This window comes from Pseudomonas sp. R3-57, from assembly GCF_051132065.1.
GTDB lineage: Bacteria > Pseudomonadota > Gammaproteobacteria > Pseudomonadales > Pseudomonadaceae > Aquipseudomonas.
Genome location: NZ_CP071655.1, coordinates 5,208,812 through 5,324,154 on the forward strand (window position 1 = coordinate 5,208,812; position 115,343 = coordinate 5,324,154).

Annotated in this window: 97 protein-coding genes, 3 tRNA genes, 1 other RNA gene and 4 pseudogenes (2 of these 105 running past the window's edge); 28 read left to right on the forward strand and 77 right to left on the reverse strand. The window is 58.3% G+C overall.

Annotation, left to right across the window (positions count from 1 at the left end):
- A protein-coding gene (gene ptsP / locus J3P93_RS23480) for a phosphoenolpyruvate--protein phosphotransferase (protein WP_434592422.1) crosses the window boundary here: on the reverse strand, positions 1-90 show its 5' end (the start). Its footprint begins 2,772 nt before the window's first position; 90 of the gene's 2,862 nt are visible here — the first part of the coding sequence; it begins with the start codon at positions 88-90; its stop codon lies off the left edge, out of view.
- A 303-nt stretch (positions 91-393) separates the two neighbouring features.
- On the opposite strand from ptsP, the gene cra reads away from it, so the two are divergent.
- Together cra and J3P93_RS23490 are read left to right on the forward strand one after the other, a co-directional pair.
- On the forward strand, positions 394-1,389 hold the full coding sequence (cra, locus tag J3P93_RS23485; protein ID WP_434592424.1) for a catabolite repressor/activator: 996 nt from the start codon (positions 394-396) through the stop codon (positions 1,387-1,389).
- Positions 1,390-1,392: 3 nt separating this feature from the next.
- A complete protein-coding gene (locus tag J3P93_RS23490; protein ID WP_434592427.1) occupies positions 1,393-2,169 on the forward strand; it encodes a TatD family hydrolase in 777 nt (258 codons plus the stop codon).
- A gap of 120 nt (positions 2,170-2,289) precedes the next feature.
- Here J3P93_RS23490 and J3P93_RS23495 read toward each other — a convergent pair whose 3' ends face one another.
- The 5 genes and pseudogenes from J3P93_RS23495 to J3P93_RS23515 form a co-directional block, all read right to left on the reverse strand.
- Complete coding sequence (locus J3P93_RS23495; protein ID WP_434598479.1) at positions 2,290-3,219, reverse strand: methyl-accepting chemotaxis protein; 930 nt, start codon at positions 3,217-3,219, stop codon at positions 2,290-2,292.
- Positions 3,196-4,287: pseudogene (locus tag J3P93_RS23500) on the reverse strand (methyl-accepting chemotaxis protein); the annotation flags it as partial. The pseudogene J3P93_RS23500 and the gene J3P93_RS23495, both read right to left, overlap by 24 nt.
- Before the next feature lie 197 nt (positions 4,288-4,484).
- Positions 4,485-5,324, reverse strand: a complete 840-nt coding sequence (gene ampE / locus J3P93_RS23505; RefSeq protein WP_434592429.1) for a regulatory signaling modulator protein AmpE — start codon at positions 5,322-5,324, stop codon at positions 4,485-4,487.
- A complete protein-coding gene (gene ampD / locus J3P93_RS23510) occupies positions 5,321-5,881 on the reverse strand; it encodes a 1,6-anhydro-N-acetylmuramyl-L-alanine amidase AmpD (RefSeq protein ID WP_434592431.1) in 561 nt (186 codons plus the stop codon). Before ampD ends, ampE begins: the two co-directional genes overlap by 4 nt.
- 64 nt (positions 5,882-5,945) lie before the next feature.
- On the reverse strand, positions 5,946-8,126 hold the full coding sequence (locus tag J3P93_RS23515) for a DUF1631 domain-containing protein (RefSeq protein ID WP_434592434.1): 2,181 nt from the start codon (positions 8,124-8,126) through the stop codon (positions 5,946-5,948).
- A 384-nt stretch (positions 8,127-8,510) separates the two neighbouring features.
- Between J3P93_RS23515 and nadC the strand changes: the two genes are divergently transcribed.
- A complete protein-coding gene (gene nadC, locus J3P93_RS23520; RefSeq protein WP_093104768.1) occupies positions 8,511-9,359 on the forward strand; it encodes a carboxylating nicotinate-nucleotide diphosphorylase in 849 nt (282 codons plus the stop codon).
- Positions 9,360-9,475: 116 nt separating this feature from the next.
- Here the strand turns inward: nadC and J3P93_RS23525 are convergent, their stop codons facing one another.
- Positions 9,476-9,775 (reverse strand): DUF6388 family protein, encoded by a 300-nt coding sequence (locus J3P93_RS23525; protein ID WP_434592438.1) that lies wholly within the window; start codon positions 9,773-9,775, stop codon positions 9,476-9,478.
- A gap of 275 nt (positions 9,776-10,050) precedes the next feature.
- On the opposite strand from J3P93_RS23525, the gene J3P93_RS23530 reads away from it, so the two are divergent.
- Complete coding sequence (locus tag J3P93_RS23530) at positions 10,051-10,545, forward strand: hypothetical protein (protein ID WP_434592440.1); 495 nt, start codon at positions 10,051-10,053, stop codon at positions 10,543-10,545.
- A 7-nt stretch (positions 10,546-10,552) separates the two neighbouring features.
- Here J3P93_RS23530 and J3P93_RS23535 read toward each other — a convergent pair.
- The 16 genes from J3P93_RS23535 to rlmE all read right to left on the reverse strand — a co-directional run bounded on the left by J3P93_RS23535 (position 10,553) and on the right by rlmE (position 26,094).
- A tRNA-Thr gene (locus tag J3P93_RS23535) sits at positions 10,553-10,628 on the reverse strand.
- Between the two features lie 129 nt (positions 10,629-10,757).
- A complete protein-coding gene (gene pnp, locus J3P93_RS23540; RefSeq protein WP_090281714.1) occupies positions 10,758-12,863 on the reverse strand; it encodes a polyribonucleotide nucleotidyltransferase in 2,106 nt (701 codons plus the stop codon).
- A 204-nt stretch (positions 12,864-13,067) separates the two neighbouring features.
- Positions 13,068-13,337, reverse strand: a complete 270-nt coding sequence (rpsO, locus tag J3P93_RS23545) for a 30S ribosomal protein S15 (RefSeq protein WP_011332409.1) — start codon at positions 13,335-13,337, stop codon at positions 13,068-13,070.
- Positions 13,338-13,481: 144 nt separating this feature from the next.
- Entirely contained in the window at positions 13,482-14,399 is a 918-nt protein-coding gene (gene truB, locus J3P93_RS23550) for a tRNA pseudouridine(55) synthase TruB (RefSeq protein ID WP_203420702.1), read from the reverse strand.
- Between the two features lie 4 nt (positions 14,400-14,403).
- Entirely contained in the window at positions 14,404-14,805 is a 402-nt protein-coding gene (gene rbfA, locus J3P93_RS23555) for a 30S ribosome-binding factor RbfA (protein ID WP_016771753.1), read from the reverse strand.
- Positions 14,806-14,964: 159 nt separating this feature from the next.
- Positions 14,965-17,493 carry a translation initiation factor IF-2 gene (infB, locus tag J3P93_RS23560; RefSeq protein WP_434592443.1) on the reverse strand — a complete coding sequence of 843 codons (2,529 nt, stop codon included), beginning with the start codon at positions 17,491-17,493 and terminating at the stop codon, positions 14,965-14,967.
- Between the two features lie 27 nt (positions 17,494-17,520).
- On the reverse strand, positions 17,521-19,002 hold the full coding sequence (nusA, locus tag J3P93_RS23565) for a transcription termination factor NusA (protein WP_186618636.1): 1,482 nt from the start codon (positions 19,000-19,002) through the stop codon (positions 17,521-17,523).
- Positions 19,003-19,049: 47 nt separating this feature from the next.
- Positions 19,050-19,508, reverse strand: coding sequence for a ribosome maturation factor RimP (rimP, locus tag J3P93_RS23570; RefSeq protein ID WP_434592446.1), 459 nt, complete (start codon positions 19,506-19,508; stop codon positions 19,050-19,052).
- Positions 19,509-19,647: 139 nt separating this feature from the next.
- Positions 19,648-19,724, reverse strand: a tRNA-Met gene (locus J3P93_RS23575).
- A 97-nt stretch (positions 19,725-19,821) separates the two neighbouring features.
- Positions 19,822-19,907: transfer RNA gene (locus J3P93_RS23580), tRNA-Leu, on the reverse strand.
- A gap of 22 nt (positions 19,908-19,929) precedes the next feature.
- Positions 19,930-20,316 (reverse strand): preprotein translocase subunit SecG, encoded by a 387-nt coding sequence (secG, locus tag J3P93_RS23585; RefSeq protein WP_027610782.1) that lies wholly within the window; start codon positions 20,314-20,316, stop codon positions 19,930-19,932.
- A 4-nt stretch (positions 20,317-20,320) separates the two neighbouring features.
- Positions 20,321-21,076, reverse strand: coding sequence for a triose-phosphate isomerase (gene tpiA / locus J3P93_RS23590; protein ID WP_434592448.1), 756 nt, complete (start codon positions 21,074-21,076; stop codon positions 20,321-20,323).
- A gap of 65 nt (positions 21,077-21,141) precedes the next feature.
- Positions 21,142-22,479 carry a phosphoglucosamine mutase gene (glmM, locus tag J3P93_RS23595; protein ID WP_434592450.1) on the reverse strand — a complete coding sequence of 446 codons (1,338 nt, stop codon included), beginning with the start codon at positions 22,477-22,479 and terminating at the stop codon, positions 21,142-21,144.
- 16 nt (positions 22,480-22,495) lie between these two features.
- Positions 22,496-23,347, reverse strand: a complete 852-nt coding sequence (gene folP / locus J3P93_RS23600) for a dihydropteroate synthase (RefSeq protein WP_206415522.1) — start codon at positions 23,345-23,347, stop codon at positions 22,496-22,498.
- Positions 23,348-23,355: 8 nt separating this feature from the next.
- The gene (gene ftsH / locus J3P93_RS23605) at positions 23,356-25,263 is read right to left on the reverse strand and encodes an ATP-dependent zinc metalloprotease FtsH (protein ID WP_090281707.1); all 1,908 of its coding nucleotides are present in this window, start codon (positions 25,261-25,263) and stop codon (positions 23,356-23,358) included.
- Between the two features lie 201 nt (positions 25,264-25,464).
- Entirely contained in the window at positions 25,465-26,094 is a 630-nt protein-coding gene (rlmE, locus tag J3P93_RS23610) for a 23S rRNA (uridine(2552)-2'-O)-methyltransferase RlmE (protein WP_090281706.1), read from the reverse strand.
- 101 nt (positions 26,095-26,195) lie between these two features.
- Here rlmE and J3P93_RS23615 point away from each other — a divergent pair, with 101 nt between their 5' ends.
- A complete protein-coding gene (locus J3P93_RS23615; protein ID WP_003221534.1) occupies positions 26,196-26,504 on the forward strand; it encodes a YhbY family RNA-binding protein in 309 nt (102 codons plus the stop codon).
- A gap of 9 nt (positions 26,505-26,513) precedes the next feature.
- Here the strand turns inward: J3P93_RS23615 and J3P93_RS23620 are convergent.
- The 8 genes and pseudogenes from J3P93_RS23620 to grpE form a co-directional block, all read right to left on the reverse strand.
- Positions 26,514-26,917 (reverse strand): annotated as a pseudogene (locus J3P93_RS23620) (MFS transporter).
- Between the two features lie 28 nt (positions 26,918-26,945).
- Entirely contained in the window at positions 26,946-27,422 is a 477-nt protein-coding gene (gene greA / locus J3P93_RS23625) for a transcription elongation factor GreA (RefSeq protein WP_090288417.1), read from the reverse strand.
- Between the two features lie 2 nt (positions 27,423-27,424).
- Positions 27,425-30,646, reverse strand: a complete 3,222-nt coding sequence (gene carB / locus J3P93_RS23630; RefSeq protein ID WP_039759558.1) for a carbamoyl-phosphate synthase large subunit — start codon at positions 30,644-30,646, stop codon at positions 27,425-27,427.
- 124 nt (positions 30,647-30,770) lie between these two features.
- The gene (gene carA / locus J3P93_RS23635; RefSeq protein ID WP_434592456.1) at positions 30,771-31,907 is read right to left on the reverse strand and encodes a glutamine-hydrolyzing carbamoyl-phosphate synthase small subunit; all 1,137 of its coding nucleotides are present in this window, start codon (positions 31,905-31,907) and stop codon (positions 30,771-30,773) included.
- Between the two features lie 256 nt (positions 31,908-32,163).
- Positions 32,164-32,970 (reverse strand): 4-hydroxy-tetrahydrodipicolinate reductase, encoded by an 807-nt coding sequence (gene dapB, locus J3P93_RS23640; RefSeq protein ID WP_090281703.1) that lies wholly within the window; start codon positions 32,968-32,970, stop codon positions 32,164-32,166.
- 9 nt (positions 32,971-32,979) lie between these two features.
- Complete coding sequence (dnaJ, locus tag J3P93_RS23645) at positions 32,980-34,104, reverse strand: molecular chaperone DnaJ (protein WP_090281702.1); 1,125 nt, start codon at positions 34,102-34,104, stop codon at positions 32,980-32,982.
- A 296-nt stretch (positions 34,105-34,400) separates the two neighbouring features.
- Entirely contained in the window at positions 34,401-36,317 is a 1,917-nt protein-coding gene (gene dnaK / locus J3P93_RS23650) for a molecular chaperone DnaK (protein ID WP_090281701.1), read from the reverse strand.
- A 101-nt stretch (positions 36,318-36,418) separates the two neighbouring features.
- Complete coding sequence (gene grpE, locus J3P93_RS23655; protein ID WP_090281700.1) at positions 36,419-36,985, reverse strand: nucleotide exchange factor GrpE; 567 nt, start codon at positions 36,983-36,985, stop codon at positions 36,419-36,421.
- A gap of 240 nt (positions 36,986-37,225) precedes the next feature.
- Between grpE and recN the strand changes: the two genes are divergently transcribed.
- Positions 37,226-38,899: a DNA repair protein RecN gene (gene recN, locus J3P93_RS23660; protein ID WP_206415525.1), complete on the forward strand. Its 1,674-nt coding sequence runs from the start codon at positions 37,226-37,228 to the stop codon at positions 38,897-38,899.
- Positions 38,900-38,975: 76 nt separating this feature from the next.
- Here recN and fur read toward each other — a convergent pair whose 3' ends face one another.
- Positions 38,976-39,380, reverse strand: coding sequence for a ferric iron uptake transcriptional regulator (gene fur, locus J3P93_RS23665; protein WP_016771770.1), 405 nt, complete (start codon positions 39,378-39,380; stop codon positions 38,976-38,978).
- A gap of 97 nt (positions 39,381-39,477) precedes the next feature.
- Here fur and J3P93_RS23670 point away from each other — a divergent pair, with 97 nt between their 5' ends.
- Positions 39,478-40,005 carry an outer membrane protein assembly factor BamE gene (locus J3P93_RS23670; RefSeq protein WP_090281698.1) on the forward strand — a complete coding sequence of 176 codons (528 nt, stop codon included), beginning with the start codon at positions 39,478-39,480 and terminating at the stop codon, positions 40,003-40,005.
- A gap of 62 nt (positions 40,006-40,067) precedes the next feature.
- Here the strand turns inward: J3P93_RS23670 and J3P93_RS23675 are convergent, their stop codons facing one another.
- From J3P93_RS23675 to J3P93_RS23685, 3 genes are read right to left on the reverse strand one after another with little or no spacing between them, the layout of a single operon-like run.
- A complete protein-coding gene (locus J3P93_RS23675) occupies positions 40,068-40,376 on the reverse strand; it encodes an RnfH family protein (protein WP_434592464.1) in 309 nt (102 codons plus the stop codon).
- Positions 40,357-40,803, reverse strand: coding sequence for a type II toxin-antitoxin system RatA family toxin (locus J3P93_RS23680; RefSeq protein WP_394507535.1), 447 nt, complete (start codon positions 40,801-40,803; stop codon positions 40,357-40,359). Before J3P93_RS23680 ends, J3P93_RS23675 begins: the two co-directional genes overlap by 20 nt.
- 7 nt (positions 40,804-40,810) lie before the next feature.
- A complete protein-coding gene (locus tag J3P93_RS23685; RefSeq protein WP_434592467.1) occupies positions 40,811-42,214 on the reverse strand; it encodes a sodium-dependent transporter in 1,404 nt (467 codons plus the stop codon).
- Positions 42,215-42,333: 119 nt separating this feature from the next.
- Between J3P93_RS23685 and smpB the strand changes: the two genes are divergently transcribed.
- Positions 42,334-42,816 carry an SsrA-binding protein SmpB gene (gene smpB / locus J3P93_RS23690; RefSeq protein ID WP_007953781.1) on the forward strand — a complete coding sequence of 161 codons (483 nt, stop codon included), beginning with the start codon at positions 42,334-42,336 and terminating at the stop codon, positions 42,814-42,816.
- A 137-nt stretch (positions 42,817-42,953) separates the two neighbouring features.
- Here the strand turns inward: smpB and J3P93_RS23695 are convergent, their stop codons facing one another.
- Entirely contained in the window at positions 42,954-43,721 is a 768-nt protein-coding gene (locus J3P93_RS23695; RefSeq protein WP_090281356.1) for an FCD domain-containing protein, read from the reverse strand.
- 263 nt (positions 43,722-43,984) lie between these two features.
- Here J3P93_RS23695 and J3P93_RS23700 point away from each other — a divergent pair, with 263 nt between their 5' ends.
- The 8 genes from J3P93_RS23700 (at position 43,985) to J3P93_RS23735 (ending at position 53,917) form a co-directional block, all read left to right on the forward strand.
- Positions 43,985-45,679, forward strand: a complete 1,695-nt coding sequence (locus J3P93_RS23700; RefSeq protein WP_434592472.1) for a lactate permease LctP family transporter — start codon at positions 43,985-43,987, stop codon at positions 45,677-45,679.
- A gap of 149 nt (positions 45,680-45,828) precedes the next feature.
- Entirely contained in the window at positions 45,829-46,653 is an 825-nt protein-coding gene (locus J3P93_RS23705) for a (Fe-S)-binding protein (protein WP_434592475.1), read from the forward strand.
- Positions 46,650-48,104 (forward strand): LutB/LldF family L-lactate oxidation iron-sulfur protein, encoded by a 1,455-nt coding sequence (locus J3P93_RS23710; RefSeq protein WP_434592477.1) that lies wholly within the window; start codon positions 46,650-46,652, stop codon positions 48,102-48,104. Before J3P93_RS23705 ends, J3P93_RS23710 begins: the two co-directional genes overlap by 4 nt.
- Entirely contained in the window at positions 48,104-48,775 is a 672-nt protein-coding gene (locus tag J3P93_RS23715; protein ID WP_434592479.1) for a LutC/YkgG family protein, read from the forward strand. Before J3P93_RS23710 ends, J3P93_RS23715 begins: the two co-directional genes overlap by 1 nt.
- On the forward strand, positions 48,772-51,582 hold the full coding sequence (locus tag J3P93_RS23720) for an FAD-binding and (Fe-S)-binding domain-containing protein (protein WP_434592481.1): 2,811 nt from the start codon (positions 48,772-48,774) through the stop codon (positions 51,580-51,582). The genes J3P93_RS23715 and J3P93_RS23720 overlap by 4 nt, the downstream gene beginning before the upstream one ends.
- Positions 51,583-51,711: 129 nt before the next feature.
- Complete coding sequence (locus tag J3P93_RS23725) at positions 51,712-51,990, forward strand: hypothetical protein (protein WP_434598481.1); 279 nt, start codon at positions 51,712-51,714, stop codon at positions 51,988-51,990.
- Between the two features lie 95 nt (positions 51,991-52,085).
- Positions 52,086-52,474: a transfer-messenger RNA gene (ssrA, locus tag J3P93_RS23730) on the forward strand.
- 186 nt (positions 52,475-52,660) lie between these two features.
- Complete coding sequence (locus tag J3P93_RS23735; RefSeq protein WP_130888405.1) at positions 52,661-53,917, forward strand: integrase domain-containing protein; 1,257 nt, start codon at positions 52,661-52,663, stop codon at positions 53,915-53,917.
- A gap of 166 nt (positions 53,918-54,083) precedes the next feature.
- On the opposite strand, the gene J3P93_RS23740 is transcribed toward J3P93_RS23735, so the two are convergent.
- The 5 genes from J3P93_RS23740 to J3P93_RS23760 all read right to left on the reverse strand — a co-directional run bounded on the left by J3P93_RS23740 (position 54,084) and on the right by J3P93_RS23760 (position 58,665).
- Entirely contained in the window at positions 54,084-54,353 is a 270-nt protein-coding gene (locus J3P93_RS23740) for a hypothetical protein (RefSeq protein ID WP_434592484.1), read from the reverse strand.
- Positions 54,350-55,330, reverse strand: coding sequence for an integrase domain-containing protein (locus tag J3P93_RS23745; RefSeq protein ID WP_434592487.1), 981 nt, complete (start codon positions 55,328-55,330; stop codon positions 54,350-54,352). The genes J3P93_RS23740 and J3P93_RS23745 overlap by 4 nt, the downstream gene beginning before the upstream one ends.
- The gene (locus J3P93_RS23750) at positions 55,314-55,667 is read right to left on the reverse strand and encodes a hypothetical protein (RefSeq protein ID WP_434592490.1); all 354 of its coding nucleotides are present in this window, start codon (positions 55,665-55,667) and stop codon (positions 55,314-55,316) included. Before J3P93_RS23750 ends, J3P93_RS23745 begins: the two co-directional genes overlap by 17 nt.
- Entirely contained in the window at positions 55,654-57,060 is a 1,407-nt protein-coding gene (locus J3P93_RS23755) for a YfjI family protein (protein WP_434592493.1), read from the reverse strand. The genes J3P93_RS23750 and J3P93_RS23755 overlap by 14 nt, the downstream gene beginning before the upstream one ends.
- A 1,068-nt stretch (positions 57,061-58,128) precedes the next feature.
- On the reverse strand, positions 58,129-58,665 hold the full coding sequence (locus J3P93_RS23760) for a LasR-specific antiactivator QslA (RefSeq protein ID WP_150689288.1): 537 nt from the start codon (positions 58,663-58,665) through the stop codon (positions 58,129-58,131).
- Between the two features lie 529 nt (positions 58,666-59,194).
- On the opposite strand from J3P93_RS23760, the pseudogene J3P93_RS23765 reads away from it, so the two are divergent.
- Positions 59,195-59,528 (forward strand): annotated as a pseudogene (locus tag J3P93_RS23765) (hypothetical protein).
- 191 nt (positions 59,529-59,719) lie between these two features.
- Here J3P93_RS23765 and J3P93_RS23770 read toward each other — a convergent pair.
- The 4 genes from J3P93_RS23770 to dndB are packed head-to-tail and all read right to left on the reverse strand — an operon-like array spanning position 59,720 to position 64,691.
- Positions 59,720-60,079 (reverse strand): DndE family protein, encoded by a 360-nt coding sequence (locus J3P93_RS23770; RefSeq protein ID WP_434592496.1) that lies wholly within the window; start codon positions 60,077-60,079, stop codon positions 59,720-59,722.
- A complete protein-coding gene (gene dndD / locus J3P93_RS23775) occupies positions 60,063-62,063 on the reverse strand; it encodes a DNA sulfur modification protein DndD (protein ID WP_434592499.1) in 2,001 nt (666 codons plus the stop codon). Before dndD ends, J3P93_RS23770 begins: the two co-directional genes overlap by 17 nt.
- Positions 62,060-63,592: a DNA phosphorothioation system sulfurtransferase DndC gene (dndC, locus tag J3P93_RS23780; protein WP_434592502.1), complete on the reverse strand. Its 1,533-nt coding sequence runs from the start codon at positions 63,590-63,592 to the stop codon at positions 62,060-62,062. The genes dndD and dndC overlap by 4 nt, the downstream gene beginning before the upstream one ends.
- A 1-nt stretch (position 63,593) precedes the next feature.
- Positions 63,594-64,691, reverse strand: coding sequence for a DNA sulfur modification protein DndB (dndB, locus tag J3P93_RS23785; RefSeq protein ID WP_434592505.1), 1,098 nt, complete (start codon positions 64,689-64,691; stop codon positions 63,594-63,596).
- Between the two features lie 8 nt (positions 64,692-64,699).
- On the opposite strand from dndB, the gene J3P93_RS23790 reads away from it, so the two are divergent.
- Both J3P93_RS23790 and J3P93_RS23795 read left to right on the forward strand, forming a co-directional pair.
- Positions 64,700-65,362, forward strand: coding sequence for a hypothetical protein (locus tag J3P93_RS23790; protein ID WP_434592508.1), 663 nt, complete (start codon positions 64,700-64,702; stop codon positions 65,360-65,362).
- A gap of 9 nt (positions 65,363-65,371) precedes the next feature.
- A complete protein-coding gene (locus J3P93_RS23795; RefSeq protein WP_434592510.1) occupies positions 65,372-67,447 on the forward strand; it encodes a hypothetical protein in 2,076 nt (691 codons plus the stop codon).
- Positions 67,448-68,959: 1,512 nt separating this feature from the next.
- Here the strand turns inward: J3P93_RS23795 and J3P93_RS23800 are convergent.
- From J3P93_RS23800 to J3P93_RS23845, 10 genes are all read right to left on the reverse strand, one after another.
- Positions 68,960-69,745 carry a hypothetical protein gene (locus tag J3P93_RS23800; protein WP_434592513.1) on the reverse strand — a complete coding sequence of 262 codons (786 nt, stop codon included), beginning with the start codon at positions 69,743-69,745 and terminating at the stop codon, positions 68,960-68,962.
- Positions 69,746-70,309: 564 nt separating this feature from the next.
- Positions 70,310-71,416 carry an endonuclease NucS domain-containing protein gene (locus J3P93_RS23805; protein ID WP_434592516.1) on the reverse strand — a complete coding sequence of 369 codons (1,107 nt, stop codon included), beginning with the start codon at positions 71,414-71,416 and terminating at the stop codon, positions 70,310-70,312.
- 37 nt (positions 71,417-71,453) lie between these two features.
- Positions 71,454-71,582 carry a hypothetical protein gene (locus J3P93_RS23810; protein WP_434592519.1) on the reverse strand — a complete coding sequence of 43 codons (129 nt, stop codon included), beginning with the start codon at positions 71,580-71,582 and terminating at the stop codon, positions 71,454-71,456.
- A 155-nt stretch (positions 71,583-71,737) separates the two neighbouring features.
- Complete coding sequence (locus J3P93_RS23815) at positions 71,738-72,619, reverse strand: glycine betaine ABC transporter substrate-binding protein (protein ID WP_434592521.1); 882 nt, start codon at positions 72,617-72,619, stop codon at positions 71,738-71,740.
- 53 nt (positions 72,620-72,672) lie between these two features.
- On the reverse strand, positions 72,673-73,341 hold the full coding sequence (locus J3P93_RS23820; RefSeq protein WP_434592524.1) for an ABC transporter permease: 669 nt from the start codon (positions 73,339-73,341) through the stop codon (positions 72,673-72,675).
- Between the two features lie 2 nt (positions 73,342-73,343).
- The gene (locus J3P93_RS23825) at positions 73,344-74,342 is read right to left on the reverse strand and encodes an ABC transporter ATP-binding protein (protein WP_434592527.1); all 999 of its coding nucleotides are present in this window, start codon (positions 74,340-74,342) and stop codon (positions 73,344-73,346) included.
- On the reverse strand, positions 74,339-75,028 hold the full coding sequence (locus J3P93_RS23830; RefSeq protein ID WP_434592530.1) for an ABC transporter permease: 690 nt from the start codon (positions 75,026-75,028) through the stop codon (positions 74,339-74,341). The genes J3P93_RS23825 and J3P93_RS23830 overlap by 4 nt, the downstream gene beginning before the upstream one ends.
- A 310-nt stretch (positions 75,029-75,338) precedes the next feature.
- Positions 75,339-76,334: a GlxA family transcriptional regulator gene (locus J3P93_RS23835; RefSeq protein ID WP_090281320.1), complete on the reverse strand. Its 996-nt coding sequence runs from the start codon at positions 76,332-76,334 to the stop codon at positions 75,339-75,341.
- A 142-nt stretch (positions 76,335-76,476) separates the two neighbouring features.
- Entirely contained in the window at positions 76,477-77,451 is a 975-nt protein-coding gene (locus J3P93_RS23840; protein ID WP_434592533.1) for an alpha/beta hydrolase, read from the reverse strand.
- A 36-nt stretch (positions 77,452-77,487) separates the two neighbouring features.
- Complete coding sequence (locus tag J3P93_RS23845; RefSeq protein ID WP_434592536.1) at positions 77,488-78,381, reverse strand: amidohydrolase family protein; 894 nt, start codon at positions 78,379-78,381, stop codon at positions 77,488-77,490.
- A gap of 289 nt (positions 78,382-78,670) precedes the next feature.
- Between J3P93_RS23845 and J3P93_RS23850 the strand changes: the two genes are divergently transcribed.
- Positions 78,671-79,033, forward strand: a complete 363-nt coding sequence (locus J3P93_RS23850) for a DUF6124 family protein (RefSeq protein WP_434592539.1) — start codon at positions 78,671-78,673, stop codon at positions 79,031-79,033.
- Between the two features lie 249 nt (positions 79,034-79,282).
- Positions 79,283-79,870 (forward strand): ribosomal protein S5-alanine N-acetyltransferase, encoded by a 588-nt coding sequence (gene rimJ, locus J3P93_RS23855; protein ID WP_203420669.1) that lies wholly within the window; start codon positions 79,283-79,285, stop codon positions 79,868-79,870.
- On the opposite strand, the gene J3P93_RS23860 is transcribed toward rimJ, so the two are convergent.
- Together J3P93_RS23860 and J3P93_RS23865 are read right to left on the reverse strand one after the other, a co-directional pair.
- Entirely contained in the window at positions 79,818-80,660 is an 843-nt protein-coding gene (locus J3P93_RS23860; protein ID WP_434592542.1) for a phosphatase PAP2 family protein, read from the reverse strand. The genes rimJ and J3P93_RS23860 overlap by 53 nt on opposite strands.
- Positions 80,657-81,328, reverse strand: a complete 672-nt coding sequence (locus J3P93_RS23865) for a histidine phosphatase family protein (protein ID WP_434592544.1) — start codon at positions 81,326-81,328, stop codon at positions 80,657-80,659. Before J3P93_RS23865 ends, J3P93_RS23860 begins: the two co-directional genes overlap by 4 nt.
- A gap of 388 nt (positions 81,329-81,716) precedes the next feature.
- On the opposite strand from J3P93_RS23865, the pseudogene J3P93_RS23870 reads away from it, so the two are divergent.
- Positions 81,717-82,595: pseudogene (locus J3P93_RS23870) on the forward strand (methyl-accepting chemotaxis protein); the annotation flags it as partial.
- Between the two features lie 201 nt (positions 82,596-82,796).
- Positions 82,797-83,501 (forward strand): methyl-accepting chemotaxis protein, encoded by a 705-nt coding sequence (locus J3P93_RS23875; RefSeq protein ID WP_434598482.1) that lies wholly within the window; start codon positions 82,797-82,799, stop codon positions 83,499-83,501.
- A gap of 684 nt (positions 83,502-84,185) precedes the next feature.
- Here J3P93_RS23875 and J3P93_RS23880 read toward each other — a convergent pair.
- From J3P93_RS23880 to J3P93_RS23895, 4 genes are all read right to left on the reverse strand, one after another.
- A complete protein-coding gene (locus J3P93_RS23880) occupies positions 84,186-84,398 on the reverse strand; it encodes a FitA-like ribbon-helix-helix domain-containing protein (protein WP_434592546.1) in 213 nt (70 codons plus the stop codon).
- 145 nt (positions 84,399-84,543) lie between these two features.
- Positions 84,544-86,103 (reverse strand): FGGY-family carbohydrate kinase, encoded by a 1,560-nt coding sequence (locus J3P93_RS23885; protein ID WP_434592549.1) that lies wholly within the window; start codon positions 86,101-86,103, stop codon positions 84,544-84,546.
- A complete protein-coding gene (locus J3P93_RS23890) occupies positions 86,100-87,692 on the reverse strand; it encodes a glycerol-3-phosphate dehydrogenase/oxidase (protein ID WP_434592550.1) in 1,593 nt (530 codons plus the stop codon). The genes J3P93_RS23885 and J3P93_RS23890 overlap by 4 nt, the downstream gene beginning before the upstream one ends.
- Positions 87,693-87,697: 5 nt before the next feature.
- Positions 87,698-89,293, reverse strand: a complete 1,596-nt coding sequence (locus tag J3P93_RS23895) for an FAD-binding oxidoreductase (protein ID WP_434592552.1) — start codon at positions 89,291-89,293, stop codon at positions 87,698-87,700.
- A gap of 206 nt (positions 89,294-89,499) precedes the next feature.
- Between J3P93_RS23895 and gliR the strand changes: the two genes are divergently transcribed.
- Positions 89,500-90,516, forward strand: a complete 1,017-nt coding sequence (gene gliR / locus J3P93_RS23900) for an AraC family transcriptional regulator GliR (RefSeq protein ID WP_434592553.1) — start codon at positions 89,500-89,502, stop codon at positions 90,514-90,516.
- Positions 90,517-90,714: 198 nt separating this feature from the next.
- Here the strand turns inward: gliR and J3P93_RS23905 are convergent, their stop codons facing one another.
- The 7 genes from J3P93_RS23905 to J3P93_RS23935 all read right to left on the reverse strand — a co-directional run bounded on the left by J3P93_RS23905 (position 90,715) and on the right by J3P93_RS23935 (position 97,785).
- Positions 90,715-91,083 carry a VOC family protein gene (locus J3P93_RS23905; protein ID WP_258450572.1) on the reverse strand — a complete coding sequence of 123 codons (369 nt, stop codon included), beginning with the start codon at positions 91,081-91,083 and terminating at the stop codon, positions 90,715-90,717.
- 118 nt (positions 91,084-91,201) lie between these two features.
- Positions 91,202-92,659 (reverse strand): N-acyl-D-amino-acid deacylase family protein, encoded by a 1,458-nt coding sequence (locus J3P93_RS23910; RefSeq protein WP_434592556.1) that lies wholly within the window; start codon positions 92,657-92,659, stop codon positions 91,202-91,204.
- A 1-nt stretch (position 92,660) separates the two neighbouring features.
- Positions 92,661-93,521 carry a MurR/RpiR family transcriptional regulator gene (locus J3P93_RS23915; protein WP_434592559.1) on the reverse strand — a complete coding sequence of 287 codons (861 nt, stop codon included), beginning with the start codon at positions 93,519-93,521 and terminating at the stop codon, positions 92,661-92,663.
- A 16-nt stretch (positions 93,522-93,537) separates the two neighbouring features.
- Entirely contained in the window at positions 93,538-94,887 is a 1,350-nt protein-coding gene (locus J3P93_RS23920; protein ID WP_434592561.1) for a GntP family permease, read from the reverse strand.
- Positions 94,888-95,225: 338 nt separating this feature from the next.
- A complete protein-coding gene (locus J3P93_RS23925; protein ID WP_434592564.1) occupies positions 95,226-96,119 on the reverse strand; it encodes an NAD-dependent epimerase/dehydratase family protein in 894 nt (297 codons plus the stop codon).
- Positions 96,120-96,222: 103 nt separating this feature from the next.
- Entirely contained in the window at positions 96,223-97,134 is a 912-nt protein-coding gene (locus tag J3P93_RS23930) for a LysR substrate-binding domain-containing protein (RefSeq protein WP_434592567.1), read from the reverse strand.
- Positions 97,135-97,194: 60 nt separating this feature from the next.
- On the reverse strand, positions 97,195-97,785 hold the full coding sequence (locus J3P93_RS23935) for an NAD(P)H-dependent oxidoreductase (RefSeq protein ID WP_434592569.1): 591 nt from the start codon (positions 97,783-97,785) through the stop codon (positions 97,195-97,197).
- Positions 97,786-97,961: 176 nt separating this feature from the next.
- Here J3P93_RS23935 and J3P93_RS23940 point away from each other — a divergent pair, with 176 nt between their 5' ends.
- A complete protein-coding gene (locus J3P93_RS23940; RefSeq protein WP_434592572.1) occupies positions 97,962-98,276 on the forward strand; it encodes a putative quinol monooxygenase in 315 nt (104 codons plus the stop codon).
- On the opposite strand, the gene J3P93_RS23945 is transcribed toward J3P93_RS23940, so the two are convergent.
- On the reverse strand, positions 98,266-99,030 hold the full coding sequence (locus tag J3P93_RS23945; RefSeq protein WP_434592575.1) for a sulfite exporter TauE/SafE family protein: 765 nt from the start codon (positions 99,028-99,030) through the stop codon (positions 98,266-98,268). The genes J3P93_RS23940 and J3P93_RS23945 overlap by 11 nt on opposite strands.
- Positions 99,031-99,261: 231 nt before the next feature.
- Between J3P93_RS23945 and J3P93_RS23950 the strand changes: the two genes are divergently transcribed.
- Both J3P93_RS23950 and J3P93_RS23955 read left to right on the forward strand, forming a co-directional pair.
- The gene (locus J3P93_RS23950; protein ID WP_434592577.1) at positions 99,262-100,200 is read left to right on the forward strand and encodes a LysR family transcriptional regulator; all 939 of its coding nucleotides are present in this window, start codon (positions 99,262-99,264) and stop codon (positions 100,198-100,200) included.
- 42 nt (positions 100,201-100,242) lie between these two features.
- Positions 100,243-100,593: a cupin domain-containing protein gene (locus J3P93_RS23955; protein ID WP_122589396.1), complete on the forward strand. Its 351-nt coding sequence runs from the start codon at positions 100,243-100,245 to the stop codon at positions 100,591-100,593.
- A 218-nt stretch (positions 100,594-100,811) separates the two neighbouring features.
- On the opposite strand, the gene mmsB is transcribed toward J3P93_RS23955, so the two are convergent.
- Complete coding sequence (gene mmsB, locus J3P93_RS23960; RefSeq protein WP_090281256.1) at positions 100,812-101,699, reverse strand: 3-hydroxyisobutyrate dehydrogenase; 888 nt, start codon at positions 101,697-101,699, stop codon at positions 100,812-100,814.
- Between the two features lie 10 nt (positions 101,700-101,709).
- Positions 101,710-103,236: a CoA-acylating methylmalonate-semialdehyde dehydrogenase gene (locus J3P93_RS23965; RefSeq protein WP_434592580.1), complete on the reverse strand. Its 1,527-nt coding sequence runs from the start codon at positions 103,234-103,236 to the stop codon at positions 101,710-101,712.
- 148 nt (positions 103,237-103,384) lie between these two features.
- On the opposite strand from J3P93_RS23965, the gene J3P93_RS23970 reads away from it, so the two are divergent.
- A complete protein-coding gene (locus tag J3P93_RS23970) occupies positions 103,385-104,332 on the forward strand; it encodes a LysR family transcriptional regulator (protein ID WP_090281250.1) in 948 nt (315 codons plus the stop codon).
- Here the strand turns inward: J3P93_RS23970 and J3P93_RS23975 are convergent.
- The 6 genes from J3P93_RS23975 to recC all read right to left on the reverse strand — a co-directional run.
- Positions 104,329-104,823 (reverse strand): OmpA family protein, encoded by a 495-nt coding sequence (locus tag J3P93_RS23975; protein ID WP_434592582.1) that lies wholly within the window; start codon positions 104,821-104,823, stop codon positions 104,329-104,331. The genes J3P93_RS23970 and J3P93_RS23975 overlap by 4 nt on opposite strands.
- A gap of 5 nt (positions 104,824-104,828) precedes the next feature.
- On the reverse strand, positions 104,829-106,097 hold the full coding sequence (locus tag J3P93_RS23980) for a diguanylate cyclase domain-containing protein (protein ID WP_434592584.1): 1,269 nt from the start codon (positions 106,095-106,097) through the stop codon (positions 104,829-104,831).
- Entirely contained in the window at positions 106,094-106,663 is a 570-nt protein-coding gene (locus J3P93_RS23985) for a YfiR family protein (protein WP_434592586.1), read from the reverse strand. Before J3P93_RS23985 ends, J3P93_RS23980 begins: the two co-directional genes overlap by 4 nt.
- Positions 106,664-106,780: 117 nt before the next feature.
- Positions 106,781-108,889, reverse strand: a complete 2,109-nt coding sequence (gene recD, locus J3P93_RS23990) for an exodeoxyribonuclease V subunit alpha (RefSeq protein WP_434592588.1) — start codon at positions 108,887-108,889, stop codon at positions 106,781-106,783.
- Positions 108,886-112,575 (reverse strand): exodeoxyribonuclease V subunit beta, encoded by a 3,690-nt coding sequence (gene recB, locus J3P93_RS23995; protein ID WP_434592591.1) that lies wholly within the window; start codon positions 112,573-112,575, stop codon positions 108,886-108,888. The genes recD and recB overlap by 4 nt, the downstream gene beginning before the upstream one ends.
- Positions 112,572-115,343, reverse strand: the 3' portion of a protein-coding gene (gene recC, locus J3P93_RS24000; RefSeq protein ID WP_434592594.1) for an exodeoxyribonuclease V subunit gamma. Its footprint extends 681 nt past the window's final position; the window shows 2,772 of its 3,453 coding nt (coding positions 682-3,453); its start codon lies off the right edge, out of view; it ends in the stop codon at positions 112,572-112,574. Before recC ends, recB begins: the two co-directional genes overlap by 4 nt.

A 115,343-nucleotide genomic window follows, 5' to 3' on the forward strand; every position in this document is an offset into this window, starting at 1 on the left:
AACCAGATGATCGGCCAAAAGCTGCAGGGCGGCGGGTTTATCCACGGCCGCTTGGCCCATGGATATCTGCTCTATAGTGAGCTCGAGCATGCAATCTCCTTTTTGGCCCGATACAGGCCAGGTATTGTTTTGATGGTCACAGCTTAGGCGCTCGGCCGCGCTTTTTGAGCGGCCGTTTTGGCGGTTTTACGGCAGAACCGGGCAAAGGCGTCTAAAACGTAGAAAATACGCTTGCTGAAACGTTTAATCTAGATTGATCGGCACGTTACTCGATAATGTCTCATCGTTGAAGTCCAACTTGTCGGAAGTGCGTAGGCAACAGGTCGCCTGCCCGAATCGGGTAGGATTGGCGAAAATGTCGAGGCAAGCTCGAAAAAACAAGGAAATCCCGGGTTGAAACTCAGTGATATCGCGCGGTTGGCCGGCGTGTCCGTGACCACCGCCAGCTACGTCATCAACGGCAAGGCCGAACAGCAGCGCATCAGCAATGCGACCGTCGAGCGCGTGCGCGCGGTGGTGGACTTGCACGGCTTTACCCCAAACCCGCAAGCGGCCGGCCTGCGCAGCCGGCATACGCGCACGCTGGGCTTTATTCTGCCGGATCTGGAAAACCCCAGTTACGCGCGAATCGCCAAGCTGCTCGAGCAAGGCGCGCGGGCCCGCGGTTATCAATTGCTGATCGCCAGTTCCGACGATGCGCCGGAGAGCGAACGGCAGTTGCTGCAACTGTTCCGCGCGCGACGCTGCGATGCGCTGATCGTCGCCAGTTGCCTACCGGCCAGCGATGACAGTTATCGGCAGTTGCAGGCCAAAGGGCTGCCTATCATTGCCATCGACCGGGTCATGGAGCCGGAGCATTTTTGCTCGGTGATCAGTGACGACCGCGAAGCCAGCCTGCACCTGACCCAGAGCCTGCTCGACCCGCAGCCGAAGCAGATCGTGCTGCTCGGCGCGCGCCCGGAACTGAGCATCAGCCAGGAGCGTGCCGCCGGTTTCCGCCAGGCACTGAGCGATTTCCAAGGCGAAGTGCTGGTCGAGCACGCCGAAGCCTTCAGCCGTGAATGCGGCCAGCAACTGATGGAAGAACTCCTGCAACGTCTGGGGCATTTGCCCGATGCGCTGATCACCACGTCCTACGTTTTGCTGCAGGGCGTGTTCGATGCGCTGCATGATTTCCCGCTGAAATCGCGGCCGCTGCGTCTTGGCACCTTCGGCGACACGCAGCTGCTGGATTTCCTGCCGCTGCCGGTCAATGCCATGGCTCAGCAGCACCAGTTGATCGCCGACAAGGCGCTGGAACTGGCGCTCGCCGCCGTCGAGCAGTCGGAGTACGCCCCCGGCGTGCAAGCCATCGCACGTACGTTCAAACAGCGTATTCACCGGGACTGAACCGTGGAGCTGATCGACAGCCACACCCACCTGGATTTCCCCGACTTCGACGCCGATCGCTCGGCGTTGCTCGCCGAGAGTCGTGCCCTCGGCGTGCGGCGGCTGGTGGTGCTCGGCGTGCATACCGGTAACTGGCAACGGGTGTGGGATCTGGTGCAGAGCGATGCGGATCTGTACGCGGCGTTTGGTCTGCACCCGGTGTTTCTCGATCAGCACCAGCCTGCAGACCTGCAGACACTGGGTGACTGGCTGACGCGGCTGCACGGTCATCGACAGCTGTGCGCGGTGGGTGAAATCGGTCTGGACTACTTCATCGAAACCCTCGACCGCGAGCGCCAGCAGACGCTGTTCGAGGCGCAACTGCAACTGGCCGCAGACTTCCAACTGCCGGCGCTGATCCATGTACGCCGCAGCCACGCGGCGGTGATCGCCACGCTCAAGCGTTTCAAGCTCAAACGCGCCGGGATCATCCACGCCTTCGCCGGCAGCCGCGAAGAAGCCGGCGAGTACATCAAGCTCGGTTTCAAACTCGGCCTCGGCGGCGCACCGACCTGGCCGCAAGCGTTACGCATGCATCGGGTGCTGCCGCAGTTGCCGCTGGAGTCGGTGGTGCTGGAAACCGACTCACCGGACATGGCGCCAGCGATGTACCCGGGCCAGCGCAACAGCCCGGCGCATCTGCCGGCGATTTGTGCGGCGCTGGCTGAATTGATGCACATTGCACCTGAACAACTCGCCGCCGCCAGCACCGCCAACTGCTGCGAAGTGTTCGACTGGTGACACATCGCCCCCCCCTGTAGGAGTGAGCCTGCTCGCGATAGCGGAATGTCAGTTACAAATTTTTATCTGACACACCGCTATCGCGAGCAGGCTCACTCCTACAGGGGATCGGCGTATGGCCTAGACGCGAAACGCGCTGATCAGTTGTTTAAGCTCGACCACCTGCGCCGACAGGGCACGGCTGGCATCTTCGGTCTGGTGCGCGCCTTGTGCCGTGCGCTCGCCGGCGCGGTTGATTTCGACGATGTTCTGGTCGATGTCGTGGGCGACGGCGGTCTGCTGTTCAACTGCAGCGGCGATCTGCTGGTTCTGATCGACGATCATGCCCACCGCGCCGAGGATGTTTTCCAGCGCCTGCTGGACCTTGGCCGATTGGTCGACGGTGCCGTTGGCCATCTGATGGCTGATGCCCATGGCTTTCACCGCCGCGCCGACGCCGCCGTGCAGTTTGGCAATCATCTGCTCGATTTCTTCGGTCGACTGCTGGGTGCGCTTGGCCAGGGTGCGCACTTCGTCGGCGACCACGGCAAAACCGCGTCCCTGCTCGCCGGCACGCGCCGCTTCAATCGCGGCGTTGAGTGCCAGCAGATTGGTTTGTTCGGCGATGCTCTTGATCACTTCAAGCACGCGGCTGATCGACTGGCTGTCGCTGGCCAACTGATTGATGACCCGCACCGACTGGTCGATTTCGCTGGCCAGCGCAGCAATGCTGCCCTGCTGCGACTCGACCAGACCACGGCCACTGACGGTCTCGTCATTGACGCTGTGGGCGCTGCTCACTGCGGCGGCGGCACTGCGCGCGACCTCCAGCGAGGTTGCCGACATCTGGTTCATCGCCGTCGCCACTTGCTCGATCTGCGTACGTTGCCCGGCAACCGCCTGATTGCTTTGCGCCGAGACGTTTTCCACTTGCCCGGCCTGGCGCTCGACTTCGGCGACGGTCTGACCGACTCGCTCGATCAGGTCGTGAATCTTCTTCACGGTGCCGTTGAACACCTCGCCCAACTCGCCGAGTTCGTCGCGGCTGCTGGCCTTGAAGTTGACGGTCATGTCGCCGGCCGCAACCTTGTCCATCATCGCGCCGAGGCGTTTGAGCGTGGTGCGGGTCGAGGCGTAGAAGCCGCCGTAGAGATAGAAAATCAACACAAACACCAGCGACAGCGCCACGGCCTGCAGGACCATGTGCGTGCGGTTCTCGGTCAAGCGTTGCTGTAATTGCCGGTCGAGAAATTTCAGTGTGGCGTCGTTGAGCTGGTAGGTCTTGTCGATCAGTCCGGTGACCTGGTCGTAAAACGCTTGCCACGGCGCATCGAGGGTGTCGGCCATCACCACCTGCTCTTCAAACAGTTCGCTGGCCTGTTTCAACGACGCCTTGCTGCTCTCTGCCGGGGCATTGAGGGACTCATGCGCGGCGCTGCTGGACGCGAGGGCGTCCTGCAGTTTCAGGCCATATTCGGCCTGAAGCTTTTCGATCTGCACCAGTAACTCATCGAAACGGGTGCTCGATGCGCTGTTGAGAAACCCTTGGCCCAGAGAGTAGGAACCCATCGCCCGACCCTCGCCGAGGGTTTGTGTGACGCTGGGTGTAATGAGCGTCACCAGCTCAGTGAGCTGCCGAATATCGCCCTGGTTGTCGCGACTCAAACCTGCCTGACTGCTGATGATTTGACTGAAAATCTGCGCGCTGGTGAGCAGTTTGCCGATCAGTGCGCTTTTGCTTTGCAGCGAGTTTTCCGCTTGCTGGGCCTTGAACGCGGCGATCATCTCGTCGCGCTTGCTATCGAAGAGCTTGATCTGCTCGGAGTCGTCCGTCATCGCCGTCAGCCCTTGCAGACGGGTCAGCACGGCTTGTTCGAGGGTGGCGATTTGCGCTTCGACATTCCCGGCTTTGCCGGATTGGCCAAGGGTGACGTTGATCTGCACCAGATTGTTCAGGGTTTCCAGATCGCGGCGCAGGGCCAGGCCGCTACCCAGCAGATCGAGACTTTGCAGCTCGACCCGGGTGCCCTGGAATTCACGATAGGAATCGCGCACCAGATAGAAATTGGTCACCAGCATTGGCACCAGAAACAGCACGCTGATCAGGCTGAACTTCATGCCGAAGCTCAAGCGGTTCATCAGCGAGACGGCGGGATAGAGCAAGCTCTTCACTGGAAGTCTCCCTTGGTTTTTCTTGTTTTTATTGGCAGGCGCACGGCGACAGCAGATGGCCACTATCGGGCGCTATCTCTGTATAGCTCAAATCGAAGGGAGTTTTTGTAACTTAAGGTTAACGGCAGCGCTGCCGAGGGCGTTGCGCCCTCGGCACGTCGGGATCAGTGCACCAGCACGGTCCACAGGGCGAAACCGGCATACCACAGCACGGCGGCGCGCAGCAGCAGTTCCCACAGGCAGTCGAGGGTGTTGATGCCTTCCGGCCCGACCGCCGGTGGCGGAATTTCTCCGGCCGCCAGGCCGACGCGGTTGATCAACTGCGCCGCGCTGATGTTCCAGTTGAGCAGTTCATGCAGCATCACCCGACTGACCGCGACGAAGTTGCCGACCAGCGCCAGACTTGCCGCCAGCAAACGCACCGGCAACCAGTCGAAGGCATGCCGCAATTGCGCGGCGCGCTCGACCAGCGCCGGGTTCTGCCCATGTTCCTGGGCCAGCGCCAGCAAGCGATACGCCAATGCAGCCACCGGGCCGAGGACGAAATACCAGAAGATCACCGCGAAAAAGCTTTGATAGGCCTGCCACAACAGATGCGCCTGCACGCGCTCGAGCAACTGCTCGCCGCTGTCGGCGCAGATGTTCAGATCGCGCTTGGCCACATGCGCCGCCGCTTGCAGATCTTCGCGGCGCCAGGCATCGCGAAACGGCCCGAGCCCGCCGAGCAGATCGCCACGCCCCAGGCTGTAAATCACCGCCAGCAAATGCACCGGCAAGGCCAGCAAGCCATACACCACCGGTTCCAGTACCAGCAGCAACAGCGCCAGCAGCGCCACCGGCAGCAGCACCAGTATTGTCAGCACGAGCCACGGTTTGCCCGCCATGCGCTGGCTGCTTTCGAGCTTGTGCAGTTCGCGGATCCATCCGCCATCGCGTTGAACCCGATGGCGCAAGGCCGAAAATTTCTCGATCCACAGCGCCAGCAGTAACACCAGAAAACTCATTGTCCTTCCTCTTGTGCCAGGGCCGCGCGGTAACGCGCCCAGTCGAACCCCGGGCCAGGATCGGTCTTGCGCCCTGGGGCAATATCACTGTGGCCGCAGATGCGTGCGCCGGTGATCGCCGGAAATGCTTTTTGCAACTCCCGGGTCAACACGATCAACGCTTGGTACTGCGCATCGGTGAACGGCTGATCATCGGTGCCTTCGAGTTCGATGCCCACGGAAAAATCGTTGCAGGTCTCGCGCCCCTCGAACACCGAGACACCCGCGTGCCACGCCCGCTCCAGACAGGAGACAAACTGGGTCACCGTGCCGTCACGTTCAATTAGAAAATGCGCCGAGACGCGCAAGTCGGCAATTCCTGCAAAGTAGGGATGTTCGGTGACATCCAGACGGTTCTGGAAAAACTCCTGGACCTTGCCGGTGGCGAACTGCGCCGGCGGCAGGCTGATGTTGTGGATGACCAACAAGGAGATTTCGCCACTCGGGCGTCCATTGAAGTTGGGCGATGGGCAGACCTGCACCCCGTGACACCACCCGCTAGCGGGATCCAACTGCATACCGATTCCTTCAACGCCGACTGTGTTGGCGCCCAGTATGCCGTGATCGGCCACCGGCGCGCGATCACTTGGCGCGATTGAGTCGGCGCAGATTGCCCAGCACCGACTCCAGCGCACGGTCGAACAGCAAGGTATTGTCCAGCGCACGTGCAACACCGCGGCGCAACTCCAGGGCCAGCGCGGTCCTGCTGCGCTCGAGCACTTTCATTCCGGTGCGATCGACGAAGACATATTTGCCGGTGGCTTCGATGATCGCGGCGAGTTTACAGCGCAGGGTATGCTCGTCGTCTTCGGTAAACGCCACCCAACTGCCCACGCGCAATTGTTCGACCTGGCGCAGACCGGGGTCATCGTGGGGCAGGCGCACTGTTGGCAACGTGGTGTCGCCCTCGTCGGCAGCAGGCAGTACGATCTTTTGCGACACCTCGACCATGGGCGCAGCTTGATCGGCCTCGGCGGAACGCTCCAGCACACCGACGTGCAACGCTTCGAGTTCGCTGAAAAACTCGCTGGTGGCAAACGGATCGAATGCCGAACTGTTCAAGCCATCACGCAACGACTTGAGCAACCCCGGCACTAGCGCCAGCAGACGCAGGCTGGATTCGGCGTCTTCATGACGCTGCACGCTCCAGACCAGTTGTTCCATGGTCTGCACGTCGGCCTGCCATTCGGGGGACTGATCGCCATGCTTGAGGCAGGTCAGCAGCAGGACCTTGCTCCAGGCGTTCTCGACAAAGGTGACCACCGACGGCGGCAGGGTTTTGCCCAGCAACGCCTGATTCAACACCTGCTCGACCCGGCGTCGCGCCAGTTCGGTTCGCGCCCGGCCTTCTTCGGCATCGCGCAAACGCTGCTCCAGCAGTTCGCTGCGGCGGCGTTCGTCGCTGGTGAAGGCGAGAAAGTCAGCCAGCAGCTCGGAGAAAATCGCCGGGTCATCGACGAAGTCGCTGAGCAAGCGTTGCACCACTTGTTCGATGCGCAGATACAGACTGTCGCGCGCGTCGCCGTCAAAATCTCCCCAGCCCATCGCCGCTTCGGCGATTTCGTTAAGCAGGCGCCGCGCCGGGTGCGTGCCGCGGCTGAAGAAACTCTTGTCGAGCACGGCCACCTTGAGCATCGGAATCTGCAAACGGGCGATCAGTGCCTTGAGCGAATCCGGCACATTGCGGTCTTCGAGAATGCAGTCGAAGACCATGGCGATCAGGTTGATCACGTCTTCGTCCGCATCGCCGACGATCCGCGACTTGCCACTCCTGACACTGACCCGGGTCAGCAGTTGTTCGAGCTGATTGCGCAGGTCGAAATCATCCTGAGTCGCCAGCGCCGGCACGTAGTGTTGCAAATGCGAGAGCAGACGCAGCAGGTCGCGGGTGGAGATCGGTTGCGCCGCGACACTCGGCTCCAGGGTTGGCGCGACCGTGCCGCGCACCTGCACGAGCAATTGCTGCAACGCAGCGAAGACTTCCAGCACATCGTCATCGGCGGGCGGCAACTCTTCACGCTCGTCGCGCTCGACCTGGGCGGCGGCACGATCCAGCGCACGCCGCGCCGGTGCTGCTTTCAGTTCTGGCAACACGCCCGTGGCGAGCAGCAGTTGATTGGCCTCGGCGTACAGCTGCTCGGTTTCGGCCAGCACATAGCGCTCGAACAGCTTGAGCAGGATCAGCTTGACCTTGATCTCCACGCCCAGATTACGTCCGGCCTGCAGGAAAAATTCGCAGAGCAGCGCCGGCCCGAGTGGGTTGTGCTGGTCGTCGAGGGTCTTGCCGAGCAACGCGTTGAGCCGCGCCGTCAACTGATCGAGGGCGAAGCCGTCACGCTTGAGCACGCGACGGACCATGGTCTCGATCGCCACGCTGCGCTCCATGTCGTCGGTGCGCGGCGCCGCCTCGTCGAACAGCAGCGTGCGCGGCAAGGCATTGTGGGTGGGATCGTATTGGGTCAGGCCGACGAAGGCTTCGAAAAACAGTTCGAGAAAGCCGCGTTCGATGTGTTTGCGCTTGAGGCGCAGGTCGCGCATGGCTTCGAAAAAGATGTTTTGCTCGACATCGTTGCGCGCCCGGTCGGCCATTTCGAACAGGGTATCGTCGGCGTTATCGAACAGTTCCTGCAAACCGTGGCGCAATTGCTGCGCGGCCTTGTCGCGCACCTGAAGCAGAATCACCGGCAGGCGGGCGAGCGGCGCGTGATTCGCCTGATCGATAGCAGCCTTGTGCAAAGGCACTACTTTTCCGTCGCTGTGCATCCAAGCCTCCTGAAACGGTGATTCGTTCGATCAAGCAACCCCGATCCCCTGTGGGAGCGAGCCTGCCCGCGATGGCGGTGTGTCAGCCGCATCAATGTCACTGGAAAAATGCATTCGCGAGCAAGCTCGCTCCCACAACTCCCAGCCATTCTGGCGGCATTAACGTCAACGCTATGACGTCAAATGCAAGGCGGATTATCTTTCATAACGTGTCACCCGCGCCATAGCCGTCAGGGTTTCCCCTAGCAGCGCCCTTCAATGACCACGCTATCGCCGGTTTGCTCAAAGAAAATCGACCGGCTGCAGGCCGGCACGCCTGTTCTCACCTTGGGTTGGCTCGCGCCCTGCCCCTATAATCGGGCCACTTTGTTTGTGGAGCCCGTTATGCCGAATCTACGTCTCGCCGATCTGACCGCCGAAATCGAAGCCAACGTGCGCCGTGCGTTGCTCGAAGACGTCGGCAGCGGCGACATCACCGCACAACTGATCCCGGCCGAACGTCTGGCCAAAGCCACCATCATTACCCGTGACGACGCCGTCATCTGCGGCACGGCGTGGGTCGATGCGGTATTTCGTCAGCTCGATCCGCGCGTCGCGGTGCATTGGCAAGTGATCGATGGCGAGCGGGTCAAACCCAATCAACCGCTGTTTCATCTGGAAGGCCCGGCGCGTTCGCTGCTGACCGGTGAACGCAGCGCGCTGAATTTTCTGCAACTGCTCTCCGGCGTGGCGACGCGCGCGCAGTACCTGGCCGATTTCGTCGGGCAAACCGAGGTCAAGCTGCTCGACACGCGTAAGACTTTGCCGGGCCTGCGTCTGGCGCAGAAATACGCCGTGACCTGTGGCGGCTGCCATAACCATCGCATCGGCCTTTATGACGCCTTCCTGATCAAGGAAAACCACATCGCGGCCAGCGGCGGCATCACCGAAGCCGTCGCGGCCGCGCACAAGATCGCCCCGGGCAAGCCGGTCGAGATCGAAGTGGAAAGTCTGCAGGAATTGAAAGAGGCACTGGACGCCGGTGCCGACATCATCATGCTCGATGAACTGAGCCTGGACGACATGCGCGAAGCCGTGCGCCTGAACGGCGGCAAGGCGAAACTGGAAGCCAGCGGTGGCATCAACGAAAGCACGCTGCTGCCGATCGCCGAAACCGGGGTGGATTACATCTCGATTGGTGCGATGACCAAGGATGTCAAAGCGGTAGACCTGTCGATGCGCCTCAGCCTCTAACAGCAGCGGCAAGCTTCAAGCTGCAAGCTGCAAGCTGCAAGCCACAGCGCATCTGCTTTGACTTGCAGCTTGCAGCTTGCAGCTTGCAGCTTGCAGCTTGAAGCTAGTAGCTGCCGTTATACAACCAGGTTGTTCATCTCGCAGTACTCATCCCATTCGACACCCAATACTTCAGCCGCCTCTTTATGCAGTTCCAGGCGCTTGACCTCGAACTCTTGCGGCGTGCTCGTGTACTTGAGCGTCAACTCCCAAGGCTGCAAGCCCTGAGCCTCGGCTTCATCTTCAAAGGCCCACTGAATCTGGTCTTTCTGATCATCGGGACTCAGGTCCTTGATCTCTTCCTTCAGATCGGGCACGTCCAGAAGGTATTTTTCCAGCGCTTGTTCGTGACGCTGCTCTTGAGTTAATTCAGTCATGGCGTTCTCGTTGATCTGGGAATGGAGGATGGATCTGGATCATCAAGGATCTCTCTGACGCGGCGTGGCCGGCCTTCGGAACCATTCGGGATCATCTGAAAACTGCTAAGCGATGCTCATGCAGGCACCGAATATAGGACGTTTGCATGACGAATTACACGGCTCTTTACATCTCTCGCACAAAAAGCTGACTTGCGGAACATAAATGCCGATTCCAAGTCATAGCGATGTGCCACATAGGCACTCACTTACGCTGTTCACAAGGAAAACCAGTGATGCGCAGCTTCTCGAAAATCTCCGCTGTTGTCTCCACTACCGCTTTGATTGCTGCCCTGGTCCTGCCGGCCAGCGCCATGGCCGTTGAGCTGAGTCCCAGCAGCCCGTCCTATGGCGACAAGGTTTCACTGATCCACAACGACTATGGCAAGACCGTCGTGATCAAAAGCGATATCAGCATTGATGAGCTGCAAAAGATGCGCGACACCCTCAAGGATCAATCGCAGCAGATAGAAGAGCTCAAACGCAGCGGCGGTTCCAGCTCAAGCTCCAGCGGCAGGGAACTGGACGAACTGAAGAACAAGGCCAAGGAACAGGACCGTGTGCTCGAATCCCTTGGCCGCCAGGTTGAAGAACTCAAGCGCAACAGCGGCTCCAGCTCCAATTCGAACAGCAGCGAAATTTCGAATCTGAAGCAGAAGGTCAACGACCAGGATCGGGCAATGGATCAGCTGAAACGTACCGTCGAGGATCTGAGTCGCAAGGTGAAATAAGTGAGGATGGTGCCCGAGACAGGAATCGAACCTGCGACCTTCGCGTTACGAGTGCGCTGCTCTACCGGCTGAGCTACACGGGCGGTGGGCTAAAACTAGCACCGCTGTTGGGGTCCGGCAACTTCGCAGAATGTCCGGGTATTTCGCGGGCAAAAAAATGCCCCGCCGTTTGCACGGCGGGGCATTTTCGTTGCACTAAGGCTGGCGGGTGATTAAACGCCCGAAGCCTTGGCAGCTGCCACGTCTTTGATGGACAGCTTGATACGGCCGCGGTTGTCCACGTCCAGTACCAGCACTTCCACTTCCTGGCCTTCTTTCAGAATGTCGGTGACTTTCTCTACGCGAGCGTCGCTCAGCATCGAGATGTGCACCAGACCGTCCTTGCCCGGCAGGATGTTGACGAACGCGCCGAAGTCGACGATGCGCTCAACCTTGCCGACGTAGATCTTGCCGATCTCGGCTTCGGCGGTGATGCCCAGAACGCGCTGACGAGCAGCTTCAGCAGCTTCCTTGGTTTCGCCGAAGATCTTGATCGAACCGTCGTCTTCGATGTCGATCGAAGCCTTGGTTTCCTCGCAGATCGCACGGATGGTAGCGCCACCTTTACCGATAACGTCACGGATTTTGTCGGTGTCGATTTTCATCGCGATCATGGTCGGTGCGTTGGCCGACAGCTCGGTACGCGACTGGCCGATGATCTGGTTCATCTGACCGAGGATGTTCAGGCGCGCTTCCAGGGCCTGGCCCAGAGCGATCTCCATGATTTCTTCGGTGATGCCTTTGATCTTGATGTCCATCTGCAGCGCAGTTACGCCTTTGGCGGTACCGGCTACCTTGAAGTCCATGTCGCCGAGGTGGTCTTCGTCACCGAGGATGTCGGTCAGGACGGCGAACTTCTCGCCTTCTTTAACCAGACCCATGGCGATACCGGCAACCGGTGCCTTCATCGGTACACCGGCGTCCATCAGGGCCAGGGAAGCGCCGCAGACGGAAGCCATCGAGCTCGAACCGTTGGATTCGGTGATTTCCGACACCACACGGATGGTGTACGGGAACACGTCAGCGGCTGGCAGCATGGCCGAAACCGAACGACGGGCCAGACGGCCGTGACCGATTTCGCGACGACCGGCACCACCCATGCGACCACACTCGCCTACCGAGAACGGCGGGAAGTTGTAGTGCAGCATGAACGGGTCTTTTTTCTCGCCTTCCAGGGTGTCCAGCAGTTGTGCATCACGGGCGGTGCCCAGTGTTGCAACGACCAGCGCCTGGGTTTCACCGCGGGTGAACAGTGCCGAACCGTGAGTCTTCGGCAGAACGCCGACTTCGATGTTCAGCGGACGTACGGTGCGGGTGTCGCGGCCGTCGATACGTGGCTTGCCGTTGACGATGTTTTCGCGAACGGTGCGGTATTCGATTTCGCCGAAAGCAGCTTTGACTTCAGCAGCCGAAGGCTGGCCTTCTTCGCCGGACAGCTTGGCAACCACCTGGTCACGCAACTCGCCCAGACGCGCATAGCGGTCGGCCTTGATGGTGATGGTGTAAGCCTGGGAGATCGCGTCGCCGAACTCGGCACGGATCGCGCCCAGCAGCTCGGTGGCTTCTGGCTGTGGAGCCCAGTTCCAGGTTGGCTTGGCAGCTTCAGCGGCCAGTTCTTTAACAGCGTTGATCACCACCTGGAACTCGTCGTGAGCAAACAGTACCGCGCCCAGCATCTGGTCTTCGGTCAGCTCTTTGGCTTCCGATTCAACCATCAGCACGGCGTCGGAAGTACCGGCAACGACCATGTCCAGGCTCGAAGCGGCTTGCTGTTCGTAAGTCGGGTTCAGCAGGTAGCCGGTGCTTTCATGGAAAGCCACGCGCGCGGCGCCGATCGGGCCGTCGAATGGAATGCCGGAAATGGCCAGGGCAGCCGAGGTACCGATCATCGCAGCGATGTCCGGATCGGTCTTCTTGCTGGTGGAAACGACGGTGCAGACAACCTGCACTTCGTTCATGAAGCCTTCAGGAAACAGCGGACGGATCGGACGGTCGATCAGTCGGGAAGTCAGGGTTTCTTTCTCGGAAGGACGGCCTTCACGCTTGAAGAAACCACCAGGGATCTTGCCGGCAGCGTAAGTCTTTTCCTGGTAGTGAACGGACAGAGGGAAAAAGCCCTTGCCCGGATCGGCTTGCTTGGCACCGACAACGGTCACCAATACGCTGACATCGTCGTCAACGGTGACCAGCACTGCGCCGGAGGCCTGACGGGCGATACGGCCAGTCTCGAGGGTAACGGTCGACTGACCGAACTGGAATTTTTTGATTACCGGGTTCACGGTGTCCTACCTTCTTTGTGGCTCTTGGGGGAAACGGTTTCTTGCGAATTCTTGGGCAATCTCGGGAATCGGCCCGATGTGGATTGTCCGGGTGCTACAGGTAAAGCCATGCCGCAGATAAAACTTGAGGCTGGGAGCCTGCAAGGCGCCAGCGGCGAACCGCTGAAGACTTGCAGACAACCAACCTCATAGCGCAATCGCTGATTAGCGACGCAGACCCAGGCGAGCGATCAGAGCGCTGTAACGGCTCACGTCCTTGCCTTTCAGGTAGTCCAGCAGCTTGCGACGCTGGTTTACCATGCGGATCAGACCACGACGGGAGTGGTGATCTTTACCGTTGGCCTTGAAGTGACCTTGCAGTTTGTTGATGTTGGCGGTCAGCAGTGCAACTTGCACTTCTGGCGAACCAGTGTCACCAACAGCTTGCTGGTAGTCAGCAACGATTTGAGCTTTTTCTTGAACGTCGAGAGCCATGAGGCAATCCTTCCTTATCAGGAAACTGTTTCAAAGAAACAGTTTCAACAGGCCAGGGACAAATCCCTGTATCTATAAATGAGTCGTGACCGTGCCTGTTGACAGCCACACTCGCCGACCTGCTGTGACACAGGCCGGTTCCGGTCATTCCGACCGAATCAAGCGACGTGGCGCAATGCGCCCGTCTTCGCTCACTTCACCGATGCCGATGAAGCGACCATTGTGATCCTGTACCCGTACCATGCCGAACTTCGGAGCATCCGGGGCACGTACCGGCTGGCCGTTGAGCCAGTAGAACGCGCTCGCTTCCGAGAAGTGCAGCAACGGCCAATCCTGCAGGCCGCTGTCCGATGGCATCAAAAAGCGATCAACCGCTTCGTTGCCACCTTCGGCATGTACCGCTTCCAGCTCTTCGAGGGTCACCGTCTGCGCGAGGGTGAAAGGCCCGGCCTGGGTACGGCGCAATTCTGCGACGTACGCACCACAACCGAGTTGCTCACCGATATCCTCCACCAGGGTGCGGATATAGGTGCCCTTGCTGCAGTCCACCGCAAGACGCGCAGTATCGCCTTCGAAGGCCAGCAATTCCAAGCGCGCAATAGTAACAGAACGCGGTTCGCGCTCCACTACTTCGCCTGCACGGGCCAGCTTGTACAGCGGCTGGCCATCACGCTTGAGCGCCGAGTACATCGGCGGTATCTGACTGATTTGACCGCGAAAATTCGGCAAAACCGCTTCGACATCGGCGCGACCAACGGTCACCGGACGCTCCTGCAAAACCTCACCTTCGGCATCCGCCGTGGTGGTGGTTTTGCCCAGTTGCGCCAGCGTTTCGTAACCCTTGTCGGAATCGAGCAGGTACTGCGAGAACTTGGTCGCTTCACCGAAGCACAACGGCAGCACGCCGGTGGCCAGCGGGTCGAGGCTGCCGGTGTGACCGGCCTTCTCGGCATTGAGCAGCCAGCGCACCTTCTGCAACGCGGCGTTGGAGGTGAACCCCAACGGCTTGTCGAGCAGGATGATGCCACTGACGTTACGACGGATACGTTTGACCTGAGCCACCGAGTTACTCCTTGGTGTCTTCAGGTGCAGGCGCCGCGACGTGCTGATTGTCTTCAGCCACAGCGCGCTCGATCAACGCCGACAAATGCGCGCCACGCACGACGGATTCGTCGTAGTGGAAATGCAATTGCGGCACGCTGCGCAGCTTCATTTCACGGGCCAGTTGCATGCGCAGGAAACCTGCGGCGGCATTCAGCACCTTGATGCTTTGCGCGATGTCTTCGGCGTTGTCCTGCCCCATCACGGTGATGAAGATCTTCGCGTGACCGACGTCACGGGAGACTTCCACTGCGGTGATGGTGACCAGACCCACGCGCGGGTCTTTGACTTCGCGACGGATCAGTTGAGCCAGCTCGCGCTGCATCTGATCGCCGATACGTTGGGTACGGCTGTATTCTTTTGCCATGATTTGTTACCTGTTACTGCCCAGCGGTGAAACCCGCAAGGTCTGAAAGCGGCAAACGCCCGGCCTGACAAATGCCAGACCGGGCGTTGCGTTTAGAGTCCGGACGCTGCACCGCGCATTTGCATGCTACGGCGCATCGTGGCCCTTGAAGTGCACGAGTCAGAGGCTGCGAGCAACCTGAACCTTCTCGAAGACTTCGATCTTGTCGCCGACTTTGACGTCGTTGTAGCTCTTCACGCCGATACCGCATTCCATGCCGGCACGTACTTCGGAAGCGTCATCCTTGAAGCGGCGCAGGGATTCCAGCTCGCCTTCGAAGATAACGATGTCTTCACGCAGTACACGGATCGGACGGTTACGGTGCACAACACCTTCGATCACCATGCAACCGGCGATCGCGCCAAACTTCGGCGAACGGAACACGTCACGCACTTCGGCCACACCCAGGATGTTCTCGCGAACATCGCTGCCGAGCATGCCGGTCAGGGCTTTCTTGACGTCTTCGATGATGTCGTAGATCACGTTGTAGTAACGCATGTCCAGACCTTCCTGCTCGACGATCTTGCGTGCGCCAGCATCGGCACGCACGTTGAAGCCGAACAGTACAGCGTTGGAAGCCAGTGCCAGGTTGGCATCGGATTCGGTGATACCACCGACGCCGCCGCCCACTACGCGCACTTGAACTTCGTCGTTGCCCAGGCCATTCAAGGCGCCGTTCAACGCTTCCAGCGAACCACGGACGTCGGATTTGAGGACGATGTTGAGCGTCTTCTTCTCGGCCTGACCCATGTTTTCGAAGATGTTTTCCAGCTTGCCGGCGTGAGCGCGAGCCAGTTTGACTTCGCGGAACTTGCCTTGACGGAACAGAGCCACTTCACGGGCTTTCTTCTCGTCGGCAACCACGCTCATCTCGTCGCCAGCGTCCGGGGTACCGTCCAGGCCGAGGATTTCGACAGGGATGGAAGGACCGGCTTCCTTGATCGGCTTGCCGTTCTCGTCGAGCATGGCACGCACGCGGCCGTAGTTCGAACCGACCAGGACCATGTCGCCTTGGCGCAGGGTACCGTCCTGAACCAGCACGGTGGCTACCGGGCCACGACCTTTGTCGAGACGCGATTCAACCACCACACCACGGCCAGGAGCCGATGGAGTGGCTTTGAGTTCGAGCACTTCGGCCTGCAGCAGGACGGCTTCAAGCAGCTCGTCCACGCCAGTACCCATTTTGGCGGATACCGGAACGAATGGTGTGTCGCCACCCCAATCTTCGGAGGTCACGCCGTGAACCGACAGTTCGCTGCGGATGCGATCGAGATCGGCGCCCGGCTTGTCGATCTTGTTCACTGCAACCACCAGCGGCACGCCAGCTGCCTGAGCATGCTGGACCGCTTCGATGGTTTGCGGCATCACGCCGTCGTCGGCTGCAACCACGAGGATCACGATGTCGGTCGCCTTGGCACCACGGGCACGCATTGCGGTAAACGCAGCGTGACCCGGGGTGTCGAGGAAGGTGACCATGCCGCGATCAGTCTCAACGTGGTACGCGCCGATGTGCTGGGTGATACCGCCGGCTTCGCCAGCAGCTACCTTGGCACGACGGATGTAGTCGAGCAGGGACGTCTTACCGTGGTCAACGTGGCCCATTACGGTCACGACTGGCGCACGGGAGAACGACTCACCTTCAAACTTCAGGGATTCGGCCAGGGAATCTTCCAGGGCTGTGTCGCTGACCAGGGTCACTTTGTGGCCCAGTTCTTCGGCTACCAGTTGAGCAGTTTCCTGATCAAGCACCTGGTTGATGGTCGCTGGGGTACCCAGTTTGAACATGAACTTGATGATTTCAGCCGCTTTGACCGACATCTGATTGGCCAGATCGCCAACCGTGATGGTCTCGCCGATCTGCACATCACGCACGACAGGGCCGGTAGGGCTCTGGAAACCGTGGGCGTTGCGCTTCTTCAGCTTGGCCTTGCCGCGACCGCCGCGACGGAAGCCATCGCTTTCTTCGTCGGTAGTACGTGGCGCCACGCGTGGAGCCGGGGCTTTTTCCTTGACCGATGCGCGATGCGGAGCGTTCTTACGCTCGCCATCACCACCGCCGCTGCGACGATTGTTGTCGTCGGCACGCGGTTTGTCCGGACGGCGCTGTTCGTTCTGCTTGTTGCGAACGTCAGCAGACGGCGCTGGAGCAGCAGCCACCGGCGCGCTTTCGCGCACAGGCTCGGCCACAGCAGCCGGTGCCGCAACGGCGTCGCTGGCAACGGCTTGCGCAGCAGCAGGCTGGCGACGCGCTTCTTCTTCGGCGCGCAGCTTGGCTTCTTCTTCAGCCTTCTGACGGGCAGCATTTTCTACTGCGCGACGCTCATCCAGTTCACGCTTGCGCTCGGCTTCGATTTCTTCCGGGCTGCGCTGTACGAAAACTTTCTTCTTGCGAACTTCTACGCTGATGCTCTTGCTACCAGCCACCCGCAGGGTGCTGGTGGTTTTACGCTGCAGCGTGATCTTGCGTGGTTCTTCCACTTTCGCCTTGTGGCTGCTTTTCAAGTGAGTCAGCAGGGACTGCTTCTCACTGTCAGTCACATTTTCGTCGGCGGCGGTGTGCGGCAGACCTGCCTCACGCATCTGCTGCAACAGGCGCTCTACCGGTGTTTTGACCTCATCGGCCAGTTGTTTCACCGTGACTTGCGTCATGCACTTCTCTCCTCAGGCCGCGCCTAATTACTCGAACCAGTGGGCTCGGGCGGCCATGATCAACTTGCCGGCACGATCATCGTCAATGCCGTCGATGTCGAGCAGGTCGTCAATAGACTGCTCGGCCAGGTCTTCGCGGGTAATTACGCCGCGCACCGCCAGTTCCATCGCCAAATCCTTGTCCATACCCTCAAGCGAGAGCAGGTCTTCGGCCGGATGGGCGTCTGCCAGCTTTTCCTCAGTAGCGATGGCTTTGGTCAACAAACGATCCTTGGCACGAGCGCGAAGCTCGTTGACGATGTCCTCGTCAAAGCCGTCGATGTTGAGCATCTCCTCCACCGGTACGTAGGCAATCTCTTCCAGGCTGGTGAAGCCTTCGTCAACCAGCACCTGCGCCAGCTCTTCGTCGACTTCCAGCTCGTCGATGAAGTTGCGCAGGATGTCGCCGGTTTCCGCTTGCTGCTTGGCCTGGATGTCCGATTCGGTCATCACGTTCAGGGTCCAGCCAGTCAACTGGCTGGCCAGACGCACGTTCTGACCACCGCGACCAATGGCCTGAGCCAGGTTATCTGCGCCAACGGCGATGTCCATGGCATGGGCATCTTCGTCGACGATAATTGCCGCAACCTCGGCCGGGGACATGGCGTTGATCACGAACTGGGCCGGGTTATCGTCCCACAGCACGATGTCAACACGCTCGCCGCCCAACTCGCCCGACACTGCCTGAACGCGCGAACCGCGCATACCAATGCAAGCGCCCTGCGGGTCGATGCGTTTGTCCTTGGAGCGAACGGCGATCTTGGCGCGCGAACCCGGATCACGGGACGCTGCCATGACTTCGATGAGGCCTTCGGCAATCTCCGGCACTTCGATGCGGAACAGCTCGATCAGCATTTCCGGCGCGGTACGCGACAGGATCAGCTGCGGGCCGCGGTTCTCGGTGCGGATTTCCTTGAGCAGCGCACGCAGACGCACGCCGACACGGAAGGTTTCGCGAGAAATGATGTCTTCACGGGCCAGCAACGCTTCAGCGTTGTTGCCCAGATCGACAATCACGTTGTCGCGGGTAACTTTTTTCACGGTGCCGGAGATGATTTCTCCCAGGCGCTCGCGATAGGCGTCAACCACTTGAGCGCGCTCGGCTTCACGAACTTTCTGCACGATGACCTGCTTGGCAGTCTGTGCAGCGATGCGGCCGAACTCGATGGATTCGATTTTTTCTTCGACGACGTCGCCGACCTTGGCACCCGGATGCGTTTCGGCAACCTTGCTTGGCCAGGTCTCGATGGCCGGATCGTCGAGATCATTCTCTTCGACGACCGTCCAGCGACGGAAGGTTTCGTAGGCACCGGTGTGGCGGTTGATTTCCACACGCAGGTCCACTTCGTCTTCAAAACGCTTCTTGGTAGCAGTGGCCAGAGCCAGCTCCAGCGCTTCAAAAATTACGCTTGCCGGTACACCCTTTTCATTGGATACCGACTCAACAACCAGCAGTACTTCTTTGCTCATCGTACGCCTCGCCTTTCGCAAGCCATTGGATCCGCGGGATCCGCGTCTCAGTCAAAACTGGGAATAATGTTGGCCTTGTCGATCATATCGATCGGCAACAGGAATTCATGGTCATCTACCTGCACCACGACGTCCTGCTCTTCTACACCGCGCAGAAGGCCCTGAAAGTTGCGTCGACCGTCAAAAGGCGAGCGCAGCTTGATCTTCACTTGTTCACCAACGAACTGGGCGAACTGCTCAAGAGTGAACAGTGGGCGCTCCATGCCTGGCGAGGAAACTTCAAGGGTGTATTCAACGGAGATTGGATCTTCAACATCCAGTACACCGCTGATCTGACGGCTGACAATGGCGCAATCGTCCACCAGCACGCCGCCCTCTTTATCGATATAAACGCGCAACATCGAGTGCCGACCCTGAGCCGAAAACTCGATACCCCAGCATTCATAGCCCAGGGCCACGACCACCGGGGCCAGCAAGGCCTGCAACTCTTCTAGCTTGCTCGACACCTGAACCCCCTAGTGCATGATATGTGCATGCTTTGCAAAATAAAAAAATGGGCATAACGCCCATCCTTGAAACGCCGTCGAACAGCGGCGTTGAAAGTGTCCAGCTAACAAAAAGCCCCTGAAAAGGGGCTCCTTAAACTGGTTGCGGGGGCCGGATTTGAACCGACGACCTTCGGGTTATGAGCCCGACGAGCTACCAGACTGCTCCACCCCGCGACAAAGCTGGGGCGGAAGTATACGACCGATCCCTTATAGGGTCAATGTAACCTTCCACCTGCAAGAAAGCCCGCAACAGCGGGCTCTCCTGACTAATTGGTACCGAGAAGGGGACTCGAACCCCTACACCCTATGGGCACAACCACCTCAAGGTTGCGTGTCTACCAATTCCACCACCTCGGCAAAACTACATTTGAAACTCTTCTTACTTCTGCTCTTGAGCTGGAGGTACGTCAGTCGCTGGAGTAGCCGACTTTTGCTCTTGAAGCACCGGGACATCATCAGAAGCCGGTTGTTGTTGCTTAGGTACTTCCAACACTGCTGGATCTGGCAAACCTGCTTGAGTCAGCTGATGAGCCTTCTCTTTAGCAAAGTAACCTAACCCCAAGCTGGTTATGAAGAAACCGGCGGCAAGTATAGCAGTAAACTTACTAAGAAAGGTAGAGGAACCTTGGCTTCCGAACACAGTATTTGAAGCACCTGCTCCGAAAGACGCGCCAGCGTCCGCACCCTTACCCTGCTGCAGCAAAACCAGAGCAACTACGCCCAATGCACCCAGCAGATGAAAAACGACTACGACTGTTTCCAGCATTTTCTCAGTTTCCCGCGGCGCGACAGATCGCACCGAACTCATCTGCATTCAGGGAAGCTCCACCAATGAGCCCCCCATCGATATCCGGCATGCCGAACAGTTCGGCCGCATTGGCCGCCTTCACGCTGCCGCCGTATAGAAGCCGCACACCTCGTGCGACTTCAGAATTCTCTGCCGCCAACTGCTCGCGAATGGCTTTATGCACATCCTGAGCCTGTTGCGGCGTTGCAGTCAGTCCGGTACCAATGGCCCAGACAGGCTCGTAAGCAATGACTGCCTTGGCAAAGGCACCTACACCCAGCTCCTCAATGATGCTGCCCAGCTGACGCCCGACAACCTCAAGAGTTTTACCGGCTTCGCGCTGCTCGAGGGTTTCCCCTATACACAACACCGGAATCAAGCCACATGCCTGTGCCGCTGCGAACTTGCGATTCAGCATCCCGTCGCGCTCGCCCATTATCTGGCGGCGTTCGGAGTGCCCGACAAGCACCAGGGAACAACCTGCATCCACCAACTGACTGGGAGCAATCTCACCGGTCAGCGCACCTTGCATGGCTTCCACCGCAGAATTCTGCGCGCCGATCGAAATCGACTTGCCTTTCAAGCCATCAATCACTTGATTGATATGCAAGCAAGGCGGGAATACCGCGACATCAACACCGCTTGGCAAGGCCAGATGACGAAGGCCGTTGATCAGCTCAGCGACGCTGGCGCGGGTACCGTGCATCTTCCAGTTACCAGCTACCATAGGGCGACGCATGCTGTACCTCGTCGGTCAAAGTGGGCGCAGATGTTACCCAAGAGAATGAAGGCTGGCAAGCCGAATCAGGCAGAAACTTCAGTTACCAGTTTTGCCAGTTCTTCGGCATAGCCGCGAACCTGAGTTTCGTCTTCGCCTTCGACCATTACGCGCACCAAAGGCTCTGTTCCCGACTTGCGCAAAAGCACTCGACCACGACCGGCCATTGCCTGGGTTACACGCGCACTCGCCTCTTTGACAGCCGGGTGCTCCAGTGGGCTTTCGCCGCCACCGAAACGCACGTTGATCAGCACTTGAGGACATTTGCGCAGCGCCTGGCGCGTTTGCGCCAGACCTTCGTTGCGGGCCTTCAGCGCCATCAGCACCTGCAACGCCGCGATGATCGCATCACCGGTGGTGGTGTGATTGAAGCACACGACATGCCCCGAGTTCTCGCCACCCACCAGCCAGTTGCGCTCAAGCAGTTCGGCGATCACATAGCGGTCACCGACATTGGCCCGAATAAACGGGATCGACAGATCGGCAAGCGCCAGCTCAAGACCCAGATTACTCATCAGGGTGCCAACCACGCCGCCCTGCAACTTGCCGCGCTCATGCAGATCACGGGCGATGATGAACAGCAAATCGTCGCCATCGACAATGGTGCCGGTGTGATCGACCATCAGAACGCGATCGCCGTCACCATCGAACGCGATGCCCAGATCGGCGTGTTCAGCCAACACCGCGGCCTGCAACGGGCCCATGTGGGTCGAACCACAGTTATCGTTGATGTTCAGCCCGTTAGGCTGCGCCGACAGCACGACCACTTCTGCGCCCAGCTCACGGAATACGCTTGGCGCAACCTTATAGGTCGCGCCGTGTGCGCAATCAATGACAATCTTCATACCGGAAAAACTGGTGCCGGTTGGCACACTGCTTTTGCAGAATTCGATGTAACGGCCGGACGCATCGTTGATTCGCGACACTTTGCCGATCTTGCTCGACTCAACCACGGTCATCGGCGTGTCGAGCAATTCTTCGATCATCAGCTCCAGTTCATCTGGCAGTTTGGTGCCTTTGCCGGAGAAGAACTTGATGCCGTTATCGTCGTGCGGGTTGTGCGAAGCACTGATCACGATCCCGGCCTCGGCCTGGAATGTGCGCGACAGATAGGCAATCGCCGGGGTCGGCATCGGACCGAGCAACATCACATCGGCGCCTGCCGATGTCAGGCCCGCCTCGAGTGCCGATTCGAACATGTATCCGGAAATACGCGTGTCCTTGCCGACCAGCACCTTGCAGGCACCCATCTTGCGGAACGCCATGCCAGCAGCCCAGCCAAGCTTGAGCATGAAATCAGGAGTAATCGGGTATTCACCGACCCGGCCACGAATGCCGTCGGTACCAAAGTATTTTTTGCTCATAAGCGCTCCATCATTCTTATTCGGCTGATTCTACGGCCGCGATCATCCGCACGACGTCTACCGTTTCCGCCACATCATGGACGCGCAATATACACGCACCTTTTACCGATGCCAGCGCAGCAAGGGCCAGACCGCCATGAAGACGCTCGCCCACGGGGCGATTCAAGGCCTGGCCGATCATGCTCTTTCGCGAAACACCCACAAGCAATGGCCTGCCCAACGCATGCAGAGCTTCCATGTGCTTGAACAAGCTTAGATTGTGCTGCAGGGTTTTGGCGAAACCGAAACCGGGATCGAGAATGATCCGCTCGGCAGGAATGCCAGCGGCTGCACACTGCGCCATGCGCTCGGCAAGAAACTCGCCGACTTCGCGTGTGACATCCTGGTACTGCGGGTTGTCCTGCATGTTTCCAGGCTCGCCGAGCATGTGCATCAGACACACCGGCAAACCGGTAGCCGCCGCTGCATCCAGCGCACCATCGCGCTGCAGCGAACGGACATCATTGATCAGGCCGGCGCCGAGTCGCGCGGTTTCGCGCATGACCGCTGGCGTCGAGGTATCGACCGAGATGATCACATCGAGCTCTCGATTGATCAGCTCGACGATCGGCGCTACGCGCTCCAGTTCTTCCAGCGGCGACACCGCTCTTGCCCCAGGGCGCGTGGACTCACCACCGACATCGATCAGCGTCGCGCCGGCAGCCACCATGGCTTCAGCGTGACGCAATGCAGCGTCCAGCTGGCTGTATTGGCCGCCGTCGGAAAAGGAATCGGGAGTGACATTGAGAATGCCCATGACATGTGTCCGGGCCAAATCAAGAACCCGGTTGCCGCAAGGCAACCGGGTCAGGGACTGTACAGAAGTCATTTCAAGCCTTAAACGTCAGCAGCCGGACCGCCAATCGGTGTTTCCGGACGCTCGTCACGGACAACTGGTGGTGGCGGAGTACCTGTGCCACCTGTCCAGTCACGCGGCTCGCGAGGTGTACGCCCCGCCATGATGTCGTCGATCTGCTCAGCGTCGATCGTTTCGTACTTCATCAGCGCGTCGGCCATCGCATCGAGCTTGTCGCGATTGTCGGTCAGGATCTGCTTGGCAGTGCCGTAGCAGTGATCGATGATGCTGCGCACTTCGGAGTCGATCAGCTTGGCAGTCTCACCCGAGAAGCTCGCTGCCTGACCACCGCCGCCGCGACCGAGGAACACTTCGCCTTCCTCTTCTGCATACATCAACGGGCCAAGTTTTTCCGACAAGCCCCACTTGGTGACCATGTTCCGTGCGATCTGACTGGCACGCATGATGTCGTTGGAGGCACCGGTGGTGACACCGTCGAAGCCAAGGGTCATCTCTTCAGCAATACGACCACCGTACAGCGAGCAGATCTGACTGATCAGCGCACGCTTGGACAGGCTGTAGCGATCTTCTTCCGGAAGGAACATGGTCACACCCAGCGCACGACCGCGCGGGATGATCGAGACCTTGTAGACCGGATCATGCTCAGGCACTACCCGACCAACAATGGCGTGGCCTGCTTCGTGATAAGCGGTGTTCTGTTTTTCCTTCTCGGACATGACCATCGATTTGCGCTCAGCGCCCATCATGATCTTGTCTTTGGCCAGCTCGAACTCTTTCATCTCGACGATGCGCTTGCCGCTGCGTGCAGCGAACAGCGAGGCTTCGTTGACCAGGTTGGCCAGGTCGGCACCGGAGAAGCCCGGTGTACCACGCGCGATCACCGCTGGAGCAACGTCGTCGCCCATTGGCACTTTACGCATGTGGACCTTGAGAATCTGCTCGCGACCACGGATGTCTGGCAAGCCAACCACCACTTGACGGTCGAAACGGCCGGGACGCAGCAGTGCCGGGTCGAGTACGTCCGGACGGTTGGTTGCAGCGATGACAATGATGCCATCGTTCATTTCGAAGCCATCCATCTCCACCAGCAACTGGTTGAGAGTCTGCTCACGCTCGTCGTGACCACCGCCCATGCCGGCGCCACGGTGGCGACCAACGGCGTCGATTTCGTCGATGAAGATGATGCACGGGGCGTGCTTCTTGGCCTGCTCGAACATGTCACGAACACGGCTGGCACCGACACCGACAAACATCTCGACGAAGTCAGAACCGGAAATGGTGAAGAACGGCACCTTGGCTTCGCCGGCAATCGCCTTGGCCAGCAAGGTTTTACCGGTACCCGGAGGACCGACCATCAGCACGCCACGAGGAATGCGGCCGCCCAGACGCTGGAATTTGCCCGGATCACGCAGGAACTCGACGAGCTCGCCGACTTCTTCCTTGGCTTCGTCGCAACCGGCGACGTCAGCCAATGTGGTTTTCACCTGATCTTCGGAGAGCAGGCGCGCCTTGCTCTTGCCAAAGCTCATCGGCCCGCCCTTGCCACCGGCACCGCCCTGCATCTGGCGCATGAAGAACATGAACACCGCGATGATCACCAGGATCGGGAAGCTGGCTACCAGCAGTTGAGTCCAGATGCTTTGCTGCTCAGGCTGCTTGCCTTCAACCACGACATGGTTGTCGACCAGATCGCCGATCAGGCCATTGTCCTGAATGGCCGGACGAATAGTCTTGAAGCTGTCGCCATCGGTGCGCTTGCCGGTAATCACATAACCATCAACGGCGACGCGCTCGACCTTGCCATCCTTGACCTGCTGGATGAAGTCGGAATAGTTGAGGGTCTGCGGCTCGTTAGGGCTGGAGAAGTTGTTCATCACCGTCACCAGGACAGCCGCGATGATCAACCACAGGATCAGATTCTTTGCCATATCGTTCAATTAACTACCCTCTGAAGCAAGCTCCGCTACTGGCGCGCGCTTCGCATGATATTCACCGGCCTAACTTACTACATTACCTACAACTCTGGCAGGCGCCGTCTGTAACCCTTTGTGAAACACTTTCCACACAATATTCGTTTATGCACGCGGGGCAAAATATGAAAAAGCTATCGCCCCGCTGAAAAACCACATTTATTCGCCGTTGCCACGGTAGCCCCAAGCCAGCATATATTGCTCGCGGGAGCTGCCACGCGAAGAATCCGGCTTGATCATCTGGATCTTGTCGAATTTGCGACGAGCATCCTTCAAGTAAACGTCGAAACCTTCGCCCTGAAAAATCTTGATGACGAAATTGCCACCAGGCTTGAGTATCCGTTCCGCCAGGTCCAGTGCCAGCTCGCACAGGAACATGGCCTTGGGCATATCCACTTCAGGCGTACCACTCATATTGGGGGCCATATCGGAAATCACAAGGTCCACCTGCGAATTACCGACAGCCTCGAGGATTCGGCCGAGCACTGAGTCCTCGGTAAAGTCCCCATGAATGAAGGTGACGTCTGGAATGCTGTCCATTTCGAGGATGTCCGAGGCGATCAAACGCCCCTGACCACCGATCAGTCGACTGGTGACCTGCGACCAGCCACCGGGCGCCGCGCCCAGGTCGACAACGCTCATGCCCGGACGGATCAGTTTGTATTTCTCCTGGATTTCCAGAAGCTTGTAACTCGCACGCGAGCGGTAGCCATCCTTCTGCGCCTGCTTCACATAAGGATCGTTGACATGTCTTTTCAGCCAACCAAGGCTTGTCTTGGAACGCGCCATTGGGCACCTCGATAATAAGGGTCGTGATTAGTTGGGCGGATCCACGAACCCTCGGGTAAAATGGCCGCCATTTTACAGAATCCAGACGAAAGGGTCAGATTATGCCGCTCACTCCAGAGCAGAAGAAACAGTACAAATCCATTGGCCACCATCTGAAACCAGTTCTGACTGTGGCTGACAACGGTCTGACTGAAGGTGTGCTAGCCGAACTCGAACGCGCCCTGGCGGATCACGAGCTGATCAAGATCAAGCTCAACATCCTCGATCGCGAGTCGCGCCTGGCGCACATCGCAGAACTGTGCAAGGTCGGCAAAGCGGACCTGGTACAGGTCATCGGCAAGATGGCACTGGTGTATCGCAAGAACTTCAGCGTCAACAAGCAGCTGTCGAACGTTCATCGTTTCAAGTGATGACAAGGGTCAAGGGTGTGCTTCGCGCACCCTGCCACTCCAGCCCGGCACCGGCTGCATGACCAGCACCAGCCCGGAAAACCCCAGCACCAGATAACTGAACACCTGCCAGCGCTGCGCATCCGGCCAGCCAACACGCACGGCGACATACATCGCACACGCGTATAACGCCATCATCAGCACCTGTCCGCGAAAATCCCGCCATAGACTGCCAGGGCCCTCGGCCTGTACAGCACCAAAGCCTGAAAGATCACGCAGACTGCAGCGAAACCCACGACCAGCACTTCAAAGGCGCTGGCGACTTCGTCGATCAGCAGCGGCGCCAGGCCAATCTGGCCCAACGCCGGCTGCAAACCGAGATGAATCAACCATAGCCCGCCGACCCACAGCATCTGGGCCAGCTGCCAGAGCATGGCGCCCGCATGCAGCGGGCGCCTTCTTTCAGATGTGACGAACTTCGACAATCTCGTACTCGATCACGCCGCTTGGCGTTTTGACGGCGACTACGTCACCCTCTTCCTTGCCAATCAAGGCACGGGCCAACGGCGAGCCGACCGAAATCTTGCCGAGTTTGAAGTCAGCTTCATCCTCACCCACGATCTGGTAAGTGACGCTTTCATCCGTCTCGACATTGGCGATGTCTACGGTCGTGCCGAAAATCACCTTGCCCGTGTGCGGGATGGTGGTGACATCAATGACGACCTGATTCTGAATCCGGCCTTCGATGTCGCGAATTCGCGCCTCGACCATGCCCTGCTGCTCGCGGGCAGCATGGTATTCAGCATTTTCCTTCAAGTCACCCAACTCGCGGGCCGTACCGATGTCCTGGCTGAGCTTCGGACGGACGACCTTGGTCAGGTGAGCGTGTTCTTCTTCCAGGGCGCGAGCGCCCTGAACAGTCATTGGGTACTTGGTTATGCTCATGCCTTCAATCCTGCGTGTAGATCCTGCAAGCGACGCACGGTCTTTTCCGGACCGAATTTCAGCGCTTCGCAGATCGCTTCGCCCGCAGCAATGGTGGTGGTGCAGTAGATCTTGTGCTGCAGGGCATTGCGACGAATGGAGTACGAATCGGCGATCGACTGACGACCCTCGGTGGTGTTGATGATCAGCGTGACTTCGTCATTCTTGATCATGTCGACCACGTGCGGACGACCCTCGGTCACCTTGTTTACGCGGCGCACTTTCAGGCCTGCGGCTTCGATCAGCTTGGCAGTGCCGGCAGTGGCAACCACTTCGAAACCCAAGTTGATCAGATCACGGGCCACGCCTGCAACCAGTGGCTTGTCGTCGTCACGTACGCTGATGAACGCAGTACCGCCGGTCGGCAGCACTTCGCTGGCGCCCATCTGAGCCTTGGCGAACGCTTCACCGAAGGTGTCGCCGACGCCCATCACTTCACCGGTCGACTTCATCTCTGGGCCGAGGATCGGGTCAACGCCAGGGAATTTGGCGAACGGGAATACCGCCTCTTTCACGCTGTAGAAGTTCGGAATGATTTCCTTGGTGAAGCCGATCTCTTTCAGAGTCTTACCGGCCATCACGCGCGCAGCGATCATCGCCAGGGAAACACCGATGCACTTGGACACGAACGGCACGGTACGCGAAGCGCGCGGGTTGACTTCGATGACGTAGATGTCTTCGCCCTGCAAGGCCAATTGCACGTTCATCAGGCCGACAACGCCCAGTTCCAGAGCCATTTTCTTGACCTGTTCGCGCATCTCGTCCTGGATGTGCGCCGGCAGCGAGTACGGCGGCAGCGAGCACGCGGAGTCACCGGAGTGAACGCCCGCCTGTTCGATGTGCTGCATGATCGCGCCGATTACTACGTCTTTGCCGTCGCAGACCGCGTCCACGTCCATTTCAATGGCGCAGTTGAGGAAGTGGTCGAGCAGCACCGGGCTGTCGTTCGACACTTGCACCGCGTCACGCAGGTAGCGCTTGAGCTCGTCTTCCTTGTAGACGATCTCCATCGCACGGCCGCCCAGTACGTAGGACGGACGCACAACCAACGGGTAACCGATTTTCGCGGCAGCGCGAACAGCTTCGTCTTCACTGCGCACGGTGGCGTTCGGTGGCTGACGCAGGTTCAGGCGCTCAACCATTTGCTGGAAGCGCTCGCGGTCTTCGGCGCGGTCGATGGCGTCAGGGCTGGTGCCGATAATCGGCACGCCAGCGGCTTCCAGCGCGCGAGCCAGTTTCAGCGGGGTCTGGCCGCCGTACTGGACGATCACACCTTTCGGCTTCTCGACGCGGCAGATTTCCAGCACGTCTTCCAGAGTCACTGGTTCGAAGTACAGACGGTCGGAGGTGTCGTAGTCGGTGGAAACGGTTTCCGGGTTGCAGTTGACCATGATGGTTTCGTAGCCGTCTTCGCGCAGAGCGAGAGCGGCGTGAACGCAGCAGTAGTCGAACTCGATGCCCTGGCCGATACGGTTCGGACCGCCGCCCAGAATCATGATCTTGTCGCGCCCGGACGGCGCGGCTTCGCACTCTTCTTCGTACGTCGAGTAGAGGTAAGCGGTGTCGGTGGCGAACTCGGCGGCGCAGGTGTCGACGCGCTTGTAGACCGGGAACACTTCGAGTTTCTGACGGTGCGTGCGCAGGTTCTTCTCGGTCACACCCAGCAGCTTGGCCAGACGCTGATCGGAGAAGCCTTTGCGCTTGAGCTTGAACATGAGGTCGCGGTCGATCGAAGACAGACCAAGGGTCTTGACCTTCTCTTCGTCCTTGATCAGGTCTTCGATCTGCACCAGGAACCATGGGTCGATCATGTTCATGCCGAAGATGTCTTCGACCGACAGACCGGCGCGGAACGCGTCAGCCACGTACCAGATACGCTCGGCGCCCGGCACGGTCAGCTCGCGCTTGAGCACGCTCATGCTTTCCGGGTTGCTCAGGTCGAGCTTCTCGTCCAGACCGCAAACGCCGACTTCCAGACCGCGCAGGGCTTTCTGCAGGGATTCCTGGAACGTCCGACCGATGGCCATGACTTCACCCACCGACTTCATCTGAGTGGTCAGGCGTGCGTCAGCCTTGGCGAATTTCTCGAAGGCGAAGCGTGGCAGCTTGGTCACGACGTAGTCGATCGACGGTTCGAAGGACGCCGGGGTCTTGCCGCCGGTGATGTCGTTCGACAGTTCGTCGAGGGTGTAACCCACAGCCAGTTTGGCCGCGACTTTGGCGATCGGGAAACCGGTGGCTTTCGAAGCCAGCGCCGAGGAACGCGATACCCGCGGGTTCATCTCGATCACGACCATACGGCCAGTGTTCGGGCAGATACCGAACTGCACGTTGGAACCGCCGGTTTCAACGCCGATCTCGCGCAGTACCGCCAGCGAGGCGTTACGCAGGATCTGGTATTCCTTGTCGGTCAGCGTCTGTGCCGGCGCAACGGTGATCGAGTCGCCGGTGTGCACGCCCATCGGGTCGAAGTTTTCGATTGAGCAGACGATGATGCAGTTGTCCTTTTTGTCGCGGACAACTTCCATTTCGTATTCTTTCCAGCCGATCAGCGATTCGTCGATCAGCAGCTCTTTGGTCGGCGACAGGTCCAGACCACGGGCGCAGATTTCTTCGAATTCTTCACGGTTGTATGCGATACCACCACCGGTGCCGCCCATGGTGAAGGACGGACGGATGATGCACGGGAAGCCCAGCGTCTCGAGGACGGCGTTGGCTTCTTCCATGCTGTGCGCGATGCCGGAGCGCGGGCACGCCAGGCCGATGGATTTCATCGCCTTGTCGAAACGCGAACGGTCTTCAGCCTTGTCGATGGTGTCGGCGTTGGCGCCGATCATTTCCACGCCGAACTTCTCCAGAACGCCTTCGCGCTCCAGGTCCAGTGCGCAGTTCAGAGCGGTCTGGCCGCCCATGGTTGGCAGGACGGCGTCCGGACGTTCTTTCTCGATGATCTTGGCAACGGTCTGCCACTTGATCGGCTCAATGTAAGTGGCGTCGGCCATGTCCGGGTCGGTCATGATCGTGGCCGGGTTGGAGTTCACCAGGATGACACGGTAACCCTCTTCGCGCAGGGCTTTGCAGGCCTGGGCGCCGGAGTAGTCGAATTCGCAGGCCTGGCCGATAACGATCGGGCCAGCGCCGAGAATCAGGATGCTTTTAATGTCTGTACGTTTTGGCATGGGTTGTCACTCAAATCCGCAGGTCAGTCGGCAAGCCGTCTTGATCGATTTCTGAAGTCCCGAAGGGGCCACCGGTGCCGGGGCCGCCCTCGAGGGCTTCTCTCTACAGTCTCAAGGCGAACGCTTAGCGTCGCTTGGCCATCTCGTTGATGAAGCGGTCGAACAGTGGCGCGACGTCGTTCGGGCCCGGGCTCGCTTCAGGGTGGCCCTGGAAGCTGAACGCGCTCTTGTCGGTGCGCTCGATGCCTTGCAGGGTGCCGTCGAACAGCGATTTGTGGATCGCGCGCACGTTGCCCGGCAGGGTGGCTTCGTCGACCGCAAAACCGTGGTTCTGGCTGGTGATCATCACAACGCCGTTGTCCAGATCCTGCACCGGGTGGTTGGCACCGTGGTGGCCGTGGCCCATTTTCACGGTCTTGGCGCCGGAGGCCAGAGCCAGCAGCTGGTGACCGAGGCAGATGCCGAAGACCGGAATTTCGGTTTCCAGCACGTCCTTGATCGCCTGGATCGCGTAGTCGCATGGCTCCGGATCACCCGGGCCGTTGGACAGGAACACGCCGTCCGGCTTCAGCGCCAGGACATCGGCAGCCGGGGTCTGGGCAGGCACAACGGTGACGCGGCAGCCACGCTCGACCAGCATGCGCAGGATGTTGACCTTGACGCCGTAGTCAAAGGCCACCACGTGATACGGCAGCTCGGAAGCGTCGATGGTCGCGTGGCTGTCGGTTTTCAGATCCCAGACCGTCGAGCGCCATTCGTATTGGGTCTTGGTGCTGACGACCTTTGCCAGGTCCATGCCCTTCAGGCCCGGGAAGCCTTGCGCAGCGGCGATGGCGGCTTCTTCGGAGATGTTGTCACCGGCCATGATGCAGCCGTTCTGCGCGCCCTTTTCACGCAGGATGCGGGTCAGGCGACGGGTGTCGATACCGGCGATCGCCACGACGTTGTTGGCTTTCAGGTAATCGGACAGCGACATCGTGTTACGCCAGTTGCTCGCTACCAGTGGCAGGTCACGGATGACCAGGCCAGCGGACCATACGCGGTCGGACTCGGCGTCTTCCGGCGTGGTGCCGGTGTTGCCGATGTGCGGGTAAGTCAGGGTAACGATCTGTTGGGCGTAGGAAGGATCGGTAAGGATTTCCTGATAGCCGGTCATTGCGGTGTTGAACACCACCTCACCAACGGTCTGACCGTCGGCTCCAATGGCTTCGCCGCGAAAAATGCTGCCATCAGCAAGGGCAAGTATGGCTGGCTTAGTCAAGAAGACCTCCCGTAAATAACGCATGAAAGGGCGATCGCAGGTTGTAAAAAAGCGGAGTGACGTATGGACACGTCACCCCGCTTCTTCACTGAATTATTCTGCGCGCTTTTAGTGGACACACTAAAGCTGTAGCTTACAGAAAAAGGCTTTTTTGGTCCACCGCTAAAGAGCCCTAAAGGCCGGAGAATGCGACAGGTCGTCGCCAAGCGGAGAAAAACCGGCGCAAACAGGGCGTTTGCACCGGTTCAGCACTGCATCAACGCAGCTCGAGCACGTCCTGCATATCATAAAGACCCGGCTCACGACCATCCAGCCACAGCGCGGCGCGCACCGCACCCTTGGCGAAAGTCATACGGCTCGATGCCTTGTGCGTGATCTCCAGACGCTCGCCCTCGCAGGCAAACAGCACGGTGTGATCACCCACCACATCACCACCGCGCACGGTGGCGAAGCCGATGGTTTCACGCTCACGGGCGCCGGTGTGACCTTCGCGACCGTAGACCGCAACTTTCTGCAGATCACGATCCAGCGCACTGGCGATCACTTCGCCCATGCGCAGTGCGGTGCCCGACGGCGCATCGATCTTGTGCCGGTGATGCGCTTCGATGATTTCGATGTCCGCTTCATCGCCCAAGACACGTGCCGCCATGTCGAGCAGCTTCAGCGACAGATTGACGCCGACGCTGAAGTTGGCCGCGAAGACGATCGGAATGTCCTTGCCCGCCTCGACCAGCAACTGCTTCTGCGCTGCATCCAGCCCGGTGGTGCCGATGACCATGGCTTTGCCGGCCTTGCGGCAGAACGCCAGATTTTTCAGCATCACTTCCGGCAGCGTGAAATCGATCAGTACATCGAACTCTTCCGCGACGGCCTCGATATGCCCGGACAACGGCACACCGATGCGCCCCAGCGAAGCCAGCTCACCGGCGTCGACACCGATCAGCGTACTGCCGGGACGCACCACCGCGGCCGTCAGACCGGTCAGCGGCGCGCGCTGTTGCACGGCTTCGACCAGAATCTTGCCCATGCGCCCAGCAGCGCCCATCACAGCTATACGTCGCATGCCGACTCCTTACAGATCGCCGAAGAAACGCTTCACACCGTCGAACCAACCGGTGGTTTTTGGCGAATGGCTGTTGTCGTCGGCCAGCGAACTGCGGAACTCTTCCAGCAGCTCACGCTGACGACGGTTCAGGTTGACTGGCGTCTCGACCGCAACGCGGCACATCAAGTCGCCTGCACCACCGCCACGCACCGGCGCCACACCCTTGCCGCGCACACGGAACTGCTTGCCGGTCTGGGTGCCTTCAGGGATTTTCAGCTTGACCCGACCGTCGAGGGTCGGAATTTCCAGCTCGCCGCCCAGCGCTGCGTCGACAAAGCTGATCGGCACCTCACAGAACAGGTGCTTGCCGTCACGCTGGAAGATGTCGTGTTCGCGGACATTGATGACCACGTACAGATCGCCCGTCGGACCACCCTGCGTACCCGCCTCGCCTTCGCCGGACAGACGAATGCGATCGCCGGTATCGACGCCGGCCGGCACTTTGACCGACAGGGTTTTGTATTCTTCAACGCGACCGTCACCGTGGCACGAATCGCACGGATCGGAAATGATCTTGCCCTGACCATGGCAGCGCGGGCAGGTTTGCTGCACCGAGAAAAAGCCCTGCTGCATGCGCACCTGACCGATACCGCCACAGGTCGGGCAGGTCGATGGCGACGAGCCTTTCTTCGCACCCGAACCATCGCACGGCTTGCAGTTGACCAGCGTCGGCACACGGATATTCACCGAGGTACCGCGCACCGCTTCTTCCAGATTCAGCTCCAGGGTGTAGCGCAAGTCGCTGCCACGCTGAGCGCCACCACGGGAACCGCCGCGACCGCCGCCGAAGAAGTCGCTGAAGACGTCGCCGAAAATATCGGAGAAGTTCTGCCCGCCGAAGCCGGCACCGCCACCGCCCATGCTTGGGTCGACGCCGGCATGACCGTACTGGTCGTAGGCCGCGCGCTTGCTGGCGTCGGACAACACTTCGTAAGCCTCGTTGGCTTCTTTGAACGCCTCTTCCGAAGCCTTGTCGCCCGGATTACGGTCAGGGTGGTGCTTCATTGCCAGGCGGCGATAGGCCTTCTTCAGGTCCGCTTCGCTCGTGCCTCGCTCGACACCCAATACTTCGTAATAGTCACGCTTTGCCATAAGTTCTTTGCACTCTTAAGGACGTTCGGCAAACCCCTCCTGAGCCTCGCCAAACTCGTTGAGCCCCCATAAAGGCCCGGACCCAACTCACGTCAATTCAACGATCCTGGTCTTGATTCATTCGGTATTTGCGGCATGAAAAGCAGGAGCATCTTCAGCCATACCGGCAGCATCCGAGCGTTGTCGCATGCTGTAAAAATTCGCGTATTCCAGATACGCCAACGCGGGAGCAAGCTCCCGCGCGGCGACATCCTACCAGTCACCGCCGCAAGGCAGTCAACCGGACGACCAACAACTTACTTCTGGTCTTTTACTTCTTCGAACTCTGCATCGACAACATCATCAGCCTTCTCGGCCGACTCGCCTTGCGGGGCTGCGCCATCAGCTGGCTGAGCCTGTTCGGCGTACATCTTCTGCGCAACCGGAGCGGAGACTTTCGACAGCTCTTCAACCTTGGCTTCGATGGCAGCCTTGTCGTCGCCTTTAACAGCGGCTTCGAGGGCAACCACGGCAGCTTCGATGGCAGTCTTCTCTTCGGCAGTCACCTTGTCACCGGCGTCAGCGACCATCTTGCGAGTCGAGTGAACCAGTGCGTCGCCCTGGTTACGGGCAGCGGCCAGCTCTTCGAACTTGCGGTCTTCCTCGGCATTCGCCTCGGCGTCACGCACCATGCGCTCGATTTCTTCGTCGGACAGACCGGAGTTGGCCTTGATCACGATCGACTGAGTCTTGCCGGTGGCCTTGTCTTTCGCACCTACGTGCAGGATGCCGTTGGCATCGATGTCGAAGGTTACTTCGATCTGCGGCACGCCACGTGGAGCAGGTGGAATGTCGGCCAGGTCGAACTTGCCCAGCGACTTGTTCTGTGCGGCTTGCTTGCGCTCGCCCTGCAGAACATGAATGGTCACAGCGCCCTGGTTGTCGTCGGCAGTCGAGAACACTTGCGATTTCTTGGTAGGAATCGTGGTGTTTTTCTCGATCAGCGCGGTCATCACGCCACCCATGGTTTCGATACCCAGGGTCAGCGGGCTGACGTCGAGCAGCAGAACGTCTTTAACGTCACCGGCCAGAACCGCGCCCTGGATTGCAGCACCCATTGCAACAGCTTCGTCCGGATTGACGTCTTTGCGAGCTTCTTTACCGAAGAAATCGGTTACCAGCTTCTGCACCAGCGGCATACGGGTCTGACCACCGACCAGAATCACGTCGTTGATCGCGCCAACGTCGATACCGGCGTCTTTCATGGCGATACGGCAAGGTTCGATGGTGCGCTGAACCAGGTCTTCAACCAGTGCTTCGAGCTTGGCACGCGAAATCTTCACGTTCAGGTGCTTAGGACCGGTGGCGTCTGCAGTGATGTACGGCAGATTGACGTCGGTCGACTGAGCGGACGACAGCTCGATCTTGGCTTTCTCAGCGGCTTCTTTCAGGCGCTGCATGGCCAGCGGGTCACCTTTGAGGTTCATGCCGCTTTCTTTCTTGAATTCATCAACGAGGTAGTCGATCAGACGAATGTCGAAGTCTTCACCACCCAGGAACGTGTCGCCGTTGGTGGCCAACACTTCGAACTGGTGCTCGCCGTCGACTTCAGCGATCTCAATCACGGAAACGTCGAAAGTACCGCCACCCAGGTCATAAACGATCACGGTGTGATCGCCCTTGGCCTTGTCCATACCGTAAGCCAGAGCGGCTGCGGTCGGTTCGTTGATGATACGTTTAACGTCCAGACCGGCGATGCGGCCGGCGTCTTTGGTCGCCTGACGCTGACTGTCGTTGAAGTAAGCCGGAACGGTGATCACCGCTTCGGTCACTGCTTCGCCGAGGTAGTCTTCGGCAGTCTTCTTCATCTTTTTCAGGATTTCAGCCGAGATCTGTGGCGGCGCCATTTTCTGGCCGTTCACTTCAACCCAGGCGTCATTGTTGTCAGCCTTGACGATCTTGTAAGGGACCATCTGGATGTCTTTCTGCACAACTTCTTCGTCGAAACGACGACCGATCAGACGCTTTACTGCGTACAGGGTGTTGTGCGGGTTGGTCACAGCCTGACGCTTGGCCGACTGACCTACCAGAATCTCGCCATCGTTGGCGTAAGCGATGATCGACGGCGTGGTACGCGCGCCTTCAGCGTTTTCAATAACTTTAGCCTTGCCGTTTTCCAGCACGGAGACGCAGGAGTTGGTAGTCCCCAGGTCGATACCGATAATTTTGCCCATGTTCACTCTCCCGAAACTTTGATTTTTTTGCCGCAGCAGTGGTGGCTGACTGCGGTAATACTTAAACGCTTGACTTCTAAATGGGGGCCTTGCGGCTAATTTCAAGCCTGCTCGTCAATAGAAGGCGAAACTGGCGCTGGCGCCTTGCTGACCACAACCATGGCCGGGCGCAACAGGCGACCGTTGAGCTGGTAGCCTTTCTGGAACACCTTCAGCACGCTGTTCGGTTCGACGTCAGCACTTTCCTGCATGGCCATGGCCTGATGCTGAACGGCGTTGAACGGTTCGCCATGCGGATCAATCGCTTCCAGCTGATAACGCTTGAGGGTGTCGTGGAACATCTTCAGCGTCAGCTCAATGCCTTCGCGCATCGGGCGGATGCTTTCGTCGTCCGGGCTCGACAGTTCGAGGCCTCGCTCCAGGCTGTCAACGATAGGCAGCAGGTCGCCAGCGAATTTTTCCAGGGCAAACTTGTGCGCCTTCTCGACGTCCTGTTCGGCACGGCGACGGACGTTCTGCAGATCGGCAGCAACACGCAGAGACTGATCCTGCGCGGCGGCCAATTGCTCTTCGAGCACTTGTACACGGGTCGCCAGGTCGTCACCCGAACCTTCGGGCGCCTGATTGGCTTCTGGGTTTTGCGGATCTACTGTCGATTCGTCAGCCATAGAATTCTCCTTTCAATTTCGTCCGCGAGCCTGACTCGCGCTTCTGCCCCGATATATGGGGCCGCAAAATCAGGCTTCAAGGGCTGGATTCGATTGTCCCTACAAAAAAGTGCTGATTAGTCATTCTCGAATGCGCTAAGAAAGTTTTTTGACCAAGCGAATCGAGCTAAGCGGGGGCATTGTCAGGCCCGAACAAAACACTGTATAAATAACCAGACCTCAAGCTTGGGAGCGGCCTTTATGCTGGTGCACCTGTCCGTACACAACTACGCCATCGTTGAACATCTCGATCTCGAACTCGATCGCGGGATGAGCGTGATCACAGGGGAAACCGGCGCCGGCAAGTCGATCATGCTCGACGCGCTGGGCCTGACCCTGGGCGATCGCGCCGACAGCGGCGTAGTGCGCCCGGGCGCCGACAAGGCCGATATCCTGGCGACGTTCGATCTGGCCGACATCCCGGAAGCCAGCGCCTGGCTGGCCGAGCGCGATCTGGACATCGACGGCCCGTGCATTCTGCGTCGGGTCATCACCTCCGAAGGTCGCTCGCGCGGCTATATCAATGGCACGCCCTGCCCACTTGGCGACCTCAAGTCGCTTGGCGAACTGCTGATCGATATCCACAGCCAGCATGAACACCAGTCGCTGCTGAAAACCGATACCCACCGCCGCTTGCTGGATGAGTACGCCGGCGCCACCGATCTGGCCCGTCAGGTGCAGCTTGCCGCCCAGCGCTGGCGCCAGACTCGTCAGGAACTGGAGCGCTTGTCCAACTCCGGCGACGAACAACGCGCACGTCATCAGCTGCTCAGCTACCAACTCGAAGAACTGGAAAATCTCGGCCTCGGCGAGAACGAACTGGAGCAACTGGAGCAGGAACACAAGAACCTGACCAATGCCGAAACCTTGCTGGGCATTTGTCGCCAGGTGGTCGAACAGTGCAGCGAAAGCGATTCGGGCAATGTGCTGAATGCGCTGACCGCCAGCCTCAATCGCCTGTCGAGCGTCAACCATTCCGCCGGCGCGCTGGGCGAAGCCAGCAGCCTGCTGACCAGTGCACAGATCCAGGTCGAAGAAGCCGTCGGTGAGCTCAACCGCTTCCTCGACAATTTCGATGCCGACCCGGCGCGCCTGCAATATCTGGAAGAACGTCTCGACGCCATCTACACACTGGCGCGCAAGCACCGCATTCAGCCCACCGAAGTCGGCGAAATGCAGCAGAAACTGCTGGATGAAATCGAAACACTGAATGCCAATGACGAATCCATCGAGCGCCTGGGTGAAGAGCTGGCCTCGTATGCCCGTCATTATCAGGAGAAAGCACGCGAGCTGAGCGACCTTCGCCATCAGGCAGCCGGCAGCCTCGCCAGCGCGGTGGAACAGGAAATTCAGCGCCTGGGCATGCCCGGCGGTCGCTTTACCATCGAATTGAAAGCCAACAGTGGCGACGAACTGCAACCCAACGGGCTGGAGCAGGTTGAATTGCTGGTCAGCGCCAACCCCGGTCAACCGTTGAAAGCCCTGGCGAAAGTAGCCTCTGGTGGTGAGCTGTCACGGATCAGCCTGGCGATTCAGGTGATCACAGCGCAGACGTCACGCGTGCCGACGCTGGTGTTCGACGAAGTGGACGTCGGTATTGGCGGGCCAACGGCGGAAATTGTCGGCCAGTTGTTGCGACGTCTAGGCGAGCGTGGCCAGGTGCTGACCGTGACGCACTTGCCGCAAGTGGCCGCGCAAGGGCATCAGCATCTATTTGTGCACAAGGTCCGCGATGAAAAAGCCACTCACACCGCTGTCGCGAAGCTGAGCAAGAACGAACGTATCGAAGAAGTCGCACGCATGCTCGGCGGCATCGATCTGACCAAGGAATCCTTGGCCCATGCGAAAAAAATGGTGGTAACGGCCAAGGCCTGACCCGCAGCAGAAAGCACGAAGGCGACCCTTGGGTCGCCTTCGTTCGTTTCGCGAATGTGAAATTCGCGCGACATGCTTACTTTTTCTTGCGTACGTACAACACCAGGTTGTGATCAACCATCTCGAAGCCATGCTTCTCGACGATCGATTTCTGAAGTTTTTCGATTTCTTCGTCGAAGAATTCGATGACTTCACCCGATTCCACGTTGACCATATGGTCGTGGTGGCCACCGTCAGCCAGTTCGAAGACCGCGTGGCCGCCGTCGAAGTTGTGGCGGACCACGAGGCCGGCCGCTTCGAACTGGGTCAGGACACGGTAAACCGTGGCCAGACCGACGTCCTCGCCAGCTTCCATCAACGCCTTGTAGACGTCCTCGGCACTCATGTGGCGCTGCTCGGTGGAGTCGAGCATTTGCAGGATCTTGACCCGTGGCAGGGTCACTTTGAGGCCGGCTTTGCGTAGTTCGCTATTTTCAACCATGGTCAGCTTTCTCGCGATGCTGCTTCGCAGCTTCTCTTAATGCGGGTATGATCGGCGTTTACGTTGTCCCAGCCAAGATAGTGGAAGTCGCCCACCGATGCAAAACACCAAGCTCTTGCTAACCAGTTTCACCTTTGTGGGACTGCTCGCACTCGCCGGTTGTTCATTCCCCGGGGTTTACAAAATCGACATCCAGCAGGGCAATGTCGTCACGCAGGACATGATAGACCAGTTACGCCCGGGAATGACCCGGCCGCAAGTACGGTTTATCATGGGCAACCCTCTGCTTGCCGACACGTTCCATGCCGATCGCTGGGATTATCTGTACAGCCTGCAACCGGGTGGCGGTGAACGCCAACAGGAACGCATCAGCGTTATTTTCAACTCCAACGACCAGCTTGTCAGCTTGTCCGGTGACTTTATGCCGGGCGTGAGTCGTGACGAAGCCATTCTCGGCAAGGACAGTGGCACTACCGTCACCGCGCCCGCTGAAAACGCCGAGAAGCCAGAAGCTGAAAAACCAGCCAAGCCAGGCTCCTTGCTGGATCAGATCCAGAAAGATGTCGATGGCGTAGAAACCGTTCCGGTGCCAACGCCAGAACCGCTGGACACCTCGCCGCAATAATTTTGCGAGGCAATAAAAAACCCGGACATTCCGGGTTTTTTATTGCCTGCGTTTTGTTCACCTCAAAGACTTCGGGCCTTGGCCTCTGCCGCTTTTGCTGCTCGCAAACGTCGCACTTCCTTCGGATCGGCAAGCAACGGCCGGTAGATCTCGATGCGATCACCCGCCTGAATCACACGCGTGTCCGCGACCGTTTTACCGAAGATACCCAACGGGCACTCATCCAGCTTGAGCTCAGGAAAGTCGGCGGCGATTCCCGACGCCTGCACCGCCGCACGAACCGTCATGCTTTCCGGCACATTGACCGTACGCAGCACCTGACGATCAACCGCGGCGTACACCACTTCTATCTCAAGCACCGGGCTGACCATGCATCTGTTTGGCGCGCTGACAGAACGCATCTACCAGCTGATTGGCCGCCTGATTGAACAAAGGGCCCAACGTGGCACGCACCAGCGGCCCGGCGTAATCGAACGAAAGGTCGAGGCTGATCTTGCAGGCCTTTTCGTTCAGCGCCTTGAACACCCAGACGCCGTGCAACTGATTGAAAGGCCCTTCTTCCAGATTCATTTCGATCGACTGCCCCGGGACCAAGGTATTGCGCGTCACGAAATGCTGGCTGAGGCCGCCCTTGGCCACGCCGACACTGGCGCGCATGTGTTCCGGCGAGCTCTCCAGCACCTCTGCAGCCGAACACCACGGCAGGAATTCCGGATACCGCGCCACGTCATTGACCAGGTCGTAGAGAAACTGCGCCGGGTAAGGCAGCAGCGCGGATCGTTGAATATGTGTCGTCATGTAAGCGTTACTTCCAGAGCTGAGCGGCAAATACTACAAGAATGCCGATAGGCGCCACGTAGCGCATCAAGAACAGGGATAGGGCAAACAGTGCCGGGTTGCGGATCGACAACTCGTCGCGCACCGCCTCACGCCCCATCACCCATCCGGCGAACAACACGAAACACAAGCCACCGACGGGCAACATGATCCGCGAGGTGAAGAAATCGATCACGCCGAAGAAATCCAGACCGCTCTTCGCGCCCCATTGGTAGAGGCTGAACATTCCGCCTTCGTTCACGAAAAACTTGGCTTCCTTCCAGATATTGAAGGAAAACACCGTGCCCAGACCGACGAACCAGCAGGTAAAGGCCAGCCAGAAAGTGACCCAGGCGCGAGTGATTTTCGTGCGTTCGACCAGGTAAGCGACCATCGGCTCAAGCAGCGAAATCGCCGAACTCCACGCCGCCACCGCAACCAGCACAAAAAATACCACGCCCATCAACTGGCCGAAAACCACGTTACCAAAGGCAAATGGCAGGCTGACGAACATCAGCCCCGGCCCCTCACTCGGGTTCAGGCCGGCCGCAAACACAATCGGAAACAACGCCAGACCGGCGACCAGCGACACGAATGTATCGAGCAACGCGACACCGACAACGGTACGCGACAGCGAGGTGTTCTTCGGCATGTAGGCGCCGTAGATCATGATCGAACCGACACCGACGCTCAGCGAGAAGAACGCGTGGCCCATCGCCGGCAGCAAGCCATCAAGGACCTTCTCCGGATGGAAGTCGAACATGAAGTGCACGCCCTCCATGAAATGCCCGGTGGTCATGCTGTAGCCCAGCAGCACCAGAATCATCACGAACAACAGCGGCATCATGATCCGCAGGCTGCGTTCCAGGCCGGCAACCACGCCTCTGGCAATGACGAACGCCGAGAGCAGCATGAAAATCGTGTGCCAAAGTGTCAGGCGCCATGGATCGGCGATGACATTGCCGAAATACGCGCCGACCTGATCAGGTGTCGCGCCCTGGAAGTCGCCGCGACCCATGTCAACGATGTAGTCCAGCGACCAGCCGCCGACCACACTATAGAAAGACAGGATCAGCAACGCCGTGATCATCCCGGCGAAGGCGCCCCACGACCACTTGGGCGAGTGCCCGGCTTCCAGCGCCAGCACCTTTAGAGCGTTCGCCGGACTTTGCCGGGCGCGCCGGCCCATCAGGGTTTCAGCGAGCATCACCGGCACGCCGATCAGCGCGATGCAGGCCAGAAACATCAGCACAAAGGCGCCGCCGCCGTAGACCCCGACCATGTAGGGGAATTTCCAGATACTACCCAGTCCCACGGCCGAACCGGTCGCGGCGAGTATGAATACCCAGCGGCTAGCCCAACTGCCGTGGACAGAAACCTTGTCTGTCGACATCGTTTATCACGCCCAAGCGTTAGAAAAAGAGGCCGCATTGTCCGGGATTCACTCAACCTGCTCAAGCACGCAGCATCACCGTAGCCGACAGCCGAACAACTCCATATAATGCCGCCCCTATGGCTAAACAGAAGAAACACCCAACAGGGACCATCGCGCAAAACAAAAAGGCGCGACACGATTACTTCATCGAGCACAAGTTCGAGGCTGGTCTGGTCCTGGCCGGCTGGGAAGTAAAAAGTCTGCGGGCGAGCAAGCTACAGCTGGTCGACAGCTACGTGCTGCTCAAGGATGGCGAAGCGTGGTTGCTCGGCAGCCACATCACGCCGCTGATGACCGCAAGCACCCACGTCATCGCCGACCCGGTGCGCACGCGCAAGCTGCTGCTCAACCGCCGCGAGCTGGACAAGCTCGCCGCCGCCGTGCAGCAAAAGGGTTACGCCTGCGTCTGCCTGTCCTGGTACTGGAGCAAGCACATGGTCAAGTGCGAGATCGCTCTGGGCAAGGGCAAGAAGGAATACGACAAGCGTGACACCGAGCGCGAACGCGATGCCGGCCGCGAATTGCAGCGCGCGGTGCGCAACAAGGGCAAGGAAGACTAATTTCCACCCTGATCGTTGATCGTTCCCACGCACTGCGTGGGAATGCAGCAATGGACGCTCTGCGTCCGCATTGTGACGCGGAGCGTCACGGGATGCATTCCCACGCAGTGCGTGGGAACGATCGCTTGCAGAATTAACTACATCCCCTTGCGCCGCTCCGCCCGCGCCATCCGCTGAACTTCCTGCCGAACCTCTTCCAGCACTTCCTGCACATACAGAATGTGGCGACTGGACACTTCCCGCGCCTGCTCCGCACGCCCCTCGATAATCGCCAGATACAATTCCCGATGCTGAGTGATCAGCATGTCGCGGGTCTCCGTGCGCTGCTTGTACATGCCGCCGATGTTGGTCACGACGTTGCGCTTGAGCAGATCGAACAGCCCGCGAATGGTGTGCAGCAACACCGCGTTGTGGCTGGCCTCGGCAATTGCCAGATGGAATTTCGCATCGGCGGCACCCTCCTCCGCCCGACTGACTTCTTCGTGGCGCGAATAGCAGTCCTGCAGTTCTTCGAACGCGGCAGTCAGGCGCTCGCGATCCACATCGGTGGCGCGCAATGCGGCGTAATAGGCGCACGATGCCTCCAGAGTGTGGCGAAACTCCAGCAGATCCCGCTGCGCCTCGGGGTTGCTTTCGAGCAGTTGCAACAGCGGATCGCTGAACGTCGACCCCAGGCTTTCGACCACATAATTGCCGCCGCCCTGACGGCTGACCAGCAAGCCCTTGGCCGCGAGTTTCTGGATCGCCTCGCGCAGCGACGGACGTGATACGCCGAATTGCTCAGCCAGCGTGCGTTCCGCCGGCAGCCGCTCGCCGGACTTCAGCGTGCCTTCGAGAATCATCCCCTCGAGCCGCTCGACAATGTCGTCAGACAAACGGCGCGAACGTATCTGATCAAACCCCATAACTCATTTCTCCACGATCCCGACCGCTCGCCGGGCTCTCTATTCTGGCCTATCGGCGCTCTGCCGGCACCTGGCCGACGCCACTTGCCGAAAGCGGAGCAGATGCGATCTGCACCGCATGTTCGACAAAAGTTTTAGGGCGACAAATTGACACACCGATATCAAGGCTTTTACCCTAGCCAACAGCGATTGTAAATTGGTCTTACCAATTAACCAAGAACGCTGACAGTGCCTGACCAACAACAATTAGGGGCCACCCCACTATGCAAACCTGGCAACAGCTCTACAGCCCGCTCGGCAGTCTCGGCGTCTCCGCACTCGCGGCCGTCATTCCCATCGTGTTCTTCTTTCTCGCCCTGGCGGTGTTTCGCCTCAAGGGCCATGTCGCGGGCAGCATCACGCTGGCACTGTCGATTGCCGTGGCGATCTTCGCCTTCCAGATGCCGGTCGACATGGCGTTCGCCGCGGCCGGGTATGGCTTTGCCTACGGCCTGTGGCCGATTGCCTGGATCATCGTCGCGGCGGTGTTCCTCTACAAATTGACGGTAAAAAGCGGTCAGTTCGAGGTCATCCGCAGTTCGGTGCTGTCGATCACTGACGACCAGCGCCTGCAAGTGCTGCTGATCGGCTTCTGCTTCGGTGCATTCCTCGAAGGCGCGGCCGGTTTCGGCGCACCCGTGGCGATCACCGCTGCGTTGTTGGTGGGCCTGGGTTTCAATCCCTTGTACGCCGCCGGCCTGTGCCTGATTGCCAACACTGCACCGGTTGCCTTTGGTGCGCTGGGGATTCCGATCATCGTCGCCGGCCAGGTCACCGGCATCGACGCTTTCAAGATCGGCGCCATGACCGGTCGCCAACTGCCGCTGCTGTCGCTGTTCGTGCCGTTCTGGCTGGTGTTCATGATGGACGGCCTGCGCGGCGTGCGTGAAACCTGGCCGGCCGCGCTGGTTGCAGGCTTGAGCTTCGCCGTCACGCAGTATTTCACGTCGAACTTCATCGGCCCGGAACTGCCGGACATCACTTCGGCCTTGGCCAGTCTGATTTCCCTGACCCTGTTCCTGAAAATCTGGCAGCCAAAACGCGCCGCCGGGCAACACATCGCCGGCGCCGTGTCCGCGTCGGTGGTGAGCGCCAGCGTGGGCGGTTTCGGTCAGAAGCGCACCACCGTGGCTTCGCCTTACAGCCTCGGGGAAATTTTCAAGGCGTGGTCGCCGTTCCTGATTCTCACCGTGCTGGTTACGATCTGGACGCTGAAGCCTTTCAAAGCGATGTTTGCTGCGGGCGGCTCGATGTACAGCTGGGTATTCAACTTCGCGATTCCGCACCTTGATCAACTGGTGATCAAGACTGCGCCGATCGTGGCCAATCCAACGGCCATTCCAGCGGTATTCAAACTCGACCCGATTTCTGCGACCGGCACAGCAATTTTCTTCTCTGCGCTGATTTCGATGCTGGTGCTGAAGATCAATTTCAAAACTGGTCTGACCACTTTGAAAGAAACCTTCTACGAACTGCGCTGGCCAATCCTGTCGATCGGCATGGTGCTGGCGTTCGCCTTCGTCACCAACTACTCGGGCATGTCGTCGACCATGGCTCTGGTACTGGCCGGTACCGGCGCCGCATTCCCGTTCTTCTCGCCATTCCTTGGCTGGCTGGGCGTGTTCCTCACCGGCTCCGATACCTCGTCCAACGCGCTGTTCAGTTCGCTGCAAGCGACCACCGCGCACCAGATCGGCGTCAACGACACCTTGCTGGTAGCCGCCAATACCAGCGGCGGCGTGACCGGCAAAATGATCTCGCCGCAATCGATCGCCGTGGCCTGCGCCGCGACCGGGCTGGTGGGCAAGGAATCGGATCTGTTCCGCTTCACCCTCAAGCACAGCCTATTCTTTGCAACGATCGTCGGTTTGATCACCTTGGCTCAGGCCTACTGGTTCACCGGCATGCTGGTGCATTAAGCCTACAAGCAATACAGCAATAACCGACGCCGGCCCGTGATCCGGCGTCAGCCATTCACCACCGGGTCTGTAAGGCTGCTGAAAGCAATGCGCTCTATATTCAGCAGCCGCCGCAGACGGATAACCGGGACCACCCGGAGACACGCCTGATGAGCGAGCTTTTTTACAACGCTGTGCCAAACGCGACCCGCGTGGCGCCACCACTGCCCGAACCTCGGCAATACCCCAGCGAGAAACCGTCGCGGGTTTACCTGTTCGGCACGTGTGTGGTCGATCTGTTCTACCCCGAAGCCGGGATGGACGCGATCCACCTGCTGGAGCGCGAAGGCATTCGGGTCGAGTACCCGCAAGGGCAGAGCTGCTGCGGGCAACCGGCCTACACCTCGGGTTACACCGAGCAGGCGCGGGCCGTAGCGCGCTCGCAACTGGCGCTGTTTGCCGGGGATTATCCGGTGGTGGTGCCGTCGGGTTCCTGCGCCGGCATGTTGCGCGAGCATTACGCCGACTTGTTCAAGGACGAGCCGGAGACGTTGAAACAGGTACAGGCCCTCGCAGCCCGCACCTATGAACTGGCCGAGTTTCTGCTGTTCGTCTGCAAGGTGCAGCTCAAGGACAGCGGCGAACCGGTGAAAGTCGCGCTGCACACCTCGTGTTCGGCGCGCCGCGAAATGAACACCCACCTGCACGGCCGCGAGCTGTTGGCGCAGTTGAGCAACGTGGAACGGGTCGACCACGACCACGAAAGCGAATGCTGTGGCTTCGGCGGAACATTCAGCGTCCGTATGCCAGACATTTCCGGGGCGATGGTGGCTGACAAGACCCGGGCCTTGAAGGAATCCGGCGCGCATCAGGTTCTCAGTGCCGACTGTGGCTGCCTGATGAACATCAACGGCGCACTGGAGAAACAACGGGAAGCGCTGCGCGGGCAACACCTGGCGAGCTTCCTCTGGCAACGAACCGGAGGTGCGCAATGAGCACCTCGACGATTATTCCTACGGTCGCCGTAGAAGAAGATTTCCGCACCCGGGCGCACAACGCCCTCGGTGATCAGCAGCTGCGGAACAACTTCCGTACTGCCATGGACTCACTGATGACCAAGCGCGCCGCCGCTTTCAGTGATGCCCATGAACGAGAACATTTGCGCGCGCTGGGCAATTCGATCAAGGCCCGCGCGCTGTCCAGATTGCCCGACCTGCTCGAGCAACTGGAACAGAACCTGACCCGCAACGGTGTGACAGTGCACTGGGCGGAAACGGTGGACGAAGCCAATGGCATCGTCCTCTCGATCATCCGCGCTCACGAGGCGCGGCAAGTGATCAAGGGCAAATCGATGGTCAGCGAAGAGATGGAGATGAACCATTTCCTCGAGGCTCGGGACATTGAATGTCTGGAGTCCGACATGGGGGAATACATCGTCCAGCTCGACCACGAGAAGCCTTCACACATCATTATGCCGGCGATCCACAAGAACGCCGGTCAGGTCGCGTCCTTGTTCCACGACAAACTTGGCGTGGAGTACACCAAGGACGTTGACCAACTCATTCAGATCGGTCGCAAAGTCCTGCGGCAGAAATTCTTCGAAGCTGACATCGGCGTCTCCGGCGTCAACTTCGCCGTGGCCGAAACCGGCGCCCTGCTGCTGGTGGAAAACGAAGGCAACGGCCGCATGACCACCAGCGTGCCACCGGTGCACATCGCTGTCACCGGCATCGAAAAAGTCGTGGAAAACCTGCGCGACGTGGTGCCGTTACTGTCCCTGCTGACCCGCTCGGCGCTGGGCATTCCGATCACCACTTACGTCAACATGATCTCCGGCCCGCGCAAGGAACATGAACTCGACGGCCCGCAGGAAGTGCATCTGGTGTTGCTCGACAACGGCCGCAGCCAGGCCTTTGCCGACAGTGAATTGCGCCAGACCCTCAATTGCATCCGCTGCGGCGCCTGCATGAATCATTGCCCCGTGTACACCCGCGTCGGCGGCCACACCTATGGCGAGGTCTACCCGGGGCCGATCGGCAAAATCATCACCCCGCACATGGTCGGCCTGGCGAAAGTCCCGGACCACCCGAGCGCGTCCTCGCTGTGCGGCGCCTGCGGTGAAGTGTGCCCGGTGAAAATTCCGATCCCGGCCATTTTGCGCCGCTTGCGCGAAGAAAACGTCAAAGCGCCGGACTCGCCGCACCAAGTGATGCGCGGTCAGGGCAGCAAGTATTCGCGCAAGGAACGCTTGATCTGGAACGCCTGGGCGAAACTCAACAGCTCGCCGACGCTGTATCGCCTGTTCGGTTTCTTCGCAACCCGGCTGCGCGCGCTCACGCCGAAAAATGTTGGCCCGTGGACGCAAAACCACAGCGCACCGAAACCCGCCGCTCGCTCACTGCACGACATGGCCCGCGAGCATCTGGCCAAACAGGGAGATCGTTGATGAGCGCCAAGCACAATATCCTCGGCAAACTCAGGAAAAGTCTGACCGGCACCACGCCAATCGCCGACAACTTCGATGTCGAACTGGTGACGCAGCCTTACACCTACAGCGCCGAACAACGCATTCCGCAACTGCGCAAATTGATGGAAGCGGTGCACACCGAAATCCATCTGACCTCGGCCGAAGCATGGCCGGCGCTGCTTGCGCAATTGCTGCGGGATCGCCAGTTGCCGAGTCTGCTGATCGCCCCAACGACACCACACGGGCAACGCATCACACAACACTGGGCGAACAATCCCGGGCTGCCAGCGCTGAAATCCTACGACCGGCCGGTTGAAGAATGGAAAGCCGAGCTGTTCAACGACACCCCGGCCAGCCTCACTGGCACCCTCGGTGCGATCGCCGCCACCGGCAGCCTGATTATCTGGCCCACGCGTGAAGAACCGCGTTTGATGAGCCTGGTGCCGCCGGTGCATTTCGCCCTGCTCAAGGCCAGCGAGATCCGCGACAACTTCTACCAGGTGCAAGCGGAATTCGAATGGGCGCAAGGCATGCCGACCAACGCCTTACTGGTGTCCGGCCCGTCGAAAACCGCTGACATCGAGCAAGTGCTGGCCTACGGCGCCCACGGCCCGAAAGATTTGATCGTGCTGATTCTGGAGGATCAATGAGTCTTCCTGCCGCTTTCCTGCGTGACGCCGAGCAACTGATCCCGGCCGAGCGCCGTTTTGACGATCCGCTATCAACGCTGGCCTTCGGCACCGACGCCAGTTTCTATCGGCTGATTCCGCAACTGGTGATCCGCGTCGAGTCTGAAGACGAAGTCGTGACGTTGTTGAAACTGGCCCAGCGCGACCATGTCCCGGTGACCTTCCGCGCCGCTGGCACCAGCCTGTCCGGACAGGCGATCAGCGATTCGGTGCTGATCGTGCTTGGGGATAACTGGAACGCCCGCGAGATCCGTGGCCAAGGCACGCAGATTCGTCTGCAACCGGGCGTTATCGGTGCGCAAGCCAACGCCTGGCTGGCGCCGTTCGGACGCAAGATCGGCCCGGACCCGGCGTCGATCAACGCCTGCAAAATCGGCGGCATCGTCGCCAACAACGCCAGCGGCATGTGCTGCGGAACCGCGCAAAATACCTATCACACCCTGGCCGGAATTCGTCTGGTGCTGGCTGACGGCACCCGCCTCGACACTGAAGACGCAGCCAGTGTCGCGGCGTTTCGCGCAAGCCATGGCGAGCTGCTCGAGCGCTTGGCGACATTGGGCCGCGAGACCCGCGCCAATGCCGAACTGGCCGCACGAATCCGCCACAAATACCGTCTGAAAAATACCACCGGCCTGTCGCTCAACGCCCTGGTGGATTTCGACGAGCCCGTGGATATCTTGAGCCACTTGCTGGTCGGCTCCGAAGGCACCCTCGGCTTCATCAGCGCGGTGACCTACGACACGGTGATTGACCACCCGAACAAAGCCTCGGCGCTGATTGTCTTCCCCGATGTGGAAACCTGCTGCAACGCCGTCACCGTGCTGAAACGCCAACCGGTGTCCGCCGTCGAATTGCTCGACCGACGCAGCCTGCGTTCGGTGCAAGACAAACCGGGCATGCCTGCTTTCGTACAGCAGCTGTCGAATAATGCCTGTGCCTTGCTCATCGAATCCCGCGCCGCATCTTCCACGTTGCTGCAGGAACAACTGGCGCAGATCATGGCGTCGCTCAGCGGTTTTCCGGTGGAGAAGCAGGTCGACTTCACTGAGGACCCTGCGGAAAACGCCCGCCTGTGGGCGATCCGCAAGGACACCTTCCCCGCCGTCGGCGCAGTGCGTAAAACCGGCACGACAGTGATCATCGAAGATGTGACCTTTCCGGTCGAGCAACTGGCAATCGGCGTCAATCGCCTGATCGAGCTGTTCGACAAACATGCCTACGCCGAAGCGATCCTTTTCGGACACGCGCTGGAAGGCAATCTGCACTTCGTCTTCACTCAAGGCTTCAACAACCCGGAAGAAGTCGCACGCTATCAGGCGTTCATGGACGACGTCGCGCAACTCGTGGCGGTGGAATTTGGCGGTTCATTGAAAGCCGAGCACGGCACCGGGCGCAACATGGCGCCGTTCGTCGAACTGGAATGGGGCAGCGACGCCTATCAGTTGATGTGGCAGCTCAAGCGCCTGCTCGACCCCAACGGCATTCTCAACCCCGACGTGGTCCTCAGCGAGGATCCGCAGATCCACCTCAAACACCTGAAACCGCTGCCGGCCGCCGATGAGATTGTGGATAAGTGCATCGAGTGCGGTTTCTGCGAACCGGTCTGCCCGTCGAAAGGCCTGACCCTGAGCCCGCGCCAGCGCATTGTCATCTGGCGCGACATTCAGGCGCGCAAACGTGCAGGCATCGACACCCGCGAGCTGGAAGAAGCCTACGAGTACCAAGGCATCGAAACCTGCGCGGCGACCGGTCTGTGCGCGCAACGCTGCCCGGTCGGCATCAATACTGGCGAGCTGGTGAAAAAGCTCCGCGGCCTACACGCAACCCATCAGAAAACCGCCGACTGGATCGAAGGAAATTTCGCCAAGACCCTGCAAGGCGCACGCTTCACCCTGCACGTCGCTAACGGCGCGCGAATGCTGCTCGGCGCACCGCGTCTGGCGAAACTGTCGGCAAGTCTGACCCGACTGTCCAAAGGCCAGGTGCCGCTGTGGACCAACGCAATGCCGCAGCCGGAAAAAGCCATTCGCTTCAGCCCGAACGTCGCAGACGAGCGTCCGCGCGTGGTGTATCTGGCCGCGTGCGTATCACGGGTCATGGGCCCGGCGGCGGGCGACAAAGAGCAAATGTCGCTCTACGACAAAACCCGCGGCCTGCTGGAAAAGGCCGGTTACCAGGTGGTGTTCCCGGACAATCTCGACAATCTCTGCTGCGGTCAGCCGTTCGCCTCCAAGGGCTACGCCGAACAGGCCGAACACAAGCGCCAGGAACTGATCAGCGCACTGTTGCACGCCAGCCGCGGCGGGCTCGACCCGATCTATTGCGACACCAGCCCGTGTACGTTGCGGCTGGTGCAGGACGTCGGCGAATCGCGTCTGGATCTGTACGATCCGGTGCGTTTCATCCGTACTCATCTGGCAGATCGCCTGGATTTCACCCCGCAAGACGCACCGATTGCCGTGCACGTGACCTGCAGCACCCAGCATCTGGGTGAAAGCCAGGCGCTGATCGAGCTGGCGCGCAAGTGCAGCAAAAACGTAGTGATCCCAGAAGGCATTCATTGCTGTGGGTTTGCCGGCGACAAAGGTTTCACCACACCGGAGCTGAACAGCCACTCGCTGCGCACACTCAAGGATGCGGTGCAGCAGTGCAGCGAAGGCATCTCGACCAGCCGCACGTGCGAAATCGGCCTGACGCAACACGGGGGAATCGACTACCACGGGCTGGTCTATCTGGTGGACCGGGTAACCCGTGCAAAAGCCGTCTGAAGAAAAATAGAACCCTTGAGCGAGACGGCAGTCCACAGAACAAGCCCCGAACAATCGGGGCTTTTCCTCCATTCGGTGGCCCATCCCATGGTCAGCGAAGCCTGGATCCCTCAGTTCAAGGAGATACACATGAAGCGTTCTGTACTGTTAGGTCTGTTCGTTACTGCCTCGATGATGGCCTCCACTTCGTTCGCCGCTGACAAGCCAGCCGATCTGTGTGATGCCAATATTCAGACGATCAACAACTCCAAGGCGCAGCTGGCGGCTAAACCAGAGCTGGTGCAGCGCGCTGAAACCAGCGTGGCCAGAGCCCAGTCGCTTAAAGCCGAAGGCAAAATCGACGACTGCGTTGCGGAAACCTCGCAACTCATCGTGGAAATGCGCAAAGCCACCGGCACCAACAATTGATCAACGCCGGGCCAACCTGCGGGTTGGCCTCGCGGGCTGATTGACGTACACTGTGCAGGCTTGTTGCTCAAACAGATTCACTGAGCAATGAGTTCGGGGCCGTTTAGGATTCGACGCCGGTTGCGAAACTCTAGGTGCATGCCGACTTGGTAACAGAAGTCGTAAATCCACTGTTGCAACTACTTATAGTTGCCAATGACGACCAATACGGTGTTGCTCTCGCTGCTTAATTGCAGCTGACAATGCTACTGGTACCTTCGGGTCCAGCAATCATCAGGGGATGTCTGTAAACCCGAAATGATTGTCATATAGAACAGAATCGCCGTGCAGTACGTTGTGGACGAAGCGGCTAAAACTTACACAACTCGCCCAAAGCACCCTGCCCGTCGGGTCGCTGAGGGTTAACTTAATAGACACGGCTACGCATGTAGTACCGACAGCGGAGTACTGGCGGACGGGGGTTCAAATCCCCCCGGCTCCACCACTTCATCATCTAAAGACGTCCACGGACGTCTTTTTTTGTGCCTGAAATCCAGTAAATACGGGGGTTTCAGCTCTTTTGGGGGCTTTGGAGGATTTCTGAGTTCCATGCGCTTTGGTATCCCAGGTGGTATCCAGAGTTACCAAATGCTATTTTCAGGATACCAAAACGGTGCTGGAGGTAGCCCCCATGCCTACTAACGCAACCCGCCTCTCTGATCGCCAGCTCAAGGCAGTCAAGGCAACTGGTAAAGACTTCGTCCTCAGCGATGGCGACGGCCTGCAGCTTCGAGTACGCGCCAGCGGCTCGATGATGTGGAATTTCAATTACCGCGAGCCGTTGACCAGAGCCCGTCTTAATATGGCGCTCGGTCCATACCCCGACCTCTCGCTAGCCAACGCCCGGAAGAAAGCAGCAGAGGCGCGTGAGCTGCTCGCTTTGGGCATTGATCCCAAAACCCAGCGTGATGAGGTAAGGCAAGCCAAACTTGCTGAGACTGAACACACGTTCGAGAAGGTGGCCACCGCCTGGTTCGAACTGAAGAAAGACTCCGTAACCAAAGCCTACGCCGAAGACATTTGGAGGTCGCTGACGCTCCATGTGTTCCCAAGCATGAAAACAACGCCGCTCTCTCAAATCACTGCTCCGATGGTTATCAAAATCCTTCGCCCAATCGAGGCCAAAGGGAGTCTCGAAACCGTGAAACGATTGAGTCAACGACTCAACGAGATCATGACCTACGGGGTCAACTCCGGGCTGATATTTGCGAACCCCCTCAATGGAATTCGGGCGGTGTTCAAGAAACCCAAGAAAGAGAACATGGCTGCGCTGCCACCTGAGGAGCTTCCCGAGCTCATGATGGAAATCGCGAATGCCAGCATCAAGCGTACGACCCGCTGCCTGATCGAATGGCAGTTGCACACGATGACCCGCCCCGCCGAAGCAGCCACCACACGATGGGCAGATATCGACTTCGACAAGCGCATTTGGACCATTCCGCCAGAGCGCATGAAAAAGCGGCGCCCGCACACAATCCCCCTCACCGATCAGGCACTTTCGTTACTGGAAACACTCAAGCAACTCAGTGGTAACAGAGAGTACGTGTTCCCCTCAGATAGAAACCCCCGCACCCATGCCAATAGCCAGACCGCCAACATGGCGTTGAAGCGCATGGGCTTTCAGGACCGTCTAGTCAGCCACGGCTTGCGCTCGATGGCGAGCACCATCCTGAATGAGCATGGCTGGGATCCGGAACTGATCGAGGTCGCGCTGGCGCATGTCGACAAGGACGAAGTTCGTAGCGCCTACAACAGGACTGACTACATCGAACGCCGGCGTCCGATGATGGCTTGGTGGAGTGAACATATCCAGAACGCGGCCACCGGCAGCCTGTCGGCATCAGCTATCAATCAAACCAGAGATCGCAACGTCGTACCGATTCGCTGAACATCCAAAAGGTACGCGGCACCGGCTACGATTCGTGTCGTGTAGTAGGGTGAAAGGAGTGACGACAGTTGCCAGATCTCTGGTATGCCTGCGCTTTTTCAGCCAAGCCCCTGAGTATGGGAAGGCTCCGCATTCCCATACTCAGGGGCTCACGCTTAAAGGTCTATCAGGCAACCACGGTTTTTGCCTTTCTACGGCGGATCAACCCTGCTGTTAACTCGTAGTAATAGATGGTAGCTGGAGCTGAGCATCGCAAAGAGTGCTCCAGAAACCATCTCACGTGCTTCTCTCTCCAGGACCAGGGAGTCGCGCAACCCCAGCGTTCACGAATCACCTCGTGCATCCTTTCTGCTTGCCTGATGTGCCGCTGCTGCGTGGCATGTGCACCTTTGAGCACGGGGCGCAGGAACAACGCTATGTCGAACTCGGCCGTCATCGCCGGCCTCCGATGTAGGCACTCACCACATCGATGCGGTTATGTCCCAACTCGTGGCTGATCTGCTTACGGGCTCGCTGATCGAGTGCTCGATCCTCTAGACGAACACGACCACCATTAACGGGTGCAGGAAAGCCGATTAGTTGCTCATAGCGCTCACAGGCGTAAGCCGCCCGCAGCTCATGAAAGCCTTTCAATCCATACTCATGCAGGATGTCCCGTGCCGGTCGCACAACTGCCCGCATAAAGTCTTTGTAGCTTTCGTCGGGCGCCAACAAATTCCGGCTGCCATTGGGTGAGGTCGCGCGGGCCCAATCCAGGGCATCGCGAACTTGATCCGTTACCGTAATCCAGCGCGGTGCTGAGGCCCCTGATCGACCACCTTTGGTGCCATCTTGGATGTTGATCTTGCCCAGCTGCCGAACCTCACGTTGCAGTCGGGGCAGATCGGCCAGGATCGCTTCGCGCAGGCGCATACCAGTCTCACGGGCGAGGAGCACAATGGCACTCACCCTCGATTGCTGACGATCTAACAGCGCCCGCGCGATCAACTCGACCTGCGCACGGTCTTGGCCTTGCGGAGCCTCACTACGCACGCTTGAGCGCTGCAAGCCAAGCGCCTTACTCGGGCTCGGGATTTTGACGTACTGATCACCGCGCAGCGCGGCCATCGTTCGGTTCACACTGGACAGGCGGTTCTGCGCGGTGGCAATGCCGATGTTGCCCTGATCAACCTGCTCCCTCACATAAGTGGCGTACCGCATGAGGATGTCACGGTCGATCTGTCGCGCGTCATTCAGCCTCGGCCCTTCCTCGGATCGACACCAGTTCACGAAGGCCTGCCACCGATCACTATGGGCTTTGACGGTAGCAAAATGGCCGTCGCCAAACAGATCTTTCAGGGCTTGCGGTCCGGCATAGCTGAGCTGGCGACCGAAGCCGAAATTGCGCCCCGCTCGCTTACCGACGCGAGCCATTTTTCTGTTCCTGATCGACTGCAGCAAGCTCATGTAGAAGGGCTTGCCAGTGTGCACTCACAATAGCGAACTGGGCCCAATCAGTTGGACGGAAACAAAGCGTGTTGCTGGCGACGTAGAGTTGCGCGCCCTGCTCTTCCAACCATTGGATGATGGCTGTCGTCGAGGCAATAGTTTTGTGGGGAGTGGCGACACCGGCGACAGCGGCGACAACCCTTGTCCTGCCTGGCTTTGAACGTGGCGACAAAGTGGCGACAGTAGCGGCGACAAACCGCGCTTTCGGCTCCTTTTGGCGCTGAGCCAGATGGTTGCGTAGCGCTTCATCAATATTGAACATGGCGCACCTCGAAGGTGTGGCCGTCAGTGATGAGCCACTGATGATCAATCAATTCGACCAACAGCTTGGCGGTATGACGACTGCTCTTACGAGCAAAGCGGGGACCGTTGCGATTCAATTCACGAATACTGAAACGCTTCCAATCTTTGACCTGTAGCCATCGCAGCAACCGGTCCGCCTCTTCCTTTACCCGACACACTGGCTCCTGCTCAGTCAGGCGCTGGATCTCGGTGAGGTAGTAGCCGACTAAAGCGGAGGCCCGCTGGATATGGTCGACCTCCACGACGCTGCTCTCCTCCACAACTGCAAGAATGCCGGCGACGCGCAGCAGGTTATCGGCGGCCTTTGATCCGCTGGGCCGTACGCTGGCCAGCTCGCCAAACTCCCCCAGCTGAGCTTCGATAGCATCATGCAAATCAATCCAGCGACGGCGGGCTAACGGACTCAGTGTCAGCGGTGATAGCCGCAAGGCACCGTCAGCGGAAAGTGACCAAGGCTGATGAAACAGGGCCGAAAGACGGTGGTGATATCGCTTTAGGGCGGGGTCTTTGGACAAGTCGACAGACTGGTAACTGCGTTGTCCGGCCAGGCTGGTGGGCCAGGTGATGAGGCAGCGACCGAGAATGCCTTGCCCCTGCAGCAATGGGTCACTGAGTAACTGCATGGCTAGATACGGTTGCAGCATCAGGTGCAGGCTTAAGCGTCGATCGTAAGCTCGCAAGCTTTCACCCGCCATAGACCGCGCGCGATCTATCGGACTGCCGTCCCAGAGTGACGATAAGGTCGTAACCGCTTTCAAACGATTATCTCGACTCATGGTGCTGCTGCCGAGGAATTGTCCCCCTTCATCGCAGAACAACCCCATGCTCGGCAGGTCATGGCAGAGCCCTTTGATCAGCGCTTCAATAGTTGGGTCCGTGGTAATCAGCCTCGGTGCAGAGGGCTCCGCTTCGAGCGGTACACCGTTCGCGGAGTCGGGATCGGCAGGGTTGATACGCTGCATCTGGCGCTGTGCGGCGCGGTACCGGGCAAGCTGTTCGCGGTAGCGCTGCCACTGCTCACGCTCCCATTGGCGTGCTGGCAGCAATGCAGATCGGTCTGCCGCCGTTTTACGATCCCCCGAAGCTGCCACCGTGATCAGGTACAGCGAGAGGGGATAATTTCTCCCGTCGAGCTGTAAGCCAGCATGACCTTGGGTAGCCAGCGCCGAGGCAGCCAACACCGATTGTGCAGCCAATGCCTGGGGCACGCCGATGACCTCGGCCATGCGCTCCACCGCAGGCCCAAGAACCCCACCCAGTGACTGCACCGGATAAGGCTGGGCTACGGGATTCGACTCAATCAACGGTCGAGGTGGTTGTGGTAGTTCAAGCTTCGGATCTAACTGCTGCATGGCCCTCTCCTCGTTCATTGCTGGTTGTCCTCACGTAGTCCCGCCACGGTTGTTGAGTGTTATCAGGGATCAAGGCCCCTGCGGCCTGTGAGGTGCTCACTGACGCGGAACGAACGGCTCCTTACAACCGGGAGCGAGGGCATAACCCCATGAATCTGGCCTCCTTAGTCGCATCCGAAGATGCGGGCGGGTAGAGGCTGTGCCGACTGACGAGTTCGGCACCTGGAGATCCGGAGTAGGAGAAGGCAACGACATGGACACCTGGGGCATGCCTGACTGTCAGTCAGATGCAGCCTTTCCATTGGCTGCGGCACCGGTGCCTGTGTCGTTGCGAATGGCGACGAATCGGATTTGTCAGGTCGATTGTCACGAGGAGAGTTGCGGCAATGCCCTGTACGACGTGGCTTGCAGCAGTGGTACGAGCGCCCGTCTCTTTCCAGAAGAAAGAGACGGGCGCGGATTGGCGCAGCGAAGTGTGCCGAGAGGTGAGGTTGCTGCAGTGCAGCGAGAAAGGTCCATCGTCTGCCGCAGTGGGCAGATCAGTCGAGTAGGCATCCATCACTCTTGGGGAGTGACCGTGCGAGCCGCCGGACGCTAATCGCACTTCGGAAGAACCACCACACAAGTGGCGTAGCCTTAAAGGTTCTGGCTACCTGGGCTGGTGCTGTCAACGACAGCGATCCGTACGCCAATTTTTATACCCCCTCGAAAAAGCGGTCAAGCGTCACTGCCGAAGCGCTCAGAAAGTGGCGACAGTCGCCAGTTTTGTCGCCATGCTCCAGGCCACTTTCTACGTGGATTGTCGCCGGCGTCGCCGCTGTCGCCACACCTACATCCATGCCCAACGAGAAGATCCGCACATACACTGAAATGGCGCAGCGCTCGATAGAAATCGCGGGGAATTACTGACGGGTGAAAGCAAGCGCGGCGCTAACCAAATTTGAACATGGGAAAGTAGAACGAGGTGGCTTCGAGAAAAAGCGAGTGAACCCTCCGATCAGCGCGATCAAAGATCGCTTGATCGGAGGGTTTGGCGGGAAAAGCAAATCTCAAACGTCAATTATATACTCAGGCATCAAAGCTGGTTGATTGGGAGCTGACGGCTTCACGTCGCATGATCAGCGTCTGCTGCAACCGCAGCAAAAAACCTGCTTCAAATGCTTCTTGGGGATCACCTGGGCGATGATGCTTTCGGTTTTGCACCAGTGCCCACCACAGCGGCAATGATGAACCATCGAGCCAGGTCTCAGCACACCGAACGCCGTCCTCAATCATCGGGCGGAATTCATTGCCCCATGGTGTTCGGAGACCGGGACAGCCTTCAGCGGAAGGGACAGAGACGTACTCACCAACCTGCTGATGAACGCGCTGAGCAGGGATACCTGACAGATATCGAAACGCCTTGTCAAATAGCACTGCAGCATCATCCAGCAGCTCTACCGCCAACTCAACGTCTTGCGGAAAATGAAGCAGAATACTCTGAGCTCCGTTAAGCCGAAGAGTGGCAGCCTGCCTTAGTTTAATCGCGGCATCTTCAGGGGTAAGCGATGAAGTATCGATGCTGTTGGGCTTGGGGAGGCCTATGAGAAGCGAGAGATCAAACATCGCGGAATCCTCCGAGATAGTTTGCAGTGCAAAACAGACGGCCACGGTGGCGCCCGGGCTTAAAAGGGGGACATGCCATTTTCCTTATCTCCTTGGTTTGATTAAGGAATGCCATCCACCGTTGCGACACGAATGGGTGGCACACCGTACAGGGGTCGCAAACCGGAAACCAAGGAACCCGGCCAGGCCGAAGCCTGCCCTGCACGGTGCACCATAGAAAAGCAGCAGCTAGCACTTGAAGTGCTGACTGTGCGATATGGCACATACCGCGCCTTGGTTTCGATTCAGGTTGCGACACCCGGTCGCGGGATTGACCGCGACGGAGCAAAGCGTAAATGCGAACCCGCGACAACACAAGCATGAGTGTCAATAAGCGCCGCATTCGAACGAGAGCTCCGAGTGAAATTTACGTTCGTCGAATTTTAGTGGCTATAGCAGGTCAGATACCACACAACGCCTTCTTACTTCCGAAGCCATCCACAGTGATAGAATCGGTAAAGCTATACACGGCACCCTATCGAGAGATGCAATGACTACCGATCTGACCGAAGAAGAAATGCGTCGGGCTCTATTCGGTGAGCCTGAGCCCCCAGCATCAGTAATCGACAAAACCGTGCAAGACACTGCACCGGAAATCGTGATCGCGGAGCCGACAAAGGTAGCGAAGAAAAAGAAACTATCAAAAACCTTTACTCCCAGATTGAGAGTTACACTGAGGGTGGGGAACGAATTCGAAGGAAAAATGCACGAGTTTGTACATGAATGCCGATACGCTGAGCTACCTATTTGCAGAACAAGAAGCTACAAAGCTGGCCAGAAAAAAATCCAGGTTCGTGGAAGTCATATCGGTCAAATCAATGTAATCTGAATCAGTGACTTGGGGTTAAATTCACTTCGCTCGGATCACTCGAACAAGAATTTCGTGTCGAAAACTCCAAACTCACCGACCAGTTGAAAGCAAAAAGTGCGCCCACCGGTGAGATTGGAATAAAGAAGCCGACCACCTGAGATTAAATAAATTCCCTACAAGTGGCCAGCCACTATCAAATCAAGACTACTTACAAGCAATCAAAGCCAATTCCTTTATAGACTTCACATGCCCCATTTTGTGAAGACCAACCTCTACAAGAGATCCTATAATCTTGCCAATGTCGGATTCCAATCCGTTATCACTAATGTATTGAGAGACCAAACAAAAATAAACATCTGCATTCTCTCCAAATAGCGTAGACGAATTAAACTCCTGACCACTTAACTCAAGTTTTGAGGAATCATCCACATTAACAGAGTCCCGAAGAGCCAAACTTATCGCGAACCGACAAAGAATATTCGGCGTGACCCCAGTCTTGCTTTTCAAATATTTTAATTTATCGGTCGCCCCGACAGACACTTTAAGTCTATTTGGAAAATTCATTATCGCCTCCCACACGCTCAAAATACCCATCTTGAACTTTAGTTGAACCCGAAGCGTGGTCAAAATGAAGATAATATGTATGCGAAATACTGGTATCCAGATCCTCATAAAAAGAGGAATCAATTTCAGTATCCGTGGACAGAATTATAACCTGGTGACTGGCCTCAGGAAAATAATGGTCAACGAGGTTTTTTCTATGAAAGGAATCAAGGCGCCCTAAAGGCGTATCAATTATAACGGGCAGATTTCTACCCGATGTTCTAGCCAATCCTTCAAGTAAGGCAATTGCATAAATTTGCTTCTCACCTGCAGACAATTCATTCTTGTTAATTTCAACACCAGATGCATCACGAAGCATCACGCTATAAGTTTTCTCATCAATAGCTATAGATAAGATATTCTGGCTTTTCCTAGACAACTTATGCAAAGCCTTCTCAAACTGGCTTTCCAGCTCACGAATTTTTCGTTCAGAAGTACGCTTAATAAACTCTTTCAAGATCAGCCTGGAATTTTCCGCCAGTTCAAACAAACGATTTTTATTAGAAGATTCTGTAATCTCATTATATAAGCGATCAAGTTTTCTACTTGCCTCCAAAATACCACTTACCAATTGGCGAAGCTCACCAGCCAACCGAGAACGATAAGCTTTAGACTCCCCAAGGTCAATTAAAAGGGACTGGAGCCTTGCAGTAAGAGGCTTTATAACTTCATCGTCGGGAGCTCGGCTCAAATTAACCCCTAACGAATCAATTTTTTCTTCAATCTCATCTAACTGGGAAATTAGCGTCTCAGCCTTCTTTAACTGATGTTTTCCTGAACTCTCCAACCGCTGACTTATGCTTGCAACCTGAGTGTCCGACAAATCATGGATTAGCGAACCTTTCTCCTTTAAATTAAAATCAGAAAACAAAGAATCGAAAATCTCTACCAGATCCTCCTGATTAGAAAACGATTCTACTTTACTCACAAAGTCGTCACGCTTGGCAGCTATCATGCCTCCGAGCTTCATATCCAACTTCAGCTTACTTTCAGAATCAAGCGTGTGAAGAAGGCTCCTCCCTAGATCCTTTGTAATCGCCAGGGGCAAACTGGATGAAACTACTTCCCTAAGCGCTGCTTCTAAATATTCCTTCTTCAAGCGAAGCTCACCAAGAGCTTCTGTTTCATCCTTTTTTGTTATGCTCCACGCACCACCTCGAGCATCTATTTCTTTCTGAAGCGCTTCTATATTTTTACTTAACTGCTTAAACGAAATATCAACCGCTTGAAAATCAAGCTGACGTTCGGCCAAAAGAGCCTTCGACGCAACCAGTTCTAGTTCCAGAGCTTCGATAGTTAAAAGCTTCTCCTTAGACGCATCTTTTGCTGACCTCGTCCTGACGAGTACAGAAAGATCGGAGTCCAGCCGAGCAATAACATCTAACCCCAGTAATTTCTCAATAGAAGCTTTGAGTAAACCACCAGTGGTCTCCTCCGCAAGCTCTTTTATTTTTTCGCCATCAAAAAAGAACAGCTCAGACACACCAATAGGGATAAGCTCATTTAAAAATGCCTGAGACTGCTCATACGACAATTCCGACTTTACGTCGCCATCGCATACAATCCTCAAGCTCTCTTTTACTTTCCCCGATTCTAGCAGCGCCCAATCGCGTTTGACTTCATATATATTAAACTGTCCATGATGAGCATGCCGGAATTTTATCTGAACTGACGAGTAATGTGGCTGAAGCAGACAATCAAGCGCCTTGTGGATCGAGGCTGAAAGATACTGATGATAATCCGTGAGTGAAACGCTACCAAGTACACCACGCCCATATATAGCCAGTTTCAGAGCAGTGAGGATAGTTGTTTTTCCGGCGCCATTCAGCCCACCAAACAAAATTATTGGGCGCTCTCTCCCTGAAACTTTCCGTGGAGTTAGATCGAAAGTGTGCTGACCACGAAAGACTCTAAAGTCTTGAAGAATTAGCTCATCAATAATCATTGCGTAAGTCTTTCAATCAAATTTTTCATAGCATTTGCTTCATCAGTATAATATGTAGAGCTACGCGGCTCAGACTTTCTTTTACTTACGACTTCCAAATCTTCCCAATCTTGATCAAGGACAGATTCAATCTTATTCAGAATACCTGATCGCTTCGACAACCCCATATATGATAGCTCTGTGTCTATCAGGCGCATAATCATCGAGGATGAAATTCCCCGAGGAGAAGAAAGCTCTTCTAAAAGCATCTCATCTGGAGCAGTGAATGCTCCAGCATCATTCTTTATCCAATTAATTTCTTCATTTGGATATACATCCGAAAAAATCTTAGGAACGGAGTCCTTCCAATCTGGCTCATTAGGGTCACATAACCACTGCTGCCTTATATACTGAAGCTCACTGCGAGTAATAAGCTCAATCTCATGACCACTATCATTTAAACTTTTCTCAATCTCGAGAAGCCGCTGCAACCACTCACGCCTGTAGGCCATAAGATAAGGCCCAGGTACATGCTTCGCGGTCTTCTCGTCGTCATTTTCTATATCTTCAGATCTTGCAAAGGTCACTTTCCCTGTCCGCCTCCGGTGATTTCTATATTTAGCTTTATTCTCAGGGAGAGAACTAAAATGAAGCAAATTCCTAAAATCCAACAAAGGCTGCATCCAAGTATCGCCAGACTGAATTAGCCCCTCGATTGCCTTGTCGTGCGTAACAACCGTACAAGTCCAGCATCCAAATCTAGAATTGCCACAGGACGGAGTGCTAGTATCAATTACGAGTGGACACTCACCTGCATTGGAGCCTTTGTATAGCTCAAATAGCACCCGATTACTTCCGCCCCAAGGGCGCGGCGCACTCATCAGATACTCCCAAACCTCATCCGAGGACCACGCCTCAATTGGCATATAGGTATAGGCATTGGGGAGCGACGAGTGCCTACTTAATGCTGAACCATCTATTTTATGCTTTGCTATCACTTGTGCCCGGGATGAACTTTCCTGGCTTCGAGAACCCAAAACAACTACAACCTCCCCAAATGAGGCCACTTTATCTAGAATAAACTCACTTACAGGATTGATCTTCATACGTTCAGTACACCATCTAAAACTTCTAGTTGGCGCAGGATAACCTCTACCTAAGAGGTTAACCCAGAAAGTATTATCCTTTTTTGGCATTACGGCGTGCGCACTGATAGGCATGCAATTAGCCAAAGAACTATCATTGACTGCCGCCAACGACGCCTTAATCATATCTACAACAACAGGAGTTTCAACCAACGTGTCAGACGACACGACATATACATGCTTGGTCCGCTGCTCTACGGGCAACAAAAAAATTGCAATATATGTCAAGGATAAAATAACGGTTGAGTCCTTACCGCCACTAAAACCTACTACCCAAGGCCGGGAGTCCGCCAAATATATATTTTGAATCTCTCGCACCAAGTCGGCTACCGGCCGATTAGCTGCATGCATCGAAGAAACAAGCTCTTCGTGAGAGTCGTATATATAGACCTCTTCAGCTCCCATATTAAACACCACCCTCTAATGTAAGTTCCGCGTTCGACAGTGGTATGCCCAACACAGTTTTAATATAATTGGCAGTAAGCGCTACATTCACGTGGCTTTTGCTAATTCGGCCATGACTTAATGCCCTACCTTCCCAATCTGAATTTGATCTGGACCAGTCGACCACTCTAAGTTTCGAGAGCACTGCAACCCATTCCAACTTCGGACGGACAATTAGCTCTGCACCAATTATCCCTAAAGCCTGAAGAGTTACGGCGTGCGCGTGAACATATTGCTCCCGCAACTCAGCAGTTGAAACTTCTTTCTTCTTCGCCAAAAGCCAATCAGGCATCTGCGCCGCAACAGTTGTCCAATACAAAACGCCAAGTTCTTTCGCATCATTGGACACCACCTGTCCTTTACTGATGCGCAAAAGCGTTTTAGACGCATTTTTTATCGCACTGAGAGTAAATAGCTTGGTGCTCCTGTTGGAGATACTAGACTTCTCCATCTCTGTCATTCTTTCGAATATATCGACGTTCTTCACCATATATCTTGCGAGATCAGATATCGAATCACGGTGATCATAAAGAGTGCTTATCGAATCACTTGGACGAACGGCGTGTTTATTCAAATCAGCAAACATTTGCTGACTACGAGTGAGCCCCTCATCAATAAAAAAAAGTACCGGTATATTATCGTAACCGATCTCGGGATTAGTCTTGATTGCCTCTTCGATAGCGGCTCGGCGATGCTGACCATCATTGATCAAAATTTGAGCCCCCATATGTATTGACAGAGTGCCGATATTCTGACCTATGCCGGTATCCGCAGAGGGCTCAAAAGCAACAACACCGTCGATTGAGGCGGTGATTGCAGACAGCGTATAATCGCGTGCATTATCGACTAGGTATGCTGCGATTTCCGGGATTCTGGAGTGGTTAAGCTTCCTCTGAGCACGTAGGTCTGCGGGAACCTCTTCCTCATTGAAGATAAACATCTTAGGAATCAAGCGCATGGGGCACATCGCGATATAGCAAGGACGCCCTGATTGGATTCCCCTCACAGCTGGGAAAGTACTGGTGAAACCATCAGCAATCGACATTTTTTTGGAAGTCATTTTTTGGCATGGAAGTTTTCAGTGCTAAATTTAACTTCCACACCCTTTTTGGTCAACCCATGAGCATGCGTTGGTACTCGATTTCAGATGAAATCGACATTCCTCATTCGCCTGGTATCTATAGCTTCTCAGTGATCCTAGGTAGCAGGCAGAAAGCAGGCTTACTCGGCAAACACCCTTTTGATCAAAAAACACTCATCACAGCCAAAACGAGCTTGCTACGTCGCCTAGGCCGTTTGGAAGGCATTTTCGCATCTCGATCCCTTGATGGCACCCTTCGAGAGTCGGGTAAAGGTAGTGGTGTAAGCGAAGGCTATGTAGTAACTGCCCGCCAGGTAACGTTAAGTAGCTCGATTCGTCTTTTAGAATCCTGCGATCCTCAAGACGTCCCAATATTACTTGATTCGTTAGAATCATTGAGTACTGTTCCTGCGCCAATCTATTTAGGCATGACTAAGGAACAAACTTTAAATCAGCGATACTTCCAGCATAAATCAAATTTTCATAGTAGTAGCGCACGCGACAGCTTTGGCTATCGGATTAGAGGCTTAGGGCTACGCTGGGATGACTTAATATACGGTTGTCACCCTATAGCTGATGCAAAGCCTCCAGTAAGAGCGCTCGAGACGCTACTGCACGCTTTGATAAAACCCCCATACTCTAATGGATAAAGATCAAAAATGAAAAAGTTTTCAGAAAACGTATACGACATTAGTTACATCGGTAGTTTTGGCCGCTTCTCGTCAGGAAACTCTTTTCCTATCGACTATGTGCAAGCTTCATTCACGGCGGCCGACTTACTCGATTTAAGTTTCGCACGAGAGCTGCACCCAGATGGGCAAGACTTTGAATTACTCATGCAAAGAGATATTGATCACGAACGTGTCTTACGCGATGTAGTTCCTTATCTCAACCCAACAGAAAGGTCAGACCAAGAGATTAAAGATAGAGCAGTCTTCTTCCCCCCGCTCCTTGTAGCAATAGTGCCAGTACAAGATAGAAAGATGCAGCCCTACTACCCGGACGAAGTGGTTACTGTCGATACGACACTGGGTAGCGTGACCCGTGAGTGGCCGAGACAAATAAAACTTGACTTCTTTACCGACGAAAGCGGGACCAGCTATTCCCCTAGCTTACTTATAAATGGAACATTACAAAAAGTTGCGTTACAGCGCTCCCCTGTAAAACTTTCAGTCAGGAGTCCGAAAGGTAATGAACAAGGTGCGAAACTTGTAGTGATAGACGGCCAACACCGCCTCGCCGCATTGCGCTACGTGTACGAACGAAAAAGTGAGTTATTAGAAGGCGTTTGCGTACCTGTATGTATCTTATTCCCCCCAAATAGCACCCAAGCCCATAGAGAGTTATTGGGAGACAAAGAGGTACTAACGGTCCACTCAGTGTTCAGAACACTATTCGTCGACGTTAACACCACCATGCAACATGTTGGTGGTCACTTTAATATTCTGCTATCTGACTCTTCAATTAGCGGGATAATTTGTCGAAAATTCTGTGATGGCATCCTGAAAAGCCGGGGAGAAGAGTCTCTGGCCCAAATTGAGTGGAACATCAAATCCAAGAAAGAATCAACAATAATCAAACGCCCTTATTCCATCACCAGCATCGGCATACTAGACAAAGCACTTACAAAAATATTCTCCGGCGGCTCTGTCAGAAACAACAAGTCAATACTATTAGCTTACGCACTAGCACTCTCCGAAGTCGAAGAGCAACTTAACCCTCAAGACAACGATTCCGATGATAATCGTGACGTTGAGTGGGAGCGTTTTTCGCTAAATCAAAAAAGAATTATTGAGGCACAAGTTGTAAAACACTTCGTACCTTGTTTAGAGGAAATCTTTTTTGGGCTTGACGGATTCAAAACATTATCGGAGCAATTTACCACTCAAATAGCCAAACTGAGAACTGAACGAGACTCGTCAAGGAACCCGACACAGCACACTGCTGCACTGACACAAATTCTCGAATATAAGCCAATCGACGATGATAAGTATCACGAGTCAGCAAAAAATATATACTCTGAGTTTGAGGAGTCTTTGCGGTCATCTAATAAAGACAACGTCGTATCATTTCTGCAATATGCAATAGTACAACGAGGGATACTAGAAGCCTGGAGCGTGGTATTAGACCGATGCAAAGATCTCGGCATAGCACCAATAGACGCGACCAAAGCTTTCATTCCAATTTTGAACCATGCATTGCGGGAAGATGGAGAACTTTTCAAACCGCATAAAAAGTATATGCAGTATACCGTCTGGGAGGCAATCAATATAAAGCCAACGGAAGACTCAAAAACAGCTATTTCCAATTGCATATTGACTCTTTTCGCAACAGACGCTATCGCATCCGACTTTGCAGTATCAGTATCACCCGCCGACTCTGAAAAATTGCGCGACCGGCTACACCGCTTAGGATGTGAGCGCGCCGGATTATTTATGAACCAGTACCATGATGCTCGTCAACGGTACTTTATGAAAACATATCGAGTCGAGTTTGCAACGCTTGATGACGAAGAGCGCGCACTACTTATAAGTTTAGAAGAAGAACATAACAGGCAACTGCAAGCCGTACGGCATAAGCAAATACCTCAAGATGAAGTGAGCAATGACTTTCTCAAAGCAGTTGCCAAGCATGTAAATCGAGATGTGCAGGTTGCGATTGCGGATTTTAGAAGCGCCTTCGACTACGAGTACGGAATTGCCATTGATTCGTCCGTTGAAATAGAAGGTGAATAGTGACTCTTCTTGAGGTCTCATTAGCTTTAGGAACGCCACTCGACGAAGTGGCGCTTGAGCTTTCCTATTGCTTAGACACTGTTAAGCCAACGTCGCTAACACTGGTAATTTCGTCATCAGAAAAAACAGGGAGGGAGTTTTTTCTTGAATTGATTGCTCTCGGCATCGCACCTACATGCACTTATATTTCCGAGTGTGCGATTTCCAACCTAGATCTCGCCTGTATTGCAATATTACTAAATATCGATAAACCCTTAATAAATACGTATCGCTTTCAATTCGAAAGCACAAACCTGACCAAGATAAAACCATGGAGCTTGACCAATATCGTAACACAGCTTAGCGCGCCAGAGACTCAGCTGCGGCAAAGCAGTTTCGATTGGTTCGTTCAGTCTACGAAACATCTAAAGGTCTCGATAGATGACTTTACCGTCTCAAATATCTCAGAGATCGTCAGAGAAGGAATGATTGCACTCGGCGCAATTTTCCGATTTGAAGAACTTCGAACAGATATAGGCTCCTGCTCGCTACCATTAGCAGCACAGTCAAGCTCTCACATCGTGTCGTCGACGATAAAAGGCGCTATAAAATACGCACGAAACCTTCATTCATCTAAGTCAATAGCTTTTAGTGAACTTAGGCACTCACTAGAGCACTTAGCAGACGGCGGTTTAGCCGCAGATGTTTTTAACAACTCTGCCCTAGACTTGGTTTTATATCGAAAACTTTTAGTCTGGCAGTCTAGTCTCCACTTAGCCCTGGCAACCTCATTATCTAAAAGGGAAGGTAGCTCGAATTTATCTTTGCATCACTGCACGCGATGTATTGAGTGTTACCTTACTGGAATATTATCAGCTAGCAACAAATTATACTTAAACCACAGAGGTGTCGTGCACTACACGCATGATTCGAAGCCAGTTCAAGGCGTATCAGGTTTACTTGCGCTATGTCCTGAACCGGTACCTTCTGCTATAAAAGACATCGTCACTTGGAGGAATAAATCTGAGCTCGCTCATGGTATGCAGCGATGGAACTCTGCCACTGCACTCCTAGCCTTATCCGAAACAAGGAACTTCATCCACACCATGGACTTAAAATACTCACAAGGTGAATTCCTTATCCATCTACGGAAAGCTAATTCACTAAACGTTTCTGAAGCAGTAGAGTCTATAATGACAATGACCAAACACAGAATTAATGATTACTTAATTAACGTCAGATAGCAGCTATCGCTCACATCAAAAGAGCTACATATACATTTTTTATTGAGCCTCAAGGGGCTACATCGCGCTCACGGCGCATTAATCTATGACCTACTGCTTGGCGTATTTTGGCGGGTCTTGCACATTGTGAGGTAGCCGCCCCCCCCCCTAAGAACGGAGCGGGCGCCGCCGAACAATGGATTAATGAAAAATTCTATGCGCTACCTGGAGCTTGATGGTCTCGCATCCTGATTGGTGATTAGCGTTCAGTGGAGTTCGTCTTATTGACAATTTTAGTCAGCGCCTTATTTTAAGCCGACGCCCCTTGATTTCTCCTACTTTCGAGGTAACCGTCAAAGAGTTCACGCTGGAAACTTTGTCGATGTCTCTCCACTACATTGCCTCGGTATATTTGCAAGCCGTGATTATCCACGAGCTGCACCACTCCTTCAGGAAGGGATAAAGCGCCTACCTGATGCGCAGCATGAAGCAGGGCAAGATTGTTGAAAAAGAAATCGGGCTGGTTGCGTACGACTGCAAGCATTTGATTTACCGTTTTGTCCAAAGGACGAATCTTCCTATACCTGCCGCCAGCATATTGAAGGTCCAAACTTAGAGACTGCGAATTTTCGGCGAGAAAAAAATTATTTAGCTCTGTAATTGAATGCCGAATAAGCTTATCCGGTAAGGCTTGGTACCCTTCAAATTGGCCAAAAAATCTTGCCTCGCCGTTTCCCGACACGGACACGACTAGCTCGAATGAATGAGGGATCATGTAGGGTTGGATATTTTTATCCTTCATTCTCAGAACCCTAATCAATTGCCTCAGCCGACGAATATGGCCATCTTCCGTATCCTGCTTGCAGTAAGTCGTGAGCCGGCGGCAGAGCCCCTGGCTCTGGACTATGCCCGCCATATCCTCAAGCTTCAATTGCCCCGAATCATGTATAACCACCAATCCGCGTTTGCACTCAAAGCTGAAAACCATGCAGGTTTGGACACCTCCAGTGAATACTCCTAAGACATCGGTATTATCCTTCTCGATCACGGCAGCCGCGTCCTGTCCGATTTCAATAAACCCCTGAAGAGATTGCAATTCATTCGTCCCTGTAGATGTAAAGACTGAGGATTTTGACTCGGGTAAATTTCGGAGTCTACTACTGGATAGATTTAAAATCTCGTTGACCTCATCCCTGGTTCGGATATTTTGAGACATAATCAAGAGAGCGTTGCTCCTGAGACGATATACTGGTGAGCTGTTCACTTGAGACCAGAACGCCAAGCCCTCCTCCTATCCAAGCAAAGACTTATCTCTAGAAGGTATTCCAATTGGTATTCCTACGAAATAATAAAAATGGAAAACCTTATATAGAACAATGCACTAATGAAACAATTCAAATTACCCCGGCCCACCAACTCGATGAAGAAGACGCCTTAGGGCGTCTTTTTTTTTGCCTGAAATTCAGTAAAATCGCAAGCTCTAACGCTTTGCGGTCTGAGATTTTTCGAGCTCCAGCCATTCGGGTAGAGACCTCCCCCATAAGGAGGTTGATGGAGCCTAAGCGAGCTTTTATCTGGGCTGGGTAATATCTCTGCGCGCTGACCAAAGCGCTGCTGGATGATGCGCTGAACTCGAATCGACCCCAAAGCTTGGCCGCCGCTACACAACCTCACCAGCGGCCATATCGTTGAATTGAGGAAAACGCTCCTTCAATCGCTCGATAGTTGCTCGCCACTTAGGCGTCTTGGGCCGGCAAACCGTATTTTGATTCCCGAACATTCCGATCTCACGAACCGCCAGGCTAACCGGAACGGTTTGTAGCCATTGGACCGGGACGAAATATTCACAGTGCTCAGGGTCATCAATGAATTCGGCGTGATAGTTGGCGCGGACCGCGACTTGCATCACCGGCCGCTCCTCGCCATCCTTCATCACCCTGAATTCACTTGCTGCGACAGCAGGGCCAAGCACGCGACCAACCCCCACATAACCTTGCTGGGGAATATTGATCCACACACGGTCCTCCGCGGACAACAGCTGGAGGGTCTTGCTGTACCAGGAACCCCCACCGCCGGATATGAACCCGAACTCCACAGCATCGACCCATGAGCGTGATTCCGAGTCTCCAAATGAGCAGTAAAACTCGCCATTCCAAGGCTCACTCAGCCCTTGGCTGGCAGACGCGGCATTCACTTGGGTCTGCACTGGATCAAGCAGCCAAGATCTACTCAGCAATTGCTGCTCGCCTGCCTGAAAGACCTGGAAGCAGAGCACGTTGATAGGGATGTCGCGCTTGCTAAGGTATTGCACGATCCGCTCGCTACTCGCATCCAACTCTGTGGCGACGATTATCAACTGATGGCTGGCATTCAATTCATCGTCATCCAGCACGCGACCGAAACGTGTTTGGAAATCGACAGAGAGGCTTTGCCCTGGACGGAAACGTTGATAAATCGCAGCGATATCGCTTTCGGTCAGGCCATCTACCCAGGCGGCGTAATCGAGTGTTTGAGCAACCACCTCGCGAGGGGTGCGGTCTCGTTTGAGCTCAATCAGCACAAGGCTGCCGTCAGGCGCGACAGCTAGCAGGTCGATGCGCCCACCCGCATCTGTAAGCTCTTGCCGTCCTATGAGCATCCATTCTTCGGACAGGATACTCGGCGAGTTGACGATCATTTCCTCTAAAAGCTGCTCAGTTGGTAATTGGCTTTGGTACAGCTTTTTTGGTGCAGAGCCAACGGTCCAAACGTCGGTTTTGATGGGCACGGAGCATTCCTTGATCGCTATGGTAGGCGGTAGTGAATCATGGATCTGAAAGACTTTGATAGCTGTTCTTCGGGCTCGTCAAAGCCTGGCCAATACCGTCATCCGCCTTAACACTTGCCGCCACCAGCAAAAACAAGCACGCCACCAACTTTTTATTCAATCGCATGGGTGATTCTCCGTATAACGACGGGCGAACGGAATGAGCTCATGCCCCAAGGCTCTTGGGATAAGCACTGCAAACAAGGAGGATTAAAACGGGCCAGCGAGGTCTGGTTGCCCCGATATCCTGTAACCGATGGCTAAACCGCCATCGCAGCCTAACTAGAGCAAATTGTTCTGTTGCAGGAATTCTTTGGACACCCCCTCAATCGATTCCCGCCCCACATCCACCCGCGAATTAAGCCCAGCAATCGTCTCATCATCCAATTTGGAAGCCAGACCATTCAACAACTCCCCAACCCTCGGATTCCCCTCCAGAACCTCAGTACGAATAACCGGCGTCAACGCATAACCCGGAAAGAACCCCTTATCATCCTTCAACACCAAAAAACCAAACGCCGGAATCCGTCCATCCGTCGACAGCACCAACGCCAGATCCACCTGACCATCCTTAAGCGCCTGATAAGTCAGCCCGCCATCCATCCGCACAATGTTCTTGCGCTCGAATTCAAACCCGTACTCCTCCTGGAGCGGACGCAAGCCATCGGGCCGTGAGAAGAATTCAGCATTCGACGCAAACTTGTACGATTTGCCCGCTTCGATGTTCTTCGCGAGATCAGTGATCGAGACGACGCCGTCCTTTTCCGCGTCCGCTTTGCGCATGGCCAATGCATAGGTGTTATTGGCCTTGGACGGGTTCAGCCAGGTGATGCCCTTTTGCGCGTCCAGTTCGCTGATCTTCCTGTAGGTTTCCTCGGCGCTGAGTTTGTCGGTGATTTTGTTGTAGGTGATCAGGGACGTGCCGGTGTATTCCCAGTACACATCGACCTGTCCGTTCTCCTGCGCGGCGCGTAATACCGACGAACCCAGGTCCGCGCGTTTATCGACTTTGTAGCCGTTGGCGCGCAGCAGTTGTGCGGTCATTTCGGCGACCAGTTGCTGTTCGGTAAATTTCTTGCCGCCGACTACGATTGTGCTGTTGGCTGAAGCGCTGCCGATTACGCCGCAAATGAGACTAAGGCTTATGACCAGACTGGCGAGCATTCGATAAATCATCGTGCACCTCATGTTGTTGGTTTAGTGAAGGGTGTTCAGATTCATTGGCGTCCGGCCATTCGCAAGCCTCGGGACACTGCGATGTGTTGAATCACGCCGCAGCCGAGGTCGACGGCGATGGCCAGGAGCGCGGTCGATACGGCGCCGGCGAGCATCATGCTGAAGTCGTTGAGGTCGATGCCGGTGAAGATCAGCTCGCCCAGTCCGCCGCCGCCGACCAGGAAGGCCAGTGGCGCGGTGCCGACGTTGATCGCCAGTGCGGTGCGGATGCCGGCGAAGATCACGTTCAGCGCATTTGGGATTTCGACTTTCCACAGCGTCTCCCGTGGCGTCATGCCCATGGCTTCGGCCGCTTCGACCAAGTGCTGCGGTACCGCGCGCAAGCCTTCGTAGGTGTTGACTGCGACGGGCAGCAAGGTCGCGACGAACAGGCCGATGATGGCCGCGCCGCTGCCGACGCCAATGAAGCTCATGGCCAGGGCCAGCAGTGCGAGTTTGGGGATTGCCTGCCCGACGTTGAGCACTTGCATGCTGGCCATGGCGTAGCGCTGGTTCGCCGGTCGGCTCATCCACACGCCCAATGGAAGCGCAATGGCGATGGCCAGCACTCCGCTGACGGCGACGATCTGCAAGTGCTGCAGCGTCAGGTAACTGATGTCGCCCCAGTAAAACTGCAACCCCTGCCAGAATCCGATGAGCAAGTCAGGCATGATCAGTTCACCGCCGGGTTAATGTTTTCAACCAGTCGCGCCAGGATGTCAGCCTGGTGGACATAGCCGACAAAGCGGCCGTCGCTGTCGTTGCACGATGCCCAGTCCTGGCCGCGGCCCAGCAGTTGCGAGAGCACCTGGCGCAGGTGGTCTCCAGGCCGAACGATGAGATGCGAGTGCGCAGCGATGCCGCTGCTGCTGCCGACGATCTGCATGTGTTCGCGCGGCGCGATCTTGCTGACGACGTCCGCCGCGCGCAGCAGGCGCAGGCGTTTCATGATTCGGTCGCCGCCCATGAAGTTCGCCACGAACTCGCTGTTGGGCCGCGCGAGCAAATCATCCGAGCTGCCGAATTGCTGGACTTTGCCGTTGTGGAACAGGGCGACGCAGTCGGCCATCTTCACCGCTTCGTCGATGTCGTGGCTGACGAACAATACGGTCTTGTTGACGAGGCGCTGGATGCGCATGAATTCGTCCTGAATCACTTCGCGGTTGATCGGGTCGATGGCGCCGAAGGGTTCGTCCATCAGCATTACTGGCGGGTCCGCTGCCAGGGCCCGCGCCACGCCTATGCGCTGCTGTTGACCACCGGACAGCTCGCACGGGTAGCGCTTGAGGAATTTCGCCGGGTCCAGCGCGACGACTTCCAGCAACTCTGCCGCACGCTTGCGGCTTTTGCTCTTGTCCCAGCCCAGCAGGTTCGGAACGACGCAGATGTTTTCCTCAACGGTCATGTTCGGGAACAGGCCGACTTGCTGGATCACGTAGCCGATCGAGCGTTTGAGGGTGACGCTGTCCAGTTCGGAGGTGTCGCGCCCGTTGATTCTGATCGTGCCGGAAGTCGGTGTGATCAGTCGGTTGATCATTTTCAGCGTGGTGGTTTTGCCACAGCCCGACGGCCCGAGCAGTACGCAGATCTGTCCTTCTTCGACGTTGAAGGAGACATCTTCTACCGCCGTGATAGCGCCGAATTGCTTGTTCAGGTTTTCGATCTGGATCACGTCGTCGCTTCCTTCATTCGGCCGGTGGCCAGTTTGTTCTTGTTCAAGCCGTTTGGCGTCAGCAGGCGCTGCAAGCCGTACAACGCATAGTCGGCGGCAATGGCGATGACGCTGATGACGATGGCGCCGGCCAACAACTGGCGGGTATCCGATTGGGCGATGCCGCGAATGATCAGGCTGCCCAGGCCGCCGGCGCCGATGTAGGCGGCAATGGCGGCGATACCGATGTTGATCACGGTCGCCATCCGCACGCCCGCCATGATCAGCGGCACCGCAAGCGGCAGCTCAACCTTGCGCAATCGCTGCCCGGTCGACATGCCCATGCCGATCGCAGCTTCGCGCAGCGCCGGATCAATGTTGGCGATCGCCGTGGTGGTGTTACGGATGATCGGCAATTGGGCGTAGAGAAACAGCGCAATGACCGCCGGCACCACGCCGATTCCGTAGCCGATTTGCGACAGCGCCGGAATCATCAGCCCGAACAGCGCGGCGGAGGGAATGGTCATCAGCACGGCAGCGAGGGCCAGGACCCAGCGACGCGTCCTCGGGTGCTGGGAAATGGCGATGCCGACAGGCACGCCCGTCAGAATCGCCAGCCCCACCGCTATCGCCACGATGAGCAGGTGCTGGCCGAGCAGCAGACTGATCAGCCCGCCGTTTTCCAGAATGAAACGCAAGGTTTCCATGAGGGTTGTGCCTTCTGTACGTCATTGTTGTTTTTATCCGGCGCGCCTCTGGATTGAACGCCGTGTCTGGAAAGACCTTACCGCGCCAGTGCGGGCACTCTGAGCTGCGGGCTCGACGTTTTCTATCAAAAAATCGACGTTACGCAGACAACTAATCCGCTGATCAGCGCGTTGGGTTCAGGGCAACAGGCGGGTCGCTGGTGACAGACGTGTACGGTAATACGCCAGCCAGACGGGTCATTAGCCGGCTAAGGGATTCGCCGACTGGAGAGATTCGAAGGTTTTGCGCGGATACATTCTGTAAACGAAATCAGGAGTGAGCATCATCAAATTTCCGCCGTTCCTCTCCCGGCGTGCAGCCCCAGACACGACGGTAGGCAGCGCCAAGATGGGACGCCGAAACGAACCCGCAACTGTAGGCAATCGACGCGATGGGCTGGGTGCTCTCACGCAGCAATCGGCGTGCTTCGTTCAACCTGAGCTCCAGATAGAACTTCTTCGGCGTCCTACCAAAGTGCTGATGCCACAGGCGCTCGAGTTGGCGATGGGACAGATTGCAGCGGTCGGCGATTTCTTCGATGCCAACGACGTTCTCCAGGTTGTTCTCCATGAAGGCTATCGCAGCAGTCAATCGGCGATCATGAATGCCGAACCGCCACTGGATCGACATGCGCTGATGCTCTTCCGGCGCGCGTATCCGCGCGTGGAGAAATTGTTCGGCGACACTCGCCGCAAGCGGGTTGCCAAAATCGAGCGCGATCTGCGCCAGCATGAGGTCGATGGCCGCCGTCCCGCCAGCGCACGTCCAGCGGTTGTCATGGTTGACGTACAGCTCCCGGGTGACCTCGATCGTGGGAAATTCTTCGGAGAACTGACCGAAGGATTCCCAATGCAACGTACAGCGTTTGCCCTCCAGTAATCCGGCGCGGGCGAGGATGAACGTACCGGTGCTCAGTGCGCCGACGGTGATCCCGCGTGATGCGGCACGTTGCAGGTAGCGCAGCATTTTCGGTGGTTTCTGATGTTCGGTATCGAGGCTGGCCAGGACGAATACACGATCCAGTTCTGGCGCCTGATCGACGGCCACGGTTTGAATTTCGATGCCACTGCTGGAACTGACTGGTCCGCCCGCCTCCGTGAGCAACGTCCATTGATAAAGCGTTTTGCCGGACAACCGATTGGCCGCACGCAAGGGCTCGCTGGCACCCGCCAGGGCCATCATCGAGAACTGAGGAAGGATGAGCAGCCCGATTCGCTTGGTTGTACCGTTATTCACAGACGTCGCTGAATCATGGGGGGCTGTCATCGCCAGATCCTTTCATGGGGGCCAGCCGTTTGAGCGAACGGCTTTGACCCGCCATGTTAGGGGTTGGACACGCATCCAGCCAGATTGAAACTGCGTACTGCTTTTACCGAAGTGCGCAGACAAATCAGAACGCTGCCCGGGATCAAGATCGCGTGCGGATGGCTTCGTCGATGCTCTTGATCATCAACTCAAACACCGGATTGCCGGCCTGATTCTGCTGACCATGTTGCATGTGCGAAATGATCAGCGCATTCGGGCCGGCATCGCCCGGATAGTTCTGATGAAGGCGCACAGACTCCGACGGCATGTGCAAGGTGTTGTCGGCGCCGTGGATGATCAGCGCCGGCGGGAAGCCGTTCGCACCTTCGATGGACTGCTCGGGGTCGTATTGCACATAGGACTTGTAGGACTTCGCCGTCACGTAGGTGCAACCCGGCCAACGATCCGCGCCGCCCGCTTCGGTGTAACCACCCAATTGCTGGTCAACATACGCCTGGGTTTCCGGGTCCAGCGGGTAGTAACCGAGTCGGGTCTCATCGGTGCCGGTGTCAAACGGCGGAATCGGTGCGTCATCGGCGAGTTGCTTGATGGCCGCATCAGCCGCCGCCTGATCAGCGCGCAAGGCCTGCAATGCGCGAATGTTGGTGTAGCTCATCGGCACCCAGAAGCGGATCTGTTCAGCGCCGTCCGCGGCCAGTTCAGCAACAGCTCCAAGGCTCGCCACCGAACCCATCGCCCATGATGCGACCACCGGCATCTCACCGAAGTTTTCGCGCGCCCAGGCAACGGCGCCGAGCACTTCGTCTTTCTGGTCTTCGAGAATGACGTGGGTGATGACCTTGTCGCCCGACTCAATGGTGTTACGGATGTGCTTGTTGGAAAAGAAACCTGCTACGTCATAAGTCATGACGCGATAACCCAGAGCCGCGAGGGCGCGACCGAACAGTTGGCCGTACATCGTGACCCCGCCGGTGAAGCCGGAGTTAAAGATTATCGGTGGCAGTTTTTGCGACGCAACGTCGTGTTGTTCTGGCTGAAACAGCATGCCTTTGAGGCTCAAGGTTGCATCGTTGTACTTGACGCTGAAGTTGATGCTTCTTGTTGTAATGGTCGTCATTTGCGGGTGATCTCGAAGTGAGAATGTGGGCGTAGCTCAACTTACCAACCGGCCAAATGTTCCTCGCAGAAGTTGGCCAACAGGAATTCGGGTCGCTTGGGAAACATGCAGTGCAACGGCATCGACAAAATCGAAAGCCCTGTGCGGATCAAACAGATCGGCATACGCAACGCCTTTGTTGTCGGTGCCAACATGCGGCGCATCCGTTGCTTCAAGAACGATCTTGTGCGCGCCGACGGCGCTGATGATTTGCGTCACGAAGCGAGCTGTTTCCTCGGGCTGAATGCAGGTGCGATAGCCGGGTCCCTTGAACCACACATTTCCGCGGGCCCTGGCTTCGGCAAGTAGCGCGATGTAAGCCGGCTCGGTGCTGTCACGCTCACGGTGACAAGTGCCCAGATGATCGATCACGACCTTCACAGCGCGAGGGATCTGGCGTAATACCCGCAGATTCGTCTCGGCTTCCTGTGCATAGATGTGCAGATGCTGGTGCGGTTGCAGGCGGCTGTAGAAAGCCGACCACTGCCCATCGCTGTATTGCCTGATGGAAACTTTTTCCGGCGGTGCATCGTGCAGAACGATCCGCGCGCCCACTATTTGAGGGTGCGAAAGGCGTTCGTGAGTGGCATAGGCAGGTTCTGCCTTGATCGTCCCCACTAACGTGACGCCCCCGTAGCGCTGAGGGTCGGCCGCCTGGAGATTCTTGAGTTCAGCAAATGAGGCGAATACGTTTTCCGAGTCCGGCAAGATACTTAAATGGACGTTGTTAAGAAGCGTCGGTGCAATACCGGCATCAATCAACTTGTCCAGATAAGCCGTCAGCGAGTGCGGCTCAGGTAATGCATAGGGCCGCGAACCGGACACCCGGCGCAGGTCTTGCGAAGTAAAAAAATGAACGTGACTGTCGGTTCTTTTGATCAACGGCAGCATGATTAGCGCTTCCTGCTTTTGTGCGAAAGACAATAATCGGCGGCAGTGTTTCGTCGCTCCCGTCAACTCGACGGGTACTATCAAAATTCCGCCATGCGCGTTTTTGGGGGCTGCAATGTCTCGCTCCCCTTTCCTACAAAAAAACCATCCTAGGACTTTTCCCTCAACCCGCGTCGACTCTCATGAACTAGCACTCCCTCCCCCCCGCCGTTACCCTCCTCCACTCCTGCCATCCAGCGGACGGTCTGGCAGTTGAATCGCTGTGCATGTTCACCCACGGAGCTCCATCATGAAGAAAATCACCCGGCTCACGCTGGTTGGCCCGACCTCGGCCGATGCGCTGACCGCCAGTCCTGTCACCCCCTCCACTGCCACCCCACGCCCCGAAGCGCCAATCCGCCGGCGAGCATTGCCGCTCAATCAATTGATCAGGGTGCGTGACGATGTCGACACGCTGACCTTGCTCAACCATGCCAGCGAGATTCTCGATTCCCTCGTGGCCATCAGCGCCACGTTTGCCGATGAGTTCGACGGTTCGAAATATCATGTGGCGGTGGCGATCAAGCAGTTGAGTGCGATGGCGGAGATGCTGGTTTGCCGGGCGCGGGACAATCTTGATCCGTCGGCTGCCGGGCCGGAAACCCGCCATTGAGCCGGTAAGGCGCGCTAATTTCCAAAGCCTGGGGACCGCGTTGTCAGCCACCCATCGAGATGAATTTTTATTCACTGCTCCTGCGCGGCCAACCCTTGTAAAGTCCTCTCGCTCATTCAAGAAACTACGGTTCGCCCGCGCTCCTGCGGGCTTTTTTTTGCCTGCAAGAAAGTCTCTTTCACACCACGACTTGCCGTCATCCGGTGATTGCGCGACCCTGCGAGCAGATTCCTCGCTCCGGAGCGTCCGATGCCGCTGTTGACCTTGCCCTGCGAGCGCCTGACGCTTGCGATTCTCGATCCGGATCAGGCTGAGCTGGAAAGCGCGTTCTATCAACGCAATCAGCGTCATCTCGCGCCGTGGTCGCCGATTCGTACGACTGAGTATTTTTCCACCGAGCAGATTCGTCGGCGCCTCGACATTCAGGCCAGTGCCTTCGAGGCCGGGCTGGCGATGCATTTCGCGCTGTTGACGCTGGACGGTCAGCAGATGATCGGCGCGTGCAATTTCAGTGGGCTGATTCGCGGGGCATTTCAGGCGTGTTATCTCGGTTATCACCTGGATGAAAAACATCAGGGCCAAGGCTTGATGGCCGAGGCACTGGAGGCGGGCATCAGCTACATGTTCGATACGCAGAATCTGCACCGGATCATGGCCAACTACATTCCCGGCAACGAGCGCAGTGCGCGGCTGCTTGAGCGTTTGGGTTTCGAGAAGGAAGGCTACGCCAAGGCGTACCTGAACATTGCCGGGCGCTGGCAGGATCACGTACTGACGGCGTTGGTCAATCCGCTGTTCGAAACGCCGGACAAGCGCTGGTCGCGGCGACTCGGCTGAGTGTTTGTTCACGCCGGCTCAAAACCGGCAACGCCAACCGCGCCCATCCATAGAAGGCCAGCGCTGTGAGTAAACAGGCGAGCCAGACGAAGATGCCCGCCCACAGCGTGTGGGACATGTAGTGCCAGCCTTGCAGGACGCGGGTGGTGCCATAGATGAATCCCAGCAGCAGCGAGCCCCACAGGATGGCTTTGGACAAACGCCACTGATAGCGGCGCGCGACGAAGTACAGCGCCAGCATGGTGAAGCCACCCGACGCGTGACCACCCGGCCAGCACCGACCACTGCCTGCCTCATGAAACAGCTGAAAGTTCTGGTACCACTCGATGTGCGGCATCTTTCCGCCGTACAAGGTGGTTTCGATCGGGCAGTACACGCTGGTATGGGATTTGAGGAAATGGATCACCCCGGTGCACACCGCAAAAGCGACCACGACAAAGAGAAAATCCCTACGGTGTTCTGCGCAGAATCGCAGCAGTGGTGCGACTTTGCTGCGTTGCAGAAATGCGCCGAGGCGTGGGCGCTTTTGCGGGTTGGTGAGCGGCCAGATCACTGAGAGCAGCGCACCGATCAGGGCGATTTCTGCCGTCCAGTCGGGAATGATCCGCGCCCATTTGTGGGTGAGCTTTTCGAAGAAGTGGATCTTGTCGATCGGGAACGTCTGGGTCTGCGGATCGAACAGTAGATTGCTGATCGCGATGTCGATAGAGGTCATATCGAACATCAGGAACACCAGCGCTGCGCAGAGCAGCGGAGTGCCGAAGTTGAATGCGTAGAAACGAGATTTCATCGGGTGGTCACCGTGCGCCAGTCGGAGGCTTCGATAAAACCGAGCATTTTTGGCGCGGCGGTGTTGGCAGCAGAAACGAACAGAGACGCGCCGTAATCTGGGTTTGAGGTCGGTACTTTCAAGTCTTTTTCAATTTGCGCCATGCACTCGCTGTGCGTCACCAGGATCAGATTGCGGCCCGGCACTTTGTGCGCCAGCGCGTCTTGCAGCATCCGTCCGCGGCAGTTGATCAGCCAGTCATCACCGCTGGCGGCGTGGTTGAACATGTAGCCGGCGGTCTGCACGGTGCGCATTGACGGGCTGTTATAGATGTCGGCGTTGCTCAAACCCAGTTGCTCGAAACGCGCACCGACGGCGACGGCGACACTGCGCGAGCGCTCGGTGATGCCGTCATGCCCGCTCAGGCATTGCGCTCGGGAGTGATCGCAGCGCTCGACGTGGCGCACCAGGGCGATCACGTTGCCCTGGGCCCAGTCCTGCGCCAATGCCTGCGCGCCGGCGACGTTGCCATGTGCCAGGTCCGGCACCGCTGTCGGCGCCAGCAACCACAGGGTCAGCGGGATGACCAATATGGATGCCGCCAGCACCACCCAGGTGTCGCGAAAGCGCGCCAGTACGCGCAGATCGATCGCGCGTTTGACGCCGAACAGGTTCAGTCTCAATTCCACAAAAAGCCGCCTCGCCGCAATGCATCTGCTGTCATTCGATGCGGCGAAGCTACAGAGCCCGGTGTGCGCAGCCAGTGAAACCCATGTGAAAAAAGTCTTGGCGGCGGGTGTCGCGTGCCACAGGACAAAAAACCTTTCAGCTCTCGGTTTTGCGGCCGATACAGTCCTGCTTACACCCCTGCTGGCTCAAAAGAACAACAATCTTCCAGCTTAACTGACGACCAAGAAACCCAACGTTTCTGGAGGATTATTGATGAATAGCTGGTTCGGCAACATCAGCGTGAACATGAAACTGGGCCTGGGCTTCGGCCTGGTGCTGGCCCTGACGTGCGTATTGGCCCTGACCGGCTGGACCAGCCTCGGCGGGCTGATCGACCGCAGTAACTGGATGAGCGATATCACCCAGCTCAACAGCGGCCTGACCAAACTGCGCGTGGTGCGCCTGCAATACATGCTGACCAATGGCGACGAAACCGCCGCGCAGAACGTGCAGACCACCCTCGACGGTTTCGCCGCTCAGCAGCAGGCGCTGATCAGCAAATTCAAGAGCCCGGAAAACGTCAAACTGCTTAAACAGCAGGCTGCGACCATTGCCGAATACCAGACTTCGCTGAACAAGATGCGCAACGCCTATCGCACCGGCAACAGCGCCCGCGACAGCATGAGCGCCAGCGCCGCGAGCGCGTACGATTTGATCGAATCGATCAGCCAGCGTGTGCAGCAGATGGAATTGAGCGAACAGCGTTTCGAACAGTTCCAGGCGGTCACGGCGGCCAAGGAAGCGTTCATCCTCGCGCGCTACGAAGTGCGCGGCTACACCGCCACCAGCAATGCCGAAACCGAGCAGAAAGCCGTCGGCCAGATCGATGCGGCGCTTGCCAGCCTCAAGCCACTGAACAGCTATTTTGCGTCGACTCAGCAAGACGCGCTGCGTCAGCTGGAGACCGCGCTGGTTAACTACCGCAGCTCGCTGATGGCGTTCAAGAATGCTACCAGCGAAGCGGTGCAGGCGCGTAAGGAAATGACTGACCAGGGCACCACCATCGTGTCCCTGAGCGAGCAGCTGTATCAGATTCAGCTCGACCGTCGTGACGTCGAAAGTGCTCAGGCCCGCACCTTCCAGTTGATCAGCACGCTGCTGGCGCTGCTGGTGGGCGTGATTGCTGCGGTGATCATCACCCGCCAGATCACCCGTCCGCTGCAAGAAACATTGGCCGTGGTCGAGCGCATCGCCAGTGGCGATCTGACTCAGAACGTGACTGTCACGCGTCGCGACGAACTCGGCGTACTGCAACAGGGCATTGCACGCATGGGCGTGACCCTGCGCGATTTGATCAGCGGCATCCGCGATGGCGTCACCCAGATCGCCAGCGCGGCTGAAGAACTGTCGGCCGTGACCGAGCAGACCAGTGCTGGCGTGAACAGCCAGAAGGTCGAGACCGATCAGGTCGCCACTGCCATGCACGAGATGACTGCCACGGTGCAGGAAGTTGCGCGCAACGCTGAAGAAGCTTCGCAAGCTGCTGCGGCGGCAGACGGTGAAGCCCGTGAAGGCGACAAGGTGGTGAACGAAGCCATCGCGCAGATTGAGCGTCTGGCCACTGAAGTGGTGCGTTCGACCGAAGCGATGAGCGTGCTGCAACAGGAAAGCGACAAGATCGGCAGCGTCATGGACGTGATCAAAGCCGTGGCTGAACAGACCAACCTGCTGGCGCTGAACGCCGCCATCGAAGCCGCGCGCGCCGGTGAGGCCGGTCGTGGTTTTGCTGTGGTTGCCGATGAGGTCCGTGGTCTGGCTCAGCGTACGCAGAAGTCCACCGAGGAAATCGAAGGCCTGGTTGCCGGTCTGCAGAACGGCACTCAGCAAGTGTCCGCGGTGATGAACAACAGCCGCGCACTGACCGACAGCAGCGTCGCCCTGACCCGCAAGGCCGGTGCGTCGCTGGAAAACATCACCCGCACGGTGTCGAACATCCAGTCGATGAACCAGCAGATCGCTGCCGCTGCCGAACAGCAAAGCGCCGTGGCCGAAGAGATCAGCCGCAGCATCATCAACGTACGCGATGTGTCTGAGCAGACCGCCGCAGCGAGTGATGAAACCGCCGCGTCGAGCGTTGAACTGGCGCGTCTGGGTGGTCAGTTGCAGCAGATGGTCAGCCACTTCCGCGTTTGATGCTCATTTTGCGCTGAAGCCAAAACCCAATCGCGGGCAAGCCCGCTCCCACAGTTTTTTGGGTCGTTCACAGATGATGTGTTCGCCTCGATACCTGTGGGAGCGGGCTTGCCCGCGATGGCGTTGTGTCAGGCAATTCGATGTTGGCTGACACCGCTTTCGCAAGCAGGCTCGCTCCACAGTTTTTTGGGTCGTTCACAGATGATGTGTTCGCCTCGATACCTGTGGGAGCGGGCTTGCCCGCGATGGCGTTGTGTCAGGCGATTCGATGTTGGCTGACACCGCTTTCGCGAGCAGGCTCGCTCCCACAGTTTTTTGGGTCGTTCACAGATGATGTGTTCGCCTCGATACCTGTGGGAGCGGGCTTGCCCGCGATGGCGTTGTGTCAGGCGATTCGATGTTGGCTGACACCGCTTTCGCAAGCAGGCTCGCTCCACAGTTTTTTGGGTCGTTCACAGATGATGTGTTCGCCTCGATACCTGTGGGAGCGGGCTTGCCCGCGATGGCGTTGTGTCAGGCGATTCGATGTTGGCTGACACCGCTTTCGCGAGCAGGCTCGCTCCCACAGTTTTGAGTCATCCATAGATGTTGCTTACGCCTCGATACCTGTGGGAGCGAGCCTGCTCGCGATAGCGTAACGACGGGTGCTGCTGATCTCCAGCCATTCAAAAAACTCACCGCCCTTCACCGCACAGGCAAATCCAGTTCAATCCCACTCACGTCTTTAAACCGCTCATGAATTCGCGTGCCCAGACCGTCGATGTTTTGAGTATGCTCAAGCGCACCTTTTAAAATCACGCATGCCTGTTCCACAATCGAACGCCCCTGCAGATCTGCCTCAACCCTCAGCGCTTCATAAAGCCAGGAATCGATATTGTTAATGGTCAAACTGTTCACGATGCGCTCCGCCCTGAATGCAGTTGAATCGAAGGCTAGCATGAAGGGCGTAATCGAAACGCAGGGTATTGAAATAGACTGTGACTGACGTACCGCTTTCGCGAGCAGGCTCCCACAGTTTTTGAGTCGTCCACATTCAGCGGTTTCACGCCGGATACCCAGTAATTTCCCGAATGCTCTGATACAGCGGTTTAAGCTGCCGATACATGCGCAGATACACCTCCGCATACAGTCGCTGATAAACCTGCTGCGCTTCAGGTTGTGGAGTGAACACCGTGCCAACTCGGGTCATTGCGGCGATGGCGCAGGGGAAGTCGGGGTGCAGGCCCAGGCCGACTGCGCAGCAGATAGCGGCGCCGAGGCCGGAGGCTTCGTAGACATGCGGGCGCTCGGCCGGCAGGCCGAAGATGTTGGCGGTCAGTTGCATCGCCGCATCACTTTGCGATCCGCCCCCGGCCACGCGCAGGCGCTTGATCGAGACCTTGGAGCGTTTCTCGATGTTCTCCATGCCCTGGCGCAGCGCATAGGCCACGCCCTCGAGAATCGCCCGGTAGATATGCGCGCGGGTGTGCACGTCGCCGAAGCCGATCATCGCGCCTTTGGCTTCCACGCCCGGTTCGCGAATGCCCGGTGACCAGTAGGGTTGCAGCATCAAACCCATCGACCCCGGCGGCACCGCATTGACCAGGGCGTCGAACAGTTGCTCGGGCTCGATGCCCTGCTCTTGCGCCTGCTGCATTTCGCGCAGGCCGAATTCGTTTTTGAACCAGCTGACCATCCAGTAGCCGCGGTAGATCATCACTTCGCAGTTGTACCGATCGGGCACCGCCGCAGGGTACGGCGGGATCAGCGGGACGATTTCCAGGTAGCGTGAACGGGTGCTGGTGATGGTCGCCGTAGTGCCGTAGGACAGGCACACGGTACTCGCGTCGACCACGCCGGCACCGAGCACTTCGCAGGCCTTGTCGGCACCCGCAGCGATCAGCGGCAAGCCTTCGGGAATCCCGGTGTGACGGCTGGCTTCGGCGCTGATGTGGCCGAGGGTTTCGCCGGGCTTGTGCAGGCTCGGCAACTGCTCGGGACGCACCGCCAGCGCCTGCCATTTCCAGTCACGCGGCGCCGCCCATTTCAGCCGTTTGAAATCGAACGGCAGATAGCCGACGCAGCAGCCCACCGAGTCGACAAAGCGCCCGCAGAGTCGATAGCTGAGAAACCCCGACAGCAGCAAAAACTTGTCAGTCGCTGCCCAGACCTGCGGCTGATGCCGGGCAATCCAGTTGGCCTCGGCCTGGGCGCGAAAATAGTCGACGGTGGCTTTGGCGCCGACCAGTTTGAGCAGCCAGCCCCACGGTCCTTTGATGCCGCCAGCAACTTCGCTCTGACGCTGATCAAGCCAGACAATCGCCGGGCGCAATGGCTTGCCGTCGGCATCGAGATTGATCACCGTGCCGCGCTGGGTGGTCAGGGAAACGCCGGCGATCTGCGAACGATCAATCCCGCTCTGCTGCCAGACTTGCTGACAGGCCTCACCTAGTTTCGCCCAGTAATATTCCGGGTCCTGCTCGGCCCAGCCCGGTTGGGTCGAGTAATACGCTTGCAACTCGACCTTGCCCTTGCCGAGCAGATTGCCCTGCAGATCGAACAGCAGCGCGCGCACGCTCTGGGTGCCGTTGTCGATCGCCAGCAGGTATTTTTGAGCCGTCATGGCGTGACCTCCGGCAAGCCATGATCGCGTTGCCACAGCAAACGATAACGCTGAATTTCCGCCTGCCAGCGCTCGTCGCTCCAGGCCAGGCGCGGCTGGCAAAACGTGCGGATCGCGCCGAAATGCTCCTCGCCACCGCGCGCCAGCAACAGCCCGAGACGGCTGCGACGCAGCAGCAGATCATCCAGATGCAGGACCATTTCCGCCTCGCAGGCAAACGCCAGTTCCGCCCACAACGTATCCGTGGCGCCGACCGTCTCCGGCCCGACTTCGGCAATCAGTTGCGCCAGCCTCGGCAGATCACGACCATGGCGCCCGGCCAGGCGCCGCCATTGCTGCGGACTCAGCCCGGGAATAGGCAATGGTTGCACCGCAGCGAACACCGGTGCGGCGTCATCCTCGAAAGGACGACCGAGCATGACGGCGCAGGCCTTGAGCACTTCAATCGCTTGCGGGCGAAACGTGGTCAGTTTGCCGCCGGCCAAGGTGACGCAGCCCGGCTCCTGCCACAGCACATGTTCACGGGTTTCGTTCGACGGTTTGTCCTGATGCGCACCGGCAGCGCCGACCACCGGACGTACGCCCGACCAGGTCGACAACACATCCGCCGCCGTCACTTCGGCAGCGGGAAAGGCTTGCGTGCAAGCGGCCAGCAGGTAGTCGAGTTCTGCGCCGCTGATGCTCGCGCTCTGATCGAGATCTTCACGATGATCAAGGTCGGTGGTACCGATGACCGTCGCGCCTTCCCACGGGAAAACGAACACCGGCCGGCGATCGCGCGCATGCAGGAAGGTCAGCGCCTGCGCCACCGACAAGCGCCAGCCCGGCAGCAGCAGATGACTGCCGCGCAACGGGCGCAATTGCCGTGGTGAATCGCTTGGGCGCAGGCGCTCGACCCACGCCCCCGTGGCCATTGCGAGCACAGCGCAGCGCAATTGCATCGTTTTGCCCGATTCGCCATCTGCCACTTCAACGCCACACACCCGCCCGTCTTCACGCAGCATCTGCATCACGCGCAGGCCGTTGAGCACCACCGCGCCATCGGCGCGCGCCTCACGCAGTACGCGCATCACCAGTCGGGCATCGTCGGTCAGTGCATCGACGAAACTGGTGCCGCCGACAAGGTCATTTTCCTTTAGCCCCGGCGCGATAAAACGCAACTGCTGCGCGTCATGGAAACGATGGCTGCGGCGCCCGGCCAAGGCGTCGTAGACACTCAGCAAGCCACCGAGCACACGCGGGCCGGGAAAGCCGCCGCGATAGTGCGGCATCAGGAAACTCATCGGTTCCACCAGCCCCGGCGCCTCGTCGAGCAGGCGCTGACGCTCGCGCACCGAATCGCGGGTCAGGCGCCACTGGCCCTTGGCGATGTAGCGCAAACCGCCATGAACCATTTTCGAAGAACGACTGGAGGTGCCCCAGGCAAAATCCCGCTGCTCCAGCAACAGACAGCGCCAGCCACGCCGCGCCGCTTCACGCACAATTCCCGCACCGCTGATGCCGCCGCCGATCACGATCAGATCCCAGCGTTCGTCCGCCAGGGTTGGCAGCATTTGTTCGCGCCACGCGGCGTTCCAGTCCTCACGCATGGCGCTCACTCCGCCAGCAACGTGCCGGGATTGAGGCGCCCGGCCGGATCGAAATGTCTGCTCAACGCCTGCAAGGTTTCTAGCGCCAGCGCGCCCTTCTCGCGCAGCAGGTACGGCGCGTGGTCCTTGCCGACGCCGTGCTGATGGCTGATGGTGCCGCGGTTGGCGACGATGGTTTGACTGGCCGCATGTTTGAGCGCCTGCCAGCGCGCCAGTGTCGCCGGGTAATCCGCCGCCGGGCGAAACACGTAAGTGGTGTAGATGCTCGAGCCTTCACCGTAAACGTGGGACAGGTGGGTGAACACATGCACACGCTCGCCTTCAGCGGCCAAGGCGTCGCGCAGGCTGGTCTCGATGAGGTTGAGCAGGTTATCGACGTTGCTCCAGTCGGTCGCGGTTTCGAGGGTGTCGACGACGTAACCGGCGTTCCACAGGTTCTCGCGCAGGTAGGGGAAACGGAAGCGGTTCTGCGCCCATTTCTTGCCAAGCAAAGTGCCGGTGAACACACCGCCGAACGTCTTGAGATGATGGCGTGCCTGGCGCAACGACAGCGCGTTTTGCTGACGATTGCCGGTCACGCCGAAGGTCAGCAGGCATTTGCCAGTCCCCGCACCGCGCAGGCTCAGGTACTTTTCCAGCCAGGCGATCTGTTGCGGATGACCGGCCAGGGCCAATTGCGTTTCGGTTTCCACCGCGTTGGAAAGGCGCAGCATCGACAGCGGCACGCGCGCCTGGGCCAGTTGGCGAATGGCGCCAAGTGCCTGCGCCCAGTCCGGCAAAAATACTCCGTAAAAACGCTCATCGGCGGGCAGCGCACTGACGCGCACCTTGACCTCGGAAATGATCCCGAACCGGCCCTCGCAACCGAGGACGATTTCACGCAGATCCGGGCCGGCTGCCGAAGCGGGGAAAGTGGGAATTTGCAGCGGCCCGGCGAAGGTCTCCAACGTTCCGCCGGCAAACAATTGCTCGATGCGCCCATAGCGCAACGACTGCTGGCCACTCGAGCGACTGGCGACCCAACCGCCCAACGTCGACAGCTCCCACGACTGCGGAAAATGCCCCAGGGTATAGCCGCGCGCACGCAACTGACTCTCGACCTGCGGGCCGCTCGCACCGGGGCCGAACGTCGCCAGCAGGCTCTGTTCGTCGAGGTCGGTCAAGCGATTCATCCGCGCCAGTGAAACGGTCAGTACTGGCCGTGCAGAAATCGGCGGATTGATATGGCCGGCCACCGACGTGCCGCCGCCGTAAGGGATCAGGCACACGTCCTGCTCCTCGGCCAGCTTCAGCAATTGGCGAATGGCGGCGGCGCTCTCCGGAAATGCCACGGCGTCGGGATAAACGCCCAGCGTGCCTTCGCGCAGTGCCAGCCAGTCCGGCAGACTCTGGCCGCGCGCATGCAGCAAACGCTCATGGGCTTCGATGCTGTACAAAGCGTGCGCCGGCAACCGCGAGGCGGGCACCCGGGCCAGCGCGGTGTCCAGCGAGGCGTCGGGCAGCGCGCGGCCCTCGCCCACTCGCTGCACAAGAAAACTTGCGCCCTGCGCCGGCAACTCGACCACCGTGGTTGCGTCTCCCCAGCCATTCCAGCGTCGCATGCGTGTGTCCTTATGGGCCGTCGAATCAGTGCGGCTTCAAGTCCTCATACTAGTCAGCGGCGCCGAAGTGTCACGGTCGTATCCGGCCAATCCGGGTAGCCAATTGAGTCAGCCGGCGTGCCAGATACGGTCATTTACTTTCGCCGGGGTTTCACCGTACCTTTCGGCCATCCCTTCGCTCAGGCGTTGCTCAAAGGAACGCGATCATGCAATCGCTCGGTTTCACTTCGGTTCCGCCGCTGCTCAAGTACCTGCGCCATGCCGAGCAACTGGGCATGGCCATCGAGCCGGCGCTGGCGGCGGCCGGGTTGCAGGCGCAGCAGTTGAGCGACAACAGCTTGCGCTTGCCGGGCGAGGCGCATGAGCGTTTGCTCGACTATTTCTGTGAGCATTCCGGCGATCCGCTGTTTGGTCTCAACGCGGCGAATTTCGTCCTGCCCAATTCCTGGAGCGTGCTCGGTTACATCACCATGAACTGCGCGACGCTGGGCGATGCGATGAGCCGGATCATGCCGTTTGAAAAACTGGTGGGCGACATGGGCGTCAGCCGCACCGAAATGCGCGACGAGCAGGTGCATTTGATCTGGGATTGCCGTCATCAGCGCCCGCGAATCCGTCGGCATCTGGTGGAAAACGTGCTCGGTTCGTGGCTGCACTATGCGCGCTGGATTGCCGACACGCAGCTGTCGCCGGCCGCTGTCTGGCTGGAACACTCCTGCCCGGCCGAGGTGACGCCGGCGCAATACCAGAGCTTCTTCGGTTGCCCGGTGTTGTTCGATCAGCCTTATTCGGCGTTGATCGTGCCGCTGGCCTATCTGCAATTGCCGTTGCGTCAGGCCGATGCGCAGTTGTTGCGCACGCTGGAGGAACACGCGCTGGGCTTGCTGGCGACACTGGAGGACGCGCCGCTGGCGCAGCAGGTGAAAAACATTCTGCGCGGTTTGCTCAAGCAGGGCTTGCCGCGCAAGGAGCAAGTGGCGGAGCGACTGAATGTGTCGCTGCGCACCTTGCAGCGGCAATTGCAGCAGGCGGGGACGTCGTATCAGCAGGTGCTGGATGATTTGCGTCAGGAACTGGCGGAGCATTATTTGCTCAACAGTGATTTGCCGATTCAGGAGATTGCGCAGTATCTGGGGTTTACCGAACCTCGGTCATTTCACCGGGCGTTCAAGAGCCGACGGGGGATGCCGCCGGGGGAGTTTCGGCAGGTGCATCGGCGGTGATTGGTCGGGCCTCTTCGCGAGCGGGCTCGCTCCCACAGTTGAAATGGGTTGTTCGCGCGTCTGAATCCATAATCGACTCGATTTTTCAGGTCGGTGTATAGCGCAAGACACATCGGTCAGTCCCCTCTCCCTCTGGGCGGTCCGACGTTTCGGGAGGGCTAGGCGGGCGGCGTTCCGATGAGGGGCTTTTTTCCCGCGTCAGAGACTGATCGCATTGGTAAACACCAGCCGATTGCCAAACGGATCGGCAATCGTCATGTCCTGGCTGCCCCACGGCATCGCCTGAATCTGCGGGTGTGAAAACGTGTAGTCCTTGGCGATCAATTGTTGCTGAAAAACCTCCAGCTCATCGGTCTCGATGCGCAGCGCCGAACCCGGGCACGCGTCGCCGTGATGCTCGGACAAATGCAGCACACACTCGCCGCGCGACACCTGCAGATACAGCGGAAAATTCGCTTCGAAGCGATGCTGCCAGTCGATCTTGAAACCGAGAAAATCGACGTAGAACTCAACAGCTTTGGCTTCATCGAAGATCCGCAGGATCGGGGTGGTTTTGCCGAAGCTCATGGGGTGCTCCCTGACTGATTGGCCCCGCAGTGTAGACGGGGTGGATGTCAGCAAGTCGGCCTGCTGCCGGCTTTCTTTAGTCGCGTTGTGCCATCACTGTGACGCAAACCACGAATCGTCAACGAAAGTTGTCGCGCAGATCACCCTGTCGCGCAAGAAACCGCCCTGCCCGACGGCCATTGGCCTGGCCCTGTTGATAGCTCAACACGCCGTTGATCCACACCCCGTCAATGCCCTGCGCCGGCCGTTGCGGGTCGTTGAAATCGGCGACGTCGCGCACCGTCGCCGGGTCGAACAACACCAGATCCGCCCAATAGCCTTCGCGGATTTCACCCCGCTCTTTCAGGCCAAAGCGCGCTGCCGACAGGCCGGTCATCTTGTGCACCGCGGTGTGCAGCGCAAACAGGCCGACGTCGCGACTGAAATGCCCCAGCACCCGTGGGAAAGCGCCCCACAGGCGCGGATGCGGGAACGGGTCTTCGGGCAGGCCGTCAGAGCCGACCATGGACAGTGGATGAGCAAGGATTCTTCTGACATCGGCCTCGTCCATGCCGTAGTACACCGCGCCTGCCGGCTGCAGTCGTTTCGCGGCGTCGAGCAGCGGCAGATTCCATTCGGCGGCTATGTCGATCAGGTCGCGACCGCTGACTTGCGGGTGCGGTGTCGACCAGGTGATGGTGATGCGGTGGGCATCGGTGACTTGCTTGAGATCCAGGGTCGAAGAACTCGCCGCGTAGGGATAACAATCGCAGCCGACCGGGTGGTTTTTTGCCGCATCTTCCAGCGCCGCCAGCAGTTGCGGACTGCGCCCCCAATTGCCGACACCGGCGCATTTGAGGTGGGAAATGATCACCGGTGATTGCGCATGACGGCCAATCTGAAACGCCTCGTCCATGGCTTCGAGCACCGGGGCGAATTCGCTGCGCAAATGGGTGGTGTAAACCGCACCGAATGCCGTCAGTTCTTCGGTCAGCTGCATGACCTCATCGGTCGAGGCGTTGTTGGCGCTGGCGTAGGCCAGACCTGTGGATAAACCCAAGGCACCGGCCTCCAGGCTTTCGCGCAACTGCTCGCGCATCGCCGCAATTTCGTCCGCCGTTGCGGTGCGAAACAGGTCGTTGAGGTGATTGCTGCGCAGCGCCGTGTGGCCGACCAGTGCGGCGACGTTCAACGTGGTGTTTGCCGCTTCCACCGCCGCGCGGTAATCGCTGAAGCGTGGGTAAACGAACGCGGCTTGAGTGCCGAGCAGGTTCATCGGGTCCGGCGGATCGCCCTTTAAGGTGACCGGCGAAGCGCTGATTCCGCAGTTGCCGACAATCACCGTGGTCACGCCCTGGCTGAGCTTTGGCAGCATCTGCGGTTGGCGAATCACGACAGTGTCGTCGTGGGTGTGCACATCGATGAATCCCGGCGCCAGCACGCGGCCGGCGGCGTCGATTTCTTCCCTGGCGCTGGCGTCGTGCAGGTCACCGATGCGCTCGATGCGGCCGTTGAGAATCGCTACGTCGGCTTCATAGCCGGGGGTGTTTCTGCCATCGATAACCAGAGCGTTGCGAATCAGCGTGTCGTACAGCATGTCAGTCTCCCAGCGGCAGGTGATCGTCGCCGCCACGGTATTCGTCGAGGGCGAGTTTGATCCGCCGTAGACGTTCTTGATTGTCTTCCGGACTGGCCAGCGCCAGCTCGGTGGCGAGCACGTCGATGGCCAGCAGCATGCCGTAGCGCGCCGCCGTCGGTTTGTAGATGAACGAGGTTTCCGCGCCTTGCAGCGGCAGGACGATATCCGCCAGCTCGGCCAGCGGCGAATCGGCGCGGGTGATGGCGAGGATGCGCGCGCCGTAATTGCGCGCCAGTTCGACCGTTTCCAGCAGCTCCGGGGTGATGCCGGTCAATGAGCAGACGATGACTACATGCTCGGCATTCAGGCTGGCCGCGGTGACGCGCATCATCACTGCGTCATGACACACCGCAATCGGGTAGCCGAGACGCACCAGGCGCACCTGCAATTCATCGCTGCACAGGGTCGAGCATCCGCCCATGCCGAACGCGTGAATCATCCGCGCCTGGCCAAGCATTTTCACCGCGTCGGCGAAGCGCGATTCGTCGAAACCGGCCAGATGCTGGCGCAGCGTGGTTTCGATATCGCCGACGATCTGGCCGTAGAACGCCGACTGTTCAGGCGTACCCGCCGGATCGAGGAAACGGCTGCCGACGCCGCTGGCCTGGGCCAGTTGCAGGCGCAGATCACGCAGGTCGCGACAACCAACTGTGCGGGCAAACCGCGACAGCGTGGCGGTGCTGACTTCGGCGCGTTGTGCGAGGTCTTCGAGGCTGGCGCTGGCGGCGAAACCGACGTCGTCGAGCATCAGCCGGGCGATACGCCCTTCGCCTGCGCTGAAGGAATCCTGGCGGGCGCGGATCTGGTAGAGGATATCCATGGGCGGCGGGCTCCGGTTACAGCAGGTAAGAAAGGCCAACGGTCAGGCCGAAAGCGACCAGCGAGATCAGCGTCTCAAGTACCGTCCAGGTCTTGAACGTCTGCGCGACGGTCATGTTGAAGTATTCCTTGATCAACCAAAAGCCGCCGTCGTTGACGTGGGAAAAGATAACCGACCCTGCGCCGGTCGCCAGCACCAGCAACTCCGGGTGTGGATAACCCAGACCAATGGCCACCGGCGCAACCACACCGGATGCGGTGGTCATCGCCACGGTTGCGGAGCCGGTGGCGATGCGCATCAAGGCGGCGAACAGCCAGCCCATGAGCAGCGGCGACAGATGAAATTCATGGGCGAGGCCGACGATCTGATCGGTCACGCCAGCGTCCACCAGAATCCGGTTCAAGCCACCGCCGGCACCGACCAGCAGGGTGATGCTGGCGGTTGGCGCGAGGCATTCGTTGGTGAACTTGAGGATCGATTCACGGTTGAAGCCTTGGGCGATGCCGAGTGTCCAGAAGCTCAGCAAGGTCGCCAGCAACAGGGCGATGACCGAGTTACCGATGAACAGCAGGAACTGGTTGAACCCGCTGCCCGGGGTGGAAATCAGATTGGCCCAGCCGCCGATCAGCATCAGCACCACCGGCAACAGAATGGTTGCCATGGTGATGCCGAAACCGGGCAGTTTGTCGCGTGGCTCGCGGTCCAGGAATTGTTTTTCCAGCGGGTTATCCGCCGGCAATTGAATGCGCGGCACGATGAATCTGGCGTACAGCGGGCCGGCGATGATCGCAGTCGGGATGCCGATGGCGATCGCGTAGAGCAAGGTCTGCCCGACCGAAGCCTGATACGCCTGCACCGCGAGCATCGCTGCCGGGTGCGGCGGCACCAGCGCATGCACCACCGACAGGCCGGCGACCATCGGCAGGCCGACCATCAAAATCGAAACGCCGACACGCCGCGCCACGGTAAAGGCAATCGGCACCAGCAAGACGAAACCGACTTCGAAGAACAGCGGCAACCCGACCAGAAACGCAATGCAGACCATCGCCCAGTGCGCGTTGTTCTCGCCGAACTTATCGATCAAGGTGCGCGCCATCTGCTCGGCACCGCCGGACTCGGCCATCATCTTGCCAAGCATCGTCCCCAGCGCCACCACCAGCGCAATATGCCCTAGCGTCTTGCCGACCCCGGCCTCGTAAGCCCCCACCACGCCTGACGGCGGCATGCCGGCAACCAGCGCCAAGCCAATCGAAATCAGGGTGATGACGATGAACGGATTGAGCCGGTAACGGGCGATCAACACGATCAGCGCGATGATGGCGACGGCGGCATACACCAGCAGCCAATAGCCGAAAGAAGGCGTCATGCGGTACTCCTCGAAAGGGTCACGTTCGAATGGGTTGTGAAACTCATAAATCATTTCGAGGCAGAGATTTCAAACCGCATGAAAGTAATTTTCGTGGAGAGGCAAGGTGTGTCGCTGATGGGTATGGGTTGTCGTGATTAATGAAAATCGTGGGGTGGGATTTACATGCTTTTATAGCCAACACAGCCCCCTGTAGGAGTGAGCCTGCTCGCGATTGCGTCGTAACAGTCAATATCATCATTGGCTGAATGACCGCTATCGCGAGCAGGCTCACTCCTACAGTTTGATCGCATTCTTCCAGACAGAATGCGCAAAACCTGTGGAACGTAGCGTACGGATCACACCATCTCGTGACGAATCCACTCAACCACCGAAGTGCGCTTCGGCGCCCAGCCCAGCAGTTCGCGGGCCTTTTTGCCGCGTACACGGCTGTTGGAGCCGAGGCCGTAGTTGGCCATTTCATAGCCCCATTCGGCCTCGGCGTCCTGCAGCGGCCAGTCTTGTGGCTGGCCCAGATTCAGCGCGGCGGCCATGGCGGTGGTCATGTCGATGAACGACGCTTCGCCGCTTTCGACGAAGTAGAAAGTGCCCGGCTCATTCTTGCTCAGCGCCAGTACATACAGCGCCATGACGTCTTCGATGTGCACGTTGGACCAGATGTTCTGCCCGGTGCCAACATGCCGCACCACACCACTTTTGCGCGCCTGTTTCAGCAGGCGCGGCAGTTGCACACTGTCACGTTTGACGCCCAGGCTATGACCGTAGATCAGCGTGTTGCAGATGACCGCGGAATTCACGCCGTCCTTCGCTGCAGCGAGGATCAGGTTGTCGATCGCCACGCGCGCGGCTTTATCGACGGTCGGCTCTGGCAGGTTGTCTTCAAAATAGATGACGTCGCTGGATTTGCCGCCCGATGCGTCGCCGACAATGCTCGACCCGCTGGTGTGCAGAAGCACCTTGCTGGAGCCGCGCAAGGCATCGATCAATGCCTCAACCGCAGCGCGATGGTCGCTACTGGCGGCGTTGATTACCGCATCGGCCGCGCGGGCCTGTTCGGCGAGCAACGCCTGATCATCAAGGGTGCCGATGACGGCGGTAATCCCGAGCGCCTTGAGCTCCGCAGCCTGTTCGGCGCTGCGCACCAGACCGGTGACTTGATGCCCGGCCTGTACCAGACCGGTGGCGATGGAACCGCCGATAAAACCGGCAGCGCCGGTAACGAATACGTTCATGGAGAAACTCCCTGCGTGAATAAGTGATGAGGCGAGTATCGACCGCTGACCCCGACCGAAAAACCCGCCCGCGCCCAAATCACTGTTGCGCAAAGATCACGAATCAGCCCTTGAAATCCGCGCTGGCGTAGGCCGCAAGCTTGCCTTGAATGAAATCCAGAAAGCACTGAATGCGCAGCGCCAGTTGCGAGTTACGGTAGTACACCGCGTTGATCGGCTGGCGATAACCGCTGTTGAATTCAGCCAGCAGGACTTTCAAGCGCCCGGCACGAATGTCATCGATGGTCATGAAGTGCGACAGACAGGCAATGCCCTGCCCCTCCAATACCAGATGGCGCACAGTCTCGCCGCTGGAAGCGCTGATCGCCGCAGTAATCGGCCAGCGGTCACCGTGCACGTAGCGCAGCGGCCACTGGTTGAGACCTTCGTTATGGGTAAAACCGAGCAATGTGTGGTCGCTGAGATCGGCCACTTGCCGCGGCGTGCCGTGCTGTTTCAGATAGGCCGGGCTGGCGACGATCAGCAGCGGGCTGCAACCGAGCGAGCGCGCATGCAGCGTCGAATCGGCGAGGGTGCCGATGCGGATGGCGATGTCGGTACTTTGTTCCAGCAGATCGATGATCAGGTCATTGCTGTTGAGTTCGAGCTGTATGTCCGGGTAGAGCCGGCGAAACTCATCGATGTAGGGCACGATGGCGTGCAGCATGAACGGTGAGGCGGCGTTGATCCGCAGTCGCCCGGACGGGGTTTGCTGACGCGAGGACAGGCGTTCTTCGAGTTGGTCCATCTGATCGAGAATCAGCTTGGCCTGTTCGAAGAAGTACCGGCCCTCCTCGGTCAGGTCCATGCGCCGCGTGGTGCGGTTGATCAGCGTGGTTTCGAGTTTGGCTTCCAGCCGCGACAGCGTGCGACTGACCGCCGACGGCGTCTGCCCGACCTGTTCGGCCGCGGCGGAAATCGAACCGCACTCGATCACGCAGACGAAAATCTGCAATTCATCGGATCTGGCTTTCACGGGTGTCCTCTGCTCGATGGGCCTGCCACACAGGCGCAGGCCCACGATAGTAGCCGAGCATCAGCCCTTGAGGCCAAACACCTCGGTCAAATGCTGCTCGTAACGCGCCACGTCGTTTTCGATGTTCGGGCGCTTCATCACATCGACGCAGAGGAAGGTCGGCAACGCGGTCATGCCGAGAAACTCGTTGGCCTTGTGAAATGGGAAGTACACGGCGTCGACGCCTTTGGCTTCGAAGAAATCGCTCGGGTCATCGAAGGCTTGCTGCGGTGCGTTCCAGGTCAGCGACAGCATGTACTGCTTGCCCTGGATCAGACCGCCGCTGCCGTACTTCTGCGAAGCATCGGAACGGGTGCGGCCATCGCTGGCGTAGAGACTGCCGTGGCCCTCGGTGAACACTTCGTCGAGGTACTTTTTCACGGTCCATGGCGCGCCCATCCACCAGCCGGGCATCTGATAGACGATCACGTCGGCCCAGAGGAATTTCGCCACTTCTTCAGCGACGTCGTAGCCTTCGTTAATGAATGTGGTCTTCACATCGACACCGCCACGGTCCAGCACGCTCAGCGCAGTTTCGTGCAGGGTGGCGTTGTAGCGGCCGTCCGAGTGAGCGAATTTTTTACCGCCATTGAGTAACAGTACTTTTTTCATGACAAAGCCTCAGCGCAGCCAGTGGGCTGGATGGAAAGTGGAATGGCGGCAGATTAACGGCTCGCGTCGCGCGGAATAAGCCATGCTGGCGCAAAATACATTTGAGCAAAACGCACGAATTGAATATGGATTGTTGCCGTAGCATTCGGCGTTTTCATAAATGTGAGGACGTTGTGATGAGTGAACGCGAGGGTTTTATCCTGCACGCCAAGACCCGCCCGGAACGCGCCGAGGCTTTCGAAGCGCTGTTTCGCGCCTATGTCGAACCGAGTCGCGCCGAACCCGGTTGCATCGAATACCACATGCTGCGCGACAAGGAAGATCCGACGCTGTTCATCTTCTACGAAATCTGGGAGTCGCGGGCGCACCTGGACGAGCACTCGAATCTGCCGCACATGAAGGATTTTTTCGACCGGCGCATGGAATACCTGGAGCGCGATTTCGACATCCGCCCGATCGACATGCTCAGCCCTTCCTCGGCTAAGCGCTGATCAGCAAATGGGCGCCGAGCGCGCCCAGACCGATGAAGAATACCCGCTTGAACAGCACCGCACTGATGCGCTGGCGCAGCCATTGGCCGAGCCACATGCCAAGCAGGGCCGGAATCAGCACCAGCAACGACGCACCGAGTTCGCCGCCTCCCAGCGCACCGCGCCAGAGCAAGCCTGCGGCCAAGGCCAGCGTCGACACCGTGAACGACAGGCCCAGCGCCTGCACCAGTTCATCGCGGCACAAGCCCAGCGCTTGCAGGTACGGCACGGCGGGAATCACGAACACACCAGTGGCCGAGGTGATGACGCCGGTGATCAGACCGCAGAGCGGACCGAGCCAGGTTTCATGGCGCGGGTTGACCCGTAGGGTCGGCAGAAACAATCCGCTCAACGCATAGAGCAGCAGCGCCGCGCCCAGCCCGCGCACCACCCAATGCCCGCCCGCCATGCCGGTCCACAGCGTACCGACGGCGGTTCCGAGGAAGATCAGCAGCAGCATTGGCCATAGGCGTTTGATCAGGCCCGTGAGGTGGCCGCCGGATGCCAGTTGCCAGAGATTGGTCAAGGTTGCCGGAATGATCAATAGCGCGGCTGCCTGCGCGGGCGCCATAGCCAGACCGAGCAGCCCCATGGCGACGGTGGGCAGGCCGAGGCCGATGACGCCTTTGACGGTGCCGGCGAGCAGGAAGGTGAGGATGACCAGCAGGGACAGGGCTAGGCCGAGGTTTTGGTAAAAATCGGTGAGTGTGTGCATGAGCAGCACTGTGCGCCAGTCGGGGCTGGCTGAAAATCTGCCATATACTGAGGCTGCGTCACCCTTTACAAGAGGCTGATGTTTGCAGTGATGCATCTGGCCTCATCGCTGGCAAGCCAGCTCCCACAGGATCTCGGTTGTTCATCCATTTAGAGACCAACAATGAAACCTGTGGGAGCTGGCTTGCCAGCGAAAGGGCCAGCCCAGACACCATAAAATTCAGAGGCCCCCATGCACTTCGACCTCACCGACCTGCGCCTCTTCCTGCACATCCTCGCCACCGGCAACATCACCGCCGGCGCCGTCCGCAGCCATTTATCCCTGGCCGCCGCCAGCGCCAGAATCCGCGCGATGGAGGCTTCACTCGGCACCGAGTTTTTCGCGCGCGGTCGGCGCGGTGTAACGCCGACACCCGCCGGTAACGCTCTCGCCCGTCACGCGCGGGTGATCCTCCAGCAGGCCGAACGCATGCAGCAGGATCTGGCCGATTACGCCCAAGGCGTCAAAGGCCAGGTGCGCCTGCTGTGCAACACCACGGCGATCACCGAATACCTGCCAGAACTGCTCGCGGATTTTCTGCGCAGCCACGCCAATCTCGACATCGACCTGCAGGAACTGCCCAGCGCGCGCATCACCCATACCTTGCGTGAAGGCGCGGCAGATCTCGGTATCGTTTCTGATGCGGTCGACACAAGCGGCCTACAGACTCAGCCGTTTCGCGACGATCCTTTGGTATTGATCCTGCCGCTCGACCACCCGTTGTCTGACGCCGTCGCAGTCAATTTCAGTGCGACGTTGCAGCACGACTTCGTAGGACTCAGCGCCGATAGTGCCTTGGCGATCTACCTCGAAGAACAAGCGCTGCACAGCGGCGCGCGCATGCAAGTGCGCATTCGCGCCGAAGGTTTTGACGGGGTAATGCGCATGGTCAGCCGGGGCGCGGGGCTGGCGATCGTGCCGCTGGCGGCAGTCGAACGCGCGGCGCCGGCAACCTTCAAAAGCGTAGCGTTGAATGAACCCTGGGCGCGCCGGACCCTGATGGTATGCGCCAGAAATTTCAGCGCACTGCCGCCCTATGCGCAGGCGTTGTTACACGCGCTGACCGATCCGCGCGTTTCTGAGCAGATCAATGTCGACCCCAGACAACTGAACGGCGACCGCGCGCTATAGGGTGCGACTTCATTCCTCAAGTCCACTTGCCCCGGAGTCCTCATGACCGCGACCGCCCCTATCACCGTTCTGCGCGACACCCACCCGCTGCCGGTACTCGACGCCTGCAAATGGGAAAAACTCGAAGGCGACCCGCACACCGTCAACCTCAACGCCTACACCAGCGAAGACGGCAGCAAGATCATGGGCACCTGGATCTGCACACCGGGCAAGTGGCGCGTCGAGTATGTGAAGTGGGAATACTGCCATTTCCAGGAAGGCTACTGCGTGATCACCCCGGACGGCATGGCGCCGATCCACCTGCGTGCCGGCGATATCTTCGTGGTCGAGCCGGGCATGAAAGGCACGTGGGAAGTGGTCGAGACCGTGCGCAAATATTTCGTCTTCGCCTGATGCAAAAAAGCCGGGGAATCACCCGACGTGATTTCCCGGCAAACATTATCAAATACGCCTCAATTCCCTGTGGGAGCCAGCCTGCTGGCACTGCAGCCGGCTCCCTCTCCCTGGGGAGAGGGCTGGGGTGAGGGGGCGGACTGACAGGCGATGATGTATTGAGGCTGACGCCGTCTTCGCGAGCAGGCTCGCTCCCACAGGTTTTGCACCAAGACTTTCTATTGCGGTTTGCGATAGCTGTTGATGATCGCCGAGAAATCCTTGCCGCCGTCACCACGCTGACTCATCGCTTGATACAACTGCTGCGCCACCGCGCCGAGTATCACCGGCTGATGCGCCTGACGCGCCGCTTCGGTGGCCAGGCCGAGATCCTTGAGCATCAGCTCCGCGCCGAAGCCGCCGGTATACCCTCGCGAGGCCGGCGCCGTTTCGACGATGCCCGGCCACGGGTTGTACATTTCCGAACTCCAGCAGCGGCCGGTCGAGCTGTTGATGATTCCGGCCAGCACCGAGGTGTCGATGCCCAACGCATCGCCGAGCGCCATCGCCTCACTGACACCAACCATGGAGATTGCCAGCAGCAGGTTGTTGCAGATCTTGGCAATCTGCCCGGTGCCGACTTCACCGCAATGCACGATGTTGCGGCCCATTTGCGCCAGCACCGGTTGCAGGGTGGCGAACAACTCCGGGGTGGCGCCGACCATGAAGGTTAGCGTTCCGGCCGTCGCGCCGCCGGTGCCACCGGATACCGGCGCATCGGCCATGGCCACGCCGTGTTTGGCCGCTGCGGCCGCTACGTCGCGTGCTGTCTGCGGATCGATGGTGCTGCAATCGACCGCGGGCACGCCCTGGCGGATGCCAGCTAGCACACCTTCCTCACCGAGCCAGACGCTGCGCACATGCACGGCGGCCGGTAGCATGGTGATCACCAGTTCGGCATCCTCGGCAGCCTCGCGCGCCGAAGCGCGGATGGTACCGCCCAGTTGTTCCAGTTCGGCCAGCACCGTTTTGTTCAGATCGACCAGATTCAGCGAATGGCCGGCCTTGATCAGGTTGCGCGCCATCGGCGCGCCCATGTTGCCCAGACCGATAAATGCGATTTTCATGATCGATGCCTCAGCGCAGGTTGATGGTGGTGTTAACGCCGTCATTGACGCTGTCGTCATCGAACCAGCGCGCCGTGACCGTTTTGGTCTGCGTGTAGAACTGCACCACTTGCTTGCCGTACGGGCCGAGGTCGCCAAGTTTCGAGCCGCGCGAACCGGTGAAGCTGAAGAACGGCACCGGCACCGGAATCGGAATGTTGATACCGACCTGGCCGACGTCGATTTCAGTCTGAAACTTGCGCGCCGCCGCACCGCTCTGGGTGAACAGGCCGGTGCCGTTGCCGAACGGGTTGGCATTGACCAGCGCGATGGCTTGATCGAGGGTGTCGACTTCCAGCACCACCAGCACCGGGCCGAAAATTTCCTGGGTGTAGATCTGCATGGCGGGGGTCACGCCGGAGAACAGGGTCGGGCCGACAAAGTTGCCCTGCTCGTAGCCCGGCACCTTGATGTCGCGACCGTCGAGCTCCAGCTTGGCGCCTTCCTTGATGCCGCTTTCGATCAGCTCAAGAATTCGCGCCTTGGCCTTTTTCGAAATCACCGGCCCCACGTCGGTGCCCGGCTCATTGCCAGCGTTGACCTTAAGCTTCTGCGCCAGCGCTTTCAGGTCCGGCAGCCACTGCTTCGCCGCACCGACCAGCACCACCACCGAGGTTGCCATGCAACGCTGCCCGGCCGCCCCAAAACCGGCGCCGACCAGCGCGTTCAACGCTTGCTCGCGATTGGCATCCGGCAGGACCACGGCGTGGTTCTTCGCGCCCATCATCGATTGCACGCGTTTGCCGTGCTTGCCGGCCAGGTCATAGACGTGCGTGCCGACCGCCGTCGAGCCGACGAACGACACGGCTTTGATGTCCTTGTGCGTGCACAGGCCATCGACCACTTCCTTGCCACCATGCACCACGTTGAGCACGCCCGCGGGCACGCCGGCCTCGATTGCCAGTTCGACCAACAGCATGGTCGACAACGGATCCTGCTCCGAGGGCTTCAGCACGAAGGTGTTACCGCAGGCGATGGCCATCGGGAACATCCACAGCGGAATCATCGCTGGGAAGTTGAACGGAGTGATGCCGGCGCACACGCCGATCGGCTGGCGCAGCGTATAAGTGTCGACGCCGCCGGCAACGTTTTCGGCGAACTCGCCCATTTGCAGGGTGCCGATCGAACAGGCGTGCTCGACCACTTCCAGACCGCGAAAGATGTCGCCTTCGGCGTCAGCGATGGTTTTGCCCTGCTCGGCGCTCAGCACCACGGCGATACGTTTGGAGTGCTCGCGGATCAGCGCTTGCAGCTTGAGCATGATGCGCATCCGCGCGCCGATTGGGGTCAGCTTCCAGGTCTGGAAGGCGCGCTGCGCGGCGCTGACCGCTGCATCGACTTCATCAGCGGTAGCAAACGGCACTTTGGCCAGCACTTGCTGGGTCGCCGGGTTGACGATGTCGTGCCATTCAGTGGTCTGCGACTCGACCCACTCGCCGTCGATAAGCAATTTGACCTTCTGCAGCGTGGTGTCGTTGGGCGTAAGCGATGCGTTCATGCTGGTCTCCAGAACTTGTTTTTATCGGAGGAGCCAAGGCGAGAGGTTCGCCTTGAGATGAGGCGTGTGTCCAGAATGGTTGTCGGACGGTTTTTGGAGTATAGATGTGCAAACTTCTAATAAGAACGCACATATAAGCCCGTCCATCATGCAAAAAAACATCACCTCGTTAGGCTCGCTGAACTGGGACGACCTCAAGTTTTTCCTCGAAGTCGCCCGCACCCGCAAGGCCAGCACCGCCGCCAAACGGCTGGCCGTCGACTACACCACGGTGTCGCGGCGCATCAGTTCGCTGGAAGCGGCGCTGGGTACATTGCTGTTTGAAAAGTCACGGACCAGCGGCTTCGTCCTGACCACGGAAGGCCAGCGTCTGCTCGGTTACGCCGAGTCGATCGAAAGCACGCTGCACATGGCCTGCGAACAGGTTTCAGGCTCCGGCGTGGCACTCTCCGGGCACGTGCGCATGGGCTGCACCGAAGGCTTCGGCAGTTTTTTCATCACCCCGCAACTGAGTCATTTCGTCGACGCCTACCCGGCGATCTCCGTGGACATCCTGCCACTGCCGCACTTCATCAGCCTGTCCAAGCGCGAGGCCGACATCGTCATTGCTCTGGAGCGACCGGAACACGGGCCGTACGTCTGCTGCAAACTGTGCGACTACCGCTTGCAGCTCTACGCCACTCAGGAATACCTAGACCAACACCCACCGATCCGCCGTCCGGCAGACTTGAGCAAGCATCAATTCATCAGTTATGTCGACGACCTGGCGTTCAGCTCGGAGCTGCTGTACCTGGCGAACGTCCTGCCCGGCGCCAACGCGCATCTGCGCAGCACCAGCGTCATCGCCCAATACGTCGCGGCGCAGCAGGGGCGATCACTGGCAATCCTGCCGTGCTTCCTTGCGGCGCAGGATCCGCGTTTGTTGCCGGTACTGGCGGAGGAAATTGATATCACCCGGCAGTTCTGGATGTACTGCCGGGAGGATCTGCGCAAGTTGAAGCGGATTACGTTGTTGTGGGATTACATCCGCGAGGTGACGGAACGTAATCAGGGGCTGTTGATGGGGCGGACACGGGTAATGCAGTTCGCCGATTAATCGGCGCTGACCACAATCGCGACCCGGCGGTTTTCCGTGCGGCCGGCTGCGGTGTCGTTTGACGCTACCGGCTCGCTGCTGCCGAGGCCTTGTAGCTGAATGTTTTCCTGCTTCATGCCAACCGTGCCGAGAACATTGGCAACACTCTTGGCCCGGCGCAGCGACAGTTGCTGGTTGTAGGTTTCCTTGCCCGAGGCATCGGTGTGGCCGTCGACGCGCACGCGTTCGATGCCGACACTCAACAAGGCTTTGCCGATGCGCTCGACGATCTCAGTGCTTTGCGGATTGAGGCTTTCGACGTCGCTGCCAAACAGCACTTTGCCCGACAGGCCAAATTCCCAGCCCTCGTCGGTCAGTTCGAAGCCCTGTTGTTTGAGCACCGCGACTTGCGCCGGGGTCAGGCCTTTTGGCGGCGCGCTCTGGCAACCGCTCAGAACGAGCACGGCCAGCAACAACACAGCGTAAAGAGAACGAATGGACAAAGTGGACACGGCTATCAGCTCCTGGAGGGTTCGGAATCGACCGGGTGCTCCGCCCCGGCAGTGAATTGGGCGCCACGCGACAGGCGCTTGGCTTGGTACATTGCCGCATCGGCGGCATCGAGCAAGGCGCTCGGGCTGACGCCATGGTCGGGGAACACCGCAATGCCGATACTCAGCGACGTCACCACGCGGGTATCGCCCGGCAGCGCGATGGGCATGTCCATGCTGGCGAGAATCTTGTCGGCAATGCGCTCGGCATCTTCGATCGCATGCAGCGGCGCGAGCAGTACAGCAAACTCGTCGCCGCCCAACCGCGCCACCAGATCGCCCTCGCGCAACTGCGCGCGAACGCGGTTGGCCACGGCCATCAATACCGCATCGCCGGCCGCGTGCCCGAAATTATCGTTGATGCCTTTGAAACGGTCGCTGTCGAGAAACAGCACGGCAGCGCGTTCATCGTGCTTGCTGGCGCTGCGCAACGCGCGGATCAAGCGCCCTTCGAAGAACGCACGATTCGGCAGGCCGGTCAGGCTGTCATGGCTGGCCTGATGAGCGAGGGTTTCGTTTTCGTTTTGCAGATGGGTCTGCCACGACTCCAGTTCATCGAGCAACGCATTGAAGTCATTGCCCAGATTATCCAGCTCGGCGATCTGTGCCGGTGGCACCCGCCGGTCCAGCGCTCGCTCACTGCGGGCGGCGTGCGCCACAGCGGCGAGGCCGCGCAGCGGGCCAATGATGCCGCGCAACTGACGCCGGGCCAGATACAGCGCCACCCAGGCGCTGATCGCCGTGCACAGGATGATGCCCGCCAGACCGCTGAGCAAAAAGCGCATCAGACTACCGCCATGCCCGGTGAGCAGCACCCGGCCGATTTCGCGGTCCTGATGTTCAATGGGCAGGCTGACGGGTTTTTCCAGGATGGCGCGGGCAATCTGCATTTCCAATGTGGAAATCAAACCGTTTTCCGGGCGCTGCCATTGCGCTAGCAGCTGTCCCTGGCTGTCGAGTACCTGAGCATCAGCCACTTCCTCGGTCGAGGCGATCAGCGCCAGCGCTTCAGTGGCGGCTGCCTTGTCGTTGAATACCACCGCGGCCTCAACGGTGTAGCTGATCGAGCGCGCAATCAGATGCAGGTTGTGATCGGCATACACGCGCAATGCGAGGACACCGAGCAAGGTCAGCGAGACACTGGCCATCGCCACAGCGACCAGCGCGACAATCAGATGCCCTCGGCCGATCACCGAGCCCAACGTCGGGCGGTCACTCGCTCTGAACAGCCTCATGGCGCCGCCGCCCTGCGCCGCGACAATTGCAGCACGCTGGGGTGGATACGCACACCGCTGCGGGCCACGGAGTCGAGATTGACTTCGAACGACACTTGTTCATCGCCCACACGCAGACAGAACAGGCTGCCAACCGTGCATTGATCGCCACCTTCGCTGATGCTCAGCACTGGATGGCCGATGAGCGAAGCAAACAAGCGACTGCGCTCATCGTTGGTGAGCTTGCCGATATAGACCGCATTGCATTCGCTGACGATCGCCGGGTTGTCAGCCAAAAGCCGCCGCACCAGCACCGGCCGGCCAGTCGCCTGAGCGGTGCCTTTGACGAGGTCATCGGTGTATTCGGTGGGGCCGACGATGCACAGCCGCAACTGCGCCGGTTCGACCGGCCAGCGCGCGTAGCTGAGAATTCCCAGCACGACTTGAGTCACGGATTTGGCCCGTTGTTCAGCCATACCTGCGGACGCTTGCGCCATCGCCGCGCTGGTCATGAGCCAGAGCAGAACGACCAGCAACACCTGCTTGCAGGCAACGACGCGCCCTGTCGCCCAGACCGACACCTTCATGCAGGAATTCTCTTGGATCGTAGCGAAATGATGCCGCAACGATAGCACAGCGCCGAAAGGCCAGCGAGGCAGCGCCCACTGACCGGTCAGTCAATAATCGCCGCCTGCCGCAGGGTTTCAGTCACGAGAATCGGTGCCCTCCTCCAGCTCCAGCATCAGGCCACTCAAGCGCTTGACCTTGCGCTGCACCGCCTCTTCGAATACTCCGGCCCGCGATTCGATCAAGGTGAACCAGTGCTTGGCTCGGGTGATGCCGGTGTAGATCAGCTCTTTGGTCAGTACCGGATTCAAGGCATCGGGCAGGATCAGCGCAGTATGAGCAAACTCCGAGCCCTGGGATTTATGTACGGTCATCGCGTAGACGGTTTCGACATCGTTGAGCCGGCTGGGCAATACGAAACGCACGCCGCCCTGGCCGTCGTTGCGCGGGAAGGCCACGCGCAACACTGGCTTGCCGGCGTCAGGTCCCTCGCGCTCGGGCAGCTTGAGGGCGATACCAATGTCGCCATTCATCAATCCCAAGCCATAGTCGTTGCGCGTCATCAATACCGGACGGCCTTCGTACCACTGCTGGTCGTTTTCGATCAGGCGTGCCTTGAGTAATGCCGCGGTAATCCGCTGATTCAGACCTTCGACACCCCACGGTCCCTTGCGCACGGCACACAGCAGCTGAAACGTATCGAACGCCTGCAACACGTCCCGTGCCCAAACGACCCAGTCCGGGTGTTCAAGTGGCCTGCCCGATGGCGGACGCTTGTCGCGCAGCACGCTCAGGTAATGGCGGTAACCTTGCGGGCCATCGCCGTGCCCCTCCAGCAACAGCCGCTCCAGCCGGTGGTCATGCTCGCCCTTGAGCGATAAGGAATACACATCTGCATAGTTGCCGGCGTCGAGCAACTGCCGTGCCTGCTCCGGCAACTGTTGGTTGACCCGCCGAGCAAGCTGACCGATGCCACTGCTTTCGCCAAAGCGCCGGGAATAACGCAGCATTACCACTTGCTGGGCCAGGGGATGAGAACCGTCGACGTCCTCATGCAAGCCGCTGTCTTGCAACGACTCGCCACTGACCGATTCCAGCCACCGTCGGGTCTGTGGGCTGTACCAACCACCCTCGGCGTCGCGGCACAGATCGCCCAGCACCGCACCCGCCTCCACCGATGCCAGTTGGTCCTTGTCGCCGAGCAGAATCAGTCGCGCATGGGCCGGCAGGGCATCGAGCAGATTGGCCATCATTTCCAGGTCGATCATTGAGGCTTCGTCGACTACCAGCACATCCAGTGGCAAGCGATTGCCGGCATGGTGGCGGAAGTGGCGAGTGCCCGGACGACTGCCAAGCAAGCGGTGCACGGTGGTCACGTCGCAAGGGATTTTCGCGCGGACCTCTTCGCTGACTTTCAGCGATTGCACTTGCTGACTGATCGACTCGGTCAACCGCGCCGCCGCCTTGCCCGTCGGCGCCGCGAGACGAATGCGCAACGGCTGTCCGGCTTCGACGGCCGGCGCTTGCAGCAAGGCCAGCAAACGCACCACCGTGGTGGTTTTGCCGGTACCGGGCCCGCCAGTAACGATACTGAAAGCACCGCGCGTGGCGAGGGCGCAGGCGAGTTTCTGCCAGTCGATCACCTCGCCAGCCCCGGCCGATTCGAACAACCCGTTCAAACGCTGCGGCAGGTCCGATGGCGTCGGCTCGACCTGCTGCAGGCGCTGACGCAACGCCGTATCGATGCGCCGTTCATACGCCCAGTATCGACGCAGGTACAGGCGCTTGCCGGATAACACCAGCGGACGCTGCTGCGCCGCATCACTGGGTTCCGCCGCCAATGCCACCAACGAACTGCTCGCCAGCACCTTGCACCAGTGCGCACCATCGAGCGCGTGGAGCAACTGTGAAGGCAGCAACAACACGCCCCCTTGCACGTCACCCTCGGGTGGCAGCGATAACGCGAAATCAGGCGCCTTCAGAGTTTCGAACAGATCGAGACAGACATGACCGTGGCCGAGTTGATGGCTGGTCAGTGCCGCCGCGAGCAATACCAACGGATCGGTGTCCGGCTCCAGTTCATGAAGGAAGGCGACGAATGCCTTGTCCAGCGCACGCAGCCAACCGCGCTCGACCCAGCGGGTGAGCAACAGCAGCAGATCATCGGCACGGGTCAGCGGCGCGAGCTCCGACAGGCTGTCGGCCGCCAAGGGTGTGGGTAGCAGATCAGCGAAGGTACGGCTCATAGCAGGACTCCCTGTTCCCAGGCGGGCTCGGTCTTGGGTTCGGGTTTGCCTTGAAACATTCGGTCCAGACGCTCGATCAATTCGCGCGGCGGGCGAGCGAAATACACCCCGCGACTGTCTGCGCGTATGCCACGCAGGAACAGATACAACGCACCGCCGACGTGTCGGTCGTAATCGTAATCCGCCAGCCGCGCCTTGAGCTGTCGATGCAAGGCCAGCAGGTACAGGACGTATTGCAAGTCATAGCGGTTGTCGAGAATCGATTGCTCCATGGCTGCTTCGGTGTACGCCTGATCATCCAGGCCGAGCCAGTTGGACTTGTAGTCAGCCACGTAATAACGCCCGTCGTGTTCGAATGTCAGGTCGATAAAGCCCTTGAACATGCCGTTTAGTTGCACCGGTTCTGCCGCGACCCGGGCGACGCCCTGGTGAGTATGCTGACGCACCAGTTCATCGAGTTTGAGCACATCGACTTTATGGCTGGCGAACCAGAACTCCATCTCGACGCGAAACTGCTTCAGCTCCTCCAGCACCACGGGCGGTTGCCCGTCGGCGATGGGAAGCGGCAGCTTGAGCAAATGCTGCAGCCACTCACTGAGCGTGGTAATCCAGCCCTCCCAGCCACGCAGATTGCAACGCCGCGCGATCGCATCTTCCAGGGCCTCGCGGGAAACGGCGAAACCTTCATCACCCGCCCACTCGAGCAGTCCGTGGAGGAACGTGCCCGGATTGGGGCCGCGAGGAAACCGGTGGATATCGGCGCCACCGGCAATGATCTCTCGCGGCGCGTCCGGATCAAGGCGTTCGTCATCGAACAGTTTTTGCGCTTGCGGACTGTCCGGTGCCTCGTCGCTGCCGACGCTCAGCACGTCACTGATGCGCAATGCGCTGTAGGAGGCGATCCACCAGTTTTCGCTGGCCTTGCGCTTGGGCACGCGGGTGGCACTGAGTACCGCGTCATTGCGCGGCGGGCGGTAATGCTCGTCGGTGGGTTGCGGCATATCCATGAGGCTTATTGCCGTGCAGTCCTGTTGCAGATCCCGAAGCCAACCCTTGAGTTCGCCGGATTCGCTCAACGCAGCCCCACCACCGAGCAGGTAGCCCAGCGCGGAAAGATGCAGGACCGAGCTGTTGTTATTGCCGCGTTTGAGGTCTGTCACGCCCAGCCAGCAGGCATGTTGCGCACGCGTCAAAGCGACGTAGAGCAAACGCAGATCTTCAGCGAGGCGCTCATCATCCGCTTGCGCAATCAGCTCGGCGGTTGGCTTGAGGCTAACCCGGGCCTTGCCTTCGGCATCGTGGTAATGCAGCGGCAAGCGACTGCCATCCACAGGCTTTGCCGAGCAGATGAACGGCAGAAACACCAAGGGATATTCCAGGCCCTTGGATTTGTGAATGGTCACGACCTTGACCAATTGCTCATCGCTTTCCAGGCGCAGGATCTGTTCTTCACCCGCCTGCCCGGACAGCACCAGCAGCTCGGCCAGATGGCGGATCAGCGCTTGTTCGCCGTCCAGTTCAGCGGCGGCTTGCTGCATCAGTTCGGACAGATGCAGCAGGTTGGTCAGCACGCGCTCGCCATCACTGCGTTTCATCAGGGTTTGCGGCAAGTGGAAATCGTGCAGCAGGCGCCGCAACATCGGCAGCACGCCTTGCTTGCGCCAGAGCTCGCGATAGCCACGGAACTGCATGACGCGGGTTTCCCAGACCAACTCATCCTGGTTCAGCCGTTCAAGCTCGGCCAAGGGCAGGTTCAGCGTGACGCAGGCCAGTGCGGCTTTGAGCAAGCGCTCGACATCCGGTTCGGCACAGGCCTTGAGCCAAGCCAACAGGTCATGGGCCTCTTGCGCTGCAAATACCGAATCCTTGTCCGACAGATACACGCTGCGCACGCCACGGTTGGCCAGCTCACTGCGCACAGCTTGAGCTTCCTTGCCATCGCGAACCAGAATCGCAATGTCGGACGGCCGCAAGCCTCTGAAGTCTTTGCCGTCCTGAACGAATCCGGCGCTAGCGCTTTGCCCGCCATTGAGCAGCGCGGTGATTTCGCTGGCGCACGCTGACGCTAATTGCTGACGATAAACCAGGCCCGACAAGGGCTGGTCGGCAGGCAACTGCCAGACATTCAAGGCTGCAATGTCTCGCCCGTCGACCTGCAGGCGTTCCTTGCGCCCCTGAGATTCAACGGGGAGGAATGGCACCGGGTTGTTGCCGGTTCTCTCGCGGAATAAAAACGCACCGCGCCCCTGCTCGCGAGATTCGGCGCGTGCAAAGACATGATTGACCGCCTCGACCATGCCATGGCTGGAGCGGAAGTTGGTACCCAGCGTATGCAGTCGGCCAGTCGTGGCCTGACGCGCGCGCAGGTAGGTGTAGATATCCGCCCCGCGAAAGGCGTAGATCGCCTGTTTCGGGTCGCCGATCAGAAACAGGCCGGTTTCGGCACTGTTCTCTTCGATGCGATAGATGCTCTCGAAGATCCGGTACTGCACCGGATCCGTGTCCTGAAACTCGTCGATGAGCGCGACCGGGAATTGCTCACGGATCAATGTCGCCAGACGTTCGCCACCGTCGGATTGCAATGCGGCATCGAGGCGCAACAGCATGTCGTCAAAGCCCATTTCGGCGCGACGGCGCTTCTCTTCTTCGAAACGTGTGCCGACCCATTGGGCGGCGTGTTGCAGAACCGCAGCATCGGGCGTTGGCAGCGCATCGAGGCTCGCCTTGAGAGCCGACATGGCATCCAGACCCGGGTGCGATGGCGGCGGCCCCTTCCAGGCTTCGGCCATACCGTCAGGCGTCAGACGCGCGAAACCGGTGCCGATGTCCAGCTGCTCCAGAGATTCGTCTTCGGCCCATGTCTTGAGCTTTTCGAACCACGGTTCAAAATAACGTGCCTGCATCTTGCGACCGTCGACCGTTTTGCCGGCCACGCCTTGCTGGCAGATGGCGAGCAACTCGTCTGCCCACAGGCGCCAGGGCATTTTCAGTTCAAGCAACGCCGCGCGACGCTCTTGCAGACATTCAGCGATCAGTTCGGCGGGAGCCCTTGTTTCATCATTGTCGCGCTCGCTGGCAAACAGACCGCGCACCCGTGGCAACAAGGCCGCAGGCCCGCCCCAGTTGTTGCGAACCCAATTCAAGGCATCGCCCTGCATTGGATAACAGAACAGACGCCAATAATCGCGCAGCACTTCGCCAAGCAGGTCGCTGTGATCGGTTTCCAGCGACTGGGTGAACAAGCTGCCACTGTCGAACGCGTGCTCACGCAACATGCGCTGGCACCAACTGTGGATGGTCGAAACGGCGGCCTCATCCATCCACTGCGCGGCGACATCGAGGCGGTTCGCGCAGCCTGGCCATTGCAGGGGTTCGAATTGACCGCGCAATTCGGCGATCAGTGCGTCTGGGGCCGGCAACTCGTCGCGGAAGAATCGGGCCGCCTCCGCCAGACGCGTGCGTATGCGTTCACGCAGTTCCTTGGTTGCGGCATCGGTGAATGTCACCACGAGTATTTGTGGCGGCAGCAACTCTCGACCGAATCCGCTCGACTCGTCACCGTGCCCGAGGATCAGCCGCAGATAGAGGGCCGAAATGGTAAAGGTCTTGCCAGTACCGGCGCTGGCTTCGATCAACTGGCTGCCATGTAACGGAAATGCCAGCGCGAGGGGTGCTTTGGTACTCATGTGCGTGCCCCCTCAGCGGACAGCGAACGCCATGGCGCTTCGTAAAGCGGACGGTACAAGGCGTCGCACCAACCGGAAAATGTTTCGTCTGCCAGCAACGCCTGGAAGTCGGCGAACTGCCGTAACAATGCGGGGCTCTCACGGCGCTCACCATCGGTAGTTTGTCCGTCACCTTCATACGCCTTGCAAGCGGCAGCTTCGGCTTTCAGCGGGTCGGACTGCGACAGCCACGCGAACGCCGTTTTCACCGCTATCGGCAGCGGCTGGCGCATGCCCGCCTGCCAGGCGAGGAGCAGATCGCCAAGAAAACGCGTCGCTCGTGCAGGCTCCAGCGGTTCAAGCAGCAGCGTGTCATCGCTGGCCACCAAAGCGGTGGTCAACGAAAGATTGCTGGCGCAGGCGACGAGATGGTTGACCCAGGGCTTGGTCAACCGATGCCATTTACGGTTTTTGATCGAGCCGATGCTGTTGGGAATGGTCGTGACGGACAACAGACCGCCGTCGGCGCGCTGATGCAAACCGGCGAGCCAGCCTTCCAGACGCAGACCGTGCAGCTCCAGATTGACAGGCAACGCACTGGTCAGCGGAACAGGCCAGAGCGTCAGCAATTGTTGATAGCGCTTGAGCAGATCCGGCAACGGCTCGATCAATTCCCGCTGCAGGCATTGGCCGAATCCTGCCATTGGCAACAGGCCGCTGTTTTGCAGGCGACGGGCCTGTGCGTCGAGCGCTTGATCGATGTTTTCCGGTTGCCTCAGCGCCGCTTCGAGGAGGCTTTCGCTGAGCGTATATCGCTGCAATGCGTCCAGTACGAAGGGTTCTTCGTCCGCCAGTGGTGCTTCGGCAGCCTCGAAATACACCTTGAGTCGCTGGGTGAAGAAATGTCGAACCGGGTTGCGCAAAAAGTCCTGCAATAAAGCGAGGGTCAACGGTTCTTCTTGTACAAAAGGGGCAAGCAATTCGACACCGGTGGGAGGCTCGTGCTCTTGATGCAGCACCTGCCACTCGCTGGCATAACTGAACAGCTGATCGCCTTCATGAAAATAGCGCGCACTGAACGGTTGCAGCGGGTGCTCCTCGGTCAGGGCATCCAGCAGATCGCCTTGCTCATCAAGCAATCGCCAACCGCTGGCCAGATGATCGCGTAACTGGCCGATAAGCACAGACGCCGGCCGCTCGCTGTTGTCGCGAATGCTGCGGCCCACCCAACTGATGTAAAGCTGATTGCGCGCCGACAGAAGCGCTTCCAGCAAAAGATAGCGGTCGTCTTCACGCCGTGAACGATCGCCAGGGCGGTAATCGCTGCCCATCAGGTCGAAGTCCAGCGGAGGCTGCGCGCGAGGATAGTCGCCATCGTTCATGCCCAGCAGGCAGACCAGTTTGAAGGGAATGGCGCGCATGGGCATCAGCGTACAGAAATTCACCGAGCCGGCGAGGAATCGCTGGGACAGACGCCCCTGATCCAGCCCGGCGAGCCAGGCTTCACGCACCACGGTGAGCGGCAGCTCATCCGTCAGATTCACCGCTTCGCAAGTCTCCAGCCAGGTTTCGCGAAGCTCCTCGAGTTGCGTCAGCAAGTAATCGTCATGCTCGTTGCTGGCTTTGAAAAACAGCTGCATCAGCGCCTGCAACCGATACCCCCACTCGGCGGGTTGTGCCGGTTGAGTGAGCTGCTGGTGGGCCAGTTCCAGCGCATCGAGCAAGGCCACCAGAGGGCCGATCAGTGCGGCATCCAGGCCACCAATCTCATCGTAGGGCTCGATACCTTCACAGGCGCTGGCGCTGCCGACGGCGTATCCCAGCAGCATCCGGCGCAGACCGAAATGCCAGCTGTTCTGCTCTAGTTCGTCAGGCAAACCAAGGCCCGCTCGCTGCTCGGCGTTCATTCCCCAGCGCACGCCGGCACCTTCAATCCAACGATGCAATGTTGGCAGGTCGCGCTCCTCAACTCCGAAGCGTGCACGTAATGCGGGAACGTCGAGCAGGTCGAGGATCTCGCTGACCGGAAAGCGACTGTCGGGAAGCTTGAGCAGATGCTCGACCGCAATCAACAATGGATCGCGACCGCGCTGCCCTTGATCCGCCAACGTGAAAGGAATGAAGCGCGGATCATGACGATCAAGCTGACCGAATACGGCGCGGATATGCGGCGCATAGCTGTCGATGTCCGGGACCATCACGATCACATCGCGAGGACGTAACTGCGGGTCCGCACTGAAGCGCGCCAGTAGCTGGTCATGCAGAATCTCGACTTCGCGTTGCGCGCTGTGGGCGATGTGAAAACGGATCGACTCATCCTGTACCAGATCGACTGCGGGCCAGTACTCGCGGGTTTCGTTGAGCGGGCGTAACTCAAGAATGTCGTCTTGAAGCTGGTTGAGCATGTTCTGCGCCTGGGTTTCGCTGAACAGGTCAATGCGCCCGTCGCGAAATGCTGCGCGGTAACTGTTCGGATCGTCATAACTGTCGAGCAGATTGATGTAGTCGCGGCCTTGTTTACCCCATGCTGCGAGTAGTGGGTGCGCATGTTGATGCAGGGTTTCGGCGTCCAGTACGACCGGCATGCCGCTCTTGCGCGATTGCCGCTTGTACTGGTGACGGAGCAAATCCTTATCGGCGACGATATCGGCCCAGTGGTGCCGACAAGGGTTGTGCACACAGAGCAACACCTGGCTGAAACGCGCCAGCCCTGCCAGCGCCTCGAGGACCTGTGCGGGAAGCGAGGAAATGCCGAAAACGATCACTCGCGGCGGTAGCCCACTGGGCGC

Excerpts from the sequence above, each read along its gene's own strand:
- rbfA (WP_016771753.1), bottom strand. The coding sequence starts at position 14,805 with ATGGCAAAAGAATACAGCCGTACCCAACGTATCGGCGATCAGATGCAG.
- dndB (WP_434592505.1), bottom strand. The coding sequence starts at position 64,691 with ATGACTTCCAAAAAAATGTCGATTGCTGATGGTTTCACCAGTACTTTC.
- J3P93_RS23835 (WP_090281320.1), bottom strand. The coding sequence starts at position 76,334 with ATGACAGCCCCCCATGATTCAGCGACGTCTGTGAATAACGGTACAACC.
- J3P93_RS23525 (WP_434592438.1), bottom strand. The coding sequence starts at position 9,775 with ATGACTGAATTAACTCAAGAGCAGCGTCACGAACAAGCGCTGGAAAAA.
- J3P93_RS23940 (WP_434592572.1), top strand. The coding sequence starts at position 97,962 with ATGAGTGAACGCGAGGGTTTTATCCTGCACGCCAAGACCCGCCCGGAA.
- J3P93_RS23495 (WP_434598479.1), bottom strand. The coding sequence starts at position 3,219 with ATGACCGTCAACTTCAAGGCCAGCAGCCGCGACGAACTCGGCGAGTTG.
- recD (WP_434592588.1), bottom strand. The coding sequence starts at position 108,889 with ATGAGCCGTACCTTCGCTGATCTGCTACCCACACCCTTGGCGGCCGAC.
- mmsB (WP_090281256.1), bottom strand. The coding sequence starts at position 101,699 with ATGAAAATCGCATTTATCGGTCTGGGCAACATGGGCGCGCCGATGGCG.
- J3P93_RS23915 (WP_434592559.1), bottom strand. The coding sequence starts at position 93,521 with ATGGATATCCTCTACCAGATCCGCGCCCGCCAGGATTCCTTCAGCGCA.
- nusA (WP_186618636.1), bottom strand. The coding sequence starts at position 19,002 with ATGAGCAAAGAAGTACTGCTGGTTGTTGAGTCGGTATCCAATGAAAAG.
- dapB (WP_090281703.1), bottom strand. The coding sequence starts at position 32,970 with ATGCGACGTATAGCTGTGATGGGCGCTGCTGGGCGCATGGGCAAGATT.
- ampE (WP_434592429.1), bottom strand. The coding sequence starts at position 5,324 with ATGAGTTTTCTGGTGTTACTGCTGGCGCTGTGGATCGAGAAATTTTCG.
- J3P93_RS23750 (WP_434592490.1), bottom strand. The coding sequence starts at position 55,667 with ATGTTCAATATTGATGAAGCGCTACGCAACCATCTGGCTCAGCGCCAA.
- J3P93_RS23890 (WP_434592550.1), bottom strand. The coding sequence starts at position 87,692 with ATGCGTGAGGACTGGAACGCCGCGTGGCGCGAACAAATGCTGCCAACC.
- J3P93_RS23810 (WP_434592519.1), bottom strand. The coding sequence starts at position 71,582 with ATGCGATTGAATAAAAAGTTGGTGGCGTGCTTGTTTTTGCTGGTGGCG.
- J3P93_RS23695 (WP_090281356.1), bottom strand. The coding sequence starts at position 43,721 with ATGGGGTTTGATCAGATACGTTCGCGCCGTTTGTCTGACGACATTGTC.
- J3P93_RS23685 (WP_434592467.1), bottom strand. The coding sequence starts at position 42,214 with ATGTCGACAGACAAGGTTTCTGTCCACGGCAGTTGGGCTAGCCGCTGG.
- J3P93_RS23715 (WP_434592479.1), top strand. The coding sequence starts at position 48,104 with ATGAGCGCCAAGCACAATATCCTCGGCAAACTCAGGAAAAGTCTGACC.
- fur (WP_016771770.1), bottom strand. The coding sequence starts at position 39,380 with ATGGTTGAAAATAGCGAACTACGCAAAGCCGGCCTCAAAGTGACCCTG.
- J3P93_RS23815 (WP_434592521.1), bottom strand. The coding sequence starts at position 72,619 with ATGCTCGCCAGTCTGGTCATAAGCCTTAGTCTCATTTGCGGCGTAATC.
- J3P93_RS23680 (WP_394507535.1), bottom strand. The coding sequence starts at position 40,803 with ATGACGACACATATTCAACGATCCGCGCTGCTGCCTTACCCGGCGCAG.
- ftsH (WP_090281707.1), bottom strand. The coding sequence starts at position 25,263 with ATGGCAAAGAATCTGATCCTGTGGTTGATCATCGCGGCTGTCCTGGTG.
- glmM (WP_434592450.1), bottom strand. The coding sequence starts at position 22,479 with ATGAGCAAAAAATACTTTGGTACCGACGGCATTCGTGGCCGGGTCGGT.
- J3P93_RS23760 (WP_150689288.1), bottom strand. The coding sequence starts at position 58,665 with ATGTTTGATCTCTCGCTTCTCATAGGCCTCCCCAAGCCCAACAGCATC.
- J3P93_RS23985 (WP_434592586.1), bottom strand. The coding sequence starts at position 106,663 with ATGAAGGTGTCGGTCTGGGCGACAGGGCGCGTCGTTGCCTGCAAGCAG.
- secG (WP_027610782.1), bottom strand. The coding sequence starts at position 20,316 with ATGCTGGAAACAGTCGTAGTCGTTTTTCATCTGCTGGGTGCATTGGGC.
- J3P93_RS23795 (WP_434592510.1), top strand. The coding sequence starts at position 65,372 with ATGAAAAAGTTTTCAGAAAACGTATACGACATTAGTTACATCGGTAGT.
- recN (WP_206415525.1), top strand. The coding sequence starts at position 37,226 with ATGCTGGTGCACCTGTCCGTACACAACTACGCCATCGTTGAACATCTC.
- J3P93_RS23820 (WP_434592524.1), bottom strand. The coding sequence starts at position 73,341 with ATGCCTGACTTGCTCATCGGATTCTGGCAGGGGTTGCAGTTTTACTGG.
- J3P93_RS23875 (WP_434598482.1), top strand. The coding sequence starts at position 82,797 with ATGACTGCCACGGTGCAGGAAGTTGCGCGCAACGCTGAAGAAGCTTCG.
- tpiA (WP_434592448.1), bottom strand. The coding sequence starts at position 21,076 with ATGCGTCGCCCTATGGTAGCTGGTAACTGGAAGATGCACGGTACCCGC.
- J3P93_RS23700 (WP_434592472.1), top strand. The coding sequence starts at position 43,985 with ATGCAAACCTGGCAACAGCTCTACAGCCCGCTCGGCAGTCTCGGCGTC.
- J3P93_RS23980 (WP_434592584.1), bottom strand. The coding sequence starts at position 106,097 with ATGAGGCTGTTCAGAGCGAGTGACCGCCCGACGTTGGGCTCGGTGATC.
- J3P93_RS23530 (WP_434592440.1), top strand. The coding sequence starts at position 10,051 with ATGCGCAGCTTCTCGAAAATCTCCGCTGTTGTCTCCACTACCGCTTTG.
- J3P93_RS23670 (WP_090281698.1), top strand. The coding sequence starts at position 39,478 with ATGCAAAACACCAAGCTCTTGCTAACCAGTTTCACCTTTGTGGGACTG.
- J3P93_RS23965 (WP_434592580.1), bottom strand. The coding sequence starts at position 103,236 with ATGAACGCATCGCTTACGCCCAACGACACCACGCTGCAGAAGGTCAAA.
- J3P93_RS23705 (WP_434592475.1), top strand. The coding sequence starts at position 45,829 with ATGAGCGAGCTTTTTTACAACGCTGTGCCAAACGCGACCCGCGTGGCG.
- J3P93_RS23950 (WP_434592577.1), top strand. The coding sequence starts at position 99,262 with ATGCACTTCGACCTCACCGACCTGCGCCTCTTCCTGCACATCCTCGCC.
- dnaJ (WP_090281702.1), bottom strand. The coding sequence starts at position 34,104 with ATGGCAAAGCGTGACTATTACGAAGTATTGGGTGTCGAGCGAGGCACG.
- J3P93_RS23755 (WP_434592493.1), bottom strand. The coding sequence starts at position 57,060 with ATGCAGCAGTTAGATCCGAAGCTTGAACTACCACAACCACCTCGACCG.
- dndC (WP_434592502.1), bottom strand. The coding sequence starts at position 63,592 with ATGGGAGCTGAAGAGGTCTATATATACGACTCTCACGAAGAGCTTGTT.
- J3P93_RS23740 (WP_434592484.1), bottom strand. The coding sequence starts at position 54,353 with ATGACGGCCGAGTTCGACATAGCGTTGTTCCTGCGCCCCGTGCTCAAA.
- folP (WP_206415522.1), bottom strand. The coding sequence starts at position 23,347 with ATGACTTCTGTACAGTCCCTGACCCGGTTGCCTTGCGGCAACCGGGTT.
- J3P93_RS23910 (WP_434592556.1), bottom strand. The coding sequence starts at position 92,659 with ATGCTGTACGACACGCTGATTCGCAACGCTCTGGTTATCGATGGCAGA.
- J3P93_RS23830 (WP_434592530.1), bottom strand. The coding sequence starts at position 75,028 with ATGGAAACCTTGCGTTTCATTCTGGAAAACGGCGGGCTGATCAGTCTG.
- smpB (WP_007953781.1), top strand. The coding sequence starts at position 42,334 with ATGGCTAAACAGAAGAAACACCCAACAGGGACCATCGCGCAAAACAAA.
- infB (WP_434592443.1), bottom strand. The coding sequence starts at position 17,493 with ATGACGCAAGTCACGGTGAAACAACTGGCCGATGAGGTCAAAACACCG.
- J3P93_RS23920 (WP_434592561.1), bottom strand. The coding sequence starts at position 94,887 with ATGACGCCTTCTTTCGGCTATTGGCTGCTGGTGTATGCCGCCGTCGCC.
- J3P93_RS23515 (WP_434592434.1), bottom strand. The coding sequence starts at position 8,126 with ATGCACAGCGACGGAAAAGTAGTGCCTTTGCACAAGGCTGCTATCGAT.
- J3P93_RS23895 (WP_434592552.1), bottom strand. The coding sequence starts at position 89,293 with ATGCGACGCTGGAATGGCTGGGGAGACGCAACCACGGTGGTCGAGTTG.
- J3P93_RS23770 (WP_434592496.1), bottom strand. The coding sequence starts at position 60,079 with ATGAATTTTCCAAATAGACTTAAAGTGTCTGTCGGGGCGACCGATAAA.
- J3P93_RS23725 (WP_434598481.1), top strand. The coding sequence starts at position 51,712 with ATGAAGCGTTCTGTACTGTTAGGTCTGTTCGTTACTGCCTCGATGATG.
- ampD (WP_434592431.1), bottom strand. The coding sequence starts at position 5,881 with ATGCAGTTGGATCCCGCTAGCGGGTGGTGTCACGGGGTGCAGGTCTGC.
- J3P93_RS23935 (WP_434592569.1), bottom strand. The coding sequence starts at position 97,785 with ATGAAAAAAGTACTGTTACTCAATGGCGGTAAAAAATTCGCTCACTCG.
- J3P93_RS23790 (WP_434592508.1), top strand. The coding sequence starts at position 64,700 with ATGGAAGTTTTCAGTGCTAAATTTAACTTCCACACCCTTTTTGGTCAA.
- J3P93_RS23850 (WP_434592539.1), top strand. The coding sequence starts at position 78,671 with ATGAAGAAAATCACCCGGCTCACGCTGGTTGGCCCGACCTCGGCCGAT.
- J3P93_RS23735 (WP_130888405.1), top strand. The coding sequence starts at position 52,661 with ATGCCTACTAACGCAACCCGCCTCTCTGATCGCCAGCTCAAGGCAGTC.
- J3P93_RS23675 (WP_434592464.1), bottom strand. The coding sequence starts at position 40,376 with ATGGTCAGCCCGGTGCTTGAGATAGAAGTGGTGTACGCCGCGGTTGAT.
- rpsO (WP_011332409.1), bottom strand. The coding sequence starts at position 13,337 with ATGGCTCTCGACGTTCAAGAAAAAGCTCAAATCGTTGCTGACTACCAG.
- J3P93_RS23615 (WP_003221534.1), top strand. The coding sequence starts at position 26,196 with ATGCCGCTCACTCCAGAGCAGAAGAAACAGTACAAATCCATTGGCCAC.
- dnaK (WP_090281701.1), bottom strand. The coding sequence starts at position 36,317 with ATGGGCAAAATTATCGGTATCGACCTGGGGACTACCAACTCCTGCGTC.
- rlmE (WP_090281706.1), bottom strand. The coding sequence starts at position 26,094 with ATGGCGCGTTCCAAGACAAGCCTTGGTTGGCTGAAAAGACATGTCAAC.
- J3P93_RS23905 (WP_258450572.1), bottom strand. The coding sequence starts at position 91,083 with ATGAGCTTCGGCAAAACCACCCCGATCCTGCGGATCTTCGATGAAGCC.
- J3P93_RS23840 (WP_434592533.1), bottom strand. The coding sequence starts at position 77,451 with ATGACGACCATTACAACAAGAAGCATCAACTTCAGCGTCAAGTACAAC.
- J3P93_RS23720 (WP_434592481.1), top strand. The coding sequence starts at position 48,772 with ATGAGTCTTCCTGCCGCTTTCCTGCGTGACGCCGAGCAACTGATCCCG.
- J3P93_RS23955 (WP_122589396.1), top strand. The coding sequence starts at position 100,243 with ATGACCGCGACCGCCCCTATCACCGTTCTGCGCGACACCCACCCGCTG.
- J3P93_RS23885 (WP_434592549.1), bottom strand. The coding sequence starts at position 86,103 with ATGACGGCTCAAAAATACCTGCTGGCGATCGACAACGGCACCCAGAGC.
- grpE (WP_090281700.1), bottom strand. The coding sequence starts at position 36,985 with ATGGCTGACGAATCGACAGTAGATCCGCAAAACCCAGAAGCCAATCAG.
- dndD (WP_434592499.1), bottom strand. The coding sequence starts at position 62,063 with ATGATTATTGATGAGCTAATTCTTCAAGACTTTAGAGTCTTTCGTGGT.
- J3P93_RS23860 (WP_434592542.1), bottom strand. The coding sequence starts at position 80,660 with ATGAAATCTCGTTTCTACGCATTCAACTTCGGCACTCCGCTGCTCTGC.
- gliR (WP_434592553.1), top strand. The coding sequence starts at position 89,500 with ATGCAATCGCTCGGTTTCACTTCGGTTCCGCCGCTGCTCAAGTACCTG.
- J3P93_RS23845 (WP_434592536.1), bottom strand. The coding sequence starts at position 78,381 with ATGCTGCCGTTGATCAAAAGAACCGACAGTCACGTTCATTTTTTTACT.
- recB (WP_434592591.1), bottom strand. The coding sequence starts at position 112,575 with ATGAGTACCAAAGCACCCCTCGCGCTGGCATTTCCGTTACATGGCAGC.
- J3P93_RS23945 (WP_434592575.1), bottom strand. The coding sequence starts at position 99,030 with ATGCACACACTCACCGATTTTTACCAAAACCTCGGCCTAGCCCTGTCC.
- rimJ (WP_203420669.1), top strand. The coding sequence starts at position 79,283 with ATGCCGCTGTTGACCTTGCCCTGCGAGCGCCTGACGCTTGCGATTCTC.
- nadC (WP_093104768.1), top strand. The coding sequence starts at position 8,511 with ATGCCGAATCTACGTCTCGCCGATCTGACCGCCGAAATCGAAGCCAAC.
- J3P93_RS23745 (WP_434592487.1), bottom strand. The coding sequence starts at position 55,330 with ATGGCTCGCGTCGGTAAGCGAGCGGGGCGCAATTTCGGCTTCGGTCGC.
- carB (WP_039759558.1), bottom strand. The coding sequence starts at position 30,646 with ATGCCAAAACGTACAGACATTAAAAGCATCCTGATTCTCGGCGCTGGC.
- J3P93_RS23925 (WP_434592564.1), bottom strand. The coding sequence starts at position 96,119 with ATGAACGTATTCGTTACCGGCGCTGCCGGTTTTATCGGCGGTTCCATC.
- J3P93_RS23710 (WP_434592477.1), top strand. The coding sequence starts at position 46,650 with ATGAGCACCTCGACGATTATTCCTACGGTCGCCGTAGAAGAAGATTTC.
- J3P93_RS23970 (WP_090281250.1), top strand. The coding sequence starts at position 103,385 with ATGCAAAAAAACATCACCTCGTTAGGCTCGCTGAACTGGGACGACCTC.